Source organism: Variovorax boronicumulans (genome assembly GCF_030812215.1).
Taxonomy (GTDB): domain Bacteria; phylum Pseudomonadota; class Gammaproteobacteria; order Burkholderiales; family Burkholderiaceae_C; genus Variovorax; species Variovorax boronicumulans_C.
This window is the reverse complement of record NZ_JAUSSG010000004.1, coordinates 167112-279900: the sequence shown is the minus strand read 5'-3', so window position 1 is coordinate 279900 and position 112789 is coordinate 167112. Positions and strand designations below refer to the sequence as shown.

Sequence of the window (112789 nt, the reverse complement as noted above, 5' to 3'; positions counted from 1 at the left end):
GCTCGGCTCGCTGCTGGGCCAGGTCGACTACGTGACCGACGGCCTGCACAACCTGCTCGCCGGTGATGGCCCGCTGGGCGGCCTGACCTCCGGTCTCGGCCTGGACGGCCTGCTGGGCGAAGACGGCATCGTCGGTGGCCTGCTGGACGGCGTGCTGGGCGACAACGGCCTGATCGGCGGCCTGCTGGCTGAAGACGGTCTGGTCGGCGGCCTGCTGGGCGAAGACGGCCTGGTCGGTGGCCTGATCGGCGGAGACAGCGCCGTCGGCGGCTTGCTCGGCAACGTGCTGGGCGACGATGGCCTGGTCGGCGGCCTGCTTGGCGAAGACGGCCTGCTCGGCGGTGTCGTTGGCGGTGTGCTCGGTGCGGACGGCCTGCTGGGCAGCCTGATCGGCGACGGCAGCGCCCTCGGCGGCCTCTTGGGCGACGACGGCCTGGTCGGCGGTCTGCTCGGCGAAGACGGCGTGCTCGGCAACCTGCTGGGTGAAGGCGGCCTGGCCGGTGGCCTGCTCGGCACCGACGGCCTCCTGGGCGGCCTGCTCGGTGAAGACGGCATCGTCGGCGGCCTGCTGGGCGAAGGCGGCCCGCTGGGCGGCGTGCTCGGCGGCGACGGCCTGCTGGGCGGCCTCCTGGGTGAAGACGGTCTCCTGGGCGGCCTGCTCGGCGACGACGGCCTGGTCGGTGGCCTGCTCGGTGAAGACGGCCTCCTCGGCAGCGATGGCCTCGTGGGCGGTCTGCTCGGCAACGACGGCCTCGTGGGTGGCCTGCTCGGCGACGACGGCCTCCTCGGCGGCCTGCTGGGTGACGACGGCATCGTCGGCGGCCTGCTCGGCAACGACGGCTTGCTGGGCGGTGTGCTCGGCGACGACGGCCTGGTCGGCGGTCTGCTCGGCGGTGACGGCCTCGTGGGCGGCCTGCTCGGCGACGACGGTCTCCTCGGTGGCCTGCTGGGCGATGACGGCCTGGTCGGCGGCCTGCTCGGCGACGACGGTCTCGTCGGTGGCCTGCTCGGACCTGACGGCCTGGCTGGCGGCCTGCTCGGCGAAGACGGCATCGTCGGCGGCCTCATCGGTGAAGACGGCCTCCTGGGCGGTCTGCTCGGCGGCATTCTGGACGGCATCGGCGGCGGCAACCCCGGCACGCCTGGCGGTCCGGCCCTGCTCGATCCGACCGACGGCATCGTGGGCGGCATCGTCGGCGGCCTGAACGACGGCGTGCTCGGCGGCCTGGGTCTCGGCGACCTGCTGACCCCGGTGGTCGGCCTCACCGACAACGTCACCGACGTGGTCGACGGCCTGCTGGCCCCGATCTTCGGCGACGTGTTCACCCCGAACAACCCCAACGTCCTCGATCCGGTCGACGGCGTGGTGGACCAGGTGACGGACGGTGTGAGCGGCCTCGTGAGCCCGCTGGCCGACCAGCTGCTCGGCGCGGGAACGACCGCGGCGCTGCTGAATGCGGTGGACACGCAAGTGGACTTCCTCACCGACGGCGTGGCGAACCTGCTGGACGGCGACCTGCTCGGCGGCGTGCTGGGTGACGACGGCCTGCTGGGCGGGTTGCTCGGTGGCGACGGTGGTCTCCTCGGCGGCGTGCTGGGTGACGACGGCCTGCTGGGCGGTCTGCTCGGCGGTGACGGCGGCCTCCTCGGTGGCGTGCTGGGTGACGACGGCCTGCTGGGCGGTCTGCTCGGCGGTGACGGCGGCCTCCTCGGCGGTGTCCTGGGTGACGACGGCCTGCTGGGCGGTCTGCTCGGTGGCGATGGTGGTCTCCTCGGCGGCGTGCTGGGTGACGACGGCCTGCTGGGCGGCTTGCTCGGTGGCGACGGTGGTCTCCTCGGTGGCGTGCTGGGTGACGACGGCCTGCTGGGCGGTCTGCTCGGCGGCGACGGTGGTCTCCTCGGCGGCGTGCTGGGTGACGACGGCCTGCTGGGCGGCTTGCTCGGTGGCGACGGTGGTCTCCTCGGCGGTGTCCTGGGTGACGACGGCCTGCTGGGCGGTCTGCTCGGTGGCGACGGTGGTCTCCTCGGTGGCGTGCTGGGTGACGACGGCCTCCTGGGCGGTTTGCTCGGTGGCGACGGTGGTCTCCTCGGCGGTGTCCTGGGTGATGACGGCCTGCTGGGCGGTCTGCTCGGTGGCGACGGTGGTCTTCTCGGTGGCGTGCTGGGTGACGACGGCCTCCTGGGCGGTGTTCTCGGCGGTGACGGTGGTCTCCTCGGCGGCATCCTCGGTGATGACGGCCTCGTAGGCGGCCTGTTGGGCGACGACGGCCTCCTGGGCGGCGTCCTCGGCGGTGACGGCGGCCTGCTCGGCGGCGTGCTGGGTGACGACGGCCTGCTGGGTGGCGTCCTCGGCGGTGACGGCGGCCTGCTCGGCGGCATCCTGGGTGATGACGGCCTCCTGGGCGGCGTTCTCGGCGGTGACGGCGGCCTGCTCGGCGGTGTCCTGGGCGACGACGGCCTCCTGGGCGGCGTCCTCGGCGGCGACGGCGGCCTGCTCGGCGGCATCCTGGGTGACGACGGCCTCCTGGGCGGCGTCCTCGGCGGTGACGGCGGCCTGCTCGGCGGTGTCCTGGGTGACGACGGCCTCCTGGGCGGCGTCCTCGGCGGCGACGGTGGCCTGCTCGGCGGTGTCCTGGGTGATGACGGCCTCCTGGGCGGCGTCCTCGGCGGTGACGGCGGCCTCCTCGGTGGCGTGCTGGGCGACGACGGCATCGTCGGCGGCCTGCTCGGCAACGACGGCCTGGTCGGTGGCCTCCTGGGTGACGACGGCCTCGTGGGCAACCTGCTGGGCAACGACGGTCTCGTCGGCAGCCTGCTGGGTCAGGACGGCCTGGTGGGTGGATTGCTCGGCGGCCTCCTGGGCAGCGACGGTCCGGTCGCCAACATCCTGCAGCCGGTCTCCGACGTGGCAAGCAGCCTGACGGACACGGTCGCTCCGATCGTCGCCACGGTGGCGGGTGCCGCGACCGGAGTGGTCGAGCCGGTGGCCGACATCCTGGCGGGCGCATCGGGTGCGGTGGCACCGGTGGTCGACACCGTGGCCACCGTGGTGAACACGGTCGACCACGCAGTCACCCCGCTGGTGACCGATGTCGTGACCCCGATCACCAGCCTGGTCGAGCACGCGACCTCGCCGGTCACCAACATCCTGCACGGCCTGCTGGGTTGATCGAAGGATCAATAGAAAGAAGAGCAAGCGAAGGAGAGAGGGAACCGCAGTACAGGGACAGGCCGGCCACCGGCCTGTCCCGCGAAAGGATTGATATGAAAAAGAATTTCCGGATATTGGCCATCGTTGCGCTCGGGGCCAGCCTCGTCGCCTGCAGTACGCCCAAGAGCGGCCGCGACGACGCGACCTACTACTACTCGAACAAGGGCGCGGCCGCGGTGGCCAAGGTGGAACCGGCGCCCCCGGCACCGGTGCAGAACGGCCCGGCCGGCGTGCCGAAGATCGTGTATTTCGACTTCGACAAATACAACATCCGTCCGCAGGACCAGCGGATCGTGGAAGCGCATGCGAGCTTCATGAAGAACCGCTCGACGAGCCGCGTGGTCATCGAAGGCCACACCGACTCGCGCGGCGGCCGCGAATACAACCTCGCGCTGGGCCAGCGCCGTTCGGAGTCGGTGCAACGGGCGCTCACGCAGCTCGGCGTGCCGGCCGAACGTGTCGAGGCCATCAGCTGGGGCATCGAAAAGCCCGCGTCCCTGGAAACCACCGAGGAGGGCTACCAGCTCAATCGCCGCGCCGAATTCAGCTACCGCTGAAGCCGGAGCCCAAGCGATGACGTCGAAGGCAACAGTCTCCGGTCAGCGATTCCGTCGTCCGAGCGAAAGCAGATAGATGACGGACGCGACCGGTCTCCCGCACTCGATCGGGGCCGAATGATGTCCTTTTCAGACCAGCTCCACGCCTGCCACGAACGCCTTGCGTCGGTGTGCGCGGCGCTGCCTGCCCCTTACCCCGCGTTCACGCTGTTCTTCTCGGTGAGCGACGGTTCGCAGCGTGCGCACGTCGTGCATGCGCGGGCCGCCGAGTTCGAGACCGCATGGTGTGAAGGCGCCGACATCGTCGAGCGCTGGGTGCGCGACCATGGTGTCGTGTCGCCGTGGCTTCGCATCGACTGGGTCGAGGGCGCGAGCCCGATGGACTGGGCGCAGTTCAAGACCCAGCTCACCGCGGTCAAGCGCAACTACTTCCGCCTGGGCCTCGCCTTCGACAAGGACTTCGAGATCGCCTTCACCGAGCAGGAGCTCAACGCCAACGCGATGCTGGCGGGCGACTCGACCATTGCGCATGCGGTGATGAACCCGCGCAACTTCGAGGCCTACGGCCAGGCGCGCTTCCAGCGCACGCTCGCGCTCGACATGCCGACGGACCACCCGGTCTACCTGCTGGCGACGGTGGGCGTTTTCTGCCAGCCCGACGGCGTGGTGCACAAGCTCATCGGCACGGGGCTCGATGCGGGGCGCCGCCAGCTGCCGGCGCTCAATCCGCAGTCGGCGATGGACCTCGTGCGCAGCGGCTCGGCCTACCTCGCGCGCCAGGTGCAGAGCGACGGGCTCTTCGTGTACGGCTACTTCCCGTGCTTCGACCGCCGCATCCCGACCTACGACGCGATGCGCCATGCGAGCGCGATCCACGCGATGCTCGAGGCGTGGGAAGTCACGCGCGACGAAACCCTGCGCTCGGCCATCGACCGCGCGCTCGACCACCTCACCAACTGGCTGATCCGCGACTACCAGCTCGCCGACGGCCGCGAGGTGGCCTTTCTTGTCGACACCGGCGGGGAGATCAAGCTGGGCGGCAACGCGGCCTGCGTGCTCGCGCTGGTGAAGTACTGCGAGCTCATGGACACGCGCCGCTGGCTGCCGCTGCTGGAAAAGCTGGCGCTGGGCATCGTGTCGCTGCAGGACCCGGCCACCGGCCGCTTCAACCACGTGCTGCACGCCACCGACCTGGCGGTGAAGCAGGCGTCGCGCGTCATCTACTACGACGGTGAAGCCGCCTACGGGCTCATGCGGCTCTACGGCCTCACGCGCGACGCGCGCTGGCTGGCGGCGGTGGAGAAGGCGTTCGATCATTTCATCGCGAGCCAGCACTGGCAGGCGCACGACCACTGGTTGAGCTGCTGCGTCAACGAGCTCACGCACTGGAGCCCGCAGGAGAAGTACTTCCGCTTCGGGCTGCAGAACGTCGCGGGGTATCTCGACTTCGTGCTCGACCGCAAGACCACCTTCCCGACCTTGCTCGGGCTGATGCTCGCCGCGCAGCAGATGCTCCAACGCCTGGAGAGCATGCCCGCGATGCGGCACCTGCTCGACGAGCTGGACACCGAGAAGTTCTACCGCGCGCTCGACTACCGCGCGCACTACCTGCTCAACGGTTTCTTCTGGCCGGAGATGGCGATGTACTTCCGGCGGCCTTCCACCGTCGTCGGTTCGTTCTTCATTCGCCACCACGCGTTTCGCGTGCGCATCGACGATGTCGAGCAGTACGTCTCGGGCTTCGCCTCGTACCACCGCTACCTCATCGAGCGGCGCGTGCCGCTGGGTGCGATGAGCGGTGCCGCCAGCAGCCCGCGGGACGACGGCGCCAGCTGGACCGCGAGCGAAATGGCGCGCGTGACCGGCGGCGAATGGGTGGTGCGCCCCGAAGACGGCTGGCGCGCGAGCGGCGTGACGCAGCGCTCCTTCATGCGCAAGGGCCGCGTGGTGTTCGAGAACCAGACCCGCCCGTCGAAGACGCCGCTGGCAGCCGTCACGCTCAAGGGCGTGCTGCAGCCGGCCGCTGCGGTGCTGTGCACCGACCCCAAGCCGCACCTGGACAAGCGCGTGCCGGTGCTCAAGGTGCCCAATGTGCTGCAGGCCGTGCTGCAACTGGGCGAGCATGCGCGCACCGAATTCACCGGCCGCGTCTGCGGCGTGCTGGGCCATGGCACCGGCAGCAGCACCGTGGCCGCGATGATGGCCGGCGCGCTCACCGTGTGGGGCGAGGTCGGCCAGCCCGAAGGCAACATCAGCCTGCCCTCGGGCATCGCGTGGAACCTCACCTGCATGCCGCGGCATGCGGCCTACTGGGTGCTGGAGATGGGCACCTCGCACATGCCCGCGTCGTCGCAACTGGTGCGGCCTTCGCTGGTGGTGGTGACCGGTCTCTCGGCTGCGTCGCAGAAGCACCGCGGCCCCTCGGACGCCGCCGCGCGCATGGACAGCCGGATCTTCCAGGGCATGGCCGCCGGCGACAACGTGGTGCTCAACCGCGACATGCCCGAGTTCGCGACCTTCGCCGAAGCCGCGATGGCGCACCAGCTGCAGATCGTGACCTACGGCGAGCACAAGGACGCCGACGTGCGCCTGCTGGCCTTCGACCACGGCGAAGTGCAGGCGCAGGTGGCGGGCGAGCCCTTCCAGCTGCGGCTCAACGCGCCGGGCCGCCACATGGGCGCCGCCGCCGTCGCCGCGCTCGGCGCGCTGCAGGCGCTGCGCCTGCCGCTGGCCGCGGCGGTCGAGCCCTTCGCGCACTTCGAGCCGCCAGGCGGACGCGGTGCGCTGCACACCATTCACATCGGCGGCGGAAGCTTCAAGCTGATCGATGAAACCTATGACGCCAACCCCAGCTCGATGCGGGCGGCGCTCGAATTGCTGTCACAAGCCCCCTGCGAACCTGCGCGACGTGTCGCCATCCTTGGCGACATGCAGGAGCTGGGTCCTGCGGCGCAACGCCATCACCTCGACTTGGAGGAAGAGTTGCTGGCGTCGCAGCCCGACCGGGTGCTGCTGTGCGGTCCGCTCATGCGGGCGCTGCACGCGCGCATCCGTACCAAGGTCCGTTCGCACTGGTTCGTGGACGTGTCGGACCTGTCGACCGCATTGGGCGGTCTGCTGCAACCGGGCGACTGGGTGTTGGCCAAGAGTTCTGCGGGTGTCGGTCTGTCCCGGCTCGCCCGGGTTTTGAAAGCACTGCCATGAGATGGAACGCATTGATTCACATGCCCTACGAACGCGACGTGGAGGCGCCGCGACGTTGGTGGCTGGGCTGGCTGCAACTGCTGTTCGCATGGGTGCTGTGCATGCTGTTGTGCGCCAACATCGCGCTGGTGCTGGCCGAGGGTTTGCCCGCAGTGCGAGGGGAGGCGACAGTGGACCGGCAAGCCGGCTGCACGGCCGCGCAAAAGTCATCGCTGCGCGATACGAGACATGAGCAACAGGTCGACTCGACAAAGGCAAGCGTGCCTCGATGCTGAGGTGCACAAAGCGCGAATTTTTGCCTTGTAACAGTTGGGTAACAGTCGATAATGACGCACGCGTCATTGCACGACGGATCGGCCCTTTCTCATGATCAAGTTTCTCTTGCCCAGCCAACTGGTTGCCGAAACGCCGGACGAGCCGGGTGCCAGTCCTTATGCAAAGGCCCTGAACACGGCGTTCCGCGCGGCCTACCCGCTTGTGAAGAGTGCGGCATGGCGCTCGCTGCCCATCAGCCTGTTCGGGCTGCTGCCTTCCATCTTTCTCTTGCAGGTGTATGACCGCGTGCTCTCGCGCAGCGGCACCTCCACGCTCGCCGCGCTGGTGAGCGGCATCCTCTTCTTCCTGTGCATCGAGTTCTGGCTGCGCACGCGGCGCTCGCGCATGCTGCGCAACGCGGGCGCGATCATCGACCACGGCGTCTCGGGTGCCTTGCTGCAATCGATGCTCGCGCGCCCGCTGCGCGCGCTCGAAGCGCGGCCGGCCTCGGTGTGGCAGCAGTACTTCCGCGACGTGGGTTCGGTGCGCGGCACCGTCACCGGCGGTCTCGCGCAATCGATCTTCGACCTGCCGATGGCTGTCTTCGCGCTCGTGGTGATCGGCATCGTCGCGCTGCCGGTGCTGCCGGTGGTGGCCGCGTTTCTCGCGATCATGTCGTTCCTGGCCTGGTGGTGGGCCGACGAAGTGCGCGCCGGCCGCGTCGAGGAAGTGCAGCGCGGACGCGGCCTGGACCGCATGACCTCGGAGATCTGCAACGCGCGCGAAACGCTCAAGACGCAGGCCAACGACGGCCCCATCAGCGACATGTGGCGCCAGACCTACAACGCCTGGCTCACCGAGAGCTTCAGCAAGAACGGCCAGATCGAAACCGCGCGCGACGGCACCACGGTGCTGCTCACGGTTTTCTCGGTCGTCGTGGTGACGGTGGGCGCGATCTCGGTGATGGAGCAGTGGATGACGGTGGGCGGCCTCGTGGCCTCCAACATGCTGGCGCTCAAGGCGCTGCAGCCGGTGGCCGGGCTGGTGTCGAACTGGCGTTCGCTGGCCACCGCGAAGGAAGCCGCCAAGCGCCTGGAAACCGTGCTGGGCGAGCCGGTCGAGAAGCCGCCCACGGGCATGACGCTGCCGCAACCGCTCGGCCGCATCACGCTCAAGGACGTGAGCTTCAGCTTCACCGAGACCGCGCAGCAGCCGGTGCTCGAAAGCGTCGACCTGGACATCGGCCCCGGCGGCCTGCATGTGATCGTCGGGCGCAACGGCGCGGGCAAGTCGACGCTGGTGAAGCTGCTCTCGGGCCTCTACACGCCCACGCGCGGGATCATCAGCATCGGCGAGTACGACCTGTCGCAGTTCGGCCGCGAAGAGCTCTCGCGCTGGATCAGCTACCTCTCGCAAGAGGTCTACTGGTTCGGCGGCACGCTGATCGACACCATGCGCCGCGCCGCGCCCGGCCAGAGCGACGAGCAGATCGTCTCGGCCTGCAAGCTCTCGGGCGCGCACGACTTCATCTCGCGGCTGCCCGACGGCTACCGCACCATGGTCGGCGAGGGCGGCACCGGCGTCTCGGTGGGCGAACGCCGCAAGCTCGCGCTGGCCATGAGCTTCCTGCGCAAGCCCTCGGTGCTGGTGCTCGACGAGCCCAGCAACGACCTGGACTTTCAAAGCGAGCGCAACCTGCTCGCCACGCTGCTGGCGGTGGCCAAGGTGCGCACCGTGGTGGTGGTCACGCACTCGCTGCGCATCGTCTCGGCCGCCTCGGCGGTCTACCACGTGACGGGGCAGGGCGACATCGAAGTGGGCACCGCCGCGGTCATGGTGCCCAAGCTCTTCGGCGTGAAGAAGCCGCTGGTGGCGGTGGGCGACGAAGACAACGCGGGGGCTCCGGCTTCCCGCTCCATGGCGTGATGCTGCCTGCTTGACTCATGACGAGTGATTGGGGACCGTGAACTTGAAATCAGACCTGCCGCAGATTCTTCAGGATGAAGATACCAAGCGCGCGGCGCAGACCTCGCCGCAAGGGCGGCGGCGCCAATGGATCATCGGCGGCGCGATCGCCGTGCTCGCCTTGATCGGCTTGGGCTTTCCGATGGAAACCGTGGTCGTCGCGCCGGGCCGCGTGATCCCCTCGGACCGCGTCAAGTCCATCCAGCATCTGGAAGGCGGCATCGTCAGCGCCGTGCTGGTGAAAGAGGGCGAAACGGTCAAGCAAGGCCAGTCGCTGGTCGAGATCGACCTGGGCGGCAGCGGCCTGAATTTCGAGGAACTCACCGCCCGCTACGCGGCCACCCAGGCCACGCGCGTGCGCCTCATGGCCGAGAGCCGCGGCCAGCCGCTCAGCCGCCAGTCCTTTGCCACCGACATCGACGAGAGCGTGTTCGAAGGCGAGCTGGGCGCTTACCAGGCGCGCGCCCTCGAACAGCGCGGCGTGATGGCCGGCGCGGTCTCGGGCCTGGAGCAGGCGCGCAGCAAGCAACTGGAGCAGCAGGCCAAGGTGAAGGGCCTGAGCGACCGGCTCGAGCTGATGCAGAAGGAGCTCGAGATCTCCGAGCAGCTGCTCAGCGAAAAACTGGTCGGCCAGGTCGAGGTGCTGGAGAAACGCCGCCAGGCCGAAGGCGTGCGCAGCGAACTCGCGGTGGCGCGCCAGGGCGTGATTTCCGCCAACGCCGCCATTACCGAATCGCAAGCCAAGATGGCCGAGGCCGAAGGGCGCTTTCGCCGCCGCGCCTCCGACGAACTGGCCACCGTCGAGCGCCAGTTCGCGAGCCTGAGCGAAGACCTCGCGCGCGCCCGCACGCAGCGTTCGCGCACCGTGGTGAAGGCGCCTTCGGACGGCATCGTCAAGGGCCTGCGCAACTCCAGCCCGGGCTGGGTGGTGAAGCCCGGCGAATCCATCCTCGAAGTGGTGCCCGACAAGGACGAGATCATGGTCGAGGCGCGGCTCAACCCGAACGACCGCGGCTTCGTGGAGATCGGCCAGTCGGCGCGCGTGAAGATCACCGCCTACGACTACCTGCGCTACGGCGCCGTCGAAGGCAAGGTGATGCTGGTGGCCGCCGATGCCGACCGCGACGCGGCCATCTCCCAAGGCGCGCCGTACTACCGCCTGCTGATCAGCATGTCGCAGTCGCATGTGGGTCGTACGGAAAACCGCATCACCGCCGGCATGGAGTCCGAAGTCGACCTGCGCGTCGGCACCGATCCGTTCATCTGGTACATCCTTCGTCCAGTGCTCAAGTTGCGGCGCGAAGCCTTCCGCGAACCATGAAGGAGCGCAAAGCCACAAGCCGGCGCCGCACGGGCACCGGTGTGCTGTGCGCAGCACTGTGCGCGAGCTTCGCGCTGCCGCCGCAAGCTGCCTTCGCGCAGGACGCAGGCGCACAGGACGGCCCGCCGCCAGCGCTCTCGTTGTCGCGCCGGCTGTCGACGCCCTCCATCGGTGCCGCGAGCTACGCCCAGCGCGTGAAGCAGGCGCTGATCGCGCTCTCGCAGGAATACCCCGAAGTGCAGACGGCCCAGGCCGCCGCCAACACCAGCAGCTACAGCGTCGATGCCGCCAGGCAGGCGCGCTACCCGCGCTTCAAGATCGGCACCTCGTCGGGCAACTACAACAGCGGCGCGGACAACGCCAAGACCCAGAGCTACACCGTGCTCACCGCCGAAGCGCGCGTGAGCCTGATCGACGGCGGCGCGATGAGCGCCGCGCAGCGCGCCGCCGAGGCCGGCAACAAGGCCGACGACGAGGCCGTCATCACCACCTCGCAGAAGGTCGTGCTGGACGCGCTCACCGCCTACCTCCAGGTGCAGCGCTTCGACCTGAAGAAACAGATCGCGCACCGCGCCACCGAGGTGGTGGCGGAACTCTCGAAGGCGGAAGCCCGCCGCGTCGCGCTGGGCGTGTCCGGCGACAACGACCTCAACATGGCCGCCTCGCGCCGCGCGCTCGTGGCCGCGCGCGAATCCGACTTCGAAGCCCAGCGCGACGAGGCGCTCGCGAAATTCCGCAACTACTTCAAGTTCTCGCCCAACACCGAATCGCTGCCCGTGCTCGCGGCGCCCGCGCAGTGGCGCATCGGCTCGCAGGAAGAGGCGCTGCGCCGCGCCGAGAGCCGCAGCACCGAGATCGCCGAAGCGCAAGGCCGCATCGAGCGCGCGAGGGCGCTGGTCGAGCAGCAGGAATCGAGCCTCTATCCGACGCTCGACGCCGTGGTCGTGAAGAGCAAGGACCCGCGCGGCGTGTCGCCGCAGGACCCCACGCGCGCCGCCTTCGAACTCAACTGGAACTTCGGCAACGGCTTCGACCGGCAATTGCGTCTGAAGGGCGCGCTCGCCGAAGTCGCCAACCAGGAAGCCAAGCTCGAAGGCGTGAGGAACAACCTGTTCGAGCTCACCTCGGCGTCGTGGGCTCGCACCGTGTCGGGACGCGAGCGCGAGAAGCAGTTGATGGAAGCCGTCAGCACCTCGGGCCAGGCCTTCCGCGGCCGCCGCCGCCTGATGGAGTTCGGCCGCGAGACCCTGCCCAAGGTGCTCGATGCACAGCTGGACTACTACACGCTCCTGTTCGACTACGTCGATGGCGTTTTCGACCTGCGCATTTCCGAGCTGCGTCTCGCGCGCACCACCGGCGAGCTGCGCATCGACCCCGACGGCACCAACAACTGGATCGACCGCATCTTCGGCCCGCCGAACCGCTCGGTGATCACCGAGGATGGTCTGCTCTCGCAGCTGTGCATCTCGAGCAATTCAGCCTGCCCGAACGAGCCGATCGTCGAACGCTCGCCGAGCGCCGCGTTGTCGAATCCGCCGTTGCGCCGCACGCCGCGCCTAACGCTCCGCTGAAAAATAGGGGCGAGCGAAGCAAAGCCCCGTACGTTCGGGAAACACCGAGGAACCGGCTTCGCCGGGCCTCAGGTGTTGCCCCCGGTAGGGGGTAGGAGAAGCGACACGAAGTGCGCGTAGCCTGGGGGCGAGCCTAGGTATCTTCTGGGATGCCTGGTTCGCCGTCCAGGATCTGGTACTTGCGCATCTTCTCCCACAGCACCTTGCGGCTGATGCCCAGGTGCTGCGCGGTGTCCTGGCGCTTCCAGTCGTTGACCTCCAGCGCCGCGATGATCCGGTTGCGCTCGCTGCTGTTCCAGCCCTTGCGGTCGCCGTTGCTGTCGAGCGCGACACCACCACCACTTCCGCCCCCGCCGTTCCTGTCGGCGGAGATTGCCGGCGCCGGCGTGCCGCGCGTCAACGCGATGGCGCGCTGGATCAGGTTCTGGTCCCAGCCGCGCAACTGCCGCGCGATCACGCCCACGCGCTCCGCGAGGTTGCGCAGCTGCCGCACATTGCCGGGGAAGTACGTTTCGGCCACCGCATCGCTGAGCCAGTGCGGCGTTTCGCCCAGCGTCTCGAGTTCGTCGCCGAGCACATTGCCCAGCAGCGCCTTGAAGATCGCGATCTTGTCGACCTCGCCGCGCTCTTCGAGGCTCGGCACATGCAGCTCGATCACCGCGAGCCGGTAGAAGAGATCGGCGCGAAACTCGCCGCTCGCCACCATCTCGCGCAGGTTGCGGTTGGTCGCCGCCACGAGCCGGAAGTCGACCCGGATCGGCGACGTGGCCCCCAGCCGCGTGACCGCGCCGTCTTCCAGCACGCGCAGCAGCTTGACTTGTTGATAGCGCGGCAGGTCGCCGATTTCGTCGAGGAACAGCGTGCCGCCGGTGGCCTGCTCGAAGTAGCCGCGGTGCGCATGCACGGCGCCGGTGAACGAGCCCTTGGTGTGGCCGAAGAACAGCGATTCGAAAAGCCCGTCGGGAATCGCGCCGCAGTTCACCGCCACGAACGCGCCCTTGCTGTACGACTGGTGCCCGAGGTGCAGCTGCTGCGCAATGCGCTCCTTGCCCACGCCGGTTTCGCCGCGCACCAGCACCGGATGGTTGCAGTCGGCAAAGGCGCCCACTTCGGCGAGCAGCGCCTTCATCGCTTCGGAATGCGCCACCAGCACATCGGGCGGCTGCGGCGCGATCTCGCGCGCCCGCAACTGCCGCACCAGCTTCGCGACCAGCGTGCGCAGCTCGGCGCAGGTGAAGTCGTAGGGCAGCACGTGCAGGTACTCGGGCGGATAGGTGCGCGAATCGCGCTCGCGCGAACCCGCGGCGACCCAGATCACCGGCATGCCCTGGAGGAATTCGGTGGCGTGCGCGAGGCCGCCGCTGTCGATGACCGTGACGCTGATGATCGCGACGGCAGGCCGCATCGCGACGCCGCGTTCCTGCTGCGGAGGCGGCAGCCCGTCGGCCCGGGTGACTTCCACGTCGAAGCTCGCCATGCACCGCGCGATGCGGTCAAGGATGTCGGCTTTGCCTTCCCAGACAAAGAGGTCGAGTTCGTCGAAGTTGGAGGCGGTCATTGATCGGTCGAATCACACATGGGGGAAAACAGAGGCACGTTCAGTTCACCAGCTTCGCAACTCCGCAGTCGACGGACAACAAGGAAACATCGGTTTGACCCAGGGACAGGCCCAGTGCTGCCAGCAGCTTGGCGATGACGTCGCTCAGCAGATCGAGCACGGGCTTGAGGGTGTCGATCACCGTCAACAGGAGGCTGTTCAGCAGGTTGCTGCCGCCGGCGAGCGTGACATTGGCGACGTGGTTGACACGGCACTGCCGAACTGCACTGGCGCCGCCAAACAGACCAGCGGCTTCGCAACCAACGTCTGCCAACGGATCGAGCAGCAGCCCATTCAGCAAATTTCCGACGCCCTGCAGCACGCCACCAAGCAAGCCAAGGAGACCTCCATTTGTCAGTCTGGCATTCAATTGATCAATGGCCGCTTTGGAGTTGCGCAGGTCACTTCCGACCTGGCTGATCGATTTCCCCTTCCCGCCATTCCCCGTGCCGACCAGCGCGCTCGCCAGGGCAGCTGGCGATGCCGTACCCGAATTGACGCCTTGCCCCAGAAGATCACCCAGGATGCCGGCTGCGATCGCATCGACGATGTTGCTGATCGATTGCGCCAGGTCGATCGTCGTTGCATTGATGGTCGCCATCGACGTTCCATCTGGTGGTGTAGAGGGGACGTTGAGGGGAGGGTTGGTCGCAACTGGCGTCTGCGACGCGAGCAACGGAAGGCCCACGCGCACGGTCAGCGGAAGACCAAGCAGGGTCAGCAGCGCATGCCGTCTCACGCCGTCGTCCGTATCTGGAATGACGCCGGTGCTGTTTGGCGAGCAACGGTTGTTGTTCGTGAAAAAATGCGCGGCATTGCTGTCATTGATTGCCGTCATGTCGTGGAACCTGCCGACGCAAATATTCGCTTGCGAGGAACTGACTTCGATCGTTGCGTTGTGCCGCGGAGCCTGGCAATTGATGTTCGTGAGCACGCCGGTCGACTGCGCGAGTTCGATGATCAATGGAACGTCCAGTCCGGTCCCCAGAATGGCGAGGACCGGACCCAAGATGGATTGGGACGAATTGATCCGCAGGTAGACACGGATCTGTGCAGTCTTAGCCTTGGTGCCGACGCCCCCGATGCCGATGGATGGCGGCTCGACGATGCTTGCCTTTGCCTGCACGCCAAGGATTCCGACCCCCAGGTCGTTGATGGCGACCAGATTCTGGCCATTCGCAACGGACACGCCCGCCGTGACCAGACTCAGCAGGTCGACCTTTGCGTTGAGTGCCGCATTGCCCGTGGAGTCGAGTCCCACGAGGATGCCGGGCGTGGTGTCATTGCCGAAGAGTTGGACCTTCGTCTGCAACGCCGCCACGGTCAGCCGTGCACGCAGATCCTGCAATATCGTGACCGATGCGCCGAGCACGCCGCCCTGGTTCTGCAACGCCGTGATCGATGCGTCGATCAATCCTCCAAGCGTCAGGTCCTTGACGGCGGCCAACTGATTGATCGTTCCGACATCGATGTCCCCGCTGATGGGAACACCCAGTGCCTTGAGCAGACCGGACGGCGTGATGCTCGTGTTGGCCAGCCCCTTGTAGCTGAGCAGATCCGTCGCGCTGAGATCGACGCCCACTGCCTTCAGGAGGTTGGGAAGAATCGTGTTGTCTTCCAGGCGCAGGAGCCGGGAGCCTACGGTGAATGCGGCAACTGGATCATCGAGTGCCGCCACCGCCTGCACGCAGATCGTGCGCGTGCCCGGGAAGAACGGCAGCAATGTCGGGGGAGCCTGGGCAATCCGGACGCGCACCGCGTTGATCTCCGGCAAGGTTGTCCTGAAATGATCGGAGACGGTGCCAAAGCATGCCGGAGCGGTTTCCGAACTGTTTGCAGGAGCCCAGTTGCCGCATTCGGACTGGATGGTGGTGCTGGCGAGGTTCTGCTGCGCATTGGCCGCGGCCGTGTCCCTGGCCAACTGGCAACTGGTCGTCGGTCCCGAGGGGGTCAGCTGCTGGGCGCCTGCCAGCGCGGCGAGATCCGCCGTTTTCTGGTACTCGCGCTTCATGAAGAACAGGTAGCCGAGTTCGGTGCCCACGAGCACGATCACCAGGAGGCTCAGGGCGATGGTCGCATTGACCAGCACCGATCCGGCTTGCCGTCGGGCCGTGCTTCGAATGGAGTGATGCATTGTTGGCCCTATGACAAAGGTCTGGCGGCTATTGCCTTGCCAAACAGGATTTCAGGTACCCAGTTGCCTATGAGCGGGAGGGGCGGCACGAGAGGGTTGTCGCGGTACGGGTAGGTCACCTTCACTTCGACCTGCCGGGGATCCGAAAGAATCACTTCAGGCGGCGTTTCGGCCATGTGCGTGCGCAGCCAGACTTCCTTCATGGCCGGTGCGTTGCCCGGGGCGATCATGGACGCTGCGAGCGATTGGTAGACCGCCGTCTGGATGCGCAGCTTCAAGTCGTCGGAAGTCGCCGTTCCATTGGAAAAATAGACGACCCTTGCACCGTCCTCCGCCGATCGCGAGATCGCCTGCTGGACGTAGAGAACACCCCCGAATGCGGCGATGCCGTAGATGCCCATGAACAGCACGCTGAAGATCAGCGCGAACTCGATCGCAGCAACGCCGCGTTGCCGGCGGGACGCGAAGGGGAGGCATCGTGCAGGGCGATCAGTTTTCACAGTGACCTCCCGTCGAGCAGCATGCTGGCCTTGCCCGCTATCTGGTCCGGTATGGCGAAGCTGGGCAATGGTGGAAGCACCTGCCGCATGTTGCCGACCGTCACGGTCACGACCATCTGGCAGCGGTTGCCCCATTCCATGCCACATGCGGGCGCCGTGCAGTTGGACCCTTCAACCGTGCACACGGTCGCTATGACGCTGCGGCTCTGCTTCAGGGTGTCAGGCAGCCAATTGGTGCGCAGTTCTGCAACGTCGACCGCTTCCGTCCCTCTCCTGTCCAGGCTCAGCTGGTATCGCAGGGCAGCGCGCGCGCCATCCTCCGCCGCGTTTTGCAGGCCCATGCGCAGCGTGAGCAACAGGCCGTAGCAAATGACGGCGTAGAGCAGCGTGAATGCCATCAGAAAGACAAACGCAAACTCGATCGCGTACACGCCGCGTTGGGCATGTGTCGAAGCAGGTGTGCGGTGTTTTTTCATGGCAGGACCGATTGAAGATGGCGTTGGGGTTGCGCTATTTCCCGCTGCCGCCGTCGCTTGTCGTCTTCACGATCGAGCTCATGCGTTCGGGGATCGGAAATTCGAAGCTCTTCAGGTAGCGCTCATAGCTCCGGTTCGCCACGCTGCCGGCGATCGGACGTGGTGTCGGCGATGCGATCTCTCCGCTGCGCTGCCAGGCAAGCAGCCCTTGCGTCGCGTCGCCCACCTGTAGGGGCTCGGTCTCCACTTCGTACACGTAGTCGGCCTCGGCTTCGGCCTGAGCCATGTCGCCGGCCGTTGGGTCTGTGGGCAACGGCGTCGCGCCTGGCGCATCCGCCGGCTTCTTCGGTGCTTCCGCACGCACTTCGTTCGTGCCGCTGCGCGCATCGGGCGAAGCGGGTTTCGCCACTGTCTCCTGTGCCACTGCAACCGAGCCTGTGGCGAGCAGCGCAAGAAACAGAGTGAGCTCGAGGGCCGCGGTGCGGCGTGTGGACGTTTGCTTCATTGCATACCTTGAGAGGATGGACTGGATGACAGCGGGACCGTGGAGTCTGCGACTGACGGATTCAGCGGGTTGGCGGATCGAGCGCCGCCGACGCCGGACCAGCGCGATGCCTTGAGGGCGATCGGCGTGTTCGCGATGTCGTCATTGCGCAGCGCGGTACTGGGACTCTGCGGGGGCAACGGCTGACCCTGGGCGACGGGCGTCGTAGAAGACGGCGAGGGCTGGCCCGAGCGCAATTGCCGTACCGCTTCTCGGACGCCCGAGCGCGCGGTCGCCGACATCCGCGAAGCTTCCATCAGCGAGTTGGCCTGCGCAGTCTGGCCATCTAGTTCCAGGAACATTGCGAGGTTGGCTTGTGCCTGCTGGCTGTCAGGCTTGAGTTGCAATGCCTGCATCAGCGGCAGGCGTGCCTCGCTCATGAGTCCGGCACGCATGCTGGCATAGCCCAGGTCGCTGAGCACCGATGAATCGGTGGGTGTGCGACGCTGTGCTTGCTTGAGCATCTGGACGGCCTCGGGGTAGTTGCCGCGGCTGCCCGCGAGGAGGCCGAGACCGCGAAATCCTGCGGCCTCGAGAGGCGTTCCCATCAGACGCTTATAGGCGGCTTCGCTCAGCGCAGCCTGGCCGGTTTGTCGCAGCGCGTCGCCGCGCATTCGCGTGGACTCGGGCGTCACGCCCCAGCGTTGCTCCAACGCGTCGATGTGCGCGAGCGAGGCGAACCACAGGCCCTCCTGCTGCATCTGCTCGACGAGCCGCAGATAAGTTGCCTGCGTGTCGACATTGGCACCGGCCCTCGTGTCGGCGGCGGCCTCGGCGGCTTGCCGCTGTTGTGCGTCGGCGCTGGCGGCGTACTGGTCTTTCATGCCGGCGCAGCCTGCGAGGGCCAGCGAAAGCATGGCGATGGTAAAGCAGGCAACAGGTGCCGCCCCTTTGTTCTTGCCGGGCATGCATCGAGGATGCGCTTGAATCTTGCGAGTGTTCATTTGGTGACGACTCCCAGTGAACGGAAGATTGCAATAAAGCCCGGACCCGCCGTCACGATGATCAGCGCGGGTAGCAGGGTCGTCACCATGATGCCGGTCATCTTGACGGTGATCTTCCCGATCCGCTCCTTCATTTCGGAGCGGCGATGTTCACGCAGCCGATCGCCGAAGATGCGCAGCGGCTCCTGGATTGCGCCGCCATGGCGATCGACCTGAACGAGCAGGGAAACCAGTCCAACCAGGTTTTCGTTCTTGTGCAGCGTCGCGAGGCGCTGCAATGAGTGTTCGCGCGTGCGGCCCTGGCTGTACTGGCGATTGGCGAAGGTCAGTTCGTAGCCGAGCACGCGAAGCACATGCGAAAAATCCGTCGCCATGATCTGCAGGCTCTGGTCCAGGCTCAGTCCGACGCCCTGAAGAAGTCTCAGCAAATCGATGAAGAGAGGGAGTTCCTGTGCGACCCGTTCGCGCCGCGCGGCGGCGCAGCGACCCAGCAACCATTTGGGCGCCATGAACCCGAGCACGAACGCCGCTGTCAATACGATGACGACGGCTCTCTGCGTATGTCCTGCGCTCCAGAAAACATAGGCAAGGAACGGAAGCAGCAGCGCCAGGGCGATGCGCGTGACCAGGAAGATAAGCTGCGCCCGTCGCGATGAGAAGCCGCACTGGTCGATGAGTTGCCTGTCCTCATCGGCGACCAACGCGCGGCCGAGTCGCGTGTTGAGCCAATGAAAGGGAAGCTCGATGTCTGCTCGATCACCCGCGATTTCGGCTGCAGTCGTCGTTTCGGGCTGGGACGCCACGTCACGACGCAGGGCGCGGCCGATCGCCTGACCGCTGCGCGCGCGCCGCAATTCGGTTGCGACGAGCGCACCGGCTGCAATGACCAGGCCGAGTGCCAGCAGCGCGAGGCTGATGATTGCCAGTTGGGTGGATGTGAGCGTCATGCCAGTCTCGCCAACCGGTAAAGCAACACTGCACCGAGCAGCTGGAGTCCCAGTGCGGAGAAGATCAGCATGCGACCCATGCCGTCGTTCCACATCCCGAGAAAGTAGGCGGGGCTCGACAGGATGATGAAGGTTCCCACGCCCACGGGGAGCAGTCCCAGGATCCAGGCCGAGAGACGTGTTTCCGAAGACAGTGCGATCAACTCGTGCTCGGCCTGCTCCCGGTCCCGCATGAAATTGGCGACGCGCTCCAGCAGCAGATCGGCTCTTCCGCCGTACCGCACACCCAGTCCGAGGATCGAGGCGAGCAGGAACATTTCTTCGATGCGTACGCTGGCGGCCGTCTGATGCAGGGCGCGATCCAGATCCACTCCGGCGCGCACCAGACTCGCCGCTCTCTCCAGATAGCCGCGTAGCGGTGCTTGGCAGTTTGCGATCGCCAGTTGGAAGGCCGCCTGGGTGGAATTGCCGATGGTGATCAACCGCACCATCGAGTCGATGTAGGCCGGGAGCTGGCTGATCAACTGGCGACGAAACTTCTGCACGCGCAGCCAGAGCGCGAAGCACGATGCCAACACGAGCACGAGCAGCACGCCGCCCGCGGCGATCCACCCCAGGAACACTCCCGCAAGCAGCGACAGCACCGCGATGGCCACAACCGCGAGCACGGCGGTGCGTGTCTGAATCACGCCATGCAACCAACTCGGCAGGAGTGTTTCGAAGTGGCTCTTTTGCGGCTCCGGCGGGAGCCCCGTGCCGGTCTCCAGCCACGGATCGGGCGTCAGCGCGCTCGTGAGATCGCTGGACGAAGCCTCGCGCAGAGGGATCGGCAAAGGCGCCTTTTCTTCGGCTTGGATGCGCTGGGCCAGGTGCCGTTCGACGGCTTGCCTACTCTGACGGGATCTGGCCCATTGCCATAGCAGCAGCCCCACGGCTGCCATCAGCAGCGCGATGCCGGTCACTATGAGCAGGGCTTCACGCACGGGAATCTCCGTTCTGCGCTCGCGTCATGGACTGGCGAAAGCGCGTGATCTTCGGGGAGTGCGGTGCAATGCCGAGAGACACCCAGCGGTCGCGCTCCTCGCCATCGGGGGTGGTGATCGGCTCATAACGGTACAACTCCTGCATGGCGACCACGTTGTCGTTCACGCCCGTCACTTCGCTGAGCGAGATGATGCGTCTCTGGCCGCCGGAGAGCCGTCCGATCTGTACGATGAAATCGATGGCGTTGGCGATCTGCCTGCGCAAACTGGTTTCGCTGCCCTGATAGCCCGCAAAACCCGCGAGCATCTCGAGCCGGTAGAGGCATTCGCGCGGCGAGCTTGCGTGAATGGTGCCCATCGAGCCCTCGTGGCCGGTGTTCATCGCCTGCATCATCTCGATGACTTCGGCGCCGCGCACCTCGCCAACGATGATGCGGTCGGGGCGCATGCGCAAGCTGTTGCGCAGCAAGTCGCGAATGGATACCACGCCCGCGCCGTCGAAGCCGCCGGGCCGGCTTTCGAGTCTGACCACGTGGCTGGTGCTCAACGAAAGTTCGGCTGTGTCCTCGATGGTGATGACGCGTTCTCTCGAGGGAATGAAGCTTGCCAACGCGTTGAGCAGCGAGGTCTTTCCCGAACTGGTGCCGCCGCTCACGAGAATGTTGCAGCGCGCCCGCACCGCGATCTCCAGGAGTTGCGCCATGCCCGCGTCGAACGTTCCGAGCTTGACCAGGTCCGCTGGCGTGAGCGGCTCCTTGCGAAACTTCCGTATTGACACCGACAGGCCGTCGATCGCGAGCGGTTCGATGATCACGTTGATCCGTCCGCCGTCGGGCAGCCGCGCGTCGACCATCGGATTGGCTTCGTCGAGCCGGCGACCGAGCGGCGCGAGGATGCGGCGCACGATGCGCATCACATGTTCGGTGTCGGTGAAGCGCAGGGTCTCGCGTTCCAGGATGCCGTTTCGCGACACATAGACATTCGTGTGTCCGTTGATCAGGATGTCTTCCACTGCGGGATCGTTGAGCAGATCCTCCAGTGGCCCGAAGCCGGCGAGTTCCTTGGTCAGCGCATCGGAGATGAGCTGCATCTCGCGGTCGTTGATCGGCACGCGGCGCAGGCGCACGAAACTGTCAACCTCAAGCTCCACGAACTGCTGGATCGATGCGCGCGACCAACGGCCGAATTCGGCACCCAGTTCCTCGATGCGGTTCAACAGGTGATCGTGCGTCCAGCTCTTGATGTCCTGGAACTGCTGCGAGTTGATGAACGCCTGGTCGTCGTCGGCAAATTCGATATCGGTGGACATGGGCTCAACCTTCACTTGGGCTCTTCCGGAAGCGCGATATCAGCGCGCCCCAGCGAGAATCTTTGGCCGACGATTGGCCCGTTGGAGATATGAATTCCTGGTGCAGGCCGCGGGCCAGGACCGAAACGGCTTGCGAATAGGGGTCGTTGCGCGCGGTGCGCACCAGCATCTCGCCACGGCTCGCGGCGGCCAGAAGCGGTGCACTGCGTGCAGGCAGCACGTGGCGAAGTGGCAGTTCGAGGCGCTCGGCGATGTCCTTCGCGGAGAGGCCTACATGGCTGTCGAACTTGTTGACCACCAGCGAGAGGTTTTCGGTTTCGATGCCACGAGCACGCAACTCCTTGAGCAGATTGGCGGTGGACACGATGGCGCCGATGCTCTGGTCGCAGACCACCCAGGTGGGATGGGCTTCGCGCACGGTCTGGGCCATGAAATCGACGGTCGAGAAGCCGCCGAAGTCGGCAATCTGGAAATCGAAGAAGTCGGCCAGGCGCTTGATGAGCCCCACCGAATCGGCATGCGAGATCTCGCGCACCTGCGTGAGGCTTGCGGGCAGAGGAAGCACGGCGACACCGCTGCTGTGATGGGCCAATGCGGTGTGCAGCAGCGTTTGATCGAGCCGGCGCAGATTGCGCACACCGTCGACGAAGCTGAAGCCGCTCTGCGTGTCCAGGTACAGAAGACCGTCGCGCGCGGGGAGTCCCAGGTCGAGGAGCGCGACGCCCTGGCGCGCGGCACGTCCCGGCGTGTGCACGGGAGGCTGTGCCAGAAGATCGGTCAGGGTCAGGGCGAGGCTGGTTGCCAGCGTGGTCGTGCCAAGGCCCGCGCGCGCGCCGAGCAGGGCGAGGGTGCAGCCGCGTGCTCCGGCTTGCAGGGTACTACGCCGTTCGAGCAGGATGCGCAGCGTGCTGACGGCTTCGGTCGAGGGTGCCGACATGTCGATGAAGTCGTCTACACCTGCGCGCAGTGCCGCCAACATGGCCGCAGGTTCGGTCGACATGCCCGTGGCAAGTACGGGCAATGCAGGCCAGTCGCGTTTGAGGCGCCGATGCAGTTGCGTGGCTGCTGGGCCTTGTTCGGGTGAGAAGTCGATGAACACCGCCACGGGGCCGAGGAGCGAGATGCGCTCGTCGACCGACTTGGTGTCGGGCTCCAGCACCACCACGGAGCCCAGGCGCCCCAGCGCATCGGTCAACCAGGTGACGTGGCCGCCATCGCTGGACGCAAAGAGATAAGTCTCTGCGCCCATTTCCGGAATGCTGTCGCGTGGAGCGTTCATGGTTCTGTGCAACGGTGCCTGAGTTGCCAGGTTTTCATCAGCGGGAGAAGCCTGGAACGGCCGTATCGGCGGCACCGCCCAGGAAGTAAGAGCGCCACACCGCGCCGTCGCGCTGCTCGGCGCTGCCGGGCATGTACGGCGAGAGATCCGTGCCGCGTGCGATCGGCTTGACCAGATGCGGCGTCACGAGGATCACCAGTTCCTTCTCGCTCATCTGGTACTTGTTCTGCTTGAAGAAGGATCCGAGCACTGGCAGGTCGCCGAGCAGCGGCACCTTGTCCGCATTGGAAGTCGTGGTGCGGCTCACGAGCCCGCCGATGATGAAGCTCTCACCGTCACCGAGTTCCACCGTCGTGTCGGCGCGCCGTGTCGTGATGGCCGGAACCGCGACACCGTTGATGCTCAGTGAATTCGTGTAGTCGAGGTCGCTGGCTTCGGGCGCCACTTTCAGCACGATGCGATCGTTCGAGAGAACGGTGGGCGTCAGCGTGAGGCCGATGCCGAAAGGCTTGTATTCGATGCTGGTGGTACCCAGGCCCTGGGGTGCGGGCACAGGCAATTCGCCACCGGACAGGAAGCTGGCGCTCTGTCCGGACATGGCGACAAGGGTAGGCTCCGCAAGAACGCGCGCCATGCCGTTGCCTTCGAGAAAGCCGACGTTCAGTCCAATGCCGGCCTTGCCGAAGTTGAACAGCAGGCTGAAAGCCTGCGCCAGCGGATTGTTGTATTCGCCGCTGATCGAACCGTCGGATCCAAAGGAGGCGGACCGCAAGCCCGACGGAGTGAACACGCCAAAGCTGAATCCGTTGGAGTTGGCACGGGTGCTGAAGATGTTGAGGCCCGCCTGCTTGAGCACGCTGCGATTGAACTCCACCACCTTCACCTCGACCTGCACGGTATTGCTGCGCACGTTCACTATCGAACGGTCGATCAGCGCCGACTTGTCGGGAGCGCTTGCCAGCGCGGTTTCGCGGGCCTCCTGGTGCTCGGGCATGGTGGCCAGCGTTCCGCTCATGGTCGAGGTGCGCCGCCTGACTTCCACCAGATAGGTTGTTGCCGCTGGCTGACCTTTCTCCCAGATCATGAGCGTGGTTCGCCCGGCGGTCTTGCCCGTGATGATCAATCGCGCCGCCGGGGTGCCCGAGGTCTTGCGCGTGATGGAAACGCCGGCCACGGCTTCGTCGGCAATGGCCATGCGGTCAATGCCCTTGTCGATCAGCAGCTCCTGTTGGGTGCCGGCACCCACGATCAGCGGAATCTGGGGCTGGCGCTTTGGTGTCACTGCATCGGCGGCGACGGAAGCAATCGGCCAGATGCCGGGAGCCGAGAGGCACAAGGCCAGCAGCGGCAGCCGAAGCAGTCGGATGCCCGTCGCCGATCGGTCATGAGGGGCGGTGGTCGGCTTCGCGCAGTGCGGGTACGGCATGTGTCTTCTTTCTTGGACGGTGATGCTTGGCTGTCGGGATCAGTACTGCAGGGTTTCGCTTTTCTCGCCGCGAATGACCTCCACCTGCAGGCCTGCGCGTCCTGCGGTGCTTGGCCGACTGCTGGTGCCGACAAGCCGGACACTCGCCGCGGGCGGTCGCGCACCCGCCTGGCCACCCGTGACGAGGTCGTTGGTCGTCAGCCCGGCTTGCGCGCGATCCAGACCTTCAAGCGGACCCCGAGGCGGTTCGCCCGGCTTGAGTCGTACGGGCTGCAATGCGGTCGGCAATTCGGCAAAGAGCTTGGGATCGGGTTCCTGCGTGTCTGCCGGATTGCGCAAGGCGAGCAGCAATCGGCCACTGGATTCGCCGAGCGTCAGGCGATTGATGTCGTCCACGGGGACCGCGAGAACCACGGTCCGGGGTGCCTCGACGCGCTGGGGCTGCTGTTGTTTGTCCGCGGTCTTCGATGCCAGGCCGTCGACCGAAGCCGTGCCGAAAGCCAGCACGCGCTTGCGCGAAAGAAGCAGGCGGGCCTGGCTGCGATCGACATCCTTGCCGTCGGACTTGAGCATGATGAACACATCGACGAAATCGCCGGGCTGGACCTTGCTGCCGACGCCCATCACCTCGTCGGCCTTGATCGCCACCGCGCGCTCGCCCTCGGCGACCCGCAACGCGAGTCCCGACACCATCTGGCCTTCGAGCAACGGCGTGCCGACCCCGAGATCGAGGACCGGGACCCGGCCCGTGGCGACCACCACATCCTGGAATGCGCCCGCCGGGTTGATGGTCAGCCGTTCGACGCGCAACGCGTCCGCGGGTATCACTTGCCCGGCCGGTAGCGCCTTTGTGGCCACCACCACGGGATAGGTGGCAGCCTCCTGGCTTTTCACCCGGGTGGGATCCTGCGTGGTCGTCGCCACGACGGGAGGCGGTGCCTGCCGGCTGAGCATCCATGCGTATCCGCCCAGCGCGATGGCCAGCAGGACAAGGATGGCGGCGATGATTTTGGTGAGATTGATCATGGGCGGCGTATCAAAGAAGGGGTGGCAATCAAAGAGCCATCAATGAACAGCTCGCGGCGGCGGGGCGACTACCCGCTCTGTCGGCCCCAGACCATCCACACGATGGCGGCCAGAGCGAGATAGGCCGCGTAAGGAATGAAGCGCTGCCGGGTCGACGGTGGGATCTCGCCATCGGAAGGCGACGGTCGCCCGGACAACATGAGCGACAGCCGATACGAAAAGGGCCAGCGCTGAAGAATGAGCCAAAGGACGGCATGAAGGCCGGCGAGGAGACTGCCGATCACCCAGATCGGCAGCAGCGCCCACAGGCCGACCCACAGTCCGAGAGCGCCGGCGAACTTCACGTCGCCTGCTCCCATGAGCTTGAAAACATAGAAAACGAGAAGGAAGCCGAAGCCGGCAACCGCCCCGAGGAGGGCATCCGTCCAATCCTGTCCGAGCGGCCCCGTCCCCAATGCAAGTGCTGCGAGTGCCAGGACGGCACCTGCAAGCACAAGCCAATTCGGGACGCGGCGTTGTCGGAAGTCATAGGCGGCCACGATGAGCAACCAAAGAAAGCAAGTCGATTGCAAAGTCATTGATTGCCGGGTGGCTTTTAGCTGCCGCCGCCAGGAGCGGGAGTCGCAGTGCCGGCCGATGTGAGAGCCGTCGAAATCTTCGTGAAGATAACGGCAAGCTTGTCGCCCAGGCCGGGAAGAATTGCCACGATCGCGACAGAAATAAGCCCCGCAATAATTCCATATTCAATTGCGGTAGCACCTTCTTCATCGCGCAGAAAACGAGTAATAGAACTAAGCATGATTTACCCCTTGAGGAGAGTTGAACAACGACTGGCAAGGTGGATGTTATACAGCGTAACTCCGTGTATCAACAAGACAAACCCGGGGGAGTGAGGTCCTTCGTGTGATATTGGAGAAGTACATAGCAGGATGGCGGCCAGCCTCCTGCCACCCAGGCCAGAACGATCCTGGTCAGGTTGGTTAACAATCGAGAGACGTATTTTTCCCTCTGTAAACCGCATCGAAACTCCCATGAAGATGGGAGGGAACGTTACGGTGCCGGGAACGCGCGGAAGGGGGGTGTTACGGGAACAAACGCGTTACGTGTTACGTAGCACGGGGTCTCGGAAGGCGAGTTGTAACACCCAAAATAGGCACTTTGGGTGCGCAAAAAATCACAGATTGGGGGTGTGCCCCCGTCGCCGTCAGGGCTTAGGCAGGGAGTTCAGCCCAGGATTTCTTCGTGAAAGAGCTTCCACTCGCTGCCTTGGCGCAGCCAGTACTGGCGCCGGGTGCGCCCGCTCTTTTCGCCTTCGAAGACTTCTCCGAAGGTGGCAACCATCGTGTCGTCACTGTCACGCCAGTGCAGATACGACATGTCCTTGAACTGGACGCGCTTGCCTTGCGCATATTCCACTTCGTCGTGAACCGAAATACCTTCGGTCGTTTTTCTATTGCTGCGCTGGAAATCCGGTAAATAGAATTTCTTTAATTGCGCTTCATTTCCGCTGGCCCGTGTATCTTTCCAGGCGGTAATTGCATTGGTAAATGCCTGGGCTTCTTTTTCGGCCTGCGGCGGCGAAATCCATTGCAGGCTGCGGGCGGTGACCACCGGCGTGGCGCCGATCTGCACCTTGCGCAGCAGCTGCTTCAGGTCGGGGTTGGCCATGACCACGCAGCCATCGCTCGCGAGCGGCGCCCGGGCGAACTGCTGGGGCGGGGTGCCGTGCAGCCAGATGCCGCCGCCGGTCCGGCCGCGCCGCACGTCGTAGGGGTTCGGGTAGTTGATGGGCAGGGCGCCCGCGCCGTAGAAGTCCTTCAGCGATTTCGGGTCGAGACTGCTGGTGATGTAGTACACCCCCAGCGGGGTGCGCGCATCGCCCTCGGTGAGCTTGTCGGTGCCCGACTTGCCGACCGAGATGTAGTAGTCGGCCACCAGCTTCAGCCCCTTGTCGGAGTTCTCCAGCAGGTACAGGCGCGAGCGCGAGGCATCGACCGCGATGGCGTAGCGGCTCCGGGTCGAGAGCGACAGGAACTGCGAGGGCACGGTGCCCGCCGGCGGCCGCTCGCGCAGGGCCTGCAGGCGGCGGCGCGATTCCTCGTGCAGTTCGGCCATGGCCGGGTTGCCGCGCATCTTGGCGATGCCGGCCGTGTCGGGCAGCGAATTCGTGGGCGGCAGCTGTGCCGCGAGCAGGTCGCCGTAGACGAGCTGCGCGAGCTGGAAGTTGGGATAGTCCCGCACCAGGTCGCGCGCCTTGGCCAGCGCGGGGCGGGCCTGGCCGCGGCCGAACATTTCGTAGACGGAGATCAGGCGGGCTTCGGCGCTGCTGGCTTCCTGGATGGACCCGGCGGGTGCGGGCTTGCGGGCGGGTTTGGCTGCGGATGCGGTCCGGGTCTCTGCCAGTGCGGCTCTCTTGCCCTTGGCCTGGAGCGACTTGCCGGCGCCGCCCCGGGCTTCCCTGGCGGAAGCACGGCTGCCGGTGCTGCTCTTGCCGGCCTTGGCGCTGCTGCTGGTCTTTGCGCTGCCCGTCTTGTTCGACGCGAAGGCGGCGCCGGGTGCCGCCAGCATCAGCGCCGATGCGGTCATCAGCGCTGCGAGCAGGTTCCCGCGGCGCGGGAACGGAGGATTCTGTAGCCGGCCGTGCCGGACGATGTCTGCCACTAGCCGCCGACGCTTTCCTTGCGAATGTGCCATTGATTGCCCGAGCGCTGCATGTCCAGCGTCTTCCGGCTCGAGATGTTGAGGTTGTCCGCGCGGTAGATCTGGCGGAATTTTGCCGTGGCGTTCTGTCCGTCGACCTTGATCACGAGGTTCTCGATGTTCACGCTGATGCTCGACTTGCCGACGATGCGGGCGCGCCGTTCTTCTTCCCAGGACTTGCGGCTCTGGCCGCCGCCGGGTGCGAAGTCGGGGCCGTAGGCGGCGAGGTAGCGGTCCATGTCCTGACCGGCCCAGGCGGAAGCCCAGCCGCGCACCGCGCTTTCGACTTCGGCTGCGGAGGCCGGTGCGGCAGCAGGTGCCGGCGTCGGAGCGGCTTCAGGTGCCTTGGCTGCCGGCGCTGCCGCCACCTTGGCGGGGGCAGGGGCCGGAGCAGGCACGGGCGCCGCGGCGGCGGCGGGCGCTGCTGCCACCTTGGCGGGAGCAGGGGCCGGTGCGGGTGCGGCCGCAGGTGCCGGGGCGGGCGCCTTCGCGGCAGGCGCCGGCACGGGCCGTGCAGCCTCGGGCGCCGCCGCCACCAAGGCGGTCGTCGGCTTGGCGCCCGGCGTCGGCGTGAAGAGCGTGCGGATCACGGCCAGCTTGGGCTGCACCGCGGTGTTGTTCTGGTCCAGCTGCAGCGCCTTGCTGTAGGCCTGGCTCGCGAGCCGCGCGTACACGTCGCCCAGGTTCTCCTGGGCGGTGGCGTAGCTGGGGTTGGTGCGAATGGCGCTCTCCAGGGCGCTGCGGGCCTTGTCGAACTGGTTCTGGCTCGCGTAGATCACCGCGAGGTTGTTGTACGGCTCGGGCAGCTCGGGCGCATCCAGCGTGAGCTGGGTGAAGGCGGCGATGGCCTCGGCGCGCTTGCCGGTGTCCAACTGGATCACGCCCTTCAGAAAGCGCATCTGCGGATCGCGGGGCTTGTCCTTCAGGAATGCGTCGGCCTTGGCCATCGCCTCGTCGAGCTTGCCGGCCTGCATGAGGCGGTCGACGTCTTCGTGCTCGATCGCCGCCAGTGCGGGGAGGGTTGCGCCGCAAGTGGCAACGGCCAGCAGCAGTGCGCGCACGGTGGGAGAAAAGGAGAAGCGGGCGCGAGGCCGGGGGCTCTTGGGCATTGCGGACAAGACCTCGTAGGGGTGGATAACGCAGCAGGTTGGGCGGCAGGCATTGTAAGTGGGGCGGGTAACCTTCCGAAACAGCGATGACGGCCTTTCGTCTTGCCTGCAACGGCCGGCTCCGGGCTTTCCCCCATGGGGCGCCGGGCACCCCGTTCCCGGACGCAAAAAGCAGGCCCGCGCAGTACAGTGCCGCCGTGGACCGCCTCCAAAGCATTGAAACTTTCGTTCGTGTCGCGCAGACCCAGAGCTTTGCGGAGGCCGCGCGCCAGTTGCGGGTCGCCAATTCGGTGGTCACCACGCGCGTGAAGCAGCTCGAAGAGTTCCTCGGCGCGCCGCTGTTCCACCGCAGCACGCGGGTGGTCCGGCTCAGCGACATGGGCCAGGCGTTCTTGCGCGACTGCACCGAGTTGGTCGGCCGCGCGAACGACATCGTCGACCAGATGCGCGATGCGCGCGGCACGCCTTCGGGAACGCTGCGCGTTCATGCGCTGACCGGCATGGTGCTCGGCCGCTTCGCCACCTTGCTGCGCGAGTTCCAGACGAACTACCCCGACATCCACCTCGAGCTGATCGTGAGCGACGCGGTGGCCGACCCGGTGAAGGCCGGCGTCGACTGCGCGCTGCAGATCTTTCCCGCGGCCTCGCAGGAGCTGGTGTCGCGGCCGCTGTTCCCGGTGCGTCGATTGCTCTGCGCCACGCCCGCGTACCTCGAAGCGCACGGCACGCCCGCCACGCCGCGCGAGCTGCACCGCCACAAGCTGGGCCTGTACTCGGGCTACCCCACGCGCGACCGCTGGACCTTTCATCACAACGGCGAGCAGACCACCATCTACCTTGCGGCGGCGCTGCTGACCAACAGCGTGCACCTGCTGCGCGAATACGCGCTGGAGCACGCCGGCATCGTCTGCCTGCCGACGCTGGTGGCGGGCGATGCGATTGCGCGCGGCGACCTGCGCGTGGTGCTGGCCGAGCACCAGCTCTCGTCGTTCTCGCTGAGCGCGGTGTATGCGGGCACCTCGCGCAATGCGCTCAAGCTGCGCCTGTTCATCGAGCACATCGCCACGCGATTCACCCGCGTGCCGCCGTGGGACGCCACGCTGATCGAGCGCGGAATGATCCCGGCGGAGCTGATCGAATTCAGCCGATCGAGTGGATAGCGATCCCGGGTAAACCCGGTCGATTGTTCGGAGACTCCGAATAATCCTCTTCCAAACTGGTCCCTACCGGCGCGGCCGCATGGCTTCTAGAGTTCGTCCATCCAAGGAGACGACACCATGACCGCCCCCGCTTCCACTGCCTACAAGACCCGCTTCGGATCGCTCAAGCATTTCGAGAAAGGCCACGTCGAGCCGATCGACGACGACGTGCGCCACTACGCGTTCTCCAACTGCTTCGAGATCGCGAGCACCAGCAAGCCGTACGAGAAGGTCGTCTTCGGCCAGAACCAGATCTACGTGCTCGAGACGCTGCGCGCCGAAGGCACCTCGCCCTGGTTCACCTGCGCGCACGACGAGTTCGCGCTGGTGATGGATGGCGAAGTCGAAGTGCACCTCGTGCAGCTCGATGCCAGCCAGGCTGTCGCCGACGCCGAGAAGAACGGCGCCGTGCTCGTGAAGGGCGAACCGCAGGGCAAGAAGATGGGCTGGATGAAGCTCTCGCGCGGCCACCAGGGTCTCTTGCCCAAGAACACCGCCTACCAATTCCGTACCGCCGGCGAGCCGGGCGTGATCGTGTTGCAAAGCTGCAAGGGCGATCTCTCGGTAGAGAAGTGGGCCGACATCTGCCAGGCACATTGACTCGCCCCCAGGCTTCGCGCACTTCGTGTCGCTTCGCCAACCCCCTACCGGGGGCAACACCAGCGGCCCGGCAAAGCCGGTTCCGCGGTGTTCCACGAAAGACACGGCACTTGAACATTCAAGACCAGATGAGGAAAGCACCATGAACGCACCCGCAGAACTCGCCCGCGTGATCGCATCGCAGCCCGATGCCACGCTCGGCTACAAGGATTTTTCGCTTGGCAGCTTCCGCTTTCGCCGCGACGAATACTTCGTGCACATCGGCTGGAAGACCCGCGACGGCCGGCCCATGAGCCACACCATGGACGCCGGCAACTACCTGCGCGCACTGATGCGCGACGTGGCCTGGGGCTTCTTCTACGGCTGGGTCAATTTCGACGACGTGTTCGGCACCGTCAACCACTACGACTCGGTCGACCTCTATGCCGGCAGCTTCAACGGCACGATGAAGGACGCGGGCATCGACCTGCTCGAGAACTTTCCGACCGCGCAGATCCGCGCCACCTTCGAGGCGATGCTCGACGACTGGACCAACGAGAGCTTCGACCCCTTCAGTGCGCCGCAGGAAACCGGCTCGCCCTACGGCCGCAAGAGCGGCAACAACACCGCCAAGATCACGAGGGCGCGCGAGCTCGCCAAGCGCTGCGTGGGCCTGAAGGGCGACCTCGACCTGCGCAGCGACGAGCGCGGCGCGCCCATCAACCGCGCCTTCGCCGACGTGCCGCAGGCCCAGCCCGAACTGCACCCCGAGCCCGGCTTCGAGAACGAGGTGCATGCCTTCAATCTTTTCGGCTTCCTGAGCCGCTCGCAGGTCACGTGGAACCCGAGCTTCACCTCGGTGGTGAAGCACAGCTACATGTGCCCGACGACCGAGGAGCACATCCTGCCGATCATCCACGGCAACGACCGCGTCGAGTGGTTCTTCCAGATGACCGACGAGATCCACTGGGACTGCGGCGACAAGAACACCGGCAAGCCCATGGCCCGCGTGATCATGAAGGCCGGCGACATGGCCGCCATGCCCGCGTACTGCCGCCACCAGGGCTTCAGCCCCAAGCGCTCGATGCTGCTGGTGTGGGAGAACGGCTCGCCCAGCCTGGTCTACGAGATCCAGAAGGGCGAGAGCCCGGAGATCCCGGTCCAGTTCTGACCGGCCTTCTTTCCCTTCGCCCCCCAACGCTCCATCCAACTCTCCCCTTCGCGGGGAGGGAGAGGAAACTCATGCCTGCGCCATCCATCCGCCACCAGCTCTTCATCGACGGCCGCTTCGTCGATGCCGAATCCGGCGAGACCCTCGCCACGCTCAACCCGCACGACAACACGCCCATCGTCGATGTCGCGCTTGCGGGCAAGGCCGACGTCGACAAGGCCGTCGCCGCCGCCAAGCGCGCGTTCCCGAAATGGAGCCGCATGGCCGCCGCCGACCGCGGCCGCATCCTGCTCAAGCTCGCCGACCTCATCGAGGCCAACGGCGAAGAACTCGCCCGCCTCGAATCGCTGGACACCGGCCATCCGATCCGCGATTCGCGCCGCCTCGACGTGCCGCGCACGGCGGCGTGCTTCCGCTACTTCGGCGGCATGGCCGACAAGTTCCAGGGCGAGACCATTCCGGTGGAGGAGGGCTTCCTCAACTACACGCTGCGCGAGCCCGTGGGCATCGTCGGCCAGGTCGTGCCGTGGAACTTCCCGCTGATGTTCACGAGCTGGAAAATGGCGCCCGCGCTCGCGGCCGGCAATTGCATCGTGATGAAGCCGGCCGAGATCACGCCGCTCAGTTCGCTGCGCATCGCCGAGCTGATGGCCGAGGCGGGCCTGCCGCCCGGCGTGGTCAACATGCTGCCGGGCCTGGGCAGCGTCGCGGGCCAGTACGTCGCCGAGCATCCGGAGATCGCGAAGATCGCCTTCACCGGCAGCACCGCGACGGGCCGGCGCATCGTGCAGGCCAGCGCGGGCAACCTGAAGAAGGTGCAGCTCGAACTCGGCGGCAAGGGTCCGAACATCGTGTTCGAGGATGCGAACCTGCAGGCGGCCGTCAATGGCAGCGCCTGGGCCATCTTTCACAACCAGGGGCAGGCCTGCATCGCGGGCTCGCGGCTCATGCTGCACGAGAAGATCGCCGATGCGTTCCTCGAGCAGTTCATTCCGCTCGCGAAGTCGATTCGCCTGGGCAACCCGCTCGACGATGCGACCGAGATGGGTCCCCTCACGAGTGCGCAGCACCGCGAGCGCGTTCTGAGCTATGTGGAAGTGGCGCAAGGTGAGGGCGGCGAACTGCTTGCGGGTGGCAAGTCGCCCGGCGGCGATCTTGCCCAGGGTTGCTATGTCGAACCCACGGTGATGCGCGCGAAGTCGTACAAGGACCGCGTCGCGCAGGAAGAAGTCTTCGGCCCTTTCGTCACCGTGCTCACCTTCAAGAACGACGAAGAGGCGATGCAGATTGCCAACGGCACCGACTACGGCCTGGGCAGCGGCCTCTGGACCCGCGACCTGCAGCGCGCCCACAAGGTCGCGCGCGACCTGCACGCCGGCATGGTCTGGATCAACAGCTACAAGCGCGTGAACCCGGGCTCGCCCTTCGGCGGCGTCGGCCAGAGCGGCTATGGCCGCGAGATGGGGTTCGACGCGATGCGCGAATACACGCAGGTCAAGAGCGTGTGGGTGAACGTCGACGCGCAGATACCGCCGCACTTCGCGCGCTGACCGGCCCCGTTCAGGCGGCACCACAAACACAAACACGAGACGGAGACAACCATGACATTCAATCGCAGACAGTTCACGCAGGCCACCGCCGCACTCGTGGCCTCGGGCGCGGCACCGCTGGTGTTCGCGGCCGACACGCTCAAGATCGGTTATGTCTCGCCGCAGACCGGCCCGCTCGCGCCCTTCGGCGAAGCGGACAAGTGGGTCATCGAGCAGATGAAGACCGCGTTCAAGGACGGCATCAGCGTCGGCGGCAAGAGGTACGCGGTGCAGATCGTGCTGAAGGACAGCCAGTCGAACCCCAACCGCGCGGGCGAGGTGGCCAACGACCTGATCCTGAAGGACAAGGTTGCGCTGGTGCTCACGGCAGGAACGCCCGAAACCGCCAACCCGGTGAGCGATGCGTGCGAACTCAACGAGGTGCCGTGCATCTCCAGCGTGGTGCCGTGGCAGCCGTGGTTCTTCGGCCGCAAGGGCGATCCGGCGAAAGGCTTCAACTGGACGTACCACCTGTTCTGGGGGCTCGAAGACGTCATCGCCAACTACACCAACGGCTGGAAGACGCTCGCCACCAACAAGAAGGTCGGCGGCCTGTTCCCGAACGACGGCGACGGCAATGCGTGGGGCGACAAGGAACTGGGTTTTCCCAAACCGCTCGCGCAGATGGGCTTCACGCTCACCGACCCGGGTCGCTTTCAGAACGGCACGCAGGACTTCAGCGCGCAGATCGCGGCATTCAAGAAAGAGGGCGTGGAGATCGTCACCGGCGTGGTGATTCCGCCCGATGCCAAGACCTTCCTCACGCAGGCGCGGCAGCAGGGCTTCAAGCCCAAGGTCATCACGCTGGGCAAGGCGCTCTTGTTCCCCGGCGCGATCGAGGCGCTGGGCGACCTGGGCGACGGCCTCTCGACCGAGGTGTGGTGGAGCCCGTCGCATCCGTTCACATCGAGCCTCACGCAGCAGAGCGCGAAGGCGCTGGCCGATGCTTACGAAGCCGGTGCGAAGAAGCAGTGGACGCAGCCCATCGGCTTCGCGCATGCGCTGTTCGAAGTGGCGGCGAATGCGCTGTCGCGCGCCAAGTCGCTGAAGGCCGGCGACGTGCGCGACGCCGTCGCGTCGACCTCGATCAACTCCGTGGTCGGCCCGGTGAAATGGGGCGGGCAGGGGCCGTTCAAGAACGTGAGCAAGACGCCGCTCGTGCTCGGCCAGTGGGGCAAGGGCAAGAAGTACAAGGTCGAGCTCACCATCGTGAACAACGAAGCGGCCAGGAGCATTCCGGCCGGCGGCACGCTGCGGCTGCTCTGACGTCATGGCGCTGCTGGCACTGCATGCCGTGAGCAAGGCTTACGGCGCGCTCAAGGTCACCGACGACATTTCGCTCGCGGTGACCGAGGGCGAGACGCTGGGCATCCTCGGGCCGAACGGCGCGGGCAAGACCACGCTGTTCAACCTGATCTCGGGCGACGCGCGCGTCGATGCGGGGCGCGTCGAATACGCGGGCCGCGACGTGACGCGGCTCAAGCCGCACCAGCGCTGCCACGCGGGCATCGGCCGCAGCTACCAGGTGCCGCAGCCGTTCGGCAACATGAGCGTGTTCGAGAACCTCGTGACCGCGGCCTGCTTCGGCGGACAGCAGACCGAGCGCGAGGCCTGGCGCACGGCGCACGAAGTGCTGGAGCAGACGGGCTTGATGGCGCATGCGAACAAGCCGGCTGGCGGGCTCACGCTGCTCGACCGCAAGCGCCTCGAACTGGCGCGTGCATTGGCGACGAAGCCGCAGTTGCTGCTGCTCGACGAAATCGCAGGCGGGCTCACCGAGCCCGAGGCCGCGGTGCTGGTCGATGAGCTCAAGCGCATCAAGGCGCGCGGCGTGACGATGATCTGGATCGAGCACGTGGTGCATGCGCTGCTGTCGCTGGCGGACCGGTTGTTCGTCATCAATTTCGGGCAGAAGCTGGCGGAGGGCGAACCGCGCGCGGTGATGAACGATCCGGAAGTGCGGCGCGTGTACATGGGGATGGAAGCATGAGCGCGCCACTGCTCACCACCCACGCCCTGAAAGCCTTCTACGGCGATGCGCAGGCGCTCTTCGGCATCGACTTCTCGCTCGCCGCCGGCGAACTCGTCGCGATCATCGGCGCCAATGGCGCGGGCAAATCGACATTCCTCAAGAGCCTGACCGGCCTCGTGCGAGCACCCCGCGAAGCGATCCTTTTCAAAGGCGAACCGATGGGCGGCATGCCGCCCGGCGAAATCGTCCGCCGCGGCCTCGCCATGGTCCCCGAAGGCCGCCGCCTCTTTCCCAGCCTCAGCGTCGAAGAGAACCTGCTGATGGGCGGCACCGCCCGCCGCAAGGGGCCGTGGAACCTGCAGCGTCTCTACGCGCTGTTCCCCATCCTCGCCGAGAAGCGTCACAACCCCGGCACCTCGCTCTCGGGCGGCCAGCAACAGATGGTCGCGCTCGGCCGCGCGCTCATGAGCAACCCCGAGGTGCTGCTGTGCGATGAGCTCTCGCTCGGCCTTGCGCCCATCGTCATCCGCGAGATCTATGCCGCCATGCCCACCATCACCGGCGAGGGCATGACGGTGGTCATCGTCGAGCAGGACGTGACGATGGCGCGGCAGGTGTCGCAGCGCATCTACTGCTTGCAGGAAGGGCGCGTGTCGCTCGAAGGCAGGTCCGCCGATCTCACGCGCGAGCAGATCTCAGAGGCCTACTTCGGCATGGAGGCGGCGCATGCTTGAAACCCTCGTACAGGGCGTGCTGCTCGGCGGCCTCTACACGCTGTTCGCGCTCGGCCAGTCGCTGATGTTCGGGGTCATGCGGCTCACCAACACGGCGCAGGGGGACTTCATCATCCTCGGCGCGTTCGCCGTCATTGCGGGCGTGTCGCTCGCGGGCGATGCGGTGCCGTGGCTCGTCGCGCTCGCGGTGTTGCCCATCGCCTTCGCATTCGGCTATGCGCTGCAGCGCTACGTGCTGAATGGAACGCTCGGCAAAGACCCGCTGCCATCGCTCGTCGTCACCTTCGGCCTGTCGATCGTCATCCAGAACCTGTTGCTCGAACTGTTCTCTGCCGATCCGCGCGCCATCGAGACGAACGGGCTCAACACACAGGGCCTGGCGCTCGGCGAATCGCTCTCGCTCGGCGTGCTGCCGCTGATCGTGCTGGCCATCGCAGTGGTTGCGACGGGCGCGCTGCAATGGCTCTTTGCGCGCACCGCGCTGGGCCGGTCGTTCCGCGCCGTGTCCGACGACCGCGAGATCGCCGAGCTCATGGGGCTCGATGCAAAGAAGGTCTACGCCTTCGCGACCGCCATCGCCTTCGTGCTGATCGCCGTCGCGGGCGCGCTGCAGGGCATGCGCACGACGGTGTCGCCTTCGGACGGCCCGCTGCTGCTGCTCTTCGCCTTCGAGGCCGTGATCATCGGCGGCATGGGCTCGTTCTGGGGCACGCTGGCCGGCGCGATGATCCTGGGGATCACGCAGCAGATCGGCTTCCGGCTCGACCCGGGCTGGGGCATCTGGTTCGGGCACATCGTGTTCCTGGTCGTGCTGGTGCTGCGGCCGCAAGGCCTTTTTCCAAAGACACGCGGATGACGAACATGCCCCCACCCCTCATCGCCGTCGAGCGCGCCACCGCCGCGAGCCGCACCGCGCTCATCACCGGCATCGCGCTCGTACTGATTGCCGCAAGCTTGCCGTTCTGGGGCGAATCGAGCTGGATGCGCGAGTTCGTCGAGATCGCCTGCTACTTCATCTTCGCGATGATGTGGAACCTGCTCGCGGGCTACGGCGGCATGGTGAGCATCGGGCAGCAGGCCTTCTTCGGCTTCGGCGGTTATGTGATGCTGATGCTCGGCAACTTCGCGGGCGTCAATCCGTTCGTGGCGATCCCGTTGGGCGCGCTGGCTGCGGGGCTCGTCGCGGTGCCCGTGTCGTTCGTCGCGTTTCGCTTGTCGGGCGGGTACTTCGCGATCGGCACCTGGGTCATCGCCGAGGTGTTCCGCCTGAGCTTCGCCAACGTGTCGGCGGTCGGCGGCGGCTCGGGGACCACGCTCACCGCGCTGCGCGGCATCGAGAAGGCCACGCGCGAGCGCACCACCTACTGGATGGCGCTGGCCTGCGTGGTCGCGGCCATCGCGCTCGTGTACCTCTTCTTGCGCAGCAAGCGCGGGCTCGCGCTGCTGGCCATTCGCGACAACGAAGTGGCGGCCGAATCGCAGGGCATTCCGGTCGCGCGCATGAAGCTCGCGGTGTATGTGGTCGCGGCCTTCGGTGCGGGGCTCGCGGGCGCGCTGTACTTCGTGGGCAACCTGCGCATCAGCCCCGATGCGGCTTTCAGCGTCAACTGGACGGCTTTCGCCATCTTCATGGTGGTCATCGGCGGCATCGGCCGCATCGAAGGGCCGCTGGTGGGCGCGCTCATCTTCTGGGCGCTCAACAAGTTCCTGAGCGACTACGGCACCTGGTATCTGCTGGGGCTGGGGCTGCTTGCGATCCTCGTCACGCTGTTCTTCAAGCAGGGCCTCTGGGGCTACGCGCAGCAGCGCTGGGGCTGGTCGCTTTTTCCGACGCAGCGGCGATTGCTCGGGGCTTCACCACGCAGATGACATGCTGTCGCCTGACGCGAAATGGCCCCGCGTGAACCTCCTTCGGACTTGCGCGGTGCAGCACGATCCTGTAACGTTTGAAACAATGTGGTGACATTTCATCACTTCTTTCATCGCTCTGGAGTCTCCCTTGATGATCACCAAACGCCGCTTGCTCGAAGGCGGCGCCGCGGCAGTTGCCACCTCGTTGTTCGCGCCCGGCGCGTGGTCCCAGCAGAAGCCGGCGGCCGGCGAAGCCGCATGGCCCACCAAGCCCGTGCGCATCCTCGTGGGCTTTCCCGCCGGTGCCTCGCCCGACCTCGCGGCCCGTGCCATCGCCGAGCCGCTTTCGAAGATCCTGCGCCAGCCGGTCACGGTCGAGAACAAGCCCGGCTCCAGCGGCAACCTCGTGGCCGACCAGGTGGCCAAGGCGACCGACGACCACACCGTCGGCGCGCTGATCAACGGCAACCTCACCATCGCCAAGCTGCTGAATCCCGCGATCCCGTTCGATCCCGAAAAAGACTTCGCGCCCGTCGGCATGGTCGGCACCGCGCCGCTGGTGCTCGCGGTGTCGGGCAACGCCGCCGGCAAGACGCCGGCCGACTTCCTGCTGTGGGCGCGCAACCTGGGCGCCGGCGGCAAGTACGGCACGCCCGGCGTGGGCACCGTGGGCCACCTGGGCATGGAACTCCTCAAGAGCCGCGCCGCCATCACCGCGCAGCACAAGCCCTACACCGGCAACCCCCAGGTGATCGCCGGCCTGCTTGCCGGAGAGATCCAGCTGGCCCTGTTGCCGCCGGGCCTGGCGCTGCCGCACCTGAAGTCGGGCAAGCTCAAGGCCATTGGCGTCACCTCGCCCGAGCGCAGCCCGCTGGCGAGCGAGTTGCCCACCATCCGCGATGCGGACGTGCGCGGCGCCGACCTCGAAATCTGGACCGCGCTGGCCGCGCCCGCGGGCATGAGCAAGAACGCCGTCGCCAGGCTCAACGCGGCGCTGGTCGAAGTGACCAGCATGCCCGACGTGGCGCAGGCGCTGCTCAAGACCGGCTGGCAGGCGCAGCCCGGCACGACCGAGGCGCTGGCCCGCCGCATGCGCGCGGACACGGCGCGGCTGGGCGGCGTGATCATCATGAAGGGCATCCGCTCGGAGGCTTGACTCGCCCCCAGGCTTCGCGCACTTCGTGTCGCTTCTCCTTCCCCCTACCGGGGGCAACACCTGCGGCCCGGCGAAGCCGGTTCCGCGGTGTTTCCCGCCTTGGGCCGCTGTGCGCGAGTTGCCTAGAGCAGCCGCGAGACCTGCTTGGCCGCATCGATCAGCGCCGGCAGCATCGTCTCCTGCATCACCTTCGCGCTGGTGCGGTTCGCCTGCCCGCTGATGTTGAGCGCGGCCACCATGCGGCCCTGCTTGTCGACGATGGGCGCGGCCACGGAGATGAGGCCTTCTTCGAGCTCCTGGTTCACCAGGCACCACTGCTGCTTGCGCGCCTGCGCGACCTTGGCCATGAGCGCATCGATGTCGGTCACCGTGTGCTTGGTGAGCGCCTCGATGTTCGAAGCTTCGAGCCGCGCGCGCACTTCGTCGTCTTCGAGGTCGGCCAGCAGCAGGCGACCCAATGACGTGCAGTACGCCGGCAGTCGCGAGCCCACGCCCAGGCTGATGTGCATGATCTTCTTGGTCGGCACGCGCAGCACGTAGACGATGTCGGTTGCATCGAGCACCGCGGCCGAGCACGACTCCTGCACCTGCTGCACCAGCGCCTCCATCACCGGCTCGGCGCGGTTCCAGATCGGCATCGACGAGAGATACGCAAAGCCCAGGTCGAGGATGCGCGGCGTGAGCGTGAAGAGCTTGCCGTCGGTCACCACATAGCCCAGCGCCTGCAGCGTGAGCAGGATGCGCCGCGCACCCGCCCGCGTGAGCCCGCTGACCGCGGCGACCTCGCTCAGCGTCTGGCGCGGCGCGCTCTCGCTGAACGAGCGGATCACCTGCAGGCCGCGCGCGAACGACTGCACATAGCTGTCGCCGGGGGCGGGTGTTTCGGTGTGATGGGTGTTGGGGGGCTGGGTTGCCATGGTGAGCGATCCTCTCTAGAATTCATTATACGAACAAATGTTCTGTATACGAACAATTTGAGTCGTCCCGTTTTCGATCCCCTTTCGATTCACCCGGAGACAAGCTTCATGATCAACAAGATCGCGCGCTCGGTCGCCGATGCCCTCGCGGGCATCCCCGACGGCGCCACGGTTCTCATCGGCGGCTTCGGCACCGCCGGCATTCCCGGCGAACTCATCGACGGCCTCGTCGAGCAGGGCGCCAAGGACCTCACCGTCGTCAACAACAACGCCGGCAACGGCGAGACCGGCCTCGCGGCGCTGCTCAAGGCCGGCCGCGTGCGCAAGATCATCTGCAGCTTCCCGCGCCAGGCCGACAGCCAGGTGTTCGACGGGCTCTACCGCAGCGGCAAGATCGAACTCGAACTCGTGCCCCAGGGCAACCTCGCCGAACGCATCCGCGCCGCGGGCGCGGGCATCGGCGCCTTCTTCTGCCCCACCGGCTACGGCACGCAGCTCGCGGGCAACCGCGAAACCCGCGAGATCAACGGCAAGCAGTACGTGCTCGAGTACCCCATCCACGGCGACGTGGCGCTCATCAAGGCCGAGCGCGGCGACCGCTGGGGCAACCTGGTCTACCGCAAGGCCGCGCGCAACTTCGGCCCGGTGATGGCCATGGCCGCGAAGAAGACCATCGCCACCGTGCACGACATTGCCGAGCTCGGCACCCTCGACCCCGAGACCGTCGTGACCCCGGGCATCTTCGTGCACCAGGTGGTGCGCATCGAACGTGTCGCCACGCAAGCCGGCGGTTTCAAGAAGGCAGCATGACCATGACCTACACACGTCGCACCAAGGACCAACTCGCCGCCCGCGTCGCGCAGGACATCTTCGACGGCGCCGTCGTCAACCTCGGCATCGGCCAGCCCACGCTCGTGGCGAACCACTTGCCGCAGGGCCGCGAGGTCATCCTGCAAAGCGAGAACGGCATCCTCGGCATGGGCCCCGCGCCCGAGGCCGGCGAGGAAGACTATGACCTCATCAACGCCGGCAAGCAGCCCGTCACGCTGCTGCCGGGCGGCTCGTTCTTTCACCACGCCGACAGCTTCGCGATGATGCGCGGCGGCCACCTCGACATCTGCGTGCTCGGCGCATTCCAGGTCTCGGCCACCGGCGACCTCGCCAATTGGCACACCGGCGAGAAAGACGCCATTCCCGCCGTTGGCGGCGCGATGGATTTGGCCATCGGCGCCAAGCAGACCTGGGTGATGATGGACCTGCTCACCAAGCAGGGCACGAGCAAGCTGGTGCAGGAATGCACCTATCCGCTGACCGGCATCGGCTGCGTCAAGCGCGTGTACTCCGACCTCGCCACGCTCGAATGCACGCCGCAGGGCTTGAAGCTCGTAGACCTCGTCGAAGGGCTCACCCGCGAAGAACTCGAGAAGCTCGTCGGCCTGCCGATCGCAGCCTGATCCGCTCATTCAATCAATCAAAGAGACACAGCACATGACCAACCAAGCCTTCATCTGCGACGCCGTTCGCACCCCCTTCGGTCGCTACGGCGGCTCGCTCAGCAGCGTGCGCACCGACGACCTGGGCGCAGTGCCGCTCAAGGCGCTGATCGAACGCAACAAGAACGTCGACTGGCAAGCCGTGAGCGACGTGCTCTACGGCTGCGCCAACCAGGCCGGCGAAGACAACCGCAACGTCGCGCGCATGTCGGCGCTGCTCGCGGGCCTGCCGCTCGAAATCGGCGGCGGCACCATCAACCGCCTGTGCGGTTCGGGCCTCGATGCCGTGGGCACCGCAGCCCGCGCCATCCGCGCCGGTGAAGCCGGTTTGATGATCGCCGGCGGCGTCGAGAGCATGAGCCGCGCGCCCTTCGTCATGCCCAAGGCCGAGAGCGCCTTCAGCCGCAACAACGCGGTGTACGACACCACCATCGGCTGGCGCTTCGTCAACAAGCTCATGAAGGCGCAGTACGGCGTCGACTCGATGCCCGAGACGGCCGAGAACGTGGCGACCGACTACAAGATCGAGCGCGAAGCGCAAGACCTGATGGCGCTCAACTCGCAGCTGCGCGCCGTAGCCTCGCAGAAGTCCGGCTTCTTCGATGCCGAGATCGTGCCCGTGAGCGTGCCGCAGAAGAAGGGCGACGCGATCATCGTCAACAAGGACGAGCACCCGCGCGAGACCAGCCTCGAATCCCTCGCCAAGCTCAAGGGCGTCGTGCGCCCCGACGGCACCGTGACCGCGGGCAATGCCAGCGGCGTGAACGACGGCGCCTGCGCGCTGCTGCTGGCCGACGAAGCCAGCGCCGCGAAGCACGGCCTCACGCCCCGCGCTCGTGTGGTCGGCATGGCCACCGCCGGTGTCGCGCCGCGCGTGATGGGCATCGGCCCCGCGCCCGCCACGCAAAAGGTGCTGGCGCTCACCGGCCTCACCCTCGACCAGATCGACGTCATCGAACTCAACGAAGCCTTCGCCGCGCAAGGCCTCGCCGTGCTGCGCCTCCTGGGCCTGAAGGACGACGACGCGCGCGTGAACATCAACGGTGGCGCCATCGCGCTCGGCCACCCGCTCGGCGCCAGCGGCGCACGCCTGGCCACCACCGCGGTGAACCAGCTGCACAAGGGCGGCGGCCGCTACGCGCTGTGCACCATGTGCATCGGCGTGGGGCAGGGCATTGCCGTGATCCTGGAACGCGTCTGATGACGCTCGCGCGACGCGAGCTGCTGCTGGGCCTGCTCGCGGCGGCGGGGCTTCCCGCGCATGCGCAGGCCGATGCCAGGCCCATCCGCATCGTCGTGCCCTTCGCGGCCGGCGGCGGCAACGACGTGTTCGCGCGCCAGATGGCCAAGGGCCTCGGCGAGCTGCGCAAGTCCGGCGTCATCGTCGACAACAAGCCTGGTGCGGGCGGCAACCTCGGCACCGAGCAGGTCGTGCGCAGCACGCCCGACGGCAGCACGCTCCTGCTCGGCCACACCGGCACCGTGTCGATCAACCCCGCGCTCTACAAGGGCCTGAGGTTCGACGCGCGCAAAGACCTCGTGCCCGTCGCGATGTTCGCTTCGTCCGCGCTCGTGCTCGTGGTGCCCGCCGCATCGAAGGTGCGCAGCGTGGCCGACCTCGTCGCTGAAGCCAGGGCGCGGCCCGGCATGCTCGACTACGCATCGAGCGGCAGCGGCACCGGCGGCCACCTGACCGGCGAACTCTTCGCGCAGCGCACCGGCACCAGGCTCAATCACATTCCCTACAAAGGCACCAACCCCGCGCTCACCGACCTCACGGGCGGGCAGGTGCAGATGATGTTCAGCGTCATCCCGCCCGCGCTCGCGCTCGTCAAAGGCGGACGGCTGCGCGCCATTGCCGTCACCGGCGACAAGCGCCTGCCGTCGCTGCCCGACGTGCCCACCGTGGCCGAGTCGGGCCTGCGCGAACTCGCGGGTTTCGAAAGCACCCTCACCTATGGCCTCCTCGCGCCGCGCGGCACGCCCGATGCGCTCGTCAAGGAGCTTTCGGCGCAGATGCTCAAGGTGGCGGGGGAGAAGGAATTCCAGTCGCGCCTCGACGTGGAAGGCGCCGTGCCCTTGCTCGGCGGGCCCGCCGAGTACGCGGCGCTCATCTCGCGGGAGAGCGAGAAGTGGGCCGCGATCGTCAAGAGCTCGGGCGCGACGGCGCAGTAGCAGCAATCACGCAGTCGCCGCGCAGCCCGCATCGCACGGGCAGAGAACAAGTTTCAAACCAAGAGAACCGAAAGAAGAGGATCAGAGAGATGAAGAACACGAATACAACGCGTCGCGCCATCGGCGTGGCGGCAGCACTCGCGCTCGCCACCGCAGCGCTGGCGCCCGCCACCGCATCGGCACAGGCGGCCTTCCCGACCAAGCCCGTGCGCATCATCACGCCGTTCCCGGTCGGCGGCGGCCCCGACGGCGTTGCCCGTCTCGTGGCCGACAAGCTCTCGCGTGCGTGGGGCCAGCCGGTCGTGGTCGAGAACCGCCCGGGCGGCAACGGCTTCATCGCCATCGATGCCTTCAAGCGCGGCGCCAAAGACGGCCACGACATCATCGTTCTGGACAACGTGCACCTGGCCGCGTACCCGGCGCTCTTCAAGAAGCTGCCCTACGACAGCGCCAAGGACTTCGACACGCTGCTGCCCCTCTTCAAGACGTACTTCTTCTTCACCGTTGCCACCAACAGCAAGTACAAGACCGTGGGCGACCTGATTGCCGACGCCAAGGCCAACCCCGGCAAGCTCGACTACGGCTCATGGTCGGTCGGCAACCCGGTGCACCTGGGCTCGGAGCTCTTCGAGTCGGCCACCGGCACGCAGATGGAACACATCATCTACAAGGAAACCACGCAGCTCTACACGTCGGTCGCGACCGGCGAGCTGGCCTTTGCGCTGGGCAGCAGCGCCACCGCCGGCCCGCTGCAGCGCGCCAACAAGCTGCGCTTTCTGGCCGTGGCCGCGCCCCAGCGCAACGCCGCCTTCCCCGACGTGCCGACCGTCGCCGAATCGGGCGGCCCCAAGGGCTTCGAGGTGATCGGTTGGAACGCGATTGCCGTGCCGAAGGGCTTGCCCGCGTCGGTGACCGAGAAGATCAAGCGCGACATCGAGAAGGGTCTGGCGGAACCCGATGTGCTGGAGAAGTTCAAGAGCTTCGGGTACGAGCCGTTTCCGACGACTCGGGCGCAGTTTGATCAGTTTGTGGCGAGCGAGACGCAGCGGTTTGGGGATGTGATTCGGAAGGCGAATGTTTCGCTGGATTGATTGATGCTCAAGTCTCGCCCGTGGCGTCGCTCGCGCGGGCGGAGTAACACGGGTACTCGTGCGGACTGAGCTTCGTAGACACAGCCGGAGCGTCGGCGATCAATGGCAGAAAAACGACGTCGATGCCGATCGGCATCGCTGGCCAATCTCGTTCAGGCGGCAAAGATCGCCAATGGCGGCGTGCTGGCCGTTGGTGGGCGCTCGGGGCAACGCCGAGGCGGATGTCTCGGAGATCTCTTGCTCCGAACTGTCGCTATGCGATGGGTTTCGAAGCGGCCCGTTTCGGAGGGATCGGCCGGAACGTGATCTCCGTGCCAACGGCTTGTCTGCTGCGGAGCCACAGGATCGAGCGTGACATCTGGAAGATGATGCTGGATCCATGTGTTTGGGTTGTTCAAAAGCGTCGAAAATGACTTCAGGCAATCTATCCAGAATTAAATCAATTCACGGCGAAGGATTGAGGCGATTTTGGGTTGATCAAAAGAAAAATATTTCTTTGTCTTGAACGGCCCATTTTCTTGATGATGAAGCCGCCTAGAAAAAGCGATAGGGCTAATTCTCTTTGGGTGGTCCTGGCAGCAAAGGATTTTCGCTATCCTTATGGCTTGATGAAATCCTTAATTGCGGGCGCTGCAGTTGAAATCTCCGCCAGCCGGAGAGGTTTGGTATATCCATATGGACCTCGCGCGTTCCCACAACGAAACTGGATTCGTGCTCCATAAGGGAATTGAGCTTCAACGCAATATTGGTTGCAGCATCTCGCAAACCTTCCTTCATTTCGGTTGCATCGACGTCTACGGCTTCTAGTTTCTGAATCGTCGCAACAATGGCATCGATCTGCTCGGAAGATGCTTTTGTGCCAGCAATTAGTCCTTCGCGGGTGTAGTTTCGATGGCCGAATTTTGCCGCCTCCAGCAAAATTTTCCCTATTGCGCCCGCTATCGCTGCATGGCCAATCAATTCAATCCACATGGAGCCAGATTCGATCTTGGCGATTCGTAATGGATAAAATTCAATGTCTATGCGAAAAATTTTCGCTAGAAGTTCGTAGAGATCTTCAAGCGCCTTAATTTTTTCCCCGAAAGAGTGAAGTGTTTGCGTTGAATAAAAAGCCAAGCACAATTCATCCTCGTCCTCGGAGCGCTCAACATCGGGCGCCAACTGTATTGCGAGGCTACTGAGCCCTTTCTGGAAATTTTTAAGCTCCGCGTTGAATGAGGTTGCAGCTCTCAGAAGAGGCAATGCGCTCGCACTAGATTGATGAGCGATATAGACGCTGAAAAGACGTCGCAAAGCAGCTAATTCATTGACCAGTTCGTCGACTGCCCTATTGGGTTCTGTCGAAGGAAAAAGTGTGCTAAGAAGCTCGTGTAATTGAGAGGAGCTGGAAAAGAAGCCTTCAACATCAATTTCACGAGTTACCTTTGGAGTACGTCCCACGTACGTATGCAAGGTTGATGCGGCAGAGTTAATTTCATTTGCCCCTGGCGCGGTGGCAATTTTCGCCACAATTTCTTCAGCTCCGTTTGCCCAATTTGCAAGCTGCTCAATGGCCTTTAGAAAAGGATTATCTGCTTCAATAAATGCATCGAATTTTTCGGCCGCCATTCTCACATCGCGCGTCAACATGCTCCATGCCTTTCAATTCGTTGATAAAAATAAGAGTGACTACTTTTGAGTGCCGCGAATGGTCGCGAATCACGATATGCCCATTGGAGAGATTGGGGAGAGATTCTTATTGAAGAAGCATTTTCGGATATTAGAGTCGCCCCTGTTCACGAAAGCTACCGTACTTGCCATCACCGATGATGATGAAATCTTGCAGCGGCATCCCATGAATCTCCCCGAGTTCATGCAGCTTCAACGCAATGCTGATATCCGCCTCCGAAGGCTTGCAGTGCCCTGAAGGATGGTTGTGCACCACGATCAATGAACTCGCCCTTGCAAGCATCGCGTTCCGATAAATCTCCACCGGCTCCATCAGCGTCGCAGTAGCCGACCCAATCGCCGCCACCTCATAAGAAAGAATCTCCAACTGCGGATTCAAATGCAGCACGACGACCTTCTCCTTGGTCTCGTCCTGCATGTCCTTGAACAGCGCGAACACCTGTCCGGGGCTCTCCACGGGTTTGTTCAGAAGGTCGTCGTCCACCCGCTTGCGCGTGAACGTGACCTTGAGTTCTTTCAGGTAAGCCATCTTCAGTTCCTCCGGCGAGCGGTGTCCGCATATTGATAGTGCGGAAGATTGTGATGCACGCAACTCGGAGCGAAGCGCGTCAGGTTCTGGCGTACGGCTTCGAGTTTTCCGATCACCCCTTGCGCGCCTTCCTCTTACGCGCTTTGGGCGTCACGATCTCCGGCGCACTCAGTGCATAAAACTCATGCAGCTTGGCCGCCAACATGTGCCTGTCGGGCAATTGCGTCTGGTACTGCGCCACCAGCGCGGGCGAGAGGGTGCGGCTCAACGCGTACTTCACCACCTCGCTATCTTTGCTGGCACACAGCAGCAGGCCGATGGCCGGGTTCTCGTGCGGCTTCTTCACATCGCGGTCCAGCGCTTCCAGGTAGAAGTTCAGCTTGCCCAGATGTTCGAGCTCGAAGGCGGTGACCTTCAGCTCGATGGCCACCAAGCAGTTCAGGCCACGGTGGAAGAACAGCAGGTCTAGCGCAAAGTCCTGGCCACCGACCTGCACCGGGTACTCGCTGCCGATGTAGCAGAAGTCGCGCCCCAGCTCGGTAAGGAAACGGCCCAGGTTCATCAGCAGGCTGCGGTGCAATTCGGCCTCGGAATGCGGGTCGGGCAAGGCCAGAAAGTCCAGCAGGTAGGCGTCCTTGAAGTGCTGTACCGCCTGCGGCTGCATTTCTTTCAACGCTGTTGAGGCTTTGGGCGGGTGCAGCACGGCCCGCTCGAACAGGCCGCCGTCGATCTGCCGCGCCACTTCGCGCACTTGCCATCCCTGTCGCACTGTCATGTGCAAGTAGAACTCTCGCTCCTCCTCGCGTTTGGTGCGGCTGAGGATGTGCAGATGCGAGGACCAAGGAATTTCTCTCAACAATGTTGAGAGTTTTGAGCTCTGCGGGTATGCCTGAAAAAACTGCCGCATGCGCCACAGGTTTTGAGCCGAGAAGCCGCGTCGGCCCGGCTCACGCTGGGCGATGTGGGCCGCCAGTTGCTCGACGGTTCCCTTGGCCCAGCCATCGGCCTCGATACGCTGATGAAGGTATTGGCCGATGTGCCAGTACAGCTCGATCACTTCGGCATTCGCTACCCTGGCAATCCGCTGCCGCGCACCCTTGATCAGCTTAACGACCTCGCCGAAGGCCGCCTCGGCGCTCGTTGCTACGGCACGGTGCGTTGGTTTGATGGTCTTGCTCATGCCCTGGTACAAGCCACTTGCGGGCCAAGGACTTCATTTCCGGCGGCCAAGATTTCGGCGAGCGTGACCTTGAGTTCTTTCAAGTAAGCCATCTTCGGTTCCTCCCTTTCGCGGTGCCCGCGTATTTGATAGTGCGCAAGATTTTCATCCGCTCAAGCTGGCTGCGCGCCACCGTCCAGCGGGTCAGAAGTGACGTTCGGGTCCTACCTGGTAATCGACCGCCTGCACGCTGCCAACGACCCGTTGCTCGAAGAGCAACTTTACGAAGCGTGGCTGCGCAAGGCGCGTTCGCCAAGGTCGGCATGGTGCGCAGCCGCGAAGACATCGTCCGCCGCTACGTCAACGATGCGCCCGAAGCCACGCGCGAGATCGCGGCGCGCGCCCGCATCCGGGCAGGGCACCGAGACCCTACCGCCCAAGCGCCTGCACATGCCCCAAAAACGCCCGAAGGTGCGAAGGCCGCACGGGCTTCACGATGACGGGCAGGCCCGCCGCGCGCGCCGCGTCCAGATAGTCGCCTCCCACGTCGCCGGTGACGATCAGTGCGGGCAGTTCGGCATCGCCCAGCGCCGAGCGAATGTCCTCGATCGCCTGGATGCCGCTGACCTGCGGCCCCAGCCGCAAGTCCACCACCAGCGCTTGCGGCCTGAAGCCTGCGGGGCCTGTTGGCCCTGCTTGATGAAGAACGCCCAGCGCGCTCTGCAGGTCGCGCGCGGAGCGCACATCCATCCCCCAGGAAGCGAGCAGTCCGCCGAGCGCTTGCAGCGAGCTGTGGTCGTCGTCCACGACCAGGATGCGCATCGCCAATGCCGTGGTGGTCGATGCGGGGGCGTGCTCGGCCTCATGCCCCCGGTCGCTCGCGGCGGCATCGGCCAGCGGGAGCTGCAGTTCGAACACGCTGCCTTGCCCGGGCACCGAGTGCGCCGTCACCCGCAGGTCCAGCAGTTCGCTCAGCCGCTTGACGGTGGCCAGCCCCAGGCCGTAGCCCAGGCGCCGGTCGCGCGCCGGGTTGTCGACCTGGTAAAACTCTTCGAACACATGCGGCAGATGCTCGGCGGAGATGCCGATGCCCGTGTCTTCGATGGCGAGGCGCAACCGGCCGTTGTCGATGCGGCTCGCGATGCGCACGTGTCCCTCGCGCGTGTAGCGGATGGCGTTCGCCAGCAGGTTGGTGACCACCCTTGCCAGCAAGGCCCGGTCGCTGCGCACGGCCACGTGACCGGTGGCGATCTCGAGGCGCAGTCCCTTCGCGACGGCCACCGCCTGGTGCGGCCGGCAGCAGTCGCCCAGCAGTTCGTCGATGGCAAAGGACGACCACTGCGGGCTGAGCGATCCGGCATCGGCGCGCGTGATGTCGAGCAGGTCGTCCACCACGTCGGTCATGCCGTCGGCACAGGCCACGAGCTGCTCCGCCATCTCCTTCACATGGCGTTCGGTGCTGACGGTGTGCACGGTCTGCGCGAGCAGCGCCATCGCATTGAGCGGCTGGCGAAGGTCGTGGTTGGCCGAGGCGAAGAAGCGCATGCGCGCGGCCACCGCTTCTTCGGCGGTTCGGCGGGCGGTGTGGGTGCGTTCGTTTTCTGCGCTCAGCGCCATCGCTAACTCGGCATTGCGCCGGCGTTGCGCCTGTATCTCGTGCAGTGCGGACGACAGCAGCCTGGCGCTCAGCAGCGTGTAGATGCCGATCAGCGACACGATCGACGCCATGGCCATCTGGTAGCTGCCGCCGAACCATATGTCGCGCAGCACCAGGGGGCCGAGGATGAGCGCCACATAGACGTAAGACGCCCGCCCTATGGTGGCCATCCGGATCGCCCCGCCCAGGGACACCGTGACCATGGTGATGTGAAGAATGGCCTCGGCCTGCGCCGGCCCGTCGTGCTGCAGCAGCACGCTCAGCGCTCCCAACGAGAACGCCATGAGCTGGGTGACGCCGATGACGGGCAGCATCATGGCCGGCAGGTTCGCGCGCAGCCCCGGCCGCCACAGCCATGCGAGCCATATGCCCATGCGCACGGCGACGATGGCGCAATAGACGACGAACCACACCTTCACGCGCTGGCCGTCCGCCCCGTCCGCATATTCGATGTAGCAAAGAAATCCCGCCACGGCGGCCAGGCTCCACGCCCATGGCGTGGAGCGAAGCATCTGCTCGAGCTGCTGCAACTGCAGTTCCGAGAAGCTCAGGCGCCAGGCGATGAAGCGGCCGAGCCTGGTGGAGCCGGTGGCGCCGCCGGGGCTTCGTTCGTGCGGCGCTTGCGCGGGTGAACTCATCGCAAGTCCAGCATCAGCCCAGCGCGCCGCGCCTGCACCAGCAGGTGGGTGCGGTTGCGCGCATCCATCGCATCGAGCAGGGCCGTGATGTGCAGCTTGACCGTGCGCTCCGCAATCTGCAGCTCGGCGGCGATCTGCTTGTTCTGCCGGCCTTGTGCGACCAGCAACAGCACTTCGAGCTGCCGCGGCGTGAGGCTGGAAGCGGGGAGGCCTGCGCGCGGCTGCAGCACATCGAAAGCCTCGCCGCCGGCCGCGACTTCGTCCAGCGCGGCGGCGATGCGCGCCACCGACTGCGACTTGCCGATGAAGCCGGCCGCGCCCGCGGCACGTGCGCGCGCGGCCAGGGCCGGTTCTTCGTCGCCGGAGATCATCAGCCGGGACACGAGGGGATGCCGGGCACCGAAGAGGCGCAAACCCTCCAGGCCGTCTTCGCCGCCGAGGCGGTAGTCGATCAGCACGATGTCCGGCGGGCATTGCGAGGCGCGTTCCACGCCTTGCCCGAGCGACAGGGCGGTCTCGACCTCGAAGTCGGGGCGGGCGTGCGTGAGCGCATGCGCAAAACCGACACCGAACAGCGGGTGATCGTCGACAAGCAGGAGTTTCATGGTGATCCTCGGTGCGGGCCCGGCGGGCCGCGCCATCTCCTCGTGGGGCGCCATTGTCCACACCGGTTGGCGCAGCGCGGGAATCGCAGGATCGACCGGGTCTTTCAGCAGCGGCCGGCGGCGCGCAGCAATGCGTTGCAAGCCGGTGCCGGGGCAGGTACTGGCGCCGGCTTGGCGTTGGAGCGGCGCGCGGACGCGGGCGCATCGCTCTGGCGCATCTCCTGGCAGATGGCATCGCTGACCACGCGGCCCACGACCGACACCGAGCCTTCGACGTAGCAGTTGTACGTGCGGCCGCCGTCGGTCCTGGCGATGAAGGTGGTTTGCACGCCGCTGTCGGCACGGTTCGAGATGGTGAACGCGGAGGGCGGCAAGCCGAGGGCACGCGAGGTGTTGGTGACGATGGCGTCGTCGGTCACCGCCGTCGAGGCGCATCCGACTGCAAGTGCAGCCGCCGTCAGCAATGCCAGGAGAAGAGGGGTCGATGAATGCGTCATGCAACGGTGTGAAGTGGAGGGATACGAGCGAACCCTCGCCCGGACACCGAGCCTAGCCACACCCCGCGCCACGCGATACAGCACCTTAGGGCAGGTGCCCGATGGTGCTATGGCCCGCGCCTGGGCTGCTTCCTACGATCCGACGCTCTTGATTGAACAGCAGCACAGAAGGCGCCGGGCCCCGGCGCCAGCGAACGAGGAACGGCAGATATGACCAAGAAGAGCATCTTCAGGCGATGGACGGCGTGCGCATGGACCCTGGGCTTTGCGGCCTTGTTGTCGGCATGCGGCGGTGGCGGTGGTGGCTCCGGTGGCGGGCTTTTTCCGCCCATCGGCAATCCGCCGCCGGCGGGCGTTGCCTACCGCCTTGATGTGAGCATCACCGGCGCGGGCCGCGTGGCGTCGCAGCCCGCGGGCATCGACTGTGCAGCCAACTGCGGCGCCGATTTCGCAGCCGGCACGCAGGTCACGCTCGCGGCCACGCCAGCGGCGGGGCAGGTGCTGGACAGCTGGGGCGGCGCGTGCAGCAGCAATGCGCCCACCTGCACCGTGCGCATGGACGCCGCGCGCGCCGTGACGGCCACGTTCGTTGCCGCACCGCCGGTGGTGGGCTGGGGCGATGCGATCACGCTGTCGGCCGGCGGCGCGAGCCAGCCGAAGGTGGCGGTCGATGCGCAAGGGCGCGCGCTGCTCGTATGGCGCCAGCTCGAGGCCGGCCAGTTGATCGACAGGCTGTGGGGCAGCCTCTACCGCCCGGGCGACGGCTGGAGCACGCCGCAGCGCCTGGAAGCCAACAGCGGCGGGGTGCGCGACATTCGCGTGGCCATCGACAAGAACAGCGGCCGTGCCGTGGTGGCATGGACGCAGCTGAGTTCGCCGGGCGCCTACGACATGTGGGCGCTGCAGGTCGACCCGGCCACCGGCTGGGGTGCACCGGCGCTGCTGGAAACAGGCGCCGGCACGGTCGGCTTCGCGAGCACGGGCATCGACGCCAACGGCAACGCGGTGGCGGTGTGGTCGCAGATCGGCCCGGCCACGCGCTTCAGCATCTATGCCAATCGCTACACGCCATCGGGCGGCTGGGGCACGGCCGAACTGATCGAGACCGACGAGGTCTCGGGCGTGGTGAACGGCGATCCGGCCGTGGTGGTGGCGGGCTCAGGCGAAGCGCTGGCGGTGTGGAAGCGCTCCACCGGCATCAGCTCATCGCTATGGACCAACAGCGCCAACGCGGCCGGCACCTGGGGCGCGGCGGCAGAGCTGGTGCCCGATGCCGGCACCTCGCAATCGATAGGCGCGCACGACCTGGCGATCGACGCCGGCGGCAATGCGCTGCTGGCCTGGGGCCAGGCCGACCTGCCCGGCGGCAGCAACCAGTGGGAAAGCGCCGTGTGGTTCAAGCGCTTCTCGGGAGGTGCATGGCAGGGCGGCACGGCACGCGTGGGCGCACCGTTCCTGTCGACGCAGGCCTTCCTGAGCACACCGGTGCTGCGCGTGAACGCGGCCGGCGCGGCGGTGGTGAGCTGGGGGCGGCAAGACAACGCGCTCATGGCCGCAACCGCGGCACCGGGCGCAGCATTCGGTGTGGACACGGTGGTGCGCGCAGCTGCTTCGCAAGCGCTCACCAGCCTGCCCGGCCTGGGCGTGGACGACGCGAGCAACGCGATCGCCGCGTGGACGCAGGCCCCCGGCGACCTCTACACGTCCCGCCACACGTTGGCCGAAGGCTGGGGTGCGCAGGCGCTGCAGGAGACCAGCGACGAAGCGGCGAACACGCCCGATGTCGGCATGAACGAGCTGGGCAACGCGGTGCTGGCCTGGCAGCAGTTCGAGCCTAGCGCGGGAACGCGCATCTTCGTGCGCCACTACGCTTCCGGCAGGTAGAGCGACCGCCGTCGATTCAGGCGCGCCTGCCGTGCGATGGCGCCTTAAGGCGGAGGTGCTGTATCGACCGTCGCCGAATCGGGCGGCCCCGAGGGCTTCGAGGTGATCGGCTGGAACGCGATTGCCGTGCCCAAGGGCCTGCCCGCTTTTGAGCTTCAAGTGCGGCCCGGCAACGACCCGCGAAAGGCGTGAAGCTGTGTGAGCATCGACGGCAGAATGCGGCCAGGAGCGAAAGTACGATTCAAACGTCGAACGCCTGGCCTTCCATTCCTCAATGCCAATGTCCGGACTTGCTCCACCAGACCCTCAGCCTACCAACGGAAAGTCAATGACCGAAACGACCAAAGTCAAAGGCCCCGCCTCGTATTTTCCTTCGATTGAAAAGGCCTATGCGAAGCCAATCGCCCACTGGATGAATGTTCTTCAGGATGCAGGCCCTCTCAAACACATGGAACTCGGGAACCGGCTCAAGACGGAGCATCAGATCGGTCACGGACACGCTAACGCGCTGGTGGCGGCATTCCTGGCGAAGAAATAAAGAAGTTCAGCTGTTCGAACGTTCACTTGCGGCTAGGTCAGAGGTCGGCCACAAGCCGACATTCCGCCGCACCTTCCAGCGTGACCAATGAATTTATGAAGTCTTCCTTGCTCGCGAAATTTGCCTTGATATGTTCAATGCTTGCGCCGTGGCTCGCCGTTGCGACAGACGAAGTTGTCTTCAGGGACAAGGCAGGCCGTGTTCTCAAGAAGAGCGACCTAGCCGAGGCCAACGGCAACTTCACCTGGGAACTCGCGTCCACCACTCTTGTCAGTGAGGCGGCGAAGAAAGAACATGCCCTTGGCCGAGCGGCCGGCCAACGAGGCGACCATCGCACGGCGCTGGCGCATTTCGCTGCGGCATCGAAGATGGCTCCGGCCTGGCCATACCCGGTGTACGACGCAGCCTTCACCTTCCTGCTTCAGAAGGAATTCGACACCGCGTATGAATACTACCGACGCGTAGACCAGATGGCTCCAAGAGGATTCTTCACGGCCAAAACGGCGGTTCACGCGCTTCGGATGGAACTGACCCGCGAACTCCCCAGTGGGACCTATCTCAGCTACGTTGCCCTTGAATGGGAAACTGACAAGCAGAAGGTAAGGCAGGTCGCGCAAGCGATGACTAGAGTGACGCCCGGATTTGCACCGGCGTGGAAGACTGCTGCCATGTTGGAAGACGACCTCGGTAGACGCGCGGCGCTACTAGAAAGTGGCTTGAAGGCTCGTCCGGACGAAGAAACTCGAGGCTTTCTACTCCTCAACAAAGCCTTGGTACTTCACGAACAGAACAGGACCTCCGAGGCGAAGGCGATCCTAGGAGAGCTTGCGTTGGCTCCAACCTCCCCACGCGACGTCGAGGCGTTGGCGAAACGCACCCTTGCACAGTTGGCGCAGCGCTAGCTATGCCTGCACACGGCCAGAAACGAACCTTCATTCAATCCCTCATCTCAGTATGTCGTCAGCAACCATTTTCAGAATCGCATCTGTTCTCGTGCTTCTTGCAGTTTCGGGTTGCGCGTACCACCACGCTCCTTATGCGATGTATGAAGGGACACCTGAGCTTTCGAACACGTCCGTTTTTGCTGCAGTTGACGAAAAGCAAACAAAACAGGTGGGCGTCGAGATTCAGCTGATCGACGGAAAGGAGCCATCGTGTTGGCAGGTTGGATGTCCGATCTGGGTTCGTGTCTTGCCAGGCACTCACAAATTCTTGGTGCGCTACTCGACTGATTTCCGTCTCGCGCTGCCGTCGATTAACTATCGGCTGGCAAACCTTGAGGTTGAAGTAAAGGACATGAAGCCGCGGCATGTCTACGTTGCGCGCTATAGAGAGTCGGGCAATGGGGTCGCCGTATATGTCGAGGACCTCGGCGAAAATCCGGAACACGGCGTCTGGATTGGTCTTGAAGGTGCGAATCGCAAGTATCACCGAGTCGGTTTCTGACTATCGATGCTCGGACACGAAAAGAAGAACAGGGGCGACCACTTTTGCAGCGGCAAGTCTGCGCGCGGCCTCTTGCGTCGGCAGCCATGCGGCTGCGGCCGGCCATAACCAGACTTTCAGACCCGAAACTCAGAAATCATGGATTCCGACACTGCGATCCGCGATGCGCTCGAACTCGGTGAACGACATGGCCTTGCGTCTCTGACCGGGGTTCAGAAGCTGGTTTTCGCGATTTCTGAGGCAGAGGTCTATTGCGACAAGGACGGAATCGACGGGTTGATTGATCGATACGGAGTACCTGCCATGTGCACATTTGCCGAGGCCTTCGAAGCAGTCGGGGCGACAGAAATCGCGACTGCCCTACTTGCCCTGACGAAAGATGGGCCGATACCTGAAGCTCTGCTTGCGCGTGCGAACACGCTCATCACTGATCGCCGAGGCTACGCCTATGACAACCTCGAGGCGCTCGTCAACAATTCAGCCTGACCTGTCCACTGGCCCATTTCGGCCAAGACCGGTCGGTCGTGGCGCAAAATTCACCTGTCACCAGAAGTTCGCACCGCAGATTGGAGATTCCAAAACCGTGAGCGACTTGGACGTCGCCGAACCGGTTGCAGTTCACCTCAACGGGAGAAAACAGTGGATGTCGAGTTGGCTGCAATCGAAAGAGCACTGGTTGCTCATCCTCCATCCGGAGAAGAGAAGTACTTCGTAGACATCTTTGTGCTTGGAAATGTGACTGAGCTCAATGTGCAAAGGGTGCTAGAGCTGATGAGTCAGAACAAGGCGCTAGATCTTGCTTTCTGGTCTGTCATAAACAACGCTCCGATCTCCGAAAAAGGATGGCAGTCGATCTTCTGGATTGGGAGCGACATGAGCGACGAACAGCAGGAACGGAATCGCCGTCGCCTCCGAAACGCCGTAGAGATTGTTCGGGCAACCGTCGGCGACCAGCAGGTGAAGCGCGCAGTTCTGTTTCAAAGATCGCCGTGATCCCAAGCCAGACTCGGCCAAGCGTGGTTACTCGTCGCCGCGGCAAAATTCGGTCACAACCGGACACTGAGGGACACGTTCGTGCGTTCACTGAATGAATTGCTGGAAATCCGAGAGCCAGCAATGGCGCTTGTTGAACAATGGGCTCGGGAGGCCGAACTCTCCGTTGAGATACTGCCTCCGTCCACAAGCAGAGGCGATGTCCTCGTTGAGCTTCAGGTGACCACCCGGTCGGTGCTCGGAGCCGTGGCATACGGGACGGGTGGCATCTTGATAGACGGGGGATGGTTAAGGATGCTTGGCTCGGGACACCCCAGATTGACTCGCAACATTGCGACTTGGAACGCAGGGCGGTCGAACGGGTTTTGTCTTGTGGCAGATGATGCGATCGGCGGATTCTTCGCGCTCAATGGCGGCGCTTTCGGTGACGACCAAGGGGTTGTCTACTATCTCGCACCGGACACGCTCAAGTGGGAGGGCCTGGGAGTTGGTCATGCTGCGTTCATGCAATGGGCGTTTACCAAACGCCTCCACACCTTTTACGATCAGATGCGCTGGGTCGGATGGGAGCATGAGGTGAGTGCCCTACCTGGGGACCAGTGCTTCAACTTCTACCCTTTCCTCCATACCGAGCAGGGCTCGACGCAGAGTAGCTCACGGCGCCCAGTCCCGATCTCCGAGCAATACGCACTCAACACCGAATAAATTGTCGCGACCGCAACTTGCGCCGCCGGGGAGCGGCCGCTTTGGAGCGAATCGAACTTCGGCTTCGGGCCCATCCGCGCCGTTCTCTGCCTGGTGTCGAACAGCAGCAGACAGTCTGAGGAGTGCGTACGCGAAGGACAGCTGTGCAGCGATCGCGGTCTGTCGCGCGTCTGTAATTGACGCCCGCTTCTTGCTAGTGAACTGCTGCCCTTCAACGCGGCTGCTCCAACTACCAGCGGGAAAAAAGCTGGCCACAAAAACCGGGGCGATTCAGTTCGCCCTGTGCTGTTAGCCTTGCATGGTCGGCAGGGCCTCTGCCACGCCAACTCCGGCCATCGTGCCCAATTTCAGAAGTGAACTCCCTATGACCAGCCCGCTGTACAACGCCTCCGTTCCCGTCATGCAGCAGATGCTGCGCGCCCTGTCCGACGTGCTCAAGAAGGCCGAAGACCACGCGACGCAAAAAAATATCGATCCAAATGCGCTGCTGCAGGCGCGGCTGTTCCCTGACATGTTTCCGCTGGTACGTCAGGTACAGATCGCCGCAGACTTCTCCAAGGGCATTGCCTCTCGCCTGGCTGGTGCCGAGGTGCCGTCCTGGCCCGACACTGAGGTCAGCTTCGCCGACCTGCAAGCGTTGATCGCCAAAGCGTTGGCCCATATCGGCTCCTTCAAGTCTGAGCAATTTGATTCAAGCGAGAGCCGCGAGATCGTATTGCGCCCCGGCACCCCCAAGGAAAAGAAGCTGACCGCAGGCGCATATCTTCTGCACTATGGACTGCCGCAGTTTTTCTTCCACGTGACCACCACCTATGCCATCTTGCGCCACAACGGTATCGAGATCGGTAAGCGCGACTACATGGGTGCCTACTGACCCAAGACAGACAGGAGTTCAGCCACTCTGGCCACTCCCGCTCGATAGCAACCAGAGCCTCCGTCGCTGCGCGATTTCAGCTAGCTGTGGATGGAGGCTCTATCTAACTTGCTTGCGGCTCAATGAACCCGCAGCACCTCAAACTGCCGTCGGGTCAGAGCCACCTGTATTGACACCTCATCACCCTCGCATTTGCCCAGCATGGCCCTGCCCAAAGGTGCTTCGCTGCTGATGACCTGAACGAGCTGAGCGCCGCTGACCAACGTCATGCTGCCCCCATTCGGGCCGAGGAAAAGCTGTTGCTGCTTGTCGTCGGAATCGACCAGGCAGACCAGCGCACCGAGCTGTATACCTTTGCTGGCGTCGTAGGGACGCGGGCGGAATTGGCGCCAATTGGCCATCGTCTGGCGGATCGCTTCGGCGCGCCGAGCTTGGCCGGTGGCCAGGTAGGCAGCTTCGAGTCCCAATGTGTCGTATTTGTTTTCGGCGATGTTCTCTTCGTGAGTCGCCGTTTCATGGGCCGCCCGCACTGCCTGCTCGACTTGCAGCAGGTCTTCAGCGAGTCGTTCCAGCACTTGCTGTTGCAGCAAGAATTTATCCATGACGAAAGGCGGCATCTCGAGCAAGCGGGGGTAGGTTTTGAATATGAAGGGCTCCAGAACCCTTCGACGCTTATGTTGGCTGCAGGTTAACTTCAGCGATGGTCCCGAAGAAGACTTTCCCTTCACTCAAAAGCGGCTGCTCAATGTGATCGCGCTCACCGGTCAATTCGATGGGGGAAGGTCGCTGTTTCGCTTGCCCACGTTTTCTAGGAAGCCATCTACGACCAGTCCCGGAGGGTCAGTCAGGAAAAGGATGTGATGGCCGTCTTGCCCCTGACGCGTTTCGAGCATATGGAACCGCCCTTGTCTGGCGAGTTCGAACAGACGCCAGCGTCCTACCGATCCCTCGACACGCCTTCCATTAAAGTCCGCCCACCCGCAACAAGCAGGCGCACGGCGTGCCCCACCCGCACGCAAGAAGGGAAGGACCCCGATTGACCCCCACCGCAGTCGAAGCCGCAGCACTGGCCCGCATTGCCGAAGCCGAGCAGGTCATCGACCGCCTGCACGCCGCCAACGACCCCCTGCTCGAAGAGCATCTCTACGAAGCCTGGCTGCGCAAGGGCGAAGCACTCGCCCAGCTCGGCCGGCATGCCGAGCGCGTCGAGCTTTGCGATGCATTGATCGCGCATGCCGATGCCGCCCCCGCCGGCCGCGCGCTCTGGATCGTGCAGGCCTTCAACGCCAAGGGCCTGGCATGGCGCGCGCTCGGCGAGGCCGGTTCCGAGATCGGGGCTTACGAAGAGGTCGAGCGCCGCTTCGCCGACGCAACCACGCCTGAAGTGCGCACCTGGGTGGCCCACGCCGCCTTTCAGCGCGCGGTGGTGGCGGGCTCGCTGGGCGGCGCGTTCGCCAAGGTCGACATGGTGCGCCACTGCGAAGACATCGCTCGCCGCTACGCCAACGATGCGCCCGAGGCCACGCGCGAGATCGTCGCGCGCGCCCGCATCTGGCGCGCCGAGCTGCTCGCCGACCTCGACTACCCGGCCTTATCGCGCGAGGCCTTCGACGGCATCTGGCAAGACCTGGCCTACGCGCCCGAGCACTCGGTGGCCGTGCGCGTCGGCCACGCCCGCATCAACCAGGCGATGGGCCTGGCCGAAGCCGGCCGGCGCGTCGAAGAAGCCATTCCGATGCTCGGCGAAGTGCTCGCGGCCTATGCGGGTGATCCGCGCGAGGGGCTGCGCGAAGTGCATGCGCGCGCCGGGTTCCTGCGCGCCGACATGCTCGACGACGCGGGCGAATACGCGCTGGCGCTGGCAGCCTGCGACGACGTGCTGGCCGCGCACCTGGCCGATGAGCTGCCGGGTGTCGCGCTGCGCGCCTGCCGCGCGATGGCGCTGAAGACGCATGTGCTGTTTCGCCTCGAGCGGGACGACGAAGTCCCTGCGGTGCGCGCCGCGCTCATCGCACGTTTCAACCATCACACCGGCGCCGACATCGAGGAGCTGATGGCCGAGGTGATGTGCCGCAGCGCCTACGACGCGGAGGCGCCCGAAGACGTGCTGCCCCTCTGCGACGCCTTCGATGCTCGCTTCGGCGAATCGACGCTCTTGCCGGTGCGGCGCTGGGTGGCGCGCGCCGGCATGGCGCGCGGCCAGGCGCTGCGCGACATCGGTCGTTCGGAAGACGCCGCCGCCGTGTACCAGGCGGTGCACGCGCGCTTCGGAAGGCACACCGGCGAGACCGACGCCGCATTGCTGCTGACCGCGACGCGCGGGGCCATGGCCGGCGCCAGCGTGTTGCGCGGGCTTGGTGGCCGCAACGACGAAGCGATCGCGCTGTACGAGGCGGCTGCGTCGGGCATCGATGCGGACGCGAGCCAGGCGCTGCGCGAGGAGGCCGTTTACGCGCGCCTGCAGATCATGGCCTTGCGCGATGAGCCGGCCGATGTACAGGCGCCGATGCTGAACGCGCTGGCTGCGGATTTCGGGCGCGACGCGGTGCCGGAGCTGCGCAGGCAAGTGATCGATGCGCTGTATTCCCACGCCCATGAATTGCGCGAGGCGGAGGCTTTCGAAGAAGCGATCGCGGCCTACGACCGCCTGCTCGCGCTCACGGCCGAGGAGAGCGATGCGCAGGTGCTGCAGATCGTGGCCAGCGCGCTGCTCAACAAGGGCTACCTGCTGCTCAAGCTCGTGGACCGCCCGGCAGAGGCGCTGGTGGTGTACGACGAGATCGTTGCGCGCTTTCGCAACATCACCTCGGAGTCGATGCGCGACACCTTGTCGAAGGCGGCTGCCAGCCGCCAGACCTGCCTGGTCACGCTCGACAAGCTGTCGGGCGCGGATTTCGGCGGCGACTTTCCCGATCTGCCGGTGGACAAGCTCGACGAGATACGCGCGACGATCTCGCGCGGCTACGAGCTCGGCGAAGCGGGCAAGCAACGCGAGGGCATCGAGCTGACCGACCAGGTGCTGGCCGAGCACATCGAATCCAGCCACCCCGAGCTGCGCAACCAGTGCTCGCGCGCGCTGACCAACAAGACCTACATGCTGCAGCAGCTGGGCCAGCTCGAACGCGTGATCGCGTGCGCGGAAGAAATGGACACGCGCTACGGCGAAGAGCTGTCGATGTCGATCCAGGAGCGCGTGGCGCTGTGCCTGGGCTACAAGAGCGCGGCGCTCGACAAGCTCGGCCGCCACGAGGAAGAGCAGGCGGTGTACAGCGACATCATTGCGCGCTGGAGCAGCTCCAACGTGATCGACCTTCGCCGCCGCGTGGCGCGTGCGTTCTATTGCCAGGGCCTGACCCACAAGCAGGCCGGCGACACCGAAGCCGCGCTGGAAAGCTACGCGCGGCTCATCGGCCGCGAAGAAGATGCGAAAGACGTCTCGCTGCAGGTCTGGGTGGCCAAGGCAATGATCGACAAGGCGAGCGTGCTCGGCCAGCAAGACGACCAGGCGGGGCGCGCGGAGGTCTGCAAGACGCTCATCGCCCGCTTCGGCGACAGCAGCGATGCGCAGTTGCGCGAGCGCGTCATCAACGCGAGCGAACGGCTTGCCGAGGCGCAGGGCCTGCTGGGCCAGCACGAGCAGGAGTTCACCACGATCAGGGACACGCTGCGGCGCTTCGGCAACCAGATGCCCGAAGCGCAGAAGGCGCGCCTGACCAACCGGCTGGGGCCGATGACGCTGGGGCGGTTTGCGCGCAAGCTGATCGAGCGAGTCAAGGGCATCAAACACTGAACCGAAGGAGGTATCGACATGTGGCCATTCAAAAAGAAGAAAGAGCCGTGGGAAGAGAAGTTCGCCGCGCTCGGCCCGTTGGTCCTGGCGTCGGACGAGGTCATGGGGCCGAACCGATCGCCGGTGTGCTTTGCCTACCGGGTGAAGCCGAACAACCCACATGATTCGGGTTGGATTTTTATCAGCGGCAAAGAGAGCCAAAGCGTGCTCGATGACAATCCGCCGAAAATCTGCCCCCTGAATTCCTTTCTCAAGATGGACCCCACGTTGATCGAAATCACGGACAAGCCCGTCGGCTCGGCGTGGGAGCGCAGCGGCGCGGATGCGGCTTGGAAAGAGGTGTTCGGTTTCAGGCAGCGCCGCTGACGCTCCAAGGTACGGTTTCCCTCTTTCCCCGATTGCTCCCAGACAGCGCATGCGCATCCACGAACTGAAACGACGCCTTCGCGAAGCCGGCGCGGGCCCGAGCCACGAGCAGCGCATCCTGCGGCTGTGGTCTCACGCGCTGCCGCGCAACAGCGGCCGGCGCCTGCCGCACAGCTTCTTTCCGTCGTCGCTGATGGAGGCGCTGCCGGCCATCGAGGCCGAGCTGGCGGGCCTCGCGCGCATTCACACGGTGCACCCCGGCGCCGATGGTTCCGAGCGGCTGCTGGTCGCCCTCGCCGACGGCCAGACCGTGGAGAGCGTGCTGCTGCCGCGCGATGGCCTGTGCGTGTCGTCGCAGGTCGGGTGCGCGGTGGGCTGCCAGTTCTGCATGACGGGCCGGGACGGGTTGCTGCGCCAGGTGGGCAGCGCGGAAATCATTGCCCAGGTCGCGCTCGCGCGCACGCGCCGCAAGGTGCGCAAGGTGGTGTTCATGGGCATGGGCGAGCCGGCGCACAACCTGGACAACGTGATGGAGGCCATCGAACTGCTCGGCACGGTGGGCAACATCGGCCACAAGAACCTGGTGTTCTCCACGGTGGGCGATCCGCGTGCGTTCGAGCGGCTGCAACAGGAGCGCGTGAAGCCCGCGCTGGCGCTGTCGCTGCACACGACGAAGGCCGGCTTGCGCAAGACGCTCCTGCCGCGCGCGCCGAACATGACACCCGAGGAACTGGTCGATGCGGGCGAGCGCTATGCACGGGCGACGGGCTACCCGATCCAGTACCAGTGGGCGTTGCTCGAAGGCGTGAACGACGGCGAAGACGAAATCGAAGGCATCGTCAAATTGCTCTCGGGCAAGTACGGCGTGCTGAACATGATTCCGTTCAACGCGGTCGAAGGCGTGGCGTTCAGCCGGCCGTCGTGGGAGCGCTGCGAAGCGATGGCGCGCACGTTGCACCAGCGGGGCATTTTGACGAAGCTGCGCGATTCGGCCGGGCAGGATGTCGATGGCGGCTGCGGCCAACTGAGGGCGCGTGCGGCTGGTGGCGTGCCGGTGGTGCTTCGGCGGGGCGCGGCTGCTGTGACTGTTTCTGCTGCTACTGCTACTGCCGGCTCACCGAAATGAGCGTCCACACGATCACCACGAGCTGAGCGAGGTTGATCAGGATGGCGGTGATGTGCGTCTTGCGGAACCCCGGAATCGCGTCCATGTAGTTGGACTTGATCTGTTCCCCGAGCGCGTCCATCTTGGGAATGACCTTCTTGCGCAGGACGATGGCCATCATCGCCAGCGCCGCGGCACCCGCCGCAATGCCCAGGCGCCCCGCGAGCGCGAAGCTGATCGCCGTTGCGGTGGCCGTGATGAACGCGCCGACGTAGTAAAGGTTGAAGAAGCCGCGCACGAAGCGCGCATCGAGCGGCGTGTCGTGCTTGAGCACCAGGAGCGGAATCGAGCCCATGATGAAGTAGGCGGTGGTAACGAGCAGGGCCACCGTGAAGAACAGGGCGGCGAACATGGCTGCGGGCATCTTGGTTTTCTCCATGTCTTGCGGTGGAAGGTCCGGCGCGAAAGCGGCCTGCCTGGGGCCTGCGATGCGCGCGATACGGATTGGGCGTCGATTTGGTGGGACAAGGCAAGGGGGCTTCCATTGAGTTGCCAATGGCCCCGGACCCGGCCGCCAGCCGCCAAGCCCCGCCCTGGCTAGAAAAGACCTTGCTGCGCCGTCGTCAGCGCCATGAAGCTCTCGCCCATCGGCTGGAGGATGGCGTCGGCAATCGGCTGGAGCTGCTTGCTCAGGTAGTGCTCGTAGTCGATGCGGGACTGGCGAATCTCCATGGGCTCGGGCCCGCCCTGGGTCATGACGTAGCGGATCCACCCGCCGTTCTGGTATTGCTTCGGACGGTTGATCCGGGCGTTGTATTCGTCGGCAACCCTTGCGGCGCGCACCTGCGGCGGAACGTTGACCTGGTAGGCATCGAGGCGGTGACGCAGGCGCTTGCGGTAGACGAGCAGGTCGTCCATTTCGCCGGCCAGCAGCGCCTCTGCATAGTCGGTCACGAACGCCTTGTAGGGCTCGCCGTGGAAGATGCGCGAGAGCAACCCTTCCTGGAACTGGCGCGCCAGCGGGGTCCAGTCGCTGCGGGCCATCTCCAGGCCCCGGTAGACCATCTCCTCCTTGCCCTTGGCGTCGACGCTCAGGCCCGCATACCGTTTCTTGCTCCCCACCTCCGAGCCGCGGATGGTCGGCATGAAGAACTTCTTGTAGTGGGTGTCGAACTCGATCTCGAGGAAGTTCGCGAGGCCGTGCGCCTCGCGAAGAGCGCGCGTCCACCACGCATTGATGTCGCTCGCCAGGGTTGCCGCCACGGCGTGCGCTTCTTCGTTGGTGTGGGTGCGCTTCAGCCAGATGAAGATGGAGTCGGTGTCGCCGTAGATCGCCTCGTACCCGCGCTTCTCCACGAACTCCCGCGTGAGCTTCATCATCTCGTGCCCCCGAAGGGTGATGGCGGACACGAGCTTGGGATTGAAGAAGCGGCAGTCGGTCGCACCCAGCACGCCGGCGAAGGAGTTCATGAGCAGCTTCAACGCCTGGGACAGCGGCTCGTTCTTTACCCGCTTGGCTTCGTCCCGCGCGCGCCAGAGCGTGGTCACGATTTCCGGCAGGCAGTGCTTCTCGCGCGAGAAGACGGTTCCTTGCGGCCCCTTGACGACCGTCGCCGGGTCGGCGGCGTGGGTGCCTTCCACGAAGCCCACGGGATCGACCAGAAAGGTCCGAATGATGGACGGGTAGAGGCTCTTGTAGTCCAGCACCACGACGGAGTCGTAGAACCCCGGCTTCGAGTCCATCACGTAGCCGCCGGGGTAGGCCTTGCTTGCAATCTCGCCCACGTTCGGCGCCACGTAGCCCAGGCGATGCATGCGCGGCAGGTAGTGGTGGCTGAACGCGGCAATGGAGCCGCCGAAGTGGTCGGCCGGAAGGCCGGTGGTCTGGGCCCGCTCCATCACGAACTGCAGCAGCTTGGCCTTCTCGAAGATGCGCAGGACCAGCTCGCAGTCGCGGATGTTGTAGAGCGCGAGCGCGGGCTTGTCTTCCTGGTAGCGCCGCTCGATCTCCGCCATCTTGTCGTAGTCGTCGCCGATGGCCTTGCCCTCGCCGAGCAGCGCTTGCGACACGGTCTCCAGGCTGAAGGAAGGAAAGCTCCATACGGCAGCCTTGAGCGCGTCGATGCCATCGATGATCACCCGGCCCGGCGTGGGCGCGAACAGGTAGCCCTGCTTGCCGGGATGCGTGCGCCATTCGATGGGCCGGCGCTCCCGTCCGAGGAGGAGCGGCACCCCGCATTCATTGGCCGTTTTTTGCAGCACCCGCAGGTCGAACTGGATGACGTTCCAGCCGATGAGGACGTCCGGGTCGTTCCGCTCGAACCAGTCGTTGAGCTTCTCGATCATCGCCTTGCGGGTCGGGCAATAGATGAGCGAGAAGTCCGGGGGCTCATCGCGTTCGCTGGGTTCGCTGGATTCGCGCGGCGGCTCGCCCAGCATGAGGACGACGCGGTCCGGCAAACCGTCCAGCGCAATGGAATAGAGCGCCTCGTGCTGGCTCGTCTCGATGTCCAGCGACACCACCTTCAGCACCGGCCGGTACTCGGGCGCGGGCTTGAGCCTGCAGTCGACGATGGTGGCGCGGTCTGCCAGCCCTCCCTCCACCAGCACGCCGGCGGTGATGAAGCGTTCCATCAGGTAGCGGTCGTGCGGGCGCACATCGGCTTCGAGCAACGGAATGCCCTGCGCCTGGAGGGCGCGTGCCAGCCGGCCGAGCTGGCGGAAGTGCCTCGCATAGACGCCGACGACGGGTTCCTGGTGAAAGGTCTTCAGCGCGAGCTCGCGCACCTCCATGCCCGGCATGGCCGCGAGCTGTGCTTGCACCTCGGCCCTGTGCCGGGCCGCGACGAATGCGACGGAGGTCTGGGAGGGCAGGACCACCTTGATCGGCCCGCCATCGGTTGCGAGCCAGTACTCGAGCTCCGTGCCCGCCGACGCATCCCGCCAATGGCGGGTGAGGATGAAGCCCTGGAGGTCGGCGGATGTCACGGGCGCTTGATGAGGGCTTGAATGAAGATTCGGATGCGACGGGAAGCGGCGGGAGCGCGGTGGATTTTCGCCCGCTCGGAGTCGCGTCGAACGGTGGCGCTCCGATGCGATTGTCGAGCGCCGCGCCGACCCCGTGCGAGAACTTCCGTAGCAGAAGCGCGCACAACGCGTCGCCGCCGCCATTGGCAACCCACTGCCGACTGGGGCCGTCACGGATCTGCCTTTTGGCCCCGCGAGACTTGGTCAGGGTTTTCCCGCATCCACGGGCCGACTCCCTCCAACAACTCGCAATGAAGAACCAACCATGAAGACCTCGCAACTCGCCCTTTCCACTGTGTGTGCCGCATTCGCCGTGCTCGCCGTCACCACCACCGCCCAGGCCCAGCAATCCGGCAGCCGCAGCCGCGCGGAAGTCGAGGCCGAAGCCGTCGCCGCCGCCCATGCACCGAACCAGAACGTGACCCGCGGTTCGCGCGGCGCCGATCCCTTCGTTTCGTCGGCCGACGCCGAAGCCATGTACAAGCAAGCCGTGGACACCGCCCACGCACCGAACCAGAACGTGACCCGCGGCTCGCGCGGTCCGGACCCGTTCACCTCGCAGCGCGACCCGGCACAGGTCTACCAGGAAGCCATGGCCACCGCCGCCGCCCCCGACCAGAACGTGACCAGCGGCTCGCGCGTGAACAGCAAGGTCGTCTCGACGATGCAGAACCCGGTGGTGCAGTCGGCGCAGGGCAAGTAAGCAAGCGAGCAAACAAGACGCTGAACGCGTCTTCAGCGTCCGATGCGAGCCGACGTCTCGCGCACCTCGTCAGTTGCGAAGTGCCGACGTCTGTTCGCCCCACTTCTGCACATAGACCTCATAGAGCTTTCGCCATGGCTCGCCTCCGAAGGCGCCATCGCTTTGATGCGTCACGGAAATCGGCCATGTTCCCAGCCGCAACCCCTGCTGGCGCGCAGTTCTGCAGAAGTCGATATCGTAGAAATGGAAGTCGAATCGCGGATCGAACTGCACGGATTTCGCCAGCAGGGTGTGCCGGTTCGCTGCCAGGAAAACGCCGTCCAGCAACTCGCAGTCGGCCGGCACCGAACCCATGCAGTCGATGTGGCCGAACGGCTGCAGCCCATGGGCAATGATTCCCGAGAGATTCGCCAGATCGTCCCAGGTCAGGTTGATGTCGATGTAGTTCCAGCTCACATGGTGCTTCGGCAGGCGTCGATTGCCCGCCAGGCCGATGACGTCGTAGGCGCGCAACCCGTCCGAGACGCGATTGGCCAGGAAGAAGTCGTCCAGCCAGACATCGTCGTGAATGAAGACGAGCATGTCATTGGCATCGGCCGCCGTGAGCGCGCTGTTGAAGACATCGGGCAAACCCCGCCGATTCTCGAAGCTCACGCGCGGTCTCAAGCGGCCATCGAAACTGAGCCGACGCAGCGATTGCCCGAGCGCCGAATTGGCCCAAAACTCGGCCTCAGGCAATCTGGTCGCACTGACGATATCGATCATTGTTCTGCGGGGCGCGCAACTGCGCCTTGAAAAGGGTTCTGTCGCGGCAAGCGAGATGGCGACGAGGTTCGGATCGGCGTTTCGATATCGGGGCATGGCCGCCGGCCTGCGGCAGCTGCGCACCCGTTTCGAGCGCCGCATCGATGTTCCCACGTTTTATCGGCCGCTCCGAGCGGAGCGGCCATTGTGGCGGCCGAGCAGCCTCTCATGCCGCGGCACCTGGCGCGCTGGCTCGAAAGACCGGTGAGCGGGGCCGGCTTGCATCGCTTGCGTAGCGATGCGAAGGGCTCGATGCCTCAGCGCCTCAGGCGTAAGCCTTCGAAGAAAGCTTCTGCAGCATCGCGGTTTGCCGCACTTCCTCGGAGTCGCGCAGGCTCTTGGCGGCGCGGGCTGCCACGTAGGCCACGTACAAGGTCTCGATGGCCTTGGCCCAGTCATGCGCCTTCTGGGAAATGCCTTCGGGCTTGACGGCCGATCCGGTCACTGCGTGGGTCGAAAGATCGTCGTCCGGGCGCGCCGGCACATCGAACCCCACCTTGCGGAGGATGTTGGCTTTCTGAAGGATGGTGAGCATGCGGTTGCCTCTCTGATTTCAACGCATTGGCAGATTAGTGCTACTCGGCGTCGGGCGCTATCAGCCGTATGACGTATGCGCCTGTCGTCCAACGCCGGGTCCTGTTGCTGCTTTCAAGTTTCGTGCCATGAACGGGTCGATCGGCCGGCTTTCCGGCGGCGAACGCTTCTGTTCTTCGTTCCATGGAGTTTCCCTTGCGCATGACCCATAGATGGGGCGCCGACCCCGCCGAACGATGAGGACTTACCCTGAAATGAAGGGAGGCGTCAGGCCGTTGCGTGCTGCCACACCAGCGTGGCGGCAGCCAAGTCTTCGAGCGCGCTGCCGACGGCCTTGAACACGGTGCGTTCCGCGTCGCTGCCGCGGCCCGCGCGCTCGCCGCGGCACAGGTCGGCGAGCGTGCCTTGCACCGCTTGCGCGCGCAGGGTGCCGGCCGCGATCGCATCGAGCAGGTCACCCGATTTCTGCAGGGCCTCGTTCGTGTCGATGAAGGTGCGTGCGCCGGCGAAGCACTGCGCATCGGCTTCGCGCATTGCGGGGGTGAAGCTGCCGATCAGGTCGAGGTGCGAGCCCGGCGCGAGCCATTCGCCGCGCACCAGCGGTGCGGTGGCCAGCGTGGCGCAGCTGACGATGTCGGCATTGCGCACGGCCGCTTCCAGATCGACCGTGGCTTGCGCGTTCCAGCCCTCGGCGCGCAGTTGCGCGGCCAGCGCCTCGGCGCCTTCGGGCCGGTGGTTCCACATCACCACTTCGTCGATGGGCCGCACGCTCGCATGCGCGGCCAGCAGCATGCGGGCGATGCGGCCGGTGCCCAGCACCAGCAGCCGGCGCGCATCGCCTCGCGCGAGAAACGAGGCGCCGAGCGCCGAAGCCGCGGCGGTGCGGCGTGCGGTGATCTCGTTGCCGTCCATCATTGCCAGCGGCACGCCGGTGCGCGCGTCGTACAGCACATACGTCGCATGCAGGCCGGGCAGGCCGCGCGCGCTGTTGCCGGGAAAGATGTTGATGGTCTTGATGCCGAGAAATCCCGCATCGCTCCACGCCGGCATGATGAGCACGGTGCCCTTGTCTGCGCCCGCGGTCTCGATGCTGTGCACGTGACGCGGCGGCACCTGCGCTTCGGCAGCGAAGGCCGCGCGCAATGCGGGCACGAGCTTTTCGAAACCCAATGGCGCGCGGGTGGCGGCTTCGTCGAAGTGCTTCATGGGTTGGGCGAACGCAGCGAGGCGTCGAAGAAATCCGCCAGCGCCTGCTGGTAGGTGGTGCCCAAGCGCGGCGAAGACATCGGCTCGAGGTGGCCGGCGCCCGGTACTTCGATCAGCCGCTTGGGCTCGCGTGCATCGGCCAGGAGCCGCTGCGAATGCGCATGGGGAATCACGTTGTCGGCCGTGCCGTGGATCAGCAGCAGCGGAATCGGCGAGATGGCCGCGACGTACTTCGATGCCGCATGGCTGTCGCTCACCAGCAGGCCCGCGCCCGGGAGCTTGTCGTTTGCGATGGACGAATACGAATAGAAAGTCGATTCGATCGCCGCGGCTTTCACGCCGGCCCGGTTGCCCGAACCGACGACCGCGATTGCATTGGTGCCGCCCAGGCTTTGCCCGAAGACGAAGAGGCGTTGCGCATCGACATCGCCGCGCGAGCGCACGTAGCTGAGTGCCGCGCTCGAGTCTTCGAACACGCCCTTGGGCTCCGGCTCGCCTTCGGACTCGCCGTAGCCGCGGTAGTCGAACACGAACACGTTGTAGTCCTGCTTCGGCAACCACGCCACGAAGCGCCAGTGCGTCGACATGTTCTGCGCATTGCCGTGGAAATGAACCACGGTGCCCTTGGCCTCCTTCGGGTTGTTCTGCCGGCCCACGGCGGGAATGAACCAGCCGGCCAGGCGCGTGCCGTCGGCGCTCTGGAACTGCACGCTCTCGTAGCGCAGGCCGAGAACATCGGGCGTCTCGTAGCGCACGCGGTCGGGGTAATAGAACATCGACTGCACGCAGCCGCCGAGGAACAGCGGCACGGCGCACAGCGCGAGCTTCCACCAGCGGCGGACCGGAGTGGTCATGGCTGGCCCGCGGCCCGGCGGTTTTCCGCGAGCATGTTGCAGAAGAGGGCGCCTTGCTCGATGGCGTCGTCCAGCGCGATGTGCGTGTGCGGCAGCTTGTCGAACCAGCGCTTGGGCATCGCGCGCTTGGTGCTGTCGCGGTAGTCGAGCCTGAGCATCGCCATCGCGAACGACTTGACGTCGAGCGCCGAGTGGCTGAACGGGCTTTCGCCCGCAAAGCGCATGAGATACCAATAGACGAACAGGAAGTCGAAGCCCGCCGGGTAGGCCACGAACACCGGCCGCGCGGGCAGGCCCTTGAGCCAGGTCACGTAGTTCTTCATGGCGCGCGCCGGGTCCTGCAGGTCGGTGCGGCACCCGGCCCACGCTTCGGGCTGCGTTTGCCACCATGCGGCGGTCTTGGGGTCGGCCTCGGCGCCGGGCAGGGTTTCGAGGTTGGCGCTGAAGGTGGAGATGAGTTGCTTGTCGGCCGTGTAGGCGGCCGAGCCGAAGCTGAGCATCGAGTTCGGGCCGGGGATGGGGCCGTCGGACTCGACGTCGGTGCTGATGTAGATCTCTGTCATTGGATTCAATCGATTTCGAGGATGGACCCGACCGAGCGCTGGAGTTCTTCGACCAGCTCGGGGTCCATGTATTTGTATTCGTCGGGAATGTCGAGCACGTGGATCGGCTTGCCTTCCAGCATCCGCGTGAACTCGGCCACGAGCCGCGACTTGTGTTTTTCTTCCATCACGAGGATGACGTCGGCCCATTCGATGTCGTCGAACGAGACCTTGTGCCTCGCATTCGGGCTGGTGCCCGCGGAGCGCGCCGAGACCAGCGGATGCCGGCGCCAGAGTTGTTCCGCGGTGGGGCTGCGCCATTGGTTGCGGCTGCAGATGAAGAGGACGTTGCGCGCAGGAGTGCTCATCGGCGCGGAGGATAGCTCAGCCTTCCGCGATGCGGCCCCATTCGATGCCGTGCTTGGCAAGGTACTTGCGAAGGCGATCCGCATCGTTCACCACGGTGCGCTGTGCGCGCGATGCCTGGAAGAGTTGCCGCCCCGCATCGGAGAGGCTGCGCGCCTGCTTGCACACGCGCACCACAGCTTCGAGCTGCAGCCTGTCGAACAGGTCGAGCGCCGCCGCACGCTCTTCGCCAAGCAGCGCATCCAGATCCACATCGCCGCTGCTCGCCGTGGCCGGCGCGCCGCGCTTCCACAGCCACCGCAGTCGCGCAATCTCCGCCTCGACCAGCGCCACCGGAATCCGCCCGCCATCCGCCAGCGTCGCGAGCCGCGTCACGCTCGCCGACAGGTCGCGGAAGTTGCCGCTCCAGATCGCCTCGCCGCTCTGCGCAAAGCGCAGATAGGCCGAGCGCGCCTCGGCGTTGAAGCGCACCACGCGATGGTTCTCGGCCGCGTGAAGGGCCAGCAGGTGATCGACGTTCGGCTCGATGTCCTCGGGCCGCTGCGCGAGGCCGGGCAGATCGTAGGTCCAGAGGTTGATCCGCGCGAACAGGTCTTCGCGGAAGCGGCCTTCGGCCACATCGCTGCGCAGGTCGCGGTTGGTGCCGGCGATCAGCTGGAAGTCGCTCTCCACTTCCTTGTCGGCGCCCACGGGAAAGAAGCGCTTTTCTTCGATGGCCTTCAGCAGCATCGCCTGCTCGTCGGGTCCGAGCTCGCCGATTTCGTCGAGGAACAGCGCGCCCTGGTTTGCCGTGCGCAGCAGGCCGGGGCGATCGCTCGCGGCCCCGGTGAACGAGCCTTTCTTGTGCCCGAACAGGGTGGAGGCCGCGCCGTCGCCGCGCAGCGTGGCGCAGTTCACTTCGACGAACGGCCCGGTCATCTGGTGGCGCGCCTGCTTCAGCTCGAACATGCGCCGGGCCAGGAACGACTTGCCGGCGCCCGTCGGCCCGACCAGCAGGATCGGCGCACGCGAGCGCACGGCCACGCGTTCGATTTCGTCGATGAGCGCATTGAAGCGCGCGTTGCGCGTGGCGATGCCGCTCTTGAGGAACGCGACCGCATCGCGTTGCTCCGCATCGAAGCGCCGCGCGATCACGTCGTAGCGCGAGAGGTCCAGGTCGATCAGCGTGCACTTGCCGGCCTCGCCCTCGCGCTGCTTCTTCGGCGGCGAGGTCTGCGCGAGCACGCCCGGCACCACGCGCGATTCCGACAGCAGGAACATGCAGATCTGCGCGACGTGCGTGCCGGTGGTGATGTGCGTCCAGTACTGCTCGCGCTCGGTGTCGAAGGTGTAGGTGCGCGCCCAGTCGTACAGGCGCGTGTAGACCTCGCCGAAGTCCCACGGATCCTCGAGGTCGAGCGGCACGAGGTTGACGGTGGTCTCGGGCGACACGGTGGCGATGTCGGCCTTCACCACTTCGGCCAGCGCCTTGTGGCGCAGCGTGTAGAGCAACTCCATGCGCGCGACGACCATGTCCTCGTGCTGGGCCAGCGAGACCGTGGGGCGCCACTTGTTCCAGCGGCCCGCGCCCTGGCCGGCATCGAGCTGGGTGCCGAGGAAGCCGATGACGACGATGGGCTTTTTCTTCATTGATTGGATAAATAGCTATCCAAAATTATAAGAATCTAAGAAGTTCATCGCCATTGGCAAGCAGGAAAATGGTCGCTGCATCTGAAAAAACCTAATCAAATCAATGGCTTGAGAGGTTTTTCCGGCAAGCGGACCGAAGCTGGCACACCCGTTGCAATAAGGATCACACATTCAAGAAACGAACGAACAAAAAAGAACCCCCACAAGGAGAAGTCACATGGCCAACCTTCAACTCTTCCAGACCCAGCGCGGCGCGCTGCTGCCTTCGGCCACCGCGCTCAACGAAGCGGGTGGCATGGCTTACGCACTGTCGCCCAAGCACCGGCTGGCGCAACTCGCCGCGACCGGTTGCCTGAACAACACCTTCTACGCACAAGCGCAGGACCAGCTCGACGCCGTGCTGGCCCTGGCCCGCGAAGTCGATCCGGTGTTCGTTGCCAAGACGGCCGTGTACGCACGCCGCGCCGGCCACATGAAGGACATGCCCGCGCTGCTGGCCGCGACGCTGGCGGTGCGCGATGTGTCGCTGCTCGCCAAGGTGTTCGACCGCGTGGTGGACAACGGCAAGATGCTGCGCAACTTCGTGCAGATGCTGCGTTCGGGTGCCGTGGGCCGCAAGTCGCTCGGTACGCGTCCGAAGAAGCTTGTGCAGCAATGGCTGCTGGAAGCGTCCGAGGCGCAACTGCTGAACGCCTCGGTGGGCAACACGCCTTCGCTGGCCGACGTGGTGAAGATGGTTCACCCCAAGCCCGCCGAAGCCTGGCGCGCCGCGTGGTTCGCATGGTTGATCGATCGTCCGTATGCGCTGGAGGCACTGCCTCCGGTGACGCAGGCCTTCGAACGCTTCAAGCGCGACCGTTCGCTCGAGGTTCCGGACGTGCCGTTCCAGATGCTGACCGCGCTGGAGCTGGATACGCAGGCCTGGGCGCAGATCGCGCAGCGTGGATCGTGGCAGATGGTGCGTCAGAACCTGAACACCTTTGCGCGCCACGGCGTGTTCGCGCTGCCGGGCCTCGCGGAGGCGGTCGCCGCCAAGCTGCGTGACCCGCAGGCAGTGGCCAAGGCGCGTGTGCTGCCGTACCAACTGATGGCGGTCTACACCGCAACCGGCGCCGAGGTGCCGCACGTGGTGAAGGAAGCGCTGCAGGACGCGATGGAGCTCGCGCTGGCCAACGTGCCGGTGTTCGAGGGCCGTGTGGTGGTGTGCCCCGATGTGTCGGGCTCGATGAGCTCGCCGGTGACGGGTCACCGCGGCTCGGCGACCTCGGCGGTGCGATGCATTGACGTGGCCGCGCTGGTGGCTGCCGCCGTGCTGCGCCGCAATGCGGATGCGCGTGTGCTGCCCTTCGAGACGAAGGTGGTTTCGCTGAAGCTGAATCCGCGCGATTCGGTGATGACCAACGCGGCCAAGCTTGCAGCGGTGGGCGGCGGTGGAACCTCGTGCAGCGCGCCGCTGGCGTTGCTGAACAAGGAGAAGGCCAAGGCCGATCTGGTGGTGCTGGTGTCGGACAACGAATCGTGGGCCGACCGTGCCCGCGGCCGCGGTACTGCAACGATGCAGGAATGGGCGGCGTTCAAGGAGCGCAACCCGAAGGCGCGGCTGGTGTGCATCGACATCCAGCCCTATGCGACCACCCAGGCGCAGGAGCGTGACGATGTGCTGAACATCGGCGGCTTCAGCGACGAAGTGTTCAAGCTGCTGGCGGTGTATGCCGCGGGTGGCCTGGGCGCCGACCACTGGGTGGGTGTGATCGAAGAGACTTCGATCTGAGAGAAAAGAGAGAGGGTGCCGTGGGCCTTGGCCTGCGGTGCCCGATCCGAGAAAAAAGAAATTGAACGTCGTCGTTCGGCGAATGCAGATGCGAGTACATCCAACCATGTTCTTCCTCGCATCGACTGTTGGTCGCCGAACGGGGATGAAAGTTGTTGTGCGAATGCAGGCAGGACTACATCTGGTGTGACCAGGGTTCGAATCCCGGCGCCGGTTCTCCGGCGTGGTCTACGTCTTGTCATCTTTGTCGCACTGTTTTTTGCAGCGAATGCTGACGGAACTACAGCCTCCAACGCTCGGGGTCGCGGGTTCGAATCCCGCCGGTCGAAAGGCCGTAGCTCAGTGGCCAGAGCACGACTGTTTCGTCGATTTTTGTCGCTGCTTTTTTGTCGATTGCAAGAATAGATAGATAGGGAAAGAAAAATGACGAACTACAAACTGCACGAAGTCCCCAACGGCGTCCCCGTGAAGATGTGGACGAACGGCGTGCCCGTGGAAGACGAAGCGCAAAAGCAGCTCGAGAACGCCGCGCGCCTGCCCATCGTGTTCAAGCACATCGCGGCCATGCCCGACGTGCACTACGGGATCGGTGCGACCGTGGGTTCGGTGATCCCGACCTTCAAGGCCATCATCCCCGCCGCCGTCGGCGTGGACATCGGCTGCGGAATGATGGCCTGCAAGACCACGCTCAACGCACGCGACCTGCCCGACAACCTGGGTCCGCTGCGTTCGGCGATCGAGAAGGCCGTGCCGCATGGATCGAACCCCAAGCGCATGGGCCGCGACAAGGGCTCGTGGGAAACGCCGCCCGACGAAACCGACGCCGCCTGGGCCAAGCTGGTGGACGAGTTCGATGCGATCTGCGAGGACTACCCGCGCATCAAGAACACGAACAACCACAAGCACCTGGGAACGCTGGGTACCGGCAACCACTTCATCGAGGTGTGCCTCGACGAAGCGGGCGCCGTGTGGTTCATGCTGCATTCGGGTTCGCGCGGCGTGGGTAATGCCATCGGTACGCACTTCATCGAACTCGCGAAGAAGGACGCCGAGCTGCACCAGCGCAACCTACCCGACCAGGACCTGGCGTACTTCGAGGAAGGCGCCCAGTACTTCGGTGACTACGTGCGCGCGGTGGGCTGGGCCCAGAAGTTCGCGCGTGCGAACCGCGAAGTGATGATGCAGCGCGTGGTCGCGGCCGCGCGCAAGGTCATCGCGAAGCCTTTCGAGGCGCATGTGGAAGCGGTGAACTGCCACCACAACTACGTGAGCCGCGAGACGCACTTCGGCGAAGACGTGCTCGTGACCCGCAAGGGCGCGGTGAGCGCGAAGGCCGGCGAACTCGGGATCATCCCCGGCAGCATGGGAGCCAAGAGCTACATCGTGCGCGGAAAGGGAAACCCCGAGAGCTTCATGAGCTGCAGCCACGGCGCCGGTCGAAAGATGAGCCGTACGAAGGCGAAGAAGCTCTTCACCATCGCCGACCAGATCGCCGCGACCGAAGGCGTGGAATGCCGCAAGGACGCCGACGTGATCGACGAGATCCCGATGGCCTACAAGGACATCGACGCGGTGATGGAGGCGCAGAAGGACCTGGTGGAGGTGGTTTACACGCTCAAGCAGGTGGTTTGCGTGAAAGGTTAGGAAGCCGTCCGTCGAGGCCGGCACGAGAGGGCCAGGATGAGGATCGACGGAGCCGGATGCTGGATGCCATCGAGCAGAACGAAAAGCTGTGGAGCAACGAATCATGAAAAACCACATGCCAAGCCGCGAGGAAATCAAGCTGCAGGCGCTTGCGCCGAAAGACGAGGCCGAGGTGGTCGCATTGCGCGAAACGCTGCAGCGTGTCGGCTCGGGCTTCGAGTTCGCTGTCCATGGCGTCGCTGCGGATGTCGCCGATGTCGGTGAGGCACACCATCGCGCAGCCCTGCGTCTCTTGTGCGGCGACATCGCGGCGTTCGCCGAGCGCTACCGGCAGGAGGCGATCGCGCGCGATCCTTCGCTCGCTGCAAAGCTGACCGCGAGCCTTGCATTCGATGTCGATACCGCGCGCGCCACGTCGCTCGATGCATCGGCGGTGATCGCCGCCGAAAGCTTCGCGCCGCTGCACCGCGTCGCGTATACGCGCGATCTCGCGGAGGTCTCGTGGTTCGAATGGTTTTGCCAGGCCTTCGGCGATCCGCCGTACACACTGCATGTAGCCGACGAAGCAGAGCGGGCGGAGTTGTTTCCGCGCTTCTGCCGATGCACGGGCCTGTTGCCAGACGAGGAAATCGCCGTGCTCGACTGGGTCGGAGACCCGGAGCGTGAGCCCGAACGCAGCACCTGGAGCGACTACTTCGATGCCGGCAAGGAGTGGTGGGGCATCTGGTGCTTTACCGTATGGAACCCGCGCCGGCGCACATTGGCCGTCGCGATAGCAAGCCAGACAGACTGACAAAACGACAAACAACAACGAGATTTCGATCATGCAAAAAGAAGAACAAAAGGAGTTCCTCCGTTCCGCCCACCCCATCGACCCCGCCATGCGCGAGGAGATCATGGCCAACCTGCGCGCCATCGAAGCGCGCCATGACGTCACCGTCCTCTTCGCCTGCGAATCCGGTAGCCGTGGCTGGGGGTTCGCCTCGCCCGACAGCGACTACGACGTGCGCTTCATCTACGTGAACCGCCTGCCGTGGTATCTCACGGTGGCGCCGCGGCGCGATGTGATCGAGGTGCCGATCAGCGGCGACCTGGACATCAACGGCTGGGACCTGCGCAAGGCGCTGGGCCTGATGCGTGAGTCGAACCCGACGCTGCTCGAATGGCTGCGCTCGCCCATCGTGTACCGCGACGACACGGTGGCGATGCCGCGTTTTCGCGCGCTCTCGGAGGCGGTGTTTTCGAACGCGCGCGCCTGGCACCACTACACCTCGATGGCGAAGAAGAACTTCCGGGAGCACCTGCAGGCCGACGAGGTGCGCTACAAGAAGTACCTCTATGTGCTGCGCCCGCTGCTGGCCGCACGCTGGATCCGCACGCAGCCCGGCGTACCGCCGATGCGCTTTGCCGAACTGGCGCAGCGCACGCTCGGCGCCGTGCGCGATGCCGCGTTGATCGAAGAAATTAACGCGCTGCTCGAAGTGAAGATGCGTGCCGGTGAAGCCGCGACCAGCCCGCGCTGGCCCGGCGTCCACGCGTTCATCGAAGCCGAGCTGGCGGCCAACGCCGCGGAGCCGATCACGCCGCTGCCGCAAGCCGAAGAAGCGGGGCTCGATGCGTTCCTCAGCGAGACGGTGCTGCGCTTCGACGCGGCTGCATCGGCTGCAGAGGAAGGAGTCCGCGCATGATCGAACTCGACGGTTCCCAAGGCGAGGGTGGCGGCCAGATCCTGCGCACCAGCCTCGCTCTGTCGGTGGTGACGGGCCAGCCGCTCGCCATCGAGAAGATCCGCGCGGGCCGCGCCAAGCCCGGCCTGATGCGCCAGCATCTCGCGTGCGTGAACGCCGCGGCAGAGATCAGCGGTGCACAGGTGGAAGGCGCGGAGCTCGGCTCGCAGTCGCTGCGCTTCACGCCGGGCCCGGTGCGCGCGGGCGATTACCGCTTCGCGATTGCCAGCGCGGGCAGCTGCATGCTGGTGTTGCAGACCGTGCTTCCGCCGCTGCTGCTCGCTGGTGCGCAAAGCACGGTGCGCCTGAGCGGCGGCACGCACAACCCGATGGCGCCACCGTTCCATTTCCTGGAGCGGGCCTTCGTACCGCTGGTGCGCCGGCTGGGCGCGGACCTGCAACTGACGCTGCGCCGCTGCGGCTTCTATCCGGCCGGCGGCGGCGAGGTTGAAGCAGTCATCGTGCCGGCAGCGGGCGCGCTGCAGTCCTTCGACCTGGTGGCGCGCGGCGCATTGCAGTCGGGCTATGCAGAATGCCTGGCGCCGGGCCTGCCGCGCCACGTGCCGACGCGCGAACTCGAAACGCTCGGTGGTGCGATGGGATGGTCGGGCGAGCAGCTTCGCTTCGGCACGGCGCGCCAGAACGAAGGGCCGGGCAATGCGCTGCTGGCCACGCTGGCCTACGAGCACGTCACCGAGGTGTTTACGGCTTTCGGCGAGAAGGCGCTCAGTGCCGAGCAAGTGGCGCATGGCCTGGTGAAGGAACTGCGCGAGTTCCAGAAGAGCGAGGCGGCGGTCGGCCCGCACCTGGCCGACCAGCTGGCGCTGCTGCTGGCGCTCGCGGCGTGGCAGGGCAAGAAGGCTGGCGCCTTCACCTGCAGCGAGGTGACGGAGCACACGCGCACCAACTGCGCGGTGATCGAGCGCTTCCTGCCGGTGCGCTTCGCGATCACCGAGAGCCGCGCGGCCTCGACGGTACAGGTCTCGCCGGCCTGATAGAAAAAGAAAAGGAAGACGCCCGCTCGCTCAGGCGAGCGGCGTCGCGTTGGCGTACAGGCGCAGCAGCATCGCGCGCAACATCTTTACTTCAGCCGCGCTGAAGTCCGAGGTCGCCACCGCTTCGTAGTGCTGCGCGAGCGGGATCAGCTCGCAGGTCAGCGCCAGGCCGCGCTCGGTCAATGCAATGCGCACCGCGCGCTTGTCGGTGTCGCATTTCTCGCGCGCCGCCAGTTCATGTTCCACCAGCCGGTCGACGATGCGCGACAGCGCCGACAGATCGGTGGAGGCGTGCGTTGCCAGCTCCGACAACGTTTGCCGCGGCGTGTGCTGCAGCGAGGCGCACACGCGCCATTCGCTCAGGCTGAGCCCGTAGGGCTTCAGCGCCTTCGCAAAGGCATTGCCCATGCGGGCCCCGGCGCGCGCCAGAAGGAACGGGATGGCCTTTTCGAGGTCGTGATCTTGTGGAAGGGTTTTCATCTAGACGTACTTGATTATTCAAGTATATAGTCCGCCGCAATTACTTGAATAATCAAGCAAAACGGAGATGACCATGAACCTTGAACCCACGCGCAGAGGCGCTATCGCGGTGATGCTTTCTCTTCTCTCGGCGGCGCCGCTGGCTCATGCACAAGGCGCCGCGGCCAAGTGGCCGACGCAGGCCGTGCGCTTCGTGGTGCCATTCCCCGCGGGGTCGGCGCCCGACGTGCTGATCCGCCACGTGGGCGCCAAGCTCGGCGAGAAATGGGGGCAGGGCGTGATCGTCGACAACAAGCCCGGCGGCAGCGGCGTGATCGGCATGAACGCGATCCTCGCGGCGCAGAGCGACGGCTACACCTTCGGTTTCGTGCAGGGCTCGGCGATTTCCGTGGCACCGAGCACGATCAAGGGCGTGACCTACGACTTCAACCGCGACTTCGTGCCGGTCACGCTCGCGGCCGTGGCGCCCTTCATGCTCGCCGTGCCGGCGAATTCGCCCTACAAGACGCTGGCCGATTTCATTGCTGCCGCGCGCGCCAGGCCACAGGGCATCGAGGTGGCGGACAACGGCCGCGGCACGGCGCCGCATCTGGCCTCGGCACTGCTCGGCCTGCAATCGGGCGCGCAGTTCCTCGAAGTGCACTACCCCGGTGGTGCGCAGGCGATGCAAGCCACGCTCGGCGGACAGACCCAGATGATGGTCGAGACCTACAACGTGGTCGCGGGCAACGTGCAGGGCGGGCGCATGCGCGTGCTGGCCAGCATGGGCGACCGCGTCGAGGTGGGGCTGGAGTCGTTCCCGCTCGCGAGCAAGACCGTGCCCGGCGCGGTGGCGCACGGCTGGTTCGCGGTGATCGCGAAGAAAGGTGTCGACCCGCTCGTGCTCGCCAAGCTCAACAAGGACATGAACGAGGCGCTGCTGCTGCCCGATGTGGTCGCCAAGTCGCGCGAGCTGGGCACCTACCCGCGCCCCGGCACCCCCGAACAGCTGGCGCGCTACATCGCCGACGACCGCAAGACCTGGCAGGACGTGCTGGACAAACTCAACATCAAACCGGAGTAACCGCCCCATGAAAAACAAGATCGCTCTGGAAGAGCATTTCGCGATCGACCTCACGATCGCCGACTCGCAGGTCTACGCTCGCCCCGAGGTGTGGCAGGGCCTCAAGAGCAACCTGCTCGACTTCGAGCAGCAGCGCCTTGCGCAGATGGACGAGTGGGGCACCGAGTTCTCGATCCTCTCGCTCAATTCGCCGGCGGTGCAGGGCATTCCCGACGCGAAGCGTGCCATCGAAGTGGCACAGCGCGCCAACGACGTGCTGGCCGAGCAGATCAAGCGCCACCCTGCACGCTTCGGCGGATTCGCCGCGCTGCCGATGCAGGACCCCGAGGCCGCCGCGCGCGAGTTGGAGCGCTGCGTGAATCAGCTGGGCTTTCACGGTTTCCTGGTCAACGGCTTCTCGCAGGTTGGTGACGAGAACACCGTCGTTTATTACGACGACGCGCGCTTCAACGATTTCTGGACCGCCGCCGCCGCGCTGAAGAAGCCCTTCTACATGCACCCGCGCGATCCGCTGCTGGCCCGCGAACCGATCTACGACGGCGCGCACTGGCTCACCGGCCCGACCTGGGCCTTCGCGATGGAGACGGCCATCCATGCGCTGCGCCTCATGTCCAGCGGCATGTTCGACCGCCACCCTGCGCTGCAGATGATCCTCGGGCACTTCGGCGAAGGCATTCCGTTCAACATCTGGCGCGTCGACCACATCCTGCGCAAGGGCCGCCGCGGCATGCCCTGCGACAAGGAGATCGGTGATTACCTGCGCAGCAACGTGCACATCACCACCAGCGGCAACTTCCGCACGCCGACGCTGCTGTCGACGATGCTCGAGGTGGGCTCGGACCGCATCATGTATTCGGTCGACTATCCCTTCGAGAAGCACGAGGACGCGGCCCGCTGGTTCGACAGGTGCGAGATCAGCGAGAACGATCGCCAGAAGATCGGCCGCGACAACGCCCGCAAGCTCTTCGGGTTGAAGTGACATGAGCGCCGCGAAAGACACCCGCCCCGTGCTCGTGGCCGGTGGCGGCATCGGCGGCCTTGCCGCCGCGCTGGCCCTGGTGCGCGAGGGCTACCGCGTGAAGGTGATCGAGCAGGCGAGCCAGATCGGCGAGATCGGCGCGGGCATCCAGCTGAGCCCCAACGCCTTCGCGGCCTGCGATGCGCTCGGCGTGGGCGAGCACCTGCGCGCCAAGGCGGTCTACACCGAAGAGATGGTGATGTTCGATGCCATCGACGCGAAGCGCGTGGCGAGCATCTCGCTCTCGGACAAGTTCCGCGCGCGCTTCGGAAACCCCTATGCGGTGATCCACCGCGCGGACATCCACGGCGCGCTGCTCGAAGGCGTGAAGCAGACGACCGACGGCATCGAGTTCCTCACCTCGACCAAGGTCGTGCACATCGAGCAGGACGACCACGGCGTGACGCTCATCGACGCGCAAGGCGGCCGGCACGAGGGCCAGGCCGTGATCGGCTGCGACGGCGTGCGCTCGGCGGTGCGGCAGCAGTACGTGGGCGACAGCATCCGCGTGTCGGGCCATGTGGTGTTCCGCGCGGTGATCGACACCGCCGACTTTCCCGAGGCGCTGCGCTTCACCGCGCCGTGCATCTGGGTCGGCCCCAACTGCCACCTGGTGCATTACCCCCTCAAGGGCGGCGACAAGTTCAACATCGCCGTCACTTTCCACAGCGACCAGCCCGAGGAGTGGGGCTCGATGGACGGCGACCCGGCCGAGGTGCAGCGCTACTTCCGTCCGACCTGCGAAGAGGTGCAGCAACTGCTGCGCATCCCGAAGGCGTGGAAGCGCTATTCAACCGCCGACCGCAATCCCATCGAGCAATGGACCTTCGGCCGCGCGACGCTCTTGGGCGATGCGGCGCACCCGATGGTGCAGTACCTCGCGCAGGGCGCCTGCACGGCCTGCGAGGACGCGGTGACGCTAGGCCTCGCGCTGCGCCGCGAAGGTGGCGACTGGCCCCGTGCGCTCGCGCTGTATGAGCGCTCGCGCGTCGCACGCACTGCGCGCGTGGTGCTGTCGGCGCGCGAGATGGGCCGCATCTATCACGCCAAGGGCGTCGAGCGTCTTGTGCGCAACAGCATGTGGAAAGGCCGTCCCCAAGAGCGCTTCTACGACGCGCTCGAATGGCTCTACGGATGGACGGCCGCCACCTGCCTCGACGAGGCGGCGGCGTGAAGGCATTCCCCGATTCGCTCGAAGCAAGCGCGGGCGGCGCAGGTGGTGGAGGTGCCGCAACCGCCATTGACATCCCCGCGCTGATCGACAGCCACCCCGTCAGCAGCTTCCAGAAATGGATCCTGCTGCTGGTCGGCTGCGCGGTGGTGATGGACGGCTTCGACGTACAGGCGATGGGCTTCGTCGCGCCCGCCATCGTGCACGCCTGGGGCATCGACAAGGCCGCGCTCGGCCCGGTGTTCGGCGCTGGGCTCTTCGGCATGCTGATCGGCTCGCTGGTGCTCAGCATCTGTGCAGACCGCATCGGCCGCCGGCCCGTGCTGCTGGGTGCCACCGTGTTCTTCGCGCTGTGCATGCTCGCGACCGCTTTCACGCGCACGCTCGACCAGTTGCTCGCGATGCGCTTCATCACCGGCATCGGCCTCGGGGGCATCATGGCCAACGCGAGTGCGCTGGCCAGCGAATACAGCCCGCTGCGCCGCCGCGTCACGCTGATGATGTGGGTGTCGTGCGGCTTCACTGGCGGCGCGGTGCTCGGCGGTCTGATATCGGCCATGCTCATTCCACTCGGCGGCTGGCAGGCGGTGTTCGCGTTCGGCGGCGTCGTGCCGCTTGTCATTGCCGCGCTGATGTGGCGCTACATGCCCGAGTCGATGCAGTTCCTGGTGCTGCGCGGGCGCAAGCTCGACCGCGTGCAGGGCTGGCTGCAACGCATCGCGCCCGAAGTGCGCATCGGCCCCGGCACGCGCTACGTGGTGCATGAAGCCAGGCAGGACGGCGCCCCGGTCGCCGAGCTGTTTCGCGCAGGGCGCGGCCCGGCCACGCTGCTGCTGTGGGGCATCAACTTCATGAACCTGCTGAACCTGTTCTTCCTCGCGAACTGGCTGCCCACCATCGCGACCGAAGCGGGCTACAGCGGCGGCACCGCGGTGCTGGTCGGCACGCTGCTGCAGGTGGGCGGCGTGGTCGGCACGGTGGCGATGGGGCCGCTGATCGACCGCATCGGCTTCTACCGCGTGCTGGTGCCGATCTTCGCGATCGCGGTGCTGACCATCGGCGTCATCGGCCAGCCGGCCTTGCCGTTGGCGCTGCTGCTCGCGGTGGTGACGGTGAGCGGCTTCTGCGTGGTGGGGGCGCAGCCCGCGCTCATCGCGCTGGCATCGAGCGTGTATCCGACGACGGTGCGCGCCACCGGCATGGGCTGGAGCCTGGGCATCGGCCGCGCGGGCTCCATCGTGGGGCCGGTGCTGGCGGGCTGGCTCATCGGGCTGCACTGGACGAACAGTGCGCTCTTCATCGCAGCGGCCGTGCCGGCGCTGCTGTCTTGCGTGATGGTGCTCTGCATGGGGCGATTGAAATTCACAGGCGCCGTCGAGCGCCCAGGAGAAACGAAATGACCGCAACGACAACGACGACAACGAGCCTTTCCTCCGGCTGGACCCTGGCCGCCCGCGTGCTGATGGCCGCGATCTTCCTGGTCGCGGGCGTGCGCAAGCTCATGACCTATGGCGCGACGCTCGGCTATTTCGCCAAGCTCGGCATTCCGATGGGCGAGGTGGTGCTGCCGCTGACGATCGCGCTGGAGATCGGCGGCGGCCTGCTGCTGATCGCCGGCTGGCGCCTGCAATGGGTGGCGAGCGCGCTGGCCCTCTTCACGCTGGCCACGGCCTTCACGGCGCATGCGTTCTGGTCTGCCGATCCGGCGCAGTTCACGGGGCAGCTCAACAACTTCCTCAAGAACGTGGCGATGGCCGGCGGCTTCCTGCTGCTGATCGTGAATGCCACCGGCGGCGGGCGGAAGACCGCGGGCGCCTGAACCCGTAGCGGGTGGAAAACTCCTTTCCACCCGCATGGTTGAACCGCCCGCGAGGCGGGTAGACACTCGCCCGCACCTTTTCACGAAAGATCGAGCGATGCCTGTCCAATCCTTCGTCTACAACAGCGTTCCCCAACGGGTGGTCTTCGGCGCGGGGTCGCTCCAGCACCTGGCGCGCGAGATCGACGCGCTCGGCGCGCGCCGCGCGCTGGTGCTCTCCACGCCCGAACAGCGCCCGCAGGCCGAGCGCATCGCCGACATGCTGGGTGCGCATGCGGCAGGCGTGTTCGACCGGGCTGTGATGCATGTGCCCATCGAGACCGCACGCGAAGCGAGGGAGGTGGCCCAGCGCCTGGGCGCCGACTGCGCCGTGGCCATCGGCGGCGGCTCGACCACCGGCCTCGGCAAAGCCATCGCGCTCGACTCGGGCCTGCCGATCCTCGCGATACCGACCACCTATGCGGGCTCCGAGATGACGCCGATCTATGGCATCACCGAAGCCGGCATGAAGAAGACCGGCAAGGACATCAAGGTGCTGCCGCGCACCGTGATCTACGACCCGGAACTCTCGATGAGCCTGCCTGTCGGCATGAGCGTGACGAGCGGCATCAACGCCATTGCGCACGCCGCCGAAGGCCTCTATGCCACTGATGCGAATCCGATCATGGATCTGATGGCGCAAGAGGGCATCGCCGCGCTGGGCCGCGCGCTGCCCGCGATCCGTGCCTCGGCGCAGGATGCGGCCGCGCGCAGCGATGCGCTCTACGGCGCCTGGCTCTGCGGCACCGTGCTCGGCAACGTCGGCATGGCGCTGCACCACAAGCTGTGCCACACGCTGGGCGGCAGCTTCAACCTGCCGCATGCGGAGACGCACACCATCGTGCTGCCGCACGCGCTGGCCTACAACGCCGCAGCGGCGCCCGAAGCCATGGCGCGCATCGCGAAAGCACTCGGTGCAAGCAACGCGGCGCAAGCCGTGTTCGACCTCGCGCGCGACAACGGCGCGCCGGTCGCATTGCGCGACATCGGGATGAAGGAGGCGGACCTCGAACTGGCCTGCGCGCATGCGCTCGAGAACCAGTACCCCAATCCGCGCCCGCTGGAGCGCGATGCGATTCGTGCCCTGCTGCAGAACGCGTGGGAAGGTGCGCGGCCCTGACAGGGCCGCGGCAGGGTGTTCTTACAGGCCGGCCTGGCGGGTGAACGACACCGTGGGCTTCTTGTAGGCCGACGGCACTTGGTCGCGATAGAACGCGCGCTTGTCCAGGCTTTGCAGTGGGTCGTGCGCGGTGGCGACGGCTTCTTCGCGCACGCTGCTGCGGTCGCGCGTGGAATTGGCGATGGTCACGCCTTCGGCGGCAGCGTCCGAATAGATGTTGCCGCTGCGTGCGGTGACCACGGCTTGCGCCTGCACATCGGCACGGGCTGCGGCCGAGGTGATCGCGTGCACGCCCTCGTAGGTTTCGGCATGTGCGCCACCCGCAGCGCCCAACATGGCGAATGCGGCGGCGGAGAGAGCGATGAGTTGCTTGGTGTTCATGATGAAAGTCCCTTTGAATGACTGCTGTGTGGGCGGCGGACATTCGTCGTTGCCACGGGATGCAGTGTGAAACCGCATCGTGGTTCGCGCTGTGCGTTTGCGCACCGCTTTCGTCAACTACGCGGGAAGGACTTCAGGTTGCAGATACAGCACTTGAAGCGGCTCGGAGCGGCCTCGCACGGTGAGCGTTTCGCACGCGCCCATCGTGTCCGCAACGCCGGCCTGTTGCGCCGCGAACAGCGAGACGACAAGGCGCGATGCGGCCGTCTTCGAATGGTCCTGCAAGCGGCTCGCGGTGTTCACCACTTCGCCGATGGCGGTGAAGGTGGTGGTCTCCAGGTAGCCCACTTCGCCGACTGCCGCGCGCCCCGCATGCAGGCCCATGCCGAACGCGAGGCGCTGCCCGAACTGCGCTTCGAAGCCTTCGCTCCACGCGTCCATGCGCTGCGCGATGAGGGTGGTCGCGCGCAGCGCCTGCCTGCATGCGGTGGGCAGGTCGGTCTCCAGGCCGAAGATCGCCATCACGCTGTCGCCGATGAACTGGTTGGGCACGCCGCCGCTCTCGCGCACGGCCGCGCCCACGATGGCGAAGTAGCGGTCCAGCACATAGGCGAGGTCGAAGGGCCACTGCCGTTCCGAGAGGCCCGACCAGCGGCGCAGGTCGACGAAGAGGATCGCCACGTCGCGCTCGCGCCCGAAGCTGCCGACCGGTGCGGGCCGGCCTTCGTTGGGCAATGGCGCAAAGAGCGGCGTGACCTCGATGTCGCCTTGCGGGCGCAACTGGCAGGCCAGGCGCACGTCGGCCGGCGCGCGCACGCGCTCGAGCGTGCGTTGTTCGTCCCGGCCCGGCTCGCCGATGTGCTCGGGCGCGCCGACCACGCGCACGCGGCAGGTGGAGCAGCGCGCGCGGCCGCCGCAGATCGACACGTGCGCGATGCCGTGCGAACGGCTCGCCTCCAGTACGCTCCAGCCGCGCGGCACCTGCACCGTGCGGTCGGGGTAGCGCAGCGCGATGGACGGCTGGCGCGACAGGCGTGCGAACCAGTTGCGCCCCCAGCGTGCCGAGAGCAGTGCGAGCAGCGCCAGTACATAGAGCCACTTGAGGCTCTGTTCGGCCTTGCCGAGGGCTTGCGCCTGCGAAGCCGTAGGCACCGGCACGGTCGGCACGCCGGTCCACTGGAACTCGCGCCCGATCGAGATGAAGCCCATCGCCGCCGTCAGCGGCAGCACCACCGCGATGGCCAGCAGCAGGTAAGACAAGCGCCGATACAGCGGCTGCGCCCGCAACGCGAAGTGCAGGCCGAGGCAGCCGTGGCTCCAGGCCGCGAGCAGCAGGCTGAACTGCGCGGCCGCACCCGGCAGGCTCCACAACCCCCAGACCACGCGGACATAGGAGCCGTCGATGCCATAGGCCTCGTAGGCGCCGCGTATGGCAGTCAGGTGGGTGGCGATGAGCAGCGGCAGCGCAAAACCCAGCAGCACGCGCAGGGCCTCCAGCGGCGGCATGCGCAACGTGCGCCGCTCCCACAGCGCAATCACGGCGAGTGCGAGGTGCGTGAGGGCCGCGCCGTAGAGCAGCACGGTGCCCGGCAGGCTGTGCCAGAACTTCTGCGCGACGCGCAGCACGCTCTCGGCAAGGTCGAAGGAATAGATGCCCAGCGAATGGTTCAGCAGGTGAGCCGTCACGTAGCCCATCAGCACCAGTCCGCTCGCCCAGCGAAGATTGCGCCGTGTCGGCGGTCTCAGCGAAAAAGCGGAACGGGGAGCGGGAGGGGAACGTCTGTCCATGAACGGGTTCGAAGCGGCACCCGAGCATAATGCGCGCGCCTCAGACGCCTCGATCGACCGGCATGGCCACACCCGAACCACCCACCCCCCGCTCCAGCCTCGCGCTGCGCCAGATCGCGCTGCTCGAAGGCCTCTCCGACCAGCGCCTGGACCTGCTCGCCCGGCAGTGCCTGTGGCACAGCGTGGAGGCCGGCAAGCCGCTGCTGCTGCGCGCCGAGCAGCAGGGTGAAGTGTTCCTGCTGGTCTCGGGCCGGGTGCGGGTGACGACCTATTCGGCCAATGGCCGGCAGGTGACGTTCCGCGATGCCGAGGCCGGCCAGTACTTCGGCGACATCGCCGCCATCGACGGCGGCCCGCGCTCCGCCGACGTGGTGACGCTGGAGCCCAGCGTGGTCGCCAGCCTCGACCGCCCGGCCTTCATGGCCCTGCTGCGCGACGAGCCGCTGGTCGCCGAGCGGGTGATGCAGCGGCTGGCGTCGCTCGTGCGCCAGCTCTCCGAACGTGTGATCGACCTGAGCACCCTCGGTGTGCAGAACCGCTTGCATGCCGAACTGCTGCGCCTTGCGCGCGCCGCCGGCGTCGAAGGCAACCAGGCCCGGCTGGAGCCGGCCCCCAAGCATGCGGCGTTGGCCAGCCAGATCAGCACGAACCGCGAGCAAGTCACGCGCGAGCTCAATGTGCTGGTGCGCAGCGGCGTGCTGCGCAAGGACGGCAAGGCGCTGTTGGTCGCCGACGCCGCCCGCCTGGAGCTCATGGTCTCGCAGGTGCGCGGCGACACCGGCTGAACCGGCGGATCAGTTCCAGCGTCCGTTCGTGCCGCCGACGCTCAGGCGGCCCGCGCCCAGCAGCACCACGCTCAGCGCGCCGAACAGGTACAGGCCCTGCAGTTCCAGCGCCCAGCCGCCTTGCTTGGTGAGCGCGAACAGGTCGGCCATGTGCACGAGGCCGAGGGCCACGATCATGTTGATGACGATCACGCCCGCGGCGGCACGCGTCCAGAAACCGGCGATCAGCAGCAGCGGCGCCACGATTTCGCCCACGTACACGAGGTAGGCGAGCCCGCCCGGCAGGCCCGCCTTGGCCAGCATGCCGCCGATGAAGCCCACCCCGGCCGAGAGCTTGAAGATGCCGTGCAGCAGCACGAGCACGCCGATCGTCACGCGCAGCAGCAGCTTGCCGGCGTCGTCCTGCGCGGCGGGGGAGAAGGAGGCGAGCGACGGCGATTCGATCGGCGCACGCGAGGTGTTGGTGGCTACGGTGTTCATGGCAGATCCTTGGAACTTGAAAAAGGAAGGGTCCGCCACGGAATGCGGCGGTTGCGGTTCCAGTGTGCGGACCTGCCAGAAAGCGGGATGTGCGTTTACGCACATCTTTGGGTGAAAGGCCGTGTCAGTGGCTGCCGAAGTGGCTGGTCCACTTGCGCTCGTAGTCCATTTTCTGGAAGTGGGCCGCCATGAAGTCGATGAAGCTGCGCACCTTCGCCGACAGGTGCTTGCGGCTCGGGTACGCCAGGTTGATGGTCAGGTGCGGCAGGTCCCAGTCGTCCAGCGTGGGCACGAGGCGGCCGGCCACGATGTCTTCGTAGACGATGTAGGTCGGCTGCACCAGGATGCCCATGCCGTCGAGCGCGGCGGCGCGCAGCACCTGGCCGTCGTTCGATTCGAGCAGGCCGGCGATCGACACCGTGTGCGTCTCGCCCTTGCGCGTGAAGCGCAGCTCGTTGGGGTTGTTGGCGTGCGTGTAGATCAAGAGCTTGTGCTGCTTGAGGTCGTCCAGCGTCTTCGGAAAACCGTGCTGCGCAAAGTAGCGCGGCGACGCCGCGAGGATGCGCCGCGTCTCGCCCAGCCGGCGGATCGTGACGTTCGAATCGGGCTCGTACTCGCGCGTGCGGATCGCCACGTCGATGTTGTTGTCGATCAGGTCGAAGTAGCGGTTGGCCGCCTCCACATGCACCGTCACGCCCGGGTAGCGCTGCGTGTATTCGCGCAGCAGCGGCGCGATGTGGTGGATCGAGAACGAGAGCGAGGCCGTGATGCGCAGCACGCCGGTCGGATTGAGCGCCGTGGCGTTCACCGTCGATTCGGCATCGGCCAGGTCGGCCAGGATCGACTTGGCGCGCACGCAGAACTCGCGGCCGGTCTCGGTGAGGTAAAGCCGCCGCGTGTTGCGCTCCACCAGCCGCGCGCCGAGTCGGGCTTCGAGCGCGCTCAGGTGGCGGCTCGCGGCGGCGTTCGAGAGGCCCAGCGCCTCGGCCGCGCGGCTCAGGCTGCCGGCATCGGCGATCTGCACGAGCAGGGCGATTTCGGTCCAGCGGTCCATGGCGGGTGTGTGTCTCCGGGGGGCTTGGCTTGGGGCGGCCGATTCCGGCGGTTGTCTTGCCGGGCCACCGAGCCGGTGATTCTAGGAGGCCGCCCGATGCGCCGCGATGGCTGCGGCGCGCACAAGAAAAGAGGGACCGTTGCCGGTCCCTCCTTGCTTCATGCCGTTCGCCTCGGCGCGGCTGGATCAGCCCAGCAGGCCGTGCAGGATGTTCGTCACCGGCGACACCGCATGGTCGACCAGGCTGGTGATCGGGGTCACGACCTCGGTCACCAGCGGGGTGACTGCCTGCCCGACGCCTTCCACCACGGCGGTCACAGGCGCGAGGGTCGAGCCTGCGCCGGCCAGGATGTCGGTCACCGGCGCTGCGGCACTGGACACCGCGTGCGTCGCGCTGGCTGCGGCCGGCTCGATGGCATCGGTGAGCGACGAGACCGGCTCCAGGATGTTGGCCGCCGGGCCGTTGCCGCCCAGCAGGCCGCCGAGCAGGTTGCCGACGAGGCCGTCCTGGCCGAGAACGCTGCCGAGCAGACCGCCGTCGCCGCCGAGCAGGCCGCCGACGATGCCGTCTTCGCCGAGTACGCCGCCGAGGAGACCACCGTCGCCGCCGAGCAGGCCGCCGACGATGCCGTCTTCGCCGAGGACGCCGCCGAGGAGACCACCGTCGCCGCCGAGCAGGCCGCCGACGATGCCGTCTTCGCCGAGGACGCCGCCGAGGAGACCGCCGTCGCCGCCGAGCAGGCCGCCGACGATGCCGTCTTCACCGAGTACGCCGCCGAGCAGGCCGCCATCACCGCCGAGCAGTCCACCCAGGAGGCCGTCGTCGCCCAACACGCCGCCGAGCAGGCCGCCATCACCGCCGAGCAGTCCGCCCAGGAGGCCATCGTCGCCCAACAGGCCACCGAGGAGACCGCCGTCGCCGCCAAGCAATCCACCCAGCAGGCCGTCGTCGCCCAATACACCGCCGAGCAGGCCGCCGTCGCCACCAAGGACACCACCCAGAAGGCCGTCGTCACCGAGGAGGCTGCCAAGGAGACCACCTTCGCCGCCGAGCAATCCGCCCAGCAGGCCGTCGTCGCCCAGCACGCCACCAAGGAGCCCGCCTTCACCGCCCAGCACGCCGCCGAGGAGACCGCCGTCGCCACCGAGCAGACCGCCAACCACGCCGTCTGGGCCGAGCAGACCGTCCACGAGTCCGCCTTCGCCGAGCAGTCCGCCGGAGAGGCCTTCGCTGCCCAGCAGGCCGGCCAGCGCGCCGTCTCCGCCGATCAATCCGCCAACGAGCCCGTCGTCGCCAAGCAGGCCGCCCACCAGGCCGTCGTCGCCGAGCAAGCCACCGAGGAGGCCGCCATCGCCGCCGAGCAAGCCACCCAGCAGGCCGTCATCACCCAGCACGCCACCAAGGAGCCCGCCCTCGCCGCCAAGTAGGCCGCCGAGCAAGCCGTCGTCGCCCAGCACGCCGCCGAGGAGACCGCCTTCGCCGCCAAGCAAGCCGCCCAGGAGACCGTCATCGCCCAGCACGCCGCCAAGGAGACCGCCTTCGCCGCCAAGCAAGCCGCCCAGGAGACCGTCATCACCCAGCACGCCGCCGAGGAGACCGCCTTCACCGCCAAGCAAGCCGCCCAGCAGGCCGTCGTCACCCAACACCCCGCCGAGGAGACCGTCGTCGCCGAGGAGGCCGCCCAACAAACCGTCATCGCCCAACAGGCCTTCGAGCACCTGGCCGACCACGCCGTCGTCGCCGATCAAACCGTCCACCAGTCCGTCGATGCCGAGGCCGGTGGTCACGCCGCCGAGCAGGCCTTCGCTGCCCAGCACGTTCTCCAGGATGTTGCCGAGCGCATCGGTCAGGTAGTCGACCTGGCCGACCAGCGAGTCGATGAGCGCATCCGTCAGGCCGTTGCCCAGCAGGCCGTCGACCACCGGGGTCAGCACGCCGCCGATGTCCACGAGCACGTTCTCGACCGTCTCGTCCACCGGATCGAATTCGTTCGGATCGTTGGCCGTGAACTCGTTGCCCGCGATCGGCGAGAGCACGTCGTCCACCAGGTCCGTCAGGCCGTCGACGGTGGGCATCAGCGACCCCAGCGTGCCGGACGAACTGGAGGCAGCCCGGGCCGCGCCGTTGCCGCCGCCCAGTCCGAGGAGGTCGTCCAGCGCGCCGACCAGATGGCCCACGGCGCCGTCGCCCGGATCGAGCAGGTGGTCGGCGTCGGCATCCGCATCAGCGTCAGCGTCAGCGTCAGCGTCAGCGTCAGCATCAGCGTCAGCGTCAGCGTCAGCGTCAGCGTCAGCGTCAGCGTCAGCGTCAGCGTCGGCGTCGGCATCGGCGTCGGCATCCGCGTCGGCATCCGCGTCCGCATCCGCATCCGCATCCGCATCCGCATCTCCGTCCGCATCCGCGTCGGCATCCGCATCCGCATCGGCGTCCGCGTCGCCTTCGCCGATGCCCGGAGCGAGGAAGGAAACACCGCCGCCGCCGTCGCCTCCGCCGCTCAATGCAGCGCCGAGGGCAACCGCGCCCAGCGCGCCGAGCGCGAATTCGCCCAGCCCGATGCCGCTGCCGCCCGCGGCCTTCTTGGTCACCGCCACGGCGGCGGCGTCGGCATCGCTGTCGGCCGGCGTGACCTCCAGGTTGCCGGCAGCCACATCCACATTCACCTGCTCCAGGCCGCCGGGGAGCTTGGTCGAGCCGATGGTGGCGTCGGTGCCGCCTTCGAACACGCCCGCGAGCGGCGCTTTGTTGGTCGTGGAGCCGGGGAACAGCACGTTGGCGTGGCCGCCGTCGGGAACGATCACGCGGTCACCGGCCATCAGGCTCTGGCTGCCGTCCACCGGAATCCGCACGCCGTCGCGCACGACCACCGTGCCGGGCGTGGCGTTGGACAACGAACCGAGGCTCGGGGGCACGGAGGGCGCCGCCGTCGTCGCGGCCGCACCCATGGGCGCAATCGGCGTGACGCTGGCCTGGGCAAGGACCACGGGGGCCGCACCGTTGTCGGCAGCTGCCGGGATCGAGCCGACGGGGGCTTGGGTGGTTGTGATCATGGCGACCTCCTCGAGGAATAAGGAGGCACAAAGCGCAACATGCGTGCCGCCCGCGCACCCGGCCTCTGGCGCATTCGCTGCAAGCGGGTTATGTGGTTGATTTCAAAAGACTTTTCGGTGCCTGGAGAGGCCGGCTCCGGGCCATGCAGCGAGCTGCTTTCGTCGTTTGTTACGTAACGTGGGGGACTTTTTTTTCGGAACGCCAGCGGCATTGAGCGGCGACACGCGCCCACCGATGCCGCGACCGTTCCGCTGGGCGGAAAAATCATTTGCGCCGTGGCGCTTTCGGGTGCGCGGCGTGCGGCCTACAGTCCGCAGCACCCTCGAAAAGCCGGACACGGCAGACACGGCTACGGCAGGAACAAGGAGACAGCCACGATGCGCAACCTCAATCAAGACAACATCACCCAGGCCGTGCTCGCGCGCCTGGCCGACACGCCCGATCCGCGGCTGCACGAGATCCTGACCAGCCTGGTGCAGCACCTGCATGCCTTCGCGCGCGAGGTGAAGCTCACCGAGGCCGAGTGGTTCCAGGGCATCCAGTACCTCACGGCCACCGGCCAGATGTGCGACGACAAGCGCCAGGAGTTCATCCTGCTGTCGGACGTGCTGGGCCTCTCCATGCTCACCATCGCCATGAACAACGGCAAGCCCGCCGGCTGCACCGAGGCGACGGTGTTCGGGCCCTTCTATGTCGAAGGCGCGCCGGAGTACGCGCACGGCGACGACGTGGCCAACGGCGCCGCGGGCGCGCCCTGCGACGTGTACGCCACGGTGCGGGGGCTCGACGGCGAGCCGGTGGCCGGTGCGATCGTCGATGTGTGGCAGGCCGACGAGGGCGGCCACTACGACGTGCAGCAGGAAGGGCTCGATCACGCCGAGAACCGCGGCCGCCTGCGCACCGGACCCGATGGCGCACTGCATTTCAGGAGCGTGCTGGCCGAGGCCTATCCGATCCCGGTCGATGGCCCCGTGGGCGACCTGCTGCGTGCGACGAAACGCCATCCGTGGCGGCCCGCGCATCTGCATTTCAAGATCGAGGCGCCCGGTTATGAAAACCTCATCACGCACGTGTTCCGCGAGGGCGACCAGTGGCTCGATTCCGACGCGGTGTTCGCGGTGCGCCAGTCGCTGGTGGCGCCCTGGAAGCAGCAGGCCGACGGCCGCTGGCGCCTGGATTTCGACTTCGTGCTGAATCCGATGAAGTCGCCGAGTCCGACAGAGCAGCCCGCCTGAAGCATCGGCCCGGGCCTGCTACGCTCGCAAAGCCTGCCCCCGACGGCAGGCTTTTTTCTGCGCTCCGTCACACCCCATGGCTTTCCCCCTCATCACCGATCCGCATTTCTATGCGGTCGCCGTCCCCGCCGTGCTTCTGCTCGGCATCAGCAAGAGCGGTTTCGGCGCCGGCTTCGGTTCGCTCGCGGTGCCCCTGATGGCGCTCGCGGTCACGGTGCCGCAGGCCGCGGCGATTCTCATGCCGCTGTTGCTGCTGATGGACGTGCTGGGGCTCGCCGCGTTCCGGCGCGACTTCGACCGGTCGCTGCTCAAGTTCCTGATTCCGTTCGGGTTGATCGGCACGGTGGTCGGCACGCTGCTGTTCCGCGTGCTGTCGGCGCACACGGTGGCGGGCATCGTCGGCGTGTTCACGCTGCTGTTTCTCGCGCAGCGGCTCGTGTTTCCGCCCAAGCCCGACGATCCGCTGCCCTCGCGCGGCGTGGGCGCGGTGCTCACGGTGGTGTCGGGCTTCACGAGCTTCATCGCCCATGCGGGCGGCCCGCCGATCAACGCCTACGTGATTCCGCTCAGGCTCAAGCCGGTGGTGTTCACGGCGACGATGGCGTACTTCTTCTTCGTGGTGAATCTCAGCAAGTGGATTCCCTACGCGTGGCTCGGCCTCATCGACTTCCGCACGCTGGCCACCTCGGTGGCGCTGATGCCGCTCGCGCCGCTGGGCGTGTGGGTGGGCATCCGCATCGCAAGGCGCATCGACGCGACGTGGTTCTATCGCTTCGTATACCTGGGCATGCTGCTCACAGGCCTGAAACTGGTCTACGACGGATTCATTGGCTGAGGCCGGCCGCAGGCCAGGCCCCTTCGTGAAACACCGAGGAACCGGCTTTGCCGGGCCTCAGGTGTTGCCCCCGGTAGGGGGTAGGAGAAGCGACACGAAGTGCGCGTAGCCTGGGGGCGAGCTCAAAGTTCCACGATGCTCTTGAAGCCGCCGAAGATCATTCGCTTGCCGTCGAACGGCATGGTCTTGGGGTCCATCGCCGCGATGCGCGGGTCGGCCATCACCTTCGCGTTGATCGTGTCGCGGTGCTTGCGCGACTTGTAGACGATCCACGAGAAGGCCACGGTCTCGTCGGCCTTGAGCTTCACGCTCTGCGGAAACGAGGTGAGCTTGCCCGGCTTCACGTCGTCGGCGATGCACTCCACGTATTCGAGCGCGCCGTACTCCATCCAGACCTTGCCGGCCTTGCGTGCGAGCTTGCGATAGGCCTCGACGTTCTTGGTGGGAATGGCAACGATGAAACCGTCTACATAGCGGGCCATGGGAGATCTCCTGAATGAAAGATAGAACCGTTGAAGGAAAAACAGCGGCGGCTGCATGGCGTCGTTCTCATCACGACGTCGATTCGCTCGCCGCTCCGCGGGGTGCTGCTGCTGCCTCTTCGTTGTTCTGCGTTTGCGCCGGCGGTGCGGTGCGAAGCAGCAAGGCCCCGATCAAGCCCGCCAGTGCCGCGAACACGGCACCGACGAGAAATGCAAGGTTGTAGCCACCGGTGAGCGCGAGCGGCATCTGCGCGCCGGCCGCTTCCATCGAACCGGTGCGCGCTGCTGCGGCGCTGGCCAGCACGGCAAGGCCCAAGGCGCCGCCCATCATGAAGGCGGTGTTGACCACGCCCGAGGCGAGGCCCGAATCGGCCGGATCGACCTCGCTCATGGCCGCCAGCAGCACCGGGTTGAACGCCATGCCCGCGCCCAGGCCGAGCAGCATCATCCCGGGCAGTACGTCGGTGACGAAGCTGCCGTTGACCGGTGCGCGCGCGAACAGCGCCAGGCCGATGGCCGCGAGCCACAACCCGGCCGCGAGCGGCTTGCGGATGCCGAAGCGCATCACCAGCCTGGCCGAGAGGCCGAGCGAGAACACCGCCATGATGATGTTGGCCGGCAGGAAGGCCAGGCCGATCTGCATCGGCGTGTAGTTCAGCACCAGCTGCATGTAGAGCGCCGAGATGAAGAACCACGCGAACATCGCCGCCGCCCACAGCACGCCGACCACGTTGGCAACCGACACGCTGCGCAGGCGAAAGAGGCCCGGCGGCATCAGCGGATGCTGCACGCGCGCCTCGATGGCGATGAAGATGGCCAGCAGCACCACGGCCGCGCCGAGCAGGCCCAGCGTCTGCGTGGAGCCCCAGCCGGCTTCGTTGCCGTTGACCACGCCGTACACCGCGAGCATGAGCGAGAGGGTGACGGTGACCGCGCCGGCCACGTCGAGTTTTTCGCCATGCGCGTGGCCGCGCGCATTGGGCAGCAGCGCAAGGCAGAGCGCATACACCGCCACGCCGATCGGCAGGTTCACCAGGAAGATCCAGTGCCAGCTCAGCGAGCTCGTGAGCAGGCCGCCCAACAGCACGCCGATGCTGCCGCCGCCCGCGCAGACGAAGCCGTAGACACCCATCGCCTTCGCGCGGTCGGCCGGTTCGGTGAAGAGATTCATGATCAGCGAGAGCGAGACGGCCGAGACCACCGCACCGCCCAGCCCCTGCACCGCGCGCGCCGCCACCAGCAGCACCTGCGAGTTGGCAAGGCCGCAGGCCAGCGAGGCGACGGTGAAGAGCACGAGGCCGATCAGGAAGAGCTTGCGGTGGCCGTACAGGTCGCCGAGCCGGCCACCCAGCAGCAGGAAGCCGCCGAAGGTCAGCATGTAGGCATTCACCACCCACACGAGCGAGGTCTCGGTGAACCCGAGGTCGGTGCGGATCGAGGGCAATGCCACGTTCACGATGGTGGTGTCGAGCACGATCATCAGGACGCCGAGGCAGAGCACCATCAATGCGAGCCAGCGCTTCCGGTTGTCGAGTGTGTCGGTCATGGAGTGGGTTCCTGAAAAAGCCGCCGATGCGGCGTTCTGTCTGTTTTCTTAGACCAGCGGCTTGCCGCCGTTGATGAGCCAGGGGGTGCCGAAGCGGTCGGTCACCATGCCGAAGCCTTCGACCCAGAAGGTCTTCTCGAAGGGCATGGACACGGTGCCGCCTTCGGCGAAGGCATCGAACACGCGGCGCGCTTCGGCGACGGTGTCCAGCGTCAGCGCAACGCCGAAGCCCTTCATGCCTTCGTAGGTCTGGCCGGGCATGGTGTCGGAGGCCATGAGCATGCCGTCGCCGTAGGCGAGTGAGGCATGCATGATCCGCTTCTTGGCGTCGGCCGGCATCTGCTCGGTGTCCGGCGCTTCGCCGATGGTCATCATCATCTGGATGGTGCCGCGCAACGTCTTTTCGTAGAAGCGCATGGCTTCTTGCGCGTTGCCGTCGAAGGTGAGGTAGGCGTGGATGGGAGACATGATGGTTTCCTTGCAGTGCGTTGAGGTGGTTACTTTTCGGTGGCCGTCTTGAGGTTGGCAAGTCCGGTTTCGAAGTCCTTGCCGATCATCTGGTCCATGTTGAAGAAGATGCCCATGAGCTTGGCGATGTAGGGGCTCGGGCCGGACATGGCCCAGGTGACCTGCGTGGCGTCGCCCTGCGGCGCGAGCGTGAACTCGGCCATGTTGTGGCCTTCGAAGGGCTTGATGAAGTCGAGCTTGATCGCGACCTTCGAGGAAGGCGTCGACTCGGCGATTTCCATCTTGCCCGCGCCCGCCTTGTCGTTGCCTTCCCAGGCGTAGGTGGCACCCTGTCCGGCGGGCGCGCCGCCGAAGCTGCGCTTCATGGCCGGGTCCAGCTTCTCGTAGGGCGACCACTCGCCCCAGCGATGGAAGTCGTTGATCAGCGGAAAGATCTTCTCGGCCGGTGCTGCGATGCGCGCCGTGCGCTCCACGCGGAAGGTGTCGGGCCGGGTGGCCGCATAGATGAGGACGATCGCGATCAGCAAGACGATGGCGAGGACGATTTTCTTGAACATGAAGGGCTCCAGGACGGGGGCGGGCGGGGGGGGGGCGGCAATGGGTTACTTGGCGGCGTCCACCACCAGCATCCAGCCCACGCCGAAGCGGTCGGCCAGCATGCCGAAGCTGCTGGTGAAGAAGGTTTGCGTGAGCGGCTGCATGACCTGGCCGCCATCGGCCAGTGCGTCGAACCACTTGCGCGCATCGGCATCGGTGGACGCGGTGATCGACAGCATGACTCCCTTGAACTCCGCCTTGCCGGAGCACTGGCCGTCGGAGAGCATGAGCTCGGTGTCGCCGAGGCGCAGCACCGAATGCATCACCTTGTCGGGGCCGGGCATGGCGCCGGCGCAGCTGGCGTCGGTGTTGCCTTCGAACGCGTCGGCCGGTGCGTCGCTGTAGCGCATGAGTTGCACGACTTCGGCGCCGAGCGCCTTCTTGTAGAAAGCGATCGCTTCATCGCAACGGCCTTCGAAGGACAGGTAAGACTGGACTTTCATGGCATTTCCTTTGGGCTGATAAAGGTTTCAAGGATGCGCAGCGGCTTCTGCGCGAATACGATGGAACTACTTTGTGTACACCGTCCACAAAGAATAACAGGGATAATGGACAGTGTCCACATGGAAATTGCAATGAAGCTGAACAACGTCCCCGAAAGCCTGCCGCCCGCGCGCAGCACTTACCGCCACGGCGACCTGCGCCGTGCGCTGCTGGAGGCGGGTGTCGAACTGGCGCGCGACGGCGGACCGGATGCCGTGGTGCTGCGCGAGGCCACGCGGCGCGTGGGCGTGGTGCCCAACGCGGCGTATCGGCATTTCGGCAGCCGGCAGGAACTGCTGTTGGCGGTTCGCGGCGAAGCGCTCTCGGCCGCCGCCAAGGCGATGGAGTCGGAGCTGGCCGTGCTGCATTTCGACCAGCCGCCCGCCGATTTCGCCCGCGCACAGGTGCGCGCCATCGGCACGGCCTACCTGCGGTTTGCGCAGGCCGAGCCGGGCCTCTTTCGCACGGCGTTCGTGGTGACGGAGGAGGGCGAGGGCGAAGTGGGCGCCGCGGCTGCAGGGGCGAGCGGCATGGGCCCGTTCCAGTTATTGGGGGCGGCAATCGACCGGCTGGTGGACGCCGGCGTGCTCGATGCGGCGCGGCGCCCGAATGCCGAATACCTCGCGTGGTCGGCGGTGCACGGGCTGGCGCTGCTCATCATCCACGGGCCGCTGCGCACGCTCGATGCAGAGACCACGCATGCGCTGGGGCAGCGGCTCATCGACATGGTGGAGCGGGGCCTTTAGGAAATCCGTTCACGCTGAGCTTGTCGAAGCGCTGCGCAAGGCTTCGACAGGCTCAGCCCGAACGGTCTTCTTGATCAGAGATAGATCTTCTGCAGCAGCTTGATCAGCGTCTCGCGCTCGCGCATTGTGAGATTGGCGCTGGCATCGGATTCCAGCTGCACCACCGTCTGCTCGGCCTCCCGCACCAGCGCCTCCCCGGCGGAGGTGAGATGCAGCCCCACCGCGCGGCCGTCGTGCGGATGCGGCCGGCGCTCGATGAGCCCCCGGCTGTCCAGCGTCGCCACCAGGCTCACGAGGTTGGGCGGCAGGATGTCGAGCGTGGTGCACAGCTGCCGCGAGGTGGCGCCCGGGTTGTGCGCCAGCAGCGAGAGCACCGAGAAATCGATCTGCTTGAGCCCGTAGGGCGCCATGCGCTCCGAAAACACGCCGCTGATGATCAGCCAGGCGCGGCGGGCGTTGTAGCCGACCAGGGTTTCGAGCACGCGGGCATCGAGCCGCTCCGAGCGGGTCGATGCAGCCGCGAGGGGCTCGTTCTTGGGGGAGGTTTTTTTCGCGGGTGCAGGCATGGCCCCGAGCGTAACCGCCCGTGGCGGTGCCGGGAACCTACCGCGCGACACCTTCCGCCGCCGCTGCATGCGAGAGGGCCAGGTTCTCGCAGGCGCGCTTGATGATGCCCAGCCGCATCTCGAACTCGGGCAGCACCCAGCGGCGGAAGGCCGCTGCCGCGCGCGCTCTGCCGGCATCGTCATCGGTGCTGCCGGCGGCCTCGATGCGTGCCCAGGCCCAGGCCATCATCGTGAGCATCACCACCCGCAGGTAGTCGTCTGCGACCTCGAAGGGCAGCACCGGGTTGGCATGCGCGGACATCGCGATGGTGGTGCCCAGGTAGCGCAGTTGCGCGAGCCGGCGTTGCACGTCGGCGTCGGCCTCGCGCGATGCATCGAGCGCGTCGCGCAACTCGAGCAGCACGGCCGACATCGCGGCCCCGCCGTCGGGGAGCACCTTGCGCACCAGGAGGTCGATGGCCTGGATCTCGTTGGTGCCCTCGTAGATCATCGTCACACGCGCGTCGCGCACCACTTGCTCGATGCCCCACTCGCGCACATAGCCATGGCCGCCGAACACCTGCAGGCATTCGCTCGCGCCGTGAAAGGCCTGCTGCGTGCAGGCAGCCTTGAGCACCGGCGTGACGAGCGAGCACCAGCGCTGCGCACGCTCGCGGGCCTTGGGGTCGGCGTCGTGCGCGGCCACGTCGAGCATCAGCGCGCTGCGATAGGCGAGCGTGCGCGCGCCGTCGATCCAGGCGCGCTGCGTGTCGAGGATGCGGCGCACGGCGGGGTGCTCGGCGATCAGGTCGGCTGCTTCCGTGCCTCGGCTCGCGGGCACGGCGCCGGGTGCGCGCATCTGGCGGCGTTCGGCCGCATAGGCATCGGCCTTCTGCCAGGCGGCGTCGAGCAGGCCGATGCCCTGCAGCGCCACGTGCAGGCGCGCCGAATTCATCATCACGAACATCGCGGCGAGGCCGCGGCCCGCTTCGCCGACCAGCCAGCCGGTGGCGTCGTCGAAGCGCATCGAGCAGGTGGGGCTGCCGTGCAGGCCCATCTTTTCCTCGATGCGCTCGCAATGCACCGCGTTGCGCGTACCGCCCTGCAGCAGCTTGGGCACGAGCACCAGCGACAGGCCCTTGGGCCCGGCCGGCGCATCGGGCAGGCGGCACAGCACGAGGTGAACGATGTTCGGCGTCAGGTCGTGCTCGCCGCCCGAGATGAAGATCTTGCTGCCGCTCACCCGAAAGCTGCCATCGGCCTGCGGCACGGCGCGCGTACGCACCTGCCCGAGGTCGCTCCCCGCATGCGCTTCGGTGAGGCACATGGTGGCGAGCCATTCACCGGTCGCGATCTTCTGCAGGTAGCGGGTCTTCAGCGCGTCGCTGCCGTGGTGCTTGAGGCAGGCGTAGGCGCCGTGCAGCAAGCCCGGCGCCATCGTGAGCCCGTGGTTCGCGGCGCTGAGCCATTCGTAGAGCACGGCCTCGAGCACCGAAGGCAGCCCCTGGCCACCGTCTTCCGTTGCGGCGGAGAGCGCGGGCCAGCCGCCGTCGACGAAGGCCTGGTACGCCTCGCGAAATCCCGGCGGCGAAATGACTTCGCCCTTGTCGAAGCGGCAGCCGACTTCGTCGCCTGCGCGGTTGACGGGCGCCACCACCTCGCCGACGAAGCGCGCGGCCTCGTCGAGCACCTGCGATTGCAGCGCCTGGTCGACCTCCGCGAAGGGCGCGAGCGCCTGCAGCCGCGCAGGCGCATCGAGCACCACGTTCAGGAGAAAGCGGACGTCTTCGGGGCGAGGCCGGTAATCCATCGGGTGCGTCAGGACTCGGCGGTGAAGCCGATCTTCTTGACCAGCGGACCCCAGCGTTCGTATTCCGCCTGCAGCGATTTCTTCATGTCCTCGGGCGAGGAGCCATGCGCGATCAGCCCGACCGACAGCAGGCCGTCGGCCACGGCCTTGTCCTTGAGCGCGGCCTGGATCGCGGTGCTCGCGGCGTTGACGACGGGCGCGGGCGTCTTCGCCGGCGCGAAGAAGCCGAACCATTCGTCGGCGACGATCTCCGGGAAGCCCTGCTCGGTGAAGGTGGGCACATCGGGCAGGTAGGCCGGACGCTGCGCGCCCGAGGTGGCCAGCACGCGCAGCTTGCCGGCCTTGGCGAACGGCAGGCAATCGCCGGCGGGTGTCAGGCACGAGGCGATCTGGCCGCCCACCACGTCGTTGATGCCGGGCAGCGAGCCGCGGTAGGGCACGTGGCGCAGGTCGGCGCCGGTGCTCAGGCCCAGCAGCGCGCCCAGGAAATGCGGCGTGGAGCCCGCACCCGGCGAGCCGTAGCTGGCCTGGCCGGGGTTGGCCTTGGCCCAGGCGATGTAGTCCTTCAGCGTCTTCACGCTGGCCGGCACCATCGGGCCGACGGCCAGGCCGTGCGTCATCACGGCGCCGATGGAGATCGGCGCGAAATCGGGAATGGCGTAGGCCAGCTTGGTGTAGATGTGCGGATAGATCGACAGCGCCGAGGCCTGCGCGAGGCACAGCACCGAGCCGTCGGCCGGCGAGGTCTTGAGCGTGTCGAGCGCGATGCGGCCGCCCGCGCCGGGCTTGTTCTCGACCACCGGGTTCGTCTTGGTGAACGGCGTTTCGCCGAGCTTGTCGGCCACGCGGCGCGCCACGCTGTCGCCCGCGCTGCCGGCCGGGAAGCCGTAGTAGATCTTCACCTGCTGCTGCACCGCCTGCGCGAGCGCGGCGAGAGGATGCAGGGTGCCGATGGCGGCTGTGCCGCCGAGCATGTTCACGAACTGGCGTCGGGTGGTCATGGTTTTGTCTCCTGGTTTTGCTGCGGGGCTGGAATCAACGCGGTGCCATTCGAAGGGCGCCGTCGAGGCGAATCACCTCGCCGTTGAGGTGGCCGTTCGTCACGATGTGGCAGGCCAATTCGGCGAATTCCGAGGGCTGGCCAAGGCGCGGCGGAAACGGGATCGATGCGGCCAGCGAGTGCTGCACCGCCTCGGGCAGTTCCAGCAGCAGCGGCGTGGCGAAGAGGCCGGGCGCGACGGTGCACACGCGGATGGCGTGCTGCGCGAGGTCGCGCGCCATCGGCAGCGTCATGCCGACGAGTCCGCCCTTCGAGGCGCTGTAGGCCTGCTGGCCGACCTGCCCGTCGAAGGCCGCGACGGAGGCTGTGAAGAGCATCACGCCTTTCTCGCCGTTGTCGAGCGCGTCGAGTTTCGCGCAGCGTGCCGCGAAGAGGCGCGCCATGTTGTAGCCGCCGATGAGGTTGATGTTGACCACGCGCACGAAGTCTTCCAGCGGCGCCGGGTTGCCGTCCTTGCCGACGATGCGCTTGGCGCTGCCGATGCCTGCGACGTTCATCAGGATGCGTGCGGGGCCATGCGCTGCGGCAGCCTTGTCGAGTGCGGCGGTGACGCTGTCTGTGTCGGTGATGTCGCAGGCGCAGGCGCAGGCGACGCCGCCGATCTCCGCGGCCACCTTCTCGGCGAGCGCGGCGTTGCGGTCGAGCACGGCGACCTTTGCGCCCAGGCGTGCGAGTTCGCGCGCAGTGGCTTCGCCGAGGCCCGATGCGCCGCCGGTGACGAGTGCGGCTTGTCCTTCGATCTTCATGTGTGTTGTCTCCTGGAAGAAGTTAGCGGGGCGTCAGCGTGAAGGGCAGCGTGCCTGCATGCATCGCTTCGGCGAGTGCGGCGCGGTGCTTGAGCACGGCGCGCTGGTTGATCGAGCCCTTGTCGGTCACTTCGCCCTTGTCGATGGAGGGCGCCTCGGCCATCAGGTGCAGCCGTGCGATGCGGTTCGCGCTGCCGGTGCCCATGGCGGCCAGATCGTTCGCCACCTGCTGGAAGTGCGCCTGCACCGGGGCGCTTTCGAGCACCTGCTGCATCGTGGCGTCGGCGGCCAGGCCTGCGAGCTGGCGCACCTTCTGCGTCGGGAAGATCAGCGCGCCGACTTCCTTCAGGTTGATGCCGGTCAGCACCGCGTCCTGCACGTAGGGCGCGCCGGCCGCGATGATCTTCGCGCGCAGCGGGCCCACGCTCACGAAGGTGCCGGTGGCGAGCTTGAAGTCTTCGGCGATGCGGCCGTCGAAGCGCAGGCCGCGGTGGATGTTCGCGTCATCGATCCACTTCACCGCGTCGCCGGTCGAGAAGAAGCCCTCTTCGTCGAAGGCCTCGGCCGTGGCGTCGGGCGCGCGCCAGTAGCCGGGCGTGATGTTGGGACCGCGATAGCGCACCTCGGTCTTGCCGTCGACCTCGATCAGCTTGAGCTCGATGCCGGCTGCGGGCAGGCCGACGTCGCCCGACTTCACCTCGGGTCCGGTGACGTAGAGCGCGAACGGGCCCGACTCGGTCATGCCAAGGCCCGTGCCCATCACGATGCGCTCGCCGACCTCGGCTTCCTGGGTCCTGTGCAGGCTGTCCCAGATCGGCTGAGAGAGCGCGGCGCCCGAGTAGAAGAACATCTTCACGCGCGACAGCAGGTTGCGGCGCAGCACCGCATCGCTTTCCATGGCGTTCGCGATCGCCTCGAAGCCGGTGGGCACATTGAAGTAGATGGTGGGCGCGATCTCGCGCAGGTTGCGCAGCGTCTCGGCCATGCCCGCGGGCGTGGGCTTGCCGTCGTCGATGTAGAGCGTGCCGCCGTTGTCCAGCACGATGCCCACGTTGTGGTTGCCGCCGAAGGTGTGGTTCCAGGGCAGCCAGTCGACCAGCACCGGCGGCTCGTCGCCCAGCGCGGGAATCGACTGGCGCAACTGCTGCTGGTTGGCGCACCACATGCGGTGCGTGTTGATCACCGCCTTGGGCATCTTGGTCGAGCCCGAGGTGAAGAGGAATTTGGTGATGGTGTCGGGGCCGGTCGCGCGCATCGCGGCGTCGATGGCGGGTGTTGCGGGCGTCGACGCCAGCGCGTAGAAGGCGGTGGTGGCGCGGCCTTCGAGCCGGCCTTCGGCGAGCACGACCTCGGTGCCGGCCGGCACGGCGGCTTCGATGGCACGGCCGTAGCGCGCGGCATCGGCACCGAACACCAGGCCCGGCGTGAGCGTGTCCAGCACATGGCGCAGCTTTTCGAAATCCTGGCTCACGAGCGAGTAGGGCGGCGATACCGGGCAGTAAGGCACGCCGGCATAGAGGCAGCCGAGCGCGAGCAGCGCGTGCTCGATGCCGTTCTCGCTGAGGATCGCAACCGGGCGCTCGGCGTTCAGGCCGCGGTCGAGCAGTGCCTGTCCGATGCCGCGCGCTTCCTGCAACGCCTGCGCGTACGACACGCGCAGCCAGTCGCCGGTGCTGCCGTCGGCCAGCCGTTCGCGGCGGGCGATGAAGGTGCGATCGGGCGCGTGCTCGGCCCAATGCGCGAGGCGGTCGGTCATGCGCTCGCGGTAGGGCGCGAGCTGCGTCTCGGCCTGCAGGTAACGGGTGCCCGGCGCGCCGTCGCGCAAGACCGCGCGGGTCACGCCGAAAGCCAGCGGGCGATAGCGCACGGCGGTCATCCCTTGCTCACCTTCGCGCCGCGGCCTTCGAGGAAGTCGCGCACGCGCTCCTTCGCTTCGGGCGCAGCCTGCACGATGCCGGACATCAGCGCCTCGGTGAAGAAGCCGTGGTCGGCCGACTGCTCGGCGATGCGTGGCAGTGCGTGCATCAGCGCGTAGTTGGTGAGCGGCGCGTTGGTGGCGATGCGCTTGGCGAGTTCGAAGGCCTTGTCGAAAGCGGCGCCCTCGTCGACCAGGTACTGCGCGAAGTTGGCGCGTTCGCCGTCTTCGGCGTTGTAGACGCGGCCGGTCATCATCATGTCGGTCATGCGCGCCACGCCGATGAGCTTGGGGATGCGCACCGAGCCGCCGCCGCCCACGAAGATGCCGCGCGAACCTTCGGGCAGCGCGTAGAAGGTGGAGCGGTCGGCCACGCGGATGTGGCAGGCGCTCGCCAGCTCGAGCCCGCCGCCGACCACCGCGCCGTGCAGCGCCGCGACCACCGGCACCGGGCCGTGCTGGATCAGGTCGAGCGCACCGTGCCACAGGCGCGAATGCTGCATGCCCTGGCCGGCGTCGCGCTCTTTCAGTTCGGAGAGGTCGAGGCCGGCGCAGAAGTGCGGGCCCTCGCCGTCGAGCACCGCGGCGCGCACGGTGGAGGGCAACTGCTCGAAGGTGTCTCGCAACGCGAGGATCAGGCCGTCCGACAGCGCATTGCGCTTGGCGCCGCGCGCGAGGCGAACGATGGCGACGTCGTCGCGAATGTCGAGTTGAAGGTCGGGATTGGTCATGATCGGGTTTGAGTGTGACTTGAATTATGGTTATGATAAATAATCAATTCAAGGCATTTGAATGCCTTGGATCCTAGGGACTTACCCGCATTGGAGACAACGACATGGACCACCGGAACCTGATCGCCATCGACATCCACACCCACGCCGAAGTGAGCTGCTGGAACCCGTTCGACAACTACGGCGAGGAGTACGACCGCGCCGCCGACAAGTACTTCGGATCGAGCGGCCGCCCGACCATCGCCGAGAGCGTGGCGTACTACCGTGAAAGAAAGATCGGATTGGTGATGTTCATGGTCGATGCCGAGTCGAACATGGGCCGCCGCCGCATCCCCAATGAAGAGATCGCCGAGGCCGCGGCAAAGAACAGCGACATCATGATTGCCTTCGGCAGCATCGATCCGCACAAGGGAAAGATGGGTGCGCGCGAGGCGCGTCGGCTCATCGAGGAGCACGGCGTGAAAGGCTTCAAGTTCCACCCCACGGTGCAGGGCTACCACCCCTACGACAAGATGGCCTGGCCGATCTACGAGGTGATTGCCGAGTACGGGCTGCCGGCGATCTTTCACACCGGCCACAGCGGCATCGGCTCGGGCATGCGCTGCGGCGGCGGGTTGCGGCTGGAGTACAGCAACCCGATGCACCTGGACGACGTGGCCATCGACTTCCCCGACATGCAGATCGTCATGGCCCACCCCAGCTTCCCCTGGCAGGACGAGGCGCTGAGCGTGGCAACGCACAAGCCCAACGTGTGGATCGATCTCTCGGGCTGGAGCCCGAAGTACTTTCCGAAGCAGCTCGTGCAGTACGCGAACACGCTGCTGAAGGACCGCATCCTGTTCGGCAGCGACTACCCGCTGATCACGCCCGACCGCTGGATGAAAGACTTCGAGGCGGCGGGCTTCAAGCCCGAGGTGATGCCGGGGATCCTGAAAGGCAATGCGGTCAGGCTGCTGAGGCTGGAAGGCTGAAGAAGGGCGGGTTACGAATCCGCCTCTTCCTTCTCGTCGATCCGGTCCCAGTCACGCCCCGAGCGCCGCTGCCGCTCCTCGCGCTCGCGTGCCATCTGTTCCTCGAACTGCTGCCGGCCCGCCTTGTTGGCCGCGATCAGCTTGGCGCGGTCCTTGTAGTGCGGATAGATCTCGTCGCTGAGCTTGATGTTCCGGCGGCGGAATCGCATCGTCGACTCCCGCGCCTCGTGTGCCGGCCAGCCCAACGCCTCCAGCGTGGAGCGGGCGCTGCGCAGCGACGACTCGAACACCTCGCGCTCGACGTCGGTCACGCCGCGATCGCGCAGCTGGAAGAGGTGCGTCACGTTGCGTGCTCGCGCGATGATCCGGGCCTGCGGAAAGTTCTCCTTCACGAGGTCGACGATTTCCAGCGATTGCTCGATGTCGTCCACCGCCACCACGATGGCCTTGGCCGATCCGGCGCCTGCGGTGCGCAGCAGGTCGAGCCGCGTCGCGTCGCCGTAGAACACACGAAACCCGAACTGGCGCAGGCCCTCGACGGTGTCGGCATCGTGGTCGAGCACCGTGACGCGCAGGCCCTGCGACATCAGCATGCGGCCGACGATCTGGCCGTAGCGGCCGAAGCCGCAGATCAGCACCTTGGCGTCTTGTTGCTCCGAGATTTCTTCGAGCTGCGGGCCTTGGTTGCGGCTGTAGCGCGGCAGCACGAACTTGTCGAGCAGCACCAGCAGGAGCGGCGACAGCAGCATCGACAGCGCCACCGCGCCGATCAGGAGCGACGTGGTCTCGGGCGGCAGCACGTCGGGGCCCGCTGCCTGGAACACCACGAACGCGAACTCGCCGCCCTGTGCGAGCAGCAGCGTGAACACAGGCCGCTCCTGGTAGGCCAGGCCCATCGCCTTGGCGAGCGCGTAGATCACGACCAGCTTGATGACCATGAAGCCGATCACCAGCGCGGCCATCACCCAGGGGCTCGCGATCAGCACGCCGAAGTTGATCGACATGCCCACGGCAATGAAGAAGAGACCGAGCAGCAAGCCCTTGAAAGGCTCGATGTCGGTCTCCAGTTCGCGCCGGTATTCGCTTTCCGCGAGCAGCACGCCGGCGAGGAAGGCGCCGAGTGCCATCGACAGGCCCACCAGCTGCATCAGCGCCGCGATGGCCACCACCAGCAGCAGCGCCGCGGCGGTGAAGATCTCGGGCGTGTCGCTGCGCGCGATCCAGCGCAGGATCGGACGCAGCAGCAAGCGGCCGCCGAGGATGATGCCGGCGATCACGCCGACGATCTTCAGCGCCTCGAGCGCGCGGTCCAGGCCGCTGAGCGAATGCTCGGCGGCGGTGGCGCCCGCCAGCAGCGGCAGCAGCGCGAGGATTGGAATGGCCGCCACGTCCTGGAACAGCAGGATCGAGAAACCAGCCTGTCCGCTCGGCGTTTTCAGCAGATTGCGTTCGCCGAACACCTGCAGCGCGATGGCGGTCGAGGAGAGTGCGAGGCCGAGCGATGCCACCAGCGACACGCGCCATTCGGCCCCCAGCGCGCAGCCCACGGCAAACAGCACTGCGGCGCAGCTCAGCACCTGGGCCGCGCCCCAGCCGAAGATCGGCCGGCGCAGGTTCCACAGGCGCTTGGGCTCGAGTTCCAGGCCCACGAGGAACAGCATCAACACCACGCCGAACTCGGCGAAATGCAGCACATCTTCGACGCTGGACACGAGGCCCAGGCCCCACGGGCCGATCGCGATGCCGGCCACGAGGTAGCCGATGATCGAGCCGAGCCCGAGGAATTTCGACAGCGGCACCACCAGCACGGCGGCGCCCAGGTAGATCAGGCTGTTGGTCAGCCAGGCGGGTGCGTGTTCCATGCTCAGGCCGAGCCTTCCCGGTTGCCGTCGTTCGTGGCTTCGCTGGCGGCGGATATCGAGGCGATGCCACGCGCCATCGCGGAGTGAAAGGCGCTCGACACCACCTGGCCCATGTCGTCCGATTCGGCCGGGCGGTCGGCTTCGGGCACGGGGCAGGCGATGCAGGCGTCGATCTCCTCGATCTCGGGCCAGTCGGGGTAGCTGCCCAGGCGCTGGGCGTAGGTGTCGACATGCGCCGTCACCTCGGCCTCGTCGGCGCTGCGCGCACCGTAGAAGATGAGCGGCGGCAGGAAGCGCATGCCGCAGAGCGCGGCGGTCTGCTCGTAAGGCGGCAGGAAGGCGTCGAAGAAATAGCGATGGTAGCTCTGGGGGTGGTAGCTCGGCTCGGGGCTGCCGGTGGTCGCGACCAGCCAGAGGTCCTTGCCCTGCAGGGCGGTGCCGCCGGGGCCGTAGGCCCAGCCGTAGCTGAGCACGTCGTCGACCCAGAGCTTTTGCAGCGCCGGCATCGAATACCACTGGATCGGGTGCACCAGCACGACGAGGCGGGCCTTCGCGAGCCGGGCCTGCTCGGCCTCGACGTCGATGGCGAAGTCGGGGTAGCTGCCGTAGAGATCGCAGACCTCCACCCCGGGCACCGCGCGCGCCGCGGCCAGCAGGCGGCGGTTGACACGAGAGTCGCGCCAGTGGGGGTGGGCCGCGATCACATAGATACCGCCGCTGTCAGTGGCGGGGTTTCCCGGAAGTGTTGTTGTCGTCATGCCGCGAACATAGCGCAACCGGAGGCGATTCACCGGCCCCGAAAGGGCGAGGCACTACCATCCTGTCCTGTTCCAGCTCTGGAGGAGAACTTCATGCCGGTGGTTCTGGTCGCCAACCCCAAGGGTGGCGTTGGCAAGTCGACGATCGCGACGAACATCGCGGGTTACTTTGCGAGCCGCGGTCATGCCGTGATGCTGGGCGACGTGGACCGCCAGCAGTCCTCGCGGCTCTGGCTGGGCCTGCGCCCACCGATGGCCCGGCCCATTTCCACCTGGGAAGCCTCTGGCGACAGCACCGTGGTGCGCCCTCCGCGCGGCACCACGCACGCGGTGCTCGATACACCCGCCGGCCTGCACGGCTGGCGCTTCAAGGAAGTGCTGGCGATGGCCGACCGCGTGATCGTGCCGCTGCAGCCGAGCATCTTCGACATCTACGCGACGCGCGATTTTCTGGACCGGCTGCTGGAGCAGCGCAAGGCCGAGAAAGCGAAGATCGGCCTCGTGGGCATGCGTGTGAACGCGCGCACCCTGGCGGCCGATCGGCTCAACGAATTCATCGCCGGGCTCGGCGTGCCGGTGCTGGGCGAGCTGCGCGACACGCAGAACTACGTGCAGCTCGCGGCGCGCGGGCTCACGCTGTTCGATATTGCACCGGGCCGCGTGCAGCGCGACCTGGAGCAGTGGCAGCCCATCTGTCAGTGGCTCGAGGCTTGATGGCCCCCGGTTTTCCCTGACTCCGGTTGTCGCGATGCCGACAGCCGTGCCCAAGCCCTTGGCACCAGAATGCCCCGCATGACCAAAAAGACATTCCAGACCCTTCAGGATCTTGCCGCCTGCGTCGGCCAGGAAGTCGCCGTGAGCGACTGGATCACCGTCACGCAGGAGCAGGTCAACCAGTTCGCCGAGGCAACGGGCGATCACCAGTGGATCCATGTCGATGTCGAGCGGGCCAAGGCCGGCCCCTTCGGCGGGCCGATTGCCCACGGCTTCCTGACGCTGTCGCTGCTGCCGAAATTCTTCGAGGTGGCGATCGACGTGGTCGAGTCGCGCATGGGTGTGAACTACGGGCTGAACCGGGTGCGCTTCATGTCGCCCGTGCCGGTGGGCAAACGGCTGCGGGCCCGCATGAAGCTGCTCACCGCGGAGCCGATTCCCGATGACGGCCTCCAGATGACCTGGGAAACCGCCATCGAGCTCGAAGGCGCAGCCAAGCCGGCCTGCGTTGCCGAGTCGGTGGTGCGCCGCTACCGCTGAGCGCGGTTTTCTTGCTTTCTTACATCCGGCGGTCGGTCACTTCGCCGTAGGTGGCGGCGCCTTGGCGGGTGATGCCGAGCGCGCTGGCACGGACCGCGGCACGGTCGGTGTTGCCGTTGGTCTGCTGGGCCACGCCAGTGCCGCCGTTGCCGATCTTCAGCGGCTGGCGGGCCTGGGCCTGCACCTCGGCGCGCGACAGCGTCGACTGGAAGGGCGCGGGCGGCAGCGGGTTCTGTTCACCCTGGAAGGCCTGGGCGCCGGTGCTGAGGGCGAGGGTGGCGAAGGTCGCGAAGGCAATCGACTTGGCATTCATGACGGAACTCCTTGAGGCAAAGCGTTGAGGGACTCGATGCCGGAGCGGGGTGCAGCAACTGCTTTTCGCGCCGGCATGTCATCCATACGCTCTGCAGCGTCGACCGGATGCGCCCTTGTCGCCCGAAGGGTCAGAAGGTGTGAAGAAACCGTAGCGAGCGGTGCGAGATCGGACCGCGCAGTAGGTTTATTCACACCTTCTCAGTTGAATTCGTTCTGCCGCCAGGCTTCGAACACCGTCACCGCCACCGCATTCGAGAGATTCAGGCTGCGCTGCCCCTCGCGCATCGGCAGGCGCAGGCGCTGGGGTTCGGCGAAGCCGTCGCGCACCGCAGGCGGCAAGCCGCTGGTTTCGGAGCCGAACACCAGCCAGTCGCCCGGTTGGAAGCGCACGTCGTGCACGGCGCGCGTGCCGCGGGTGGTGAGGGCGAACATGCGGTCGGCAGGCGGACCTTCCGCTTCGATCAGTGCCTGCCAGTCGGCATGGCGCTTCACCTCGGCGTACTCGTGATAGTCGAGTCCGGCGCGGCGCAACAGGCGGTCGTCCATCGAAAAGCCGAGCGGCTCGACCAGATGCAGCGTGCAGCCGGTGTTGGCGGCGAGCCGGATCACGTTGCCGGTGTTCGGCGGAATTTCGGGGTGGACCAGGACGATATGGAACATCCGGCGATTGTCGGCGGGCTTGCGCGGGAGGCGGTCAGCGCGGCGGGTCGGTGCGAGCCAGCACCACCGCGGTGATGTGCGCGGCGCCGGACAACCTCAATGTATCTGCGGCAGCGAACAGCGAGGCGCCGCTGGTCATCACGTCGTCGACCAGCACGATGCGCTTGCCCCGCACCTGGTCAGCGCGCAGCGGCTCCACGGCGAAGGCACCGCGAAGATTGCGCAGGCGCTCGGCACGTGCGAGGCCGCTCTGCGCCGGGGTTTCGCGCGTGCGCAGAAGCA

107 protein-coding genes (2 of these 107 only partly in view) are annotated in these 112789 nt (G+C 66.2%); 52 read left to right on the top strand and 55 right to left on the bottom strand.

Annotated elements, in window-relative coordinates; translation table 11 throughout:
- The 7 genes from J2W23_RS13270 to J2W23_RS13240 form a co-directional block, all read left to right on the top strand.
- Window positions 1-3169, top strand: partial view of a hypothetical protein gene (locus J2W23_RS13270; protein ID WP_444875748.1) — the 3' portion only. 1538 nt of this gene lie to the left of the window's left edge; only the last 3169 of its 4707 coding nucleotides appear in the window; its start codon lies beyond the left edge, outside the window; it ends in the stop codon at window positions 3167-3169.
- 95 nt (window positions 3170-3264) lie between these two features.
- Window positions 3265-3768 (top strand): OmpA family protein, encoded by a 504-nt coding sequence (locus tag J2W23_RS13265; RefSeq protein ID WP_176659119.1) that lies wholly within the window; start codon window positions 3265-3267, stop codon window positions 3766-3768.
- 117 nt (window positions 3769-3885) lie between these two features.
- Window positions 3886-6972, top strand: a complete 3087-nt coding sequence (locus J2W23_RS13260) for a glutamate ligase domain-containing protein (protein WP_307649068.1) — start codon at window positions 3886-3888, stop codon at window positions 6970-6972.
- Window positions 6969-7247 (top strand): hypothetical protein, encoded by a 279-nt coding sequence (locus tag J2W23_RS13255; protein ID WP_176659121.1) that lies wholly within the window; start codon window positions 6969-6971, stop codon window positions 7245-7247. The genes J2W23_RS13260 and J2W23_RS13255 overlap by 4 nt, the downstream gene beginning before the upstream one ends.
- Before the next feature lie 91 nt (window positions 7248-7338).
- Complete coding sequence (locus J2W23_RS13250; protein WP_176659122.1) at window positions 7339-9153, top strand: peptidase domain-containing ABC transporter; 1815 nt, start codon at window positions 7339-7341, stop codon at window positions 9151-9153.
- Between the two features lie 37 nt (window positions 9154-9190).
- A complete protein-coding gene (locus J2W23_RS13245) occupies window positions 9191-10513 on the top strand; it encodes an HlyD family type I secretion periplasmic adaptor subunit (RefSeq protein ID WP_307649067.1) in 1323 nt (440 codons plus the stop codon).
- Window positions 10510-12084, top strand: a complete 1575-nt coding sequence (locus J2W23_RS13240; protein WP_307649066.1) for a TolC family protein — start codon at window positions 10510-10512, stop codon at window positions 12082-12084. Before J2W23_RS13245 ends, J2W23_RS13240 begins: the two co-directional genes overlap by 4 nt.
- Before the next feature lie 133 nt (window positions 12085-12217).
- On the opposite strand, the gene J2W23_RS13235 is transcribed toward J2W23_RS13240, so the two are convergent.
- The 16 genes from J2W23_RS13235 to J2W23_RS13160 form a co-directional block, all read right to left on the bottom strand.
- Entirely contained in the window at window positions 12218-13642 is a 1425-nt protein-coding gene (locus J2W23_RS13235; RefSeq protein WP_307649065.1) for a sigma 54-interacting transcriptional regulator, read from the bottom strand.
- Window positions 13643-13682: 40 nt separating this feature from the next.
- A complete protein-coding gene (locus J2W23_RS13230; protein ID WP_307649064.1) occupies window positions 13683-15815 on the bottom strand; it encodes a TadG family pilus assembly protein in 2133 nt (710 codons plus the stop codon).
- An 8-nt stretch (window positions 15816-15823) separates the two neighbouring features.
- On the bottom strand, window positions 15824-16315 hold the full coding sequence (locus J2W23_RS13225) for a TadE/TadG family type IV pilus assembly protein (protein WP_307649063.1): 492 nt from the start codon (window positions 16313-16315) through the stop codon (window positions 15824-15826).
- Complete coding sequence (locus J2W23_RS13220; RefSeq protein WP_307649062.1) at window positions 16312-16791, bottom strand: TadE/TadG family type IV pilus assembly protein; 480 nt, start codon at window positions 16789-16791, stop codon at window positions 16312-16314. Before J2W23_RS13220 ends, J2W23_RS13225 begins: the two co-directional genes overlap by 4 nt.
- Before the next feature lie 34 nt (window positions 16792-16825).
- Entirely contained in the window at window positions 16826-17296 is a 471-nt protein-coding gene (locus J2W23_RS13215; RefSeq protein ID WP_307649061.1) for a DUF3613 domain-containing protein, read from the bottom strand.
- The gene (locus J2W23_RS13210) at window positions 17293-18279 is read right to left on the bottom strand and encodes a hypothetical protein (RefSeq protein ID WP_307649060.1); all 987 of its coding nucleotides are present in this window, start codon (window positions 18277-18279) and stop codon (window positions 17293-17295) included. Before J2W23_RS13210 ends, J2W23_RS13215 begins: the two co-directional genes overlap by 4 nt.
- Window positions 18276-19226 (bottom strand): type II secretion system F family protein, encoded by a 951-nt coding sequence (locus J2W23_RS13205; RefSeq protein ID WP_307649059.1) that lies wholly within the window; start codon window positions 19224-19226, stop codon window positions 18276-18278. The genes J2W23_RS13210 and J2W23_RS13205 overlap by 4 nt, the downstream gene beginning before the upstream one ends.
- On the bottom strand, window positions 19223-20209 hold the full coding sequence (locus J2W23_RS13200) for a type II secretion system F family protein (protein ID WP_307649058.1): 987 nt from the start codon (window positions 20207-20209) through the stop codon (window positions 19223-19225). Before J2W23_RS13200 ends, J2W23_RS13205 begins: the two co-directional genes overlap by 4 nt.
- Window positions 20202-21518 (bottom strand): CpaF family protein, encoded by a 1317-nt coding sequence (locus J2W23_RS13195; RefSeq protein WP_307649057.1) that lies wholly within the window; start codon window positions 21516-21518, stop codon window positions 20202-20204. Before J2W23_RS13195 ends, J2W23_RS13200 begins: the two co-directional genes overlap by 8 nt.
- A 4-nt stretch (window positions 21519-21522) precedes the next feature.
- Window positions 21523-22797 carry an AAA family ATPase gene (locus J2W23_RS13190; RefSeq protein ID WP_307649056.1) on the bottom strand — a complete coding sequence of 425 codons (1275 nt, stop codon included), beginning with the start codon at window positions 22795-22797 and terminating at the stop codon, window positions 21523-21525.
- A 37-nt stretch (window positions 22798-22834) separates the two neighbouring features.
- On the bottom strand, window positions 22835-24223 hold the full coding sequence (locus tag J2W23_RS13185; protein WP_307649055.1) for a type II and III secretion system protein family protein: 1389 nt from the start codon (window positions 24221-24223) through the stop codon (window positions 22835-22837).
- A 39-nt stretch (window positions 24224-24262) separates the two neighbouring features.
- Window positions 24263-25249 (bottom strand): Flp pilus assembly protein CpaB, encoded by a 987-nt coding sequence (gene cpaB / locus J2W23_RS13180; RefSeq protein WP_307649054.1) that lies wholly within the window; start codon window positions 25247-25249, stop codon window positions 24263-24265.
- Between the two features lie 68 nt (window positions 25250-25317).
- A complete protein-coding gene (locus J2W23_RS13175) occupies window positions 25318-25827 on the bottom strand; it encodes an A24 family peptidase (RefSeq protein ID WP_307649053.1) in 510 nt (169 codons plus the stop codon).
- A 17-nt stretch (window positions 25828-25844) separates the two neighbouring features.
- Window positions 25845-26048 carry a Flp family type IVb pilin gene (locus J2W23_RS13170; RefSeq protein WP_307649052.1) on the bottom strand — a complete coding sequence of 68 codons (204 nt, stop codon included), beginning with the start codon at window positions 26046-26048 and terminating at the stop codon, window positions 25845-25847.
- Window positions 26049-26473: 425 nt separating this feature from the next.
- The gene (locus tag J2W23_RS13165) at window positions 26474-27943 is read right to left on the bottom strand and encodes a L,D-transpeptidase family protein (RefSeq protein WP_373423929.1); all 1470 of its coding nucleotides are present in this window, start codon (window positions 27941-27943) and stop codon (window positions 26474-26476) included.
- Entirely contained in the window at window positions 27910-29058 is a 1149-nt protein-coding gene (locus J2W23_RS13160; RefSeq protein WP_307649050.1) for a nuclear transport factor 2 family protein, read from the bottom strand. Before J2W23_RS13160 ends, J2W23_RS13165 begins: the two co-directional genes overlap by 34 nt.
- Window positions 29059-29255: 197 nt before the next feature.
- On the opposite strand from J2W23_RS13160, the gene J2W23_RS13155 reads away from it, so the two are divergent.
- From J2W23_RS13155 to J2W23_RS13110, 10 genes are all read left to right on the top strand, one after another.
- The gene (locus tag J2W23_RS13155; RefSeq protein WP_176659138.1) at window positions 29256-30218 is read left to right on the top strand and encodes a LysR family transcriptional regulator; all 963 of its coding nucleotides are present in this window, start codon (window positions 29256-29258) and stop codon (window positions 30216-30218) included.
- A gap of 117 nt (window positions 30219-30335) precedes the next feature.
- Window positions 30336-30857, top strand: coding sequence for a hydroxyquinol 1,2-dioxygenase (locus J2W23_RS13150; protein ID WP_176659139.1), 522 nt, complete (start codon window positions 30336-30338; stop codon window positions 30855-30857).
- A gap of 142 nt (window positions 30858-30999) precedes the next feature.
- Window positions 31000-32007: a hydroxyquinol 1,2-dioxygenase gene (locus tag J2W23_RS13145; protein ID WP_176659140.1), complete on the top strand. Its 1008-nt coding sequence runs from the start codon at window positions 31000-31002 to the stop codon at window positions 32005-32007.
- An 86-nt stretch (window positions 32008-32093) separates the two neighbouring features.
- Entirely contained in the window at window positions 32094-33557 is a 1464-nt protein-coding gene (locus J2W23_RS13140; RefSeq protein WP_307649234.1) for an aldehyde dehydrogenase family protein, read from the top strand.
- Window positions 33558-33608: 51 nt separating this feature from the next.
- Window positions 33609-34862 carry an ABC transporter substrate-binding protein gene (locus J2W23_RS13135; RefSeq protein WP_307649049.1) on the top strand — a complete coding sequence of 418 codons (1254 nt, stop codon included), beginning with the start codon at window positions 33609-33611 and terminating at the stop codon, window positions 34860-34862.
- Between the two features lie 4 nt (window positions 34863-34866).
- Window positions 34867-35586, top strand: a complete 720-nt coding sequence (locus J2W23_RS13130) for an ABC transporter ATP-binding protein (protein WP_307649048.1) — start codon at window positions 34867-34869, stop codon at window positions 35584-35586.
- Window positions 35583-36302, top strand: coding sequence for an ABC transporter ATP-binding protein (locus J2W23_RS13125; protein ID WP_307649047.1), 720 nt, complete (start codon window positions 35583-35585; stop codon window positions 36300-36302). The genes J2W23_RS13130 and J2W23_RS13125 overlap by 4 nt, the downstream gene beginning before the upstream one ends.
- The gene (locus tag J2W23_RS13120) at window positions 36295-37158 is read left to right on the top strand and encodes a branched-chain amino acid ABC transporter permease (RefSeq protein ID WP_307649046.1); all 864 of its coding nucleotides are present in this window, start codon (window positions 36295-36297) and stop codon (window positions 37156-37158) included. Before J2W23_RS13125 ends, J2W23_RS13120 begins: the two co-directional genes overlap by 8 nt.
- A gap of 5 nt (window positions 37159-37163) precedes the next feature.
- On the top strand, window positions 37164-38171 hold the full coding sequence (locus J2W23_RS13115) for a branched-chain amino acid ABC transporter permease (protein ID WP_307649045.1): 1008 nt from the start codon (window positions 37164-37166) through the stop codon (window positions 38169-38171).
- 130 nt (window positions 38172-38301) lie between these two features.
- Window positions 38302-39309, top strand: coding sequence for a Bug family tripartite tricarboxylate transporter substrate binding protein (locus J2W23_RS13110; protein WP_176659147.1), 1008 nt, complete (start codon window positions 38302-38304; stop codon window positions 39307-39309).
- Between the two features lie 122 nt (window positions 39310-39431).
- Here J2W23_RS13110 and J2W23_RS13105 read toward each other — a convergent pair whose 3' ends face one another.
- Window positions 39432-40226 (bottom strand): IclR family transcriptional regulator domain-containing protein, encoded by a 795-nt coding sequence (locus tag J2W23_RS13105; protein WP_307649044.1) that lies wholly within the window; start codon window positions 40224-40226, stop codon window positions 39432-39434.
- 108 nt (window positions 40227-40334) lie between these two features.
- On the opposite strand from J2W23_RS13105, the gene J2W23_RS13100 reads away from it, so the two are divergent.
- The 5 genes from J2W23_RS13100 to J2W23_RS13080 all read left to right on the top strand — a co-directional run bounded on the left by J2W23_RS13100 (window position 40335) and on the right by J2W23_RS13080 (window position 44985).
- Window positions 40335-41036 carry a 3-oxoacid CoA-transferase subunit A gene (locus tag J2W23_RS13100; protein WP_176659149.1) on the top strand — a complete coding sequence of 234 codons (702 nt, stop codon included), beginning with the start codon at window positions 40335-40337 and terminating at the stop codon, window positions 41034-41036.
- Complete coding sequence (locus tag J2W23_RS13095) at window positions 41033-41680, top strand: 3-oxoacid CoA-transferase subunit B (protein ID WP_307649043.1); 648 nt, start codon at window positions 41033-41035, stop codon at window positions 41678-41680. Before J2W23_RS13100 ends, J2W23_RS13095 begins: the two co-directional genes overlap by 4 nt.
- Window positions 41681-41714: 34 nt before the next feature.
- Complete coding sequence (gene pcaF / locus J2W23_RS13090; protein ID WP_307649042.1) at window positions 41715-42920, top strand: 3-oxoadipyl-CoA thiolase; 1206 nt, start codon at window positions 41715-41717, stop codon at window positions 42918-42920.
- Window positions 42920-43894 carry a Bug family tripartite tricarboxylate transporter substrate binding protein gene (locus tag J2W23_RS13085; RefSeq protein WP_307649041.1) on the top strand — a complete coding sequence of 325 codons (975 nt, stop codon included), beginning with the start codon at window positions 42920-42922 and terminating at the stop codon, window positions 43892-43894. The genes pcaF and J2W23_RS13085 overlap by 1 nt, the downstream gene beginning before the upstream one ends.
- Window positions 43895-43983: 89 nt before the next feature.
- Window positions 43984-44985 (top strand): Bug family tripartite tricarboxylate transporter substrate binding protein, encoded by a 1002-nt coding sequence (locus tag J2W23_RS13080; RefSeq protein ID WP_307649040.1) that lies wholly within the window; start codon window positions 43984-43986, stop codon window positions 44983-44985.
- Window positions 44986-45537: 552 nt separating this feature from the next.
- Here J2W23_RS13080 and J2W23_RS13075 read toward each other — a convergent pair.
- The 6 genes from J2W23_RS13075 to J2W23_RS13050 all read right to left on the bottom strand — a co-directional run bounded on the left by J2W23_RS13075 (window position 45538) and on the right by J2W23_RS13050 (window position 51738).
- Window positions 45538-46614, bottom strand: a complete 1077-nt coding sequence (locus tag J2W23_RS13075; protein ID WP_307649039.1) for a hypothetical protein — start codon at window positions 46612-46614, stop codon at window positions 45538-45540.
- A 130-nt stretch (window positions 46615-46744) separates the two neighbouring features.
- Window positions 46745-47182, bottom strand: coding sequence for a JAB domain-containing protein (locus J2W23_RS13070; RefSeq protein ID WP_307649038.1), 438 nt, complete (start codon window positions 47180-47182; stop codon window positions 46745-46747).
- A 112-nt stretch (window positions 47183-47294) separates the two neighbouring features.
- Window positions 47295-48362 carry a PDDEXK nuclease domain-containing protein gene (locus J2W23_RS13065; protein ID WP_307649037.1) on the bottom strand — a complete coding sequence of 356 codons (1068 nt, stop codon included), beginning with the start codon at window positions 48360-48362 and terminating at the stop codon, window positions 47295-47297.
- 408 nt (window positions 48363-48770) lie between these two features.
- Window positions 48771-50636, bottom strand: a complete 1866-nt coding sequence (locus tag J2W23_RS13060) for an ATP-binding response regulator (RefSeq protein WP_307649036.1) — start codon at window positions 50634-50636, stop codon at window positions 48771-48773.
- Entirely contained in the window at window positions 50633-51241 is a 609-nt protein-coding gene (locus J2W23_RS13055) for a response regulator transcription factor (protein ID WP_307649035.1), read from the bottom strand. Before J2W23_RS13055 ends, J2W23_RS13060 begins: the two co-directional genes overlap by 4 nt.
- Before the next feature lie 104 nt (window positions 51242-51345).
- The gene (locus J2W23_RS13050) at window positions 51346-51738 is read right to left on the bottom strand and encodes a hypothetical protein (RefSeq protein ID WP_307649034.1); all 393 of its coding nucleotides are present in this window, start codon (window positions 51736-51738) and stop codon (window positions 51346-51348) included.
- Window positions 51739-51948: 210 nt separating this feature from the next.
- Between J2W23_RS13050 and J2W23_RS13045 the strand changes: the two genes are divergently transcribed.
- From J2W23_RS13045 to J2W23_RS13010, 8 genes are all read left to right on the top strand, one after another.
- Complete coding sequence (locus J2W23_RS13045; protein ID WP_307649033.1) at window positions 51949-53622, top strand: InlB B-repeat-containing protein; 1674 nt, start codon at window positions 51949-51951, stop codon at window positions 53620-53622.
- A gap of 328 nt (window positions 53623-53950) precedes the next feature.
- Window positions 53951-54160 (top strand): DUF4287 domain-containing protein, encoded by a 210-nt coding sequence (locus tag J2W23_RS13040; RefSeq protein ID WP_307649032.1) that lies wholly within the window; start codon window positions 53951-53953, stop codon window positions 54158-54160.
- 80 nt (window positions 54161-54240) lie between these two features.
- On the top strand, window positions 54241-55062 hold the full coding sequence (locus J2W23_RS13035) for a hypothetical protein (protein ID WP_307649031.1): 822 nt from the start codon (window positions 54241-54243) through the stop codon (window positions 55060-55062).
- A gap of 52 nt (window positions 55063-55114) precedes the next feature.
- Entirely contained in the window at window positions 55115-55606 is a 492-nt protein-coding gene (locus J2W23_RS13030) for a hypothetical protein (RefSeq protein ID WP_307649030.1), read from the top strand.
- Window positions 55607-55744: 138 nt separating this feature from the next.
- A complete protein-coding gene (locus J2W23_RS13025) occupies window positions 55745-56092 on the top strand; it encodes a hypothetical protein (RefSeq protein ID WP_307649029.1) in 348 nt (115 codons plus the stop codon).
- Window positions 56093-56245: 153 nt separating this feature from the next.
- Window positions 56246-56599 carry a hypothetical protein gene (locus J2W23_RS13020; protein ID WP_307649028.1) on the top strand — a complete coding sequence of 118 codons (354 nt, stop codon included), beginning with the start codon at window positions 56246-56248 and terminating at the stop codon, window positions 56597-56599.
- Window positions 56600-56680: 81 nt separating this feature from the next.
- On the top strand, window positions 56681-57304 hold the full coding sequence (locus J2W23_RS13015) for a DUF2625 domain-containing protein (protein WP_307649027.1): 624 nt from the start codon (window positions 56681-56683) through the stop codon (window positions 57302-57304).
- A 364-nt stretch (window positions 57305-57668) separates the two neighbouring features.
- Entirely contained in the window at window positions 57669-58178 is a 510-nt protein-coding gene (locus J2W23_RS13010) for a DUF1993 domain-containing protein (protein ID WP_055803081.1), read from the top strand.
- Between the two features lie 119 nt (window positions 58179-58297).
- On the opposite strand, the gene J2W23_RS13005 is transcribed toward J2W23_RS13010, so the two are convergent.
- Window positions 58298-58780 carry a GreA/GreB family elongation factor gene (locus J2W23_RS13005; protein ID WP_307649233.1) on the bottom strand — a complete coding sequence of 161 codons (483 nt, stop codon included), beginning with the start codon at window positions 58778-58780 and terminating at the stop codon, window positions 58298-58300.
- Between the two features lie 434 nt (window positions 58781-59214).
- Here J2W23_RS13005 and J2W23_RS13000 point away from each other — a divergent pair, with 434 nt between their 5' ends.
- The 3 genes from J2W23_RS13000 to J2W23_RS12990 are packed head-to-tail and all read left to right on the top strand — an operon-like array spanning window position 59215 to window position 63460.
- Entirely contained in the window at window positions 59215-61968 is a 2754-nt protein-coding gene (locus J2W23_RS13000; protein ID WP_307649026.1) for a hypothetical protein, read from the top strand.
- Between the two features lie 18 nt (window positions 61969-61986).
- Complete coding sequence (locus J2W23_RS12995) at window positions 61987-62334, top strand: immunity protein Imm33 domain-containing protein (RefSeq protein WP_307649025.1); 348 nt, start codon at window positions 61987-61989, stop codon at window positions 62332-62334.
- Between the two features lie 49 nt (window positions 62335-62383).
- Window positions 62384-63460: an RNA methyltransferase gene (locus J2W23_RS12990; protein ID WP_307649024.1), complete on the top strand. Its 1077-nt coding sequence runs from the start codon at window positions 62384-62386 to the stop codon at window positions 63458-63460.
- Here J2W23_RS12990 and J2W23_RS12985 read toward each other — a convergent pair.
- Together J2W23_RS12985 and J2W23_RS12980 are read right to left on the bottom strand one after the other, a co-directional pair.
- Window positions 63438-63863: a hypothetical protein gene (locus J2W23_RS12985; RefSeq protein WP_176659828.1), complete on the bottom strand. Its 426-nt coding sequence runs from the start codon at window positions 63861-63863 to the stop codon at window positions 63438-63440. The two genes, J2W23_RS12990 and J2W23_RS12985, sit on opposite strands and share 23 nt — an antisense overlap.
- Before the next feature lie 173 nt (window positions 63864-64036).
- Window positions 64037-66427, bottom strand: coding sequence for a DNA polymerase II (locus J2W23_RS12980; protein WP_307649023.1), 2391 nt, complete (start codon window positions 66425-66427; stop codon window positions 64037-64039).
- 304 nt (window positions 66428-66731) lie between these two features.
- On the opposite strand from J2W23_RS12980, the gene J2W23_RS12975 reads away from it, so the two are divergent.
- Window positions 66732-67169, top strand: coding sequence for a hypothetical protein (locus J2W23_RS12975; RefSeq protein WP_176659168.1), 438 nt, complete (start codon window positions 66732-66734; stop codon window positions 67167-67169).
- Between the two features lie 69 nt (window positions 67170-67238).
- On the opposite strand, the gene J2W23_RS12970 is transcribed toward J2W23_RS12975, so the two are convergent.
- The 7 genes from J2W23_RS12970 to rtcR form a co-directional block, all read right to left on the bottom strand.
- A complete protein-coding gene (locus J2W23_RS12970; protein ID WP_307649022.1) occupies window positions 67239-67934 on the bottom strand; it encodes a glycosyltransferase in 696 nt (231 codons plus the stop codon).
- A gap of 304 nt (window positions 67935-68238) precedes the next feature.
- Entirely contained in the window at window positions 68239-68508 is a 270-nt protein-coding gene (locus tag J2W23_RS12965; protein WP_176659169.1) for a hypothetical protein, read from the bottom strand.
- A gap of 266 nt (window positions 68509-68774) precedes the next feature.
- Window positions 68775-69713, bottom strand: a complete 939-nt coding sequence (locus tag J2W23_RS12960) for an ornithine cyclodeaminase family protein (protein ID WP_307649021.1) — start codon at window positions 69711-69713, stop codon at window positions 68775-68777.
- Entirely contained in the window at window positions 69710-70567 is an 858-nt protein-coding gene (locus J2W23_RS12955; RefSeq protein WP_307649020.1) for an alpha/beta hydrolase, read from the bottom strand. Before J2W23_RS12955 ends, J2W23_RS12960 begins: the two co-directional genes overlap by 4 nt.
- Entirely contained in the window at window positions 70564-71130 is a 567-nt protein-coding gene (locus J2W23_RS12950) for an exonuclease (protein WP_307649019.1), read from the bottom strand. Before J2W23_RS12950 ends, J2W23_RS12955 begins: the two co-directional genes overlap by 4 nt.
- A gap of 5 nt (window positions 71131-71135) precedes the next feature.
- Window positions 71136-71477: a low molecular weight protein tyrosine phosphatase family protein gene (locus tag J2W23_RS12945; protein WP_176659173.1), complete on the bottom strand. Its 342-nt coding sequence runs from the start codon at window positions 71475-71477 to the stop codon at window positions 71136-71138.
- A gap of 16 nt (window positions 71478-71493) precedes the next feature.
- Complete coding sequence (gene rtcR, locus J2W23_RS12940; protein ID WP_307649018.1) at window positions 71494-73104, bottom strand: RNA repair transcriptional activator RtcR; 1611 nt, start codon at window positions 73102-73104, stop codon at window positions 71494-71496.
- Between the two features lie 217 nt (window positions 73105-73321).
- On the opposite strand from rtcR, the gene J2W23_RS12935 reads away from it, so the two are divergent.
- The 5 genes from J2W23_RS12935 (at window position 73322) to rtcA (ending at window position 79241) form a co-directional block, all read left to right on the top strand.
- Window positions 73322-74875, top strand: coding sequence for a vWA domain-containing protein (locus tag J2W23_RS12935; RefSeq protein WP_307649017.1), 1554 nt, complete (start codon window positions 73322-73324; stop codon window positions 74873-74875).
- Between the two features lie 423 nt (window positions 74876-75298).
- On the top strand, window positions 75299-76519 hold the full coding sequence (locus tag J2W23_RS12930; RefSeq protein ID WP_176659176.1) for an RtcB family protein: 1221 nt from the start codon (window positions 75299-75301) through the stop codon (window positions 76517-76519).
- A gap of 103 nt (window positions 76520-76622) precedes the next feature.
- Window positions 76623-77312, top strand: coding sequence for a hypothetical protein (locus tag J2W23_RS12925; protein WP_307649016.1), 690 nt, complete (start codon window positions 76623-76625; stop codon window positions 77310-77312).
- 31 nt (window positions 77313-77343) lie between these two features.
- Window positions 77344-78207 carry a nucleotidyltransferase domain-containing protein gene (locus J2W23_RS12920; RefSeq protein WP_307649015.1) on the top strand — a complete coding sequence of 288 codons (864 nt, stop codon included), beginning with the start codon at window positions 77344-77346 and terminating at the stop codon, window positions 78205-78207.
- The gene (gene rtcA / locus J2W23_RS12915) at window positions 78204-79241 is read left to right on the top strand and encodes an RNA 3'-terminal phosphate cyclase (RefSeq protein ID WP_307649014.1); all 1038 of its coding nucleotides are present in this window, start codon (window positions 78204-78206) and stop codon (window positions 79239-79241) included. The genes J2W23_RS12920 and rtcA overlap by 4 nt, the downstream gene beginning before the upstream one ends.
- A gap of 30 nt (window positions 79242-79271) precedes the next feature.
- Here rtcA and J2W23_RS12910 read toward each other — a convergent pair whose 3' ends face one another.
- Complete coding sequence (locus J2W23_RS12910) at window positions 79272-79721, bottom strand: MarR family winged helix-turn-helix transcriptional regulator (protein ID WP_307649013.1); 450 nt, start codon at window positions 79719-79721, stop codon at window positions 79272-79274.
- A gap of 73 nt (window positions 79722-79794) precedes the next feature.
- On the opposite strand from J2W23_RS12910, the gene J2W23_RS12905 reads away from it, so the two are divergent.
- From J2W23_RS12905 to J2W23_RS12880, 6 genes are all read left to right on the top strand, one after another.
- Window positions 79795-80784, top strand: coding sequence for a Bug family tripartite tricarboxylate transporter substrate binding protein (locus tag J2W23_RS12905; protein WP_307649012.1), 990 nt, complete (start codon window positions 79795-79797; stop codon window positions 80782-80784).
- A 7-nt stretch (window positions 80785-80791) separates the two neighbouring features.
- Window positions 80792-81763 (top strand): amidohydrolase family protein, encoded by a 972-nt coding sequence (locus J2W23_RS12900; RefSeq protein ID WP_176659182.1) that lies wholly within the window; start codon window positions 80792-80794, stop codon window positions 81761-81763.
- Window position 81764: 1 nt separating this feature from the next.
- A complete protein-coding gene (locus tag J2W23_RS12895) occupies window positions 81765-82976 on the top strand; it encodes a 3-hydroxybenzoate 6-monooxygenase (RefSeq protein WP_307649011.1) in 1212 nt (403 codons plus the stop codon).
- The gene (locus tag J2W23_RS12890) at window positions 82925-84373 is read left to right on the top strand and encodes an MFS transporter (protein WP_307649010.1); all 1449 of its coding nucleotides are present in this window, start codon (window positions 82925-82927) and stop codon (window positions 84371-84373) included. Before J2W23_RS12895 ends, J2W23_RS12890 begins: the two co-directional genes overlap by 52 nt.
- A complete protein-coding gene (locus J2W23_RS12885) occupies window positions 84370-84792 on the top strand; it encodes a DoxX family protein (protein ID WP_307649009.1) in 423 nt (140 codons plus the stop codon). Before J2W23_RS12890 ends, J2W23_RS12885 begins: the two co-directional genes overlap by 4 nt.
- A gap of 97 nt (window positions 84793-84889) precedes the next feature.
- A complete protein-coding gene (locus J2W23_RS12880; protein WP_307649008.1) occupies window positions 84890-85951 on the top strand; it encodes a maleylacetate reductase in 1062 nt (353 codons plus the stop codon).
- A 21-nt stretch (window positions 85952-85972) separates the two neighbouring features.
- Here the strand turns inward: J2W23_RS12880 and J2W23_RS12875 are convergent, their stop codons facing one another.
- Window positions 85973-86332 carry an alpha/beta hydrolase gene (locus J2W23_RS12875; RefSeq protein WP_307649007.1) on the bottom strand — a complete coding sequence of 120 codons (360 nt, stop codon included), beginning with the start codon at window positions 86330-86332 and terminating at the stop codon, window positions 85973-85975.
- Window positions 86333-86449: 117 nt separating this feature from the next.
- The gene (locus J2W23_RS12870) at window positions 86450-88120 is read right to left on the bottom strand and encodes an adenylate/guanylate cyclase domain-containing protein (protein WP_307649006.1); all 1671 of its coding nucleotides are present in this window, start codon (window positions 88118-88120) and stop codon (window positions 86450-86452) included.
- Between the two features lie 62 nt (window positions 88121-88182).
- Between J2W23_RS12870 and J2W23_RS12865 the strand changes: the two genes are divergently transcribed.
- Entirely contained in the window at window positions 88183-88905 is a 723-nt protein-coding gene (locus J2W23_RS12865; RefSeq protein WP_307649005.1) for a Crp/Fnr family transcriptional regulator, read from the top strand.
- Between the two features lie 9 nt (window positions 88906-88914).
- Here the strand turns inward: J2W23_RS12865 and J2W23_RS12860 are convergent, their stop codons facing one another.
- The 3 genes from J2W23_RS12860 to J2W23_RS12850 form a co-directional block, all read right to left on the bottom strand.
- Complete coding sequence (locus tag J2W23_RS12860; RefSeq protein WP_307649004.1) at window positions 88915-89385, bottom strand: DoxX family protein; 471 nt, start codon at window positions 89383-89385, stop codon at window positions 88915-88917.
- 124 nt (window positions 89386-89509) lie between these two features.
- Complete coding sequence (locus J2W23_RS12855) at window positions 89510-90439, bottom strand: LysR family transcriptional regulator (protein ID WP_176659190.1); 930 nt, start codon at window positions 90437-90439, stop codon at window positions 89510-89512.
- 186 nt (window positions 90440-90625) lie between these two features.
- Entirely contained in the window at window positions 90626-93487 is a 2862-nt protein-coding gene (locus J2W23_RS12850; protein WP_307649003.1) for a hypothetical protein, read from the bottom strand.
- 378 nt (window positions 93488-93865) lie between these two features.
- On the opposite strand from J2W23_RS12850, the gene J2W23_RS12845 reads away from it, so the two are divergent.
- Together J2W23_RS12845 and J2W23_RS12840 are read left to right on the top strand one after the other, a co-directional pair.
- Entirely contained in the window at window positions 93866-94723 is an 858-nt protein-coding gene (locus J2W23_RS12845) for an intradiol ring-cleavage dioxygenase (RefSeq protein WP_307649002.1), read from the top strand.
- A 76-nt stretch (window positions 94724-94799) separates the two neighbouring features.
- The gene (locus J2W23_RS12840; protein WP_307649001.1) at window positions 94800-95558 is read left to right on the top strand and encodes a sulfite exporter TauE/SafE family protein; all 759 of its coding nucleotides are present in this window, start codon (window positions 94800-94802) and stop codon (window positions 95556-95558) included.
- A 122-nt stretch (window positions 95559-95680) separates the two neighbouring features.
- On the opposite strand, the gene J2W23_RS12835 is transcribed toward J2W23_RS12840, so the two are convergent.
- From J2W23_RS12835 to J2W23_RS12815, 5 genes are all read right to left on the bottom strand, one after another.
- Entirely contained in the window at window positions 95681-96040 is a 360-nt protein-coding gene (locus J2W23_RS12835) for a DUF1428 domain-containing protein (RefSeq protein ID WP_056577915.1), read from the bottom strand.
- A gap of 70 nt (window positions 96041-96110) precedes the next feature.
- Window positions 96111-97586 (bottom strand): DHA2 family efflux MFS transporter permease subunit, encoded by a 1476-nt coding sequence (locus tag J2W23_RS12830; protein ID WP_307649000.1) that lies wholly within the window; start codon window positions 97584-97586, stop codon window positions 96111-96113.
- A 48-nt stretch (window positions 97587-97634) separates the two neighbouring features.
- Window positions 97635-98054: a VOC family protein gene (locus tag J2W23_RS12825; RefSeq protein ID WP_307648999.1), complete on the bottom strand. Its 420-nt coding sequence runs from the start codon at window positions 98052-98054 to the stop codon at window positions 97635-97637.
- Window positions 98055-98083: 29 nt separating this feature from the next.
- Window positions 98084-98611, bottom strand: a complete 528-nt coding sequence (locus J2W23_RS12820) for an SRPBCC family protein (protein WP_307648998.1) — start codon at window positions 98609-98611, stop codon at window positions 98084-98086.
- A 45-nt stretch (window positions 98612-98656) separates the two neighbouring features.
- On the bottom strand, window positions 98657-99094 hold the full coding sequence (locus J2W23_RS12815) for a VOC family protein (protein ID WP_307648997.1): 438 nt from the start codon (window positions 99092-99094) through the stop codon (window positions 98657-98659).
- Window positions 99095-99226: 132 nt separating this feature from the next.
- On the opposite strand from J2W23_RS12815, the gene J2W23_RS12810 reads away from it, so the two are divergent.
- Window positions 99227-99880: a TetR/AcrR family transcriptional regulator gene (locus tag J2W23_RS12810; RefSeq protein ID WP_176659198.1), complete on the top strand. Its 654-nt coding sequence runs from the start codon at window positions 99227-99229 to the stop codon at window positions 99878-99880.
- A 74-nt stretch (window positions 99881-99954) separates the two neighbouring features.
- On the opposite strand, the gene J2W23_RS12805 is transcribed toward J2W23_RS12810, so the two are convergent.
- The 6 genes from J2W23_RS12805 to J2W23_RS12780 are packed head-to-tail and all read right to left on the bottom strand — an operon-like array spanning window position 99955 to window position 106687.
- A complete protein-coding gene (locus J2W23_RS12805; protein ID WP_307648996.1) occupies window positions 99955-100446 on the bottom strand; it encodes a MarR family winged helix-turn-helix transcriptional regulator in 492 nt (163 codons plus the stop codon).
- Window positions 100447-100483: 37 nt separating this feature from the next.
- Window positions 100484-102235 (bottom strand): acyl-CoA dehydrogenase family protein, encoded by a 1752-nt coding sequence (locus tag J2W23_RS12800; RefSeq protein ID WP_307648995.1) that lies wholly within the window; start codon window positions 102233-102235, stop codon window positions 100484-100486.
- 8 nt (window positions 102236-102243) lie between these two features.
- Window positions 102244-103236 (bottom strand): Bug family tripartite tricarboxylate transporter substrate binding protein, encoded by a 993-nt coding sequence (locus J2W23_RS12795; protein WP_176659201.1) that lies wholly within the window; start codon window positions 103234-103236, stop codon window positions 102244-102246.
- 34 nt (window positions 103237-103270) lie between these two features.
- Window positions 103271-104041 (bottom strand): SDR family NAD(P)-dependent oxidoreductase, encoded by a 771-nt coding sequence (locus J2W23_RS12790; RefSeq protein WP_307648994.1) that lies wholly within the window; start codon window positions 104039-104041, stop codon window positions 103271-103273.
- Window positions 104042-104063: 22 nt separating this feature from the next.
- On the bottom strand, window positions 104064-105917 hold the full coding sequence (locus J2W23_RS12785) for a feruloyl-CoA synthase (RefSeq protein WP_307648993.1): 1854 nt from the start codon (window positions 105915-105917) through the stop codon (window positions 104064-104066).
- Window positions 105914-106687: a crotonase/enoyl-CoA hydratase family protein gene (locus J2W23_RS12780; protein WP_176659204.1), complete on the bottom strand. Its 774-nt coding sequence runs from the start codon at window positions 106685-106687 to the stop codon at window positions 105914-105916. The genes J2W23_RS12785 and J2W23_RS12780 overlap by 4 nt, the downstream gene beginning before the upstream one ends.
- 104 nt (window positions 106688-106791) lie before the next feature.
- Here J2W23_RS12780 and J2W23_RS12775 point away from each other — a divergent pair, with 104 nt between their 5' ends.
- A complete protein-coding gene (locus J2W23_RS12775) occupies window positions 106792-107658 on the top strand; it encodes an amidohydrolase family protein (RefSeq protein ID WP_307648992.1) in 867 nt (288 codons plus the stop codon).
- An 11-nt stretch (window positions 107659-107669) separates the two neighbouring features.
- On the opposite strand, the gene kefC is transcribed toward J2W23_RS12775, so the two are convergent.
- Complete coding sequence (gene kefC / locus J2W23_RS12770) at window positions 107670-109520, bottom strand: glutathione-regulated potassium-efflux system protein KefC (protein ID WP_176659206.1); 1851 nt, start codon at window positions 109518-109520, stop codon at window positions 107670-107672.
- A 2-nt stretch (window positions 109521-109522) separates the two neighbouring features.
- Window positions 109523-110278 carry a glutathione-regulated potassium-efflux system oxidoreductase KefF gene (gene kefF, locus J2W23_RS12765; protein WP_307648991.1) on the bottom strand — a complete coding sequence of 252 codons (756 nt, stop codon included), beginning with the start codon at window positions 110276-110278 and terminating at the stop codon, window positions 109523-109525.
- A gap of 93 nt (window positions 110279-110371) precedes the next feature.
- Here kefF and J2W23_RS12760 point away from each other — a divergent pair, with 93 nt between their 5' ends.
- Window positions 110372-110992, top strand: a complete 621-nt coding sequence (locus J2W23_RS12760; protein WP_307648990.1) for a ParA family protein — start codon at window positions 110372-110374, stop codon at window positions 110990-110992.
- A 69-nt stretch (window positions 110993-111061) separates the two neighbouring features.
- Entirely contained in the window at window positions 111062-111532 is a 471-nt protein-coding gene (locus J2W23_RS12755) for a MaoC family dehydratase (protein WP_042582822.1), read from the top strand.
- Window positions 111533-111551: 19 nt separating this feature from the next.
- Here the strand turns inward: J2W23_RS12755 and J2W23_RS12750 are convergent, their stop codons facing one another.
- From J2W23_RS12750 to J2W23_RS12740, 3 genes are all read right to left on the bottom strand, one after another.
- Window positions 111552-111845 (bottom strand): DUF4148 domain-containing protein, encoded by a 294-nt coding sequence (locus tag J2W23_RS12750; RefSeq protein WP_307648989.1) that lies wholly within the window; start codon window positions 111843-111845, stop codon window positions 111552-111554.
- 200 nt (window positions 111846-112045) lie between these two features.
- On the bottom strand, window positions 112046-112507 hold the full coding sequence (trmL, locus tag J2W23_RS12745) for a tRNA (uridine(34)/cytosine(34)/5-carboxymethylaminomethyluridine(34)-2'-O)-methyltransferase TrmL (RefSeq protein ID WP_307648988.1): 462 nt from the start codon (window positions 112505-112507) through the stop codon (window positions 112046-112048).
- Window positions 112508-112541: 34 nt separating this feature from the next.
- Window positions 112542-112789, bottom strand: partial view of a ComF family protein gene (locus tag J2W23_RS12740; protein ID WP_307648987.1) — the end only. The gene runs 469 nt beyond the window's last position; 248 of the gene's 717 nt are visible here — the last part of the coding sequence; its start codon lies off the right edge, out of view — the gene reads right to left on this strand; it ends in the stop codon at window positions 112542-112544.

Coding starts and splice junctions, on each gene's coding strand:
- J2W23_RS12855 (WP_176659190.1), bottom strand. CDS start 90,439: ATGGACCGCTGGACCGAAATCGCCCTGCTCGTGCAGATCGCCGATGCC.
- J2W23_RS12930 (WP_176659176.1), top strand. CDS start 75,299: ATGACGAACTACAAACTGCACGAAGTCCCCAACGGCGTCCCCGTGAAG.
- J2W23_RS13005 (WP_307649233.1), bottom strand. CDS start 58,780: ATGGATAAATTCTTGCTGCAACAGCAAGTGCTGGAACGACTCGCTGAA.
- J2W23_RS12835 (WP_056577915.1), bottom strand. CDS start 96,040: ATGGCCCGCTATGTAGACGGTTTCATCGTTGCCATTCCCACCAAGAAC.
- J2W23_RS12905 (WP_307649012.1), top strand. CDS start 79,795: ATGAACCTTGAACCCACGCGCAGAGGCGCTATCGCGGTGATGCTTTCT.
- J2W23_RS12950 (WP_307649019.1), bottom strand. CDS start 71,130: ATGACAGAGATCTACATCAGCACCGACGTCGAGTCCGACGGCCCCATC.
- J2W23_RS13095 (WP_307649043.1), top strand. CDS start 41,033: ATGACCATGACCTACACACGTCGCACCAAGGACCAACTCGCCGCCCGC.
- J2W23_RS12845 (WP_307649002.1), top strand. CDS start 93,866: ATGCGCAACCTCAATCAAGACAACATCACCCAGGCCGTGCTCGCGCGC.
- J2W23_RS13215 (WP_307649061.1), bottom strand. CDS start 17,296: ATGAAGCAAACGTCCACACGCCGCACCGCGGCCCTCGAGCTCACTCTG.
- J2W23_RS12945 (WP_176659173.1), bottom strand. CDS start 71,477: ATGAGCACTCCTGCGCGCAACGTCCTCTTCATCTGCAGCCGCAACCAA.
- J2W23_RS13230 (WP_307649064.1), bottom strand. CDS start 15,815: ATGCATCACTCCATTCGAAGCACGGCCCGACGGCAAGCCGGATCGGTG.
- J2W23_RS12890 (WP_307649010.1), top strand. CDS start 82,925: ATGGCTCTACGGATGGACGGCCGCCACCTGCCTCGACGAGGCGGCGGC.
- J2W23_RS13205 (WP_307649059.1), bottom strand. CDS start 19,226: ATGACGCTCACATCCACCCAACTGGCAATCATCAGCCTCGCGCTGCTG.
- J2W23_RS13190 (WP_307649056.1), bottom strand. CDS start 22,797: ATGAACGCTCCACGCGACAGCATTCCGGAAATGGGCGCAGAGACTTAT.
- J2W23_RS13125 (WP_307649047.1), top strand. CDS start 35,583: ATGAGCGCGCCACTGCTCACCACCCACGCCCTGAAAGCCTTCTACGGC.
- J2W23_RS13050 (WP_307649034.1), bottom strand. CDS start 51,738: ATGACGCATTCATCGACCCCTCTTCTCCTGGCATTGCTGACGGCGGCT.
- J2W23_RS13085 (WP_307649041.1), top strand. CDS start 42,920: ATGACGCTCGCGCGACGCGAGCTGCTGCTGGGCCTGCTCGCGGCGGCG.
- J2W23_RS13260 (WP_307649068.1), top strand. CDS start 3,886: ATGATGTCCTTTTCAGACCAGCTCCACGCCTGCCACGAACGCCTTGCG.
- J2W23_RS12990 (WP_307649024.1), top strand. CDS start 62,384: ATGCGCATCCACGAACTGAAACGACGCCTTCGCGAAGCCGGCGCGGGC.
- J2W23_RS13240 (WP_307649066.1), top strand. CDS start 10,510: ATGAAGGAGCGCAAAGCCACAAGCCGGCGCCGCACGGGCACCGGTGTG.
- J2W23_RS12920 (WP_307649015.1), top strand. CDS start 77,344: ATGCAAAAAGAAGAACAAAAGGAGTTCCTCCGTTCCGCCCACCCCATC.
- J2W23_RS12750 (WP_307648989.1), bottom strand. CDS start 111,845: ATGAATGCCAAGTCGATTGCCTTCGCGACCTTCGCCACCCTCGCCCTC.
- rtcR (WP_307649018.1), bottom strand. CDS start 73,104: ATGAAGAAAAAGCCCATCGTCGTCATCGGCTTCCTCGGCACCCAGCTC.
- J2W23_RS12955 (WP_307649020.1), bottom strand. CDS start 70,567: ATGACCACTCCGGTCCGCCGCTGGTGGAAGCTCGCGCTGTGCGCCGTG.
- kefF (WP_307648991.1), bottom strand. CDS start 110,278: ATGACGACAACAACACTTCCGGGAAACCCCGCCACTGACAGCGGCGGT.
- J2W23_RS12810 (WP_176659198.1), top strand. CDS start 99,227: ATGAAGCTGAACAACGTCCCCGAAAGCCTGCCGCCCGCGCGCAGCACT.
- J2W23_RS12875 (WP_307649007.1), bottom strand. CDS start 86,332: ATGAACACCAAGCAACTCATCGCTCTCTCCGCCGCCGCATTCGCCATG.
- J2W23_RS13250 (WP_176659122.1), top strand. CDS start 7,339: ATGATCAAGTTTCTCTTGCCCAGCCAACTGGTTGCCGAAACGCCGGAC.
- J2W23_RS12825 (WP_307648999.1), bottom strand. CDS start 98,054: ATGTCTCCCATCCACGCCTACCTCACCTTCGACGGCAACGCGCAAGAA.
- J2W23_RS12830 (WP_307649000.1), bottom strand. CDS start 97,586: ATGACCGACACACTCGACAACCGGAAGCGCTGGCTCGCATTGATGGTG.
- J2W23_RS13145 (WP_176659140.1), top strand. CDS start 31,000: ATGAACGCACCCGCAGAACTCGCCCGCGTGATCGCATCGCAGCCCGAT.
- J2W23_RS13070 (WP_307649038.1), bottom strand. CDS start 47,182: ATGGCTTACCTGAAAGAACTCAAGGTCACGTTCACGCGCAAGCGGGTG.
- J2W23_RS13055 (WP_307649035.1), bottom strand. CDS start 51,241: ATGAAACTCCTGCTTGTCGACGATCACCCGCTGTTCGGTGTCGGTTTT.
- J2W23_RS12800 (WP_307648995.1), bottom strand. CDS start 102,235: ATGGATTACCGGCCTCGCCCCGAAGACGTCCGCTTTCTCCTGAACGTG.
- J2W23_RS12785 (WP_307648993.1), bottom strand. CDS start 105,917: ATGACCGCCGTGCGCTATCGCCCGCTGGCTTTCGGCGTGACCCGCGCG.
- J2W23_RS12975 (WP_176659168.1), top strand. CDS start 66,732: ATGAAGACCTCGCAACTCGCCCTTTCCACTGTGTGTGCCGCATTCGCC.
- J2W23_RS13235 (WP_307649065.1), bottom strand. CDS start 13,642: ATGACCGCCTCCAACTTCGACGAACTCGACCTCTTTGTCTGGGAAGGC.
- J2W23_RS13265 (WP_176659119.1), top strand. CDS start 3,265: ATGAAAAAGAATTTCCGGATATTGGCCATCGTTGCGCTCGGGGCCAGC.
- J2W23_RS12860 (WP_307649004.1), bottom strand. CDS start 89,385: ATGAACACCGTAGCCACCAACACCTCGCGTGCGCCGATCGAATCGCCG.
- J2W23_RS12805 (WP_307648996.1), bottom strand. CDS start 100,446: ATGCCTGCACCCGCGAAAAAAACCTCCCCCAAGAACGAGCCCCTCGCG.
- J2W23_RS13115 (WP_307649045.1), top strand. CDS start 37,164: ATGCCCCCACCCCTCATCGCCGTCGAGCGCGCCACCGCCGCGAGCCGC.
- J2W23_RS13025 (WP_307649029.1), top strand. CDS start 55,745: ATGGATTCCGACACTGCGATCCGCGATGCGCTCGAACTCGGTGAACGA.
- J2W23_RS12840 (WP_307649001.1), top strand. CDS start 94,800: ATGGCTTTCCCCCTCATCACCGATCCGCATTTCTATGCGGTCGCCGTC.
- J2W23_RS13030 (WP_307649030.1), top strand. CDS start 55,115: ATGTCGTCAGCAACCATTTTCAGAATCGCATCTGTTCTCGTGCTTCTT.
- J2W23_RS12850 (WP_307649003.1), bottom strand. CDS start 93,487: ATGATCACAACCACCCAAGCCCCCGTCGGCTCGATCCCGGCAGCTGCC.
- kefC (WP_176659206.1), bottom strand. CDS start 109,520: ATGGAACACGCACCCGCCTGGCTGACCAACAGCCTGATCTACCTGGGC.
- cpaB (WP_307649054.1), bottom strand. CDS start 25,249: ATGATCAATCTCACCAAAATCATCGCCGCCATCCTTGTCCTGCTGGCC.
- J2W23_RS13060 (WP_307649036.1), bottom strand. CDS start 50,636: ATGAGTTCACCCGCGCAAGCGCCGCACGAACGAAGCCCCGGCGGCGCC.
- J2W23_RS12995 (WP_307649025.1), top strand. CDS start 61,987: ATGTGGCCATTCAAAAAGAAGAAAGAGCCGTGGGAAGAGAAGTTCGCC.
- J2W23_RS12965 (WP_176659169.1), bottom strand. CDS start 68,508: ATGCTCACCATCCTTCAGAAAGCCAACATCCTCCGCAAGGTGGGGTTC.
- J2W23_RS13255 (WP_176659121.1), top strand. CDS start 6,969: ATGAGATGGAACGCATTGATTCACATGCCCTACGAACGCGACGTGGAG.
- J2W23_RS12820 (WP_307648998.1), bottom strand. CDS start 98,611: ATGTTCAAGAAAATCGTCCTCGCCATCGTCTTGCTGATCGCGATCGTC.
- J2W23_RS12795 (WP_176659201.1), bottom strand. CDS start 103,236: ATGACCACCCGACGCCAGTTCGTGAACATGCTCGGCGGCACAGCCGCC.
- J2W23_RS13175 (WP_307649053.1), bottom strand. CDS start 25,827: ATGACTTTGCAATCGACTTGCTTTCTTTGGTTGCTCATCGTGGCCGCC.
- J2W23_RS13220 (WP_307649062.1), bottom strand. CDS start 16,791: ATGAAAAAACACCGCACACCTGCTTCGACACATGCCCAACGCGGCGTG.
- J2W23_RS13185 (WP_307649055.1), bottom strand. CDS start 24,223: ATGCCGTACCCGCACTGCGCGAAGCCGACCACCGCCCCTCATGACCGA.
- J2W23_RS13130 (WP_307649048.1), top strand. CDS start 34,867: ATGGCGCTGCTGGCACTGCATGCCGTGAGCAAGGCTTACGGCGCGCTC.
- trmL (WP_307648988.1), bottom strand. CDS start 112,507: ATGTTCCATATCGTCCTGGTCCACCCCGAAATTCCGCCGAACACCGGC.
- J2W23_RS12925 (WP_307649016.1), top strand. CDS start 76,623: ATGAAAAACCACATGCCAAGCCGCGAGGAAATCAAGCTGCAGGCGCTT.
- J2W23_RS12985 (WP_176659828.1), bottom strand. CDS start 63,863: ATGCCCGCAGCCATGTTCGCCGCCCTGTTCTTCACGGTGGCCCTGCTC.
- J2W23_RS13065 (WP_307649037.1), bottom strand. CDS start 48,362: ATGAGCAAGACCATCAAACCAACGCACCGTGCCGTAGCAACGAGCGCC.
- J2W23_RS13165 (WP_373423929.1), bottom strand. CDS start 27,943: ATGGCACATTCGCAAGGAAAGCGTCGGCGGCTAGTGGCAGACATCGTC.
- J2W23_RS13135 (WP_307649049.1), top strand. CDS start 33,609: ATGACATTCAATCGCAGACAGTTCACGCAGGCCACCGCCGCACTCGTG.
- J2W23_RS12970 (WP_307649022.1), bottom strand. CDS start 67,934: ATGATCGATATCGTCAGTGCGACCAGATTGCCTGAGGCCGAGTTTTGG.
- J2W23_RS12885 (WP_307649009.1), top strand. CDS start 84,370: ATGACCGCAACGACAACGACGACAACGAGCCTTTCCTCCGGCTGGACC.
- J2W23_RS13075 (WP_307649039.1), bottom strand. CDS start 46,614: ATGTTGACGCGCGATGTGAGAATGGCGGCCGAAAAATTCGATGCATTT.
- J2W23_RS13080 (WP_307649040.1), top strand. CDS start 43,984: ATGAAGAACACGAATACAACGCGTCGCGCCATCGGCGTGGCGGCAGCA.
- J2W23_RS13045 (WP_307649033.1), top strand. CDS start 51,949: ATGACCAAGAAGAGCATCTTCAGGCGATGGACGGCGTGCGCATGGACC.
- J2W23_RS13195 (WP_307649057.1), bottom strand. CDS start 21,518: ATGTCCACCGATATCGAATTTGCCGACGACGACCAGGCGTTCATCAAC.
- J2W23_RS12910 (WP_307649013.1), bottom strand. CDS start 79,721: ATGAAAACCCTTCCACAAGATCACGACCTCGAAAAGGCCATCCCGTTC.
- J2W23_RS12895 (WP_307649011.1), top strand. CDS start 81,765: ATGAGCGCCGCGAAAGACACCCGCCCCGTGCTCGTGGCCGGTGGCGGC.
- J2W23_RS13160 (WP_307649050.1), bottom strand. CDS start 29,058: ATGCCCAAGAGCCCCCGGCCTCGCGCCCGCTTCTCCTTTTCTCCCACC.
- J2W23_RS13120 (WP_307649046.1), top strand. CDS start 36,295: ATGCTTGAAACCCTCGTACAGGGCGTGCTGCTCGGCGGCCTCTACACG.
- J2W23_RS12935 (WP_307649017.1), top strand. CDS start 73,322: ATGGCCAACCTTCAACTCTTCCAGACCCAGCGCGGCGCGCTGCTGCCT.
- pcaF (WP_307649042.1), top strand. CDS start 41,715: ATGACCAACCAAGCCTTCATCTGCGACGCCGTTCGCACCCCCTTCGGT.
- J2W23_RS12815 (WP_307648997.1), bottom strand. CDS start 99,094: ATGAAAGTCCAGTCTTACCTGTCCTTCGAAGGCCGTTGCGATGAAGCG.
- J2W23_RS13100 (WP_176659149.1), top strand. CDS start 40,335: ATGATCAACAAGATCGCGCGCTCGGTCGCCGATGCCCTCGCGGGCATC.
- J2W23_RS13210 (WP_307649060.1), bottom strand. CDS start 18,279: ATGAACACTCGCAAGATTCAAGCGCATCCTCGATGCATGCCCGGCAAG.
- J2W23_RS13010 (WP_055803081.1), top strand. CDS start 57,669: ATGACCAGCCCGCTGTACAACGCCTCCGTTCCCGTCATGCAGCAGATG.
- J2W23_RS13105 (WP_307649044.1), bottom strand. CDS start 40,226: ATGGCAACCCAGCCCCCCAACACCCATCACACCGAAACACCCGCCCCC.
- J2W23_RS12780 (WP_176659204.1), bottom strand. CDS start 106,687: ATGACCAATCCCGACCTTCAACTCGACATTCGCGACGACGTCGCCATC.
- J2W23_RS12880 (WP_307649008.1), top strand. CDS start 84,890: ATGCCTGTCCAATCCTTCGTCTACAACAGCGTTCCCCAACGGGTGGTC.
- J2W23_RS12790 (WP_307648994.1), bottom strand. CDS start 104,041: ATGAAGATCGAAGGACAAGCCGCACTCGTCACCGGCGGCGCATCGGGC.
- J2W23_RS12760 (WP_307648990.1), top strand. CDS start 110,372: ATGCCGGTGGTTCTGGTCGCCAACCCCAAGGGTGGCGTTGGCAAGTCG.
- J2W23_RS12900 (WP_176659182.1), top strand. CDS start 80,792: ATGAAAAACAAGATCGCTCTGGAAGAGCATTTCGCGATCGACCTCACG.
- J2W23_RS13040 (WP_307649032.1), top strand. CDS start 53,951: ATGACCGAAACGACCAAAGTCAAAGGCCCCGCCTCGTATTTTCCTTCG.
- J2W23_RS13170 (WP_307649052.1), bottom strand. CDS start 26,048: ATGCTTAGTTCTATTACTCGTTTTCTGCGCGATGAAGAAGGTGCTACC.
- J2W23_RS12960 (WP_307649021.1), bottom strand. CDS start 69,713: ATGAAGCACTTCGACGAAGCCGCCACCCGCGCGCCATTGGGTTTCGAA.
- J2W23_RS13150 (WP_176659139.1), top strand. CDS start 30,336: ATGACCGCCCCCGCTTCCACTGCCTACAAGACCCGCTTCGGATCGCTC.
- J2W23_RS12755 (WP_042582822.1), top strand. CDS start 111,062: ATGCCCCGCATGACCAAAAAGACATTCCAGACCCTTCAGGATCTTGCC.
- J2W23_RS12865 (WP_307649005.1), top strand. CDS start 88,183: ATGGCCACACCCGAACCACCCACCCCCCGCTCCAGCCTCGCGCTGCGC.
- J2W23_RS12775 (WP_307648992.1), top strand. CDS start 106,792: ATGGACCACCGGAACCTGATCGCCATCGACATCCACACCCACGCCGAA.
- J2W23_RS12870 (WP_307649006.1), bottom strand. CDS start 88,120: ATGGACAGACGTTCCCCTCCCGCTCCCCGTTCCGCTTTTTCGCTGAGA.
- rtcA (WP_307649014.1), top strand. CDS start 78,204: ATGATCGAACTCGACGGTTCCCAAGGCGAGGGTGGCGGCCAGATCCTG.